The following is a 111,770-nucleotide window of genomic DNA, read 5'->3' as shown; positions in this document are numbered from 1 at the left end:
GCGGTCTCGATCCGGCGTTCGGCCTCGGCCAGGTCGTCGACCTGGAAGCCGAAGTGGTGCACGCCGGCAAAGCCGCTGGACGGCGCCAGCGGATGGCCTTCCTTGTACTGCAGCAGCGCCAGGTTGGTGCTGCCGTCCGACAGATAGATGCCCGAGCCCATTTCCAGGTCGTCGCGCCCGACGCGCTTCATGTCGAAGGCGGTTTCGTAGAAAGTGGCGGCTGCCTCGAGATCGGGGACGACCAGCGCGATGTGCTTGATCTTCATGGGGACCTCCCAGGGCGGGCGCCGATACCGGTTCAGGAAGCGGGAGGATGCGCGGGGCGCCCGCCGCATACCGGGCAGCCCGCGTCCCGGCCCACCCGTACTTCGTGCCACTTCATCGCCAGCGCGTCCAGCATCAGCAGGCGCCCCGACAGGCTGGTGCCTATGCCCGCCACCAGCTTGATCGCCTCGGCAGCCTCGGTCGAACCGACGATGCCCACCAGCGGTGCGAATACACCCATGGTGGCGCAATTGATTTCGTCCACGTCCTCGCCATCGGGAAACAGGCAGTGGTAGCAGGGCGCGTCGTCCCGCCGCAGGTCGAACACGCCGACCTGGCCGTCGAACCGGATGGCCGCGCCCGAGACCAGCGGCTTGCGGTGCCGGACACAGGCGCGGTTGATGGCGTGGCGGGTGGTGAAGTTGTCGGTGCAGTCCAGCACGATGTCGGCGGCCGCCACCTGGGCGTCCAGCGCCTCGTCCATCAGCCGCTGGGTCAGGGCCTGGACGGCGACCTCGGGGTTGATGGCGGCCAGCGTCTGCTTGCCGGATTCGGCCTTGTAGCGGCCCACGCGGTCGGTGGTATGCAGGATCTGGCGCTGCAGGTTGGTCAGGTCGACGGTGTCGTCGTCGGCCAGCACCAGGTTGCCCACGCCGGCCGAGGCCAGGTAGAACGCGGCGGGCGAACCCAGGCCGCCCGCCCCGACGATCAGGGCACGCGCCTCCAGGAGGCGCTGCTGCCCTTCGATGCCGATTTCGTCCAGCAGCACATGCCGCGAATAGCGCAGTAGCTGCTCGTCGTTCACTTGGCCGGCGCGGGAACGGGTTGCTCGGGCGGCGCGGGGACGGGCGCGGCGGGCTTCTCGTCCTTCGTGGCGTCCTTGGCTTTCTCGGCGGGGGTCTTGTTCCGTTCGGCCAGTTCGGCGGCGGCCTTGGCCACGTCTTCGGCCTTGGCCAGCTGCACCGGCTTGCCGGCCAGCAGGTTCAGCGCCTGCGCGAGCTGGAAGTCGTCGGCGCTGCCGAACTCGATAGGCTTGATGGTCTTGCGCTCGGCGGCCTTGGCCGGATCCTGCGCGGCCGACTTGATCTCGCCGTTGGGGTCCTTGTCGTTCAGCAGGTGCTTGGCCAGGTCGGCTTCGCGCGGCCGCTCGTACAGGTCGCCTTCGGGCGTGTCGGTGACCGGGTAGTCGGGCACGATGCCCTTGGCCTGGATGGACCGGCCGTTGGGCGTGTAGTAGCGAGAAGTGGTCAGCTTGATGGCCGAATCGCGCGAGATCGGCAGGATGACCTGCACCGAGCCCTTGCCGAAGGTCTGGGCGCCCAGCACCCGCGCGCGCTTCTGGTCCTGCAGCGCGCCGGCCACGATTTCCGAGGCAGAGGCCGAGCCGGCGTTCACCAGCACCACCATGGGCACGGTCTTGGTCCAGGCCGGCAGGCGCTTGATGTAGTCGTCGCTGCTGCGCAGGTAGTCGGCCGGGTTGGTCTGGTACTTGCGCTTGGCGTCGGCGGTGCGGCCGTCGGTGGAGACCACCAGGGTGTTCTGCGGCAGGAAGGCGGCCGAGACCGCGATCGCGCTGTGCAGCAGGCCGCCCGGGTCGTTGCGCAGGTCCAGCACCAGCGCCTTCGGCACGCCGCTCCTGCCCAGGCGTTCGAGGTGGGTGGCGAGGTCGGCGCCCGTCTGTTCCTGGAACTGGGCGATGCGCACGTAGGCGGTATTGCCGTCCAGCATCTTGCTGCGCACGCTCTGGACCTTGATGACGTCGCGCTCGATCTTGACGACGATGGGCTGCGCCTCGTTCTTGCGCACCAGCGTCAGCGTGATCGAGGTCTTGGGCTTGCCGCGCATCAGCTTGACCGCGTCGTTCAGCAGCAGGCCCTTGGTGGACTTGTCGTCGATCCTGATGATGAGGTCGCCCGCCTTGACCCCCGCGCGCGCGGCGGGGGTGTCCTCGATGGGCGAGATGACCTTGACGAAGCCGTCCTCGGTGCCGACCTCGATGCCCAGGCCGCCGAACTCGCCCTGCGTGGCGGTCTGCATCTCGCGGTAGGCGTCGGCGTCCAGGTAGGCCGAGTGGGGGTCGAGGTCGGACAGCATGCCGGCGATGGCGCCGTCGATCAGCTTCTTGTCTTCGACCGGCTCGACGTAGTTGTTCTTGATGGTGGCGAAGACATTCGAGAACTGCCGGAGTTCTTCCAGCGGCAAGGGGCCGCGGGTTTCCCGCTGCGCCACGGCGGTGATGCCCAGGCTGACCAGGACGCCGGCGACCACGCCCAGGCTGACCAGGCCGATACTGCGAACTTTACTCTTGCTGCCCATGTATTCCTCCGGGCCCCGGTTCGGGACGTCAAGCTTTGACATCCCAGGGCCTCGCGGGTTCTCGTCGATAGGTTGAATGTGCTGGGGAAGGCGCGCAAACGCGCGTGCGATCAGGATATCCGGGTAGGGGGGTCAGCGCAACGAGGCCCACCGCAGCGGGTCGAACGGCGCGCCTTTGTGCCGCAGTTCAAAGTATAGGCCCGATTCCGCCTGCCCTCCGGTGGCGCCCACGTTGGCCACGATGTCGCCGCCCTTGACGTCGTCGCCGACGTGGCGAAGCACCGACTGGTTGTTGCCGTAAATCGACAGGTACTGGCTGCCGTGGTCGATGATCAGGAGGTTGCCGAAGCCCCGCAGCCAGTCCGCGAAGACCACCTTGCCGGCGGCCACGGCCCGCACTTCGGTGCCTTCGCTGGCGCGGATGAAGACGCCCTTCCAGGTGCCGCCCTCGCCGCGGGCGGCGCCGAAGCGGCCGACGATGTCGCCCCGCACGGGCAGGCGCAGGCGGCCGCGCAGTTTCTCGAACTGGCCGGCCAGCGAGGCGTCGGGCAGGGAGTCGTTGCGTGCCACCGCGCGCTCCGGCGGCGGCTCGGGGGGCGGAGGCGGGGGCGGCTTGCCCGCTTCGCGGGCGGCCTGTTCGGCCGCGCGCTGCGCGGCGGCCCGCCTGGCCGCTTCCTCGGCCCGGCGGGCGAGTTCCGCCTTGCGCGCCTGCTCGGCCTTGCGGCGGGCTTCCTCGGCGCGCCTGGCCAGCATGCGGGTCAGGTCCTCGATCACGCGCGACAGGCGCTGTTCGTCGCGCGCCAGGCTGGCCGCCTGGCGGCGCTGGCTGCTCAGCTTGGACGAGATGTCGGCCAGCACCTTGCGGCGCTGGTCGGACTGCTTGAGCAGTTCCTGGCGCTGGTTGTTTTCCTCGGACGCCAGTTGTTCGAGCTCGTCGCGCTTGGTGTCGGCCTGGGCACGCAGCCGGGCCAGCTCCTCCAGTTCGCCCTGCAGCTCGGTCACGGTGTTGGCCCGGGCCTGGGCGATATAGCCCAGGTAGGCCAGGTTGCGGTTCAGACGCTGCGGGTCGTCGCCCGACAGCAGCGCGCCCCAGGGCGTGAGCCCGCCCACCGCATACTGGCGGCGCAGCAGGTCGGCCAGGTGGGCCTGGCGCTGGGCCAGGTTCTTTTCCTTCTCGGCGATGGCCTGCTTCTGGCGCTCGAGTTCGGCGTTGGCGCGGCGCTGGGCGTTGCCCAGCTCGACCAGCCGGCGGTTGACCTTGGAGATGGTCTGTTCCGACTCCTTCAGGGCGTCGGCCGCATCGGCGTGTTCTTCCTCGCCCTCGGCGATGTCCTTCTTGAGCGCCTCCAGCCGCTTGCGCAGGGCTTCGCGCTCGCGCGCCACGGCGGCCGGGTCGGAGGGCGCCTTGCCCGCGTCGGCGGCGGCCGCGGCAAGCGGCCAGCCCGCCGCAGCGGGCAGTGCGATCAGCAGTATCGCCGCGAGCCGCTTCACTTGGCCTTGGCCTTTCCTTGCGCGGCCACGGCGGCCATGGCGGCGGCGATTTCGTCCGCGTTGCCCAGGTAGTAGTGGCGGATGGGCTTGAGATCGTCGTCCAGTTCGTAGACCAGCGGCTGGGCGGTGGGGATGTTCAGGCCCACGATGTCGTCGTCGGAGATGCCGTCCAGGTGCTTGATCAGCGCGCGCAGGCTGTTGCCGTGGGCGGCGATCAGCACCCGCTTGCCGGCCCTCAGCGACGGGGCGATGGTCTCGTTCCAGTAGGGCACGACCCGGGCCACGGTGTCCTGCAGGCACTCGGTGGCCGGCAGCTCGCTGGCGGGCAGCGCGGCGTAGCGGGGGTCGAAGCGCGGATGGCGCTCGTCGTCGGCCGCCAAGGGGTTCGGGGCGATGGCGTAGGCGCGGCGCCAGACCAGCACCTGTTCCTCGCCGTACCGGGCGGCGGTCTCGGCCTTGTTCAGGCCCTGCAGGGCGCCGTAGTGGCGCTCGTTCAGGCGCCAGCTGTGCTCGATCGGCAGGTACATGTGGTCCATGGCGTCCAGGGCGATCCACAGGGTGCGGATGGCACGGCGCAGGACCGAGGTGTAGGCCAGGTCGAAGTCGTAGCCTTCCTGCTTGAGCAGTTCGCCCGCCTTGCGGGCCTCTTCCCGGCCCTTGTCCGTCAGATCGACGTCGGTCCAGCCGGTGAAGCGGTTTTCAAGGTTCCATTGGCTTTCGCCGTGACGCATCAGTACGAGTTTGACCATGTCCCAGGAGCGCAGGGGCGCTGCGCGTAAAGGTTGAATACAATTCGGCTGCCCGCCCGAAAACGGCGGGGACGGACGGCAGCCCGTTGAAAAAGCGGCTGCCTATCCCGACATTTTATAATCCTGCGGCATTGTCTTTGCCGTGGGACCGGAATCGGGCCGCCGCAACGGCAAAAATCCGGCGGATCATGTGGTTTTCCCGCCGTTTTGCGAATTCGTAAGCGCGCGTAACGTCAGGCTTTCCGGCCGGCGGGACGTGTGTTCCCCTCACCAGGTTTCCAGGGTCCGCCGTGAAATTCATCCTCGACAACATTCTCCTGATCGCATTGGCCCTCGTCTCGGGCGGCATGCTGCTGTGGCAATCGCTGCGGGGCGGCCAGGCCGGCGGGGCCATGAGCGCGGCCGAGGCCACGGCCGCGGTCAACCAGCGCCAGGCGGTGTTCGTCGACGTGCGTCCGGCGGCCGATTTCTCAGCCGGCCACATCGCCCAGTCGCGCAGTGTGCCGCTGGCCGACCTGGCGCAGAAGGCGTCGGGCCTGCCCAAGAACAAGCCGCTCATCCTGGTGGGCAGCAACGGCCGCGACGCAGCCAAGGCGGTGGCCCAGTTCAAGGCCCAGGGTTTCGCCGAAGTCAGCAGCCTGTCGGGCGGCCTGTCCGGCTGGGTGCAGGCGGGCATGCCCATTGCGAAGGGATAGCGCCATGCAGAAAGTCCTGATGTATTCGACGGGGTATTGCCCCTTTTGCATGCGCGCCGAGATGCTGCTCAAGCAGCGCGGCGTGCAGGAGATCGAGAAGGTGCGCATCGACGCCGAGCCCGAGCGCCGGGCCGAGATGATCGAGCGCACCGGCCGGCGCACCGTGCCGCAGATCTACATCGGCGACACGCATGTGGGCGGGTTCGACGAACTCGCCGCGCTCGACCGCGCCGGCGGGCTGCAACCCCTGCTTGCCGGCCAGGCTACCCAGGGCCATTGATTTCGTTGTGGCCGGGGCGTGTCCCCGGCATGTTCTTTTGGTGCATACGTTTCGGCTCCGCGCTTACCGGGGGCCGGGTCCAGCCAGCAGGCTTTCCGTTTCCAGACTTTCTCCCATGTCCGACAATCAAGAGCAGCAAGCCCCCGTGTTCAACATCCAGCGCGTCTACCTGAAAGACCTGTCGCTGGAGTTGCCCAACGCGCCCCAGATCTTCCTGGAAACCGAGCAGCCCGGTGTCGAGGTCGCCATCGACGTCGGCGCCCAGGCCCTGGCCGAGACCGTCTTCGAAGTGGTGGTGACCGCCACCGTGACCACCAAGGTCGGCGACAAGGTCCTGTACCTGGTCGAAGGCAAGCAGGCCGGCATCTTCGAACTGGCCAACATTCCGCTGGAACAGCTCGACCCCATCCTGGGCATCGCCTGCCCCGGCATCATCTACCCCTACCTGCGCAGCAACATCGCCGACGCCATCACCCGCGCGTCGATGGCGCCGCTGCACCTGGCCGAGGTCAACTTCCAGGCCATCTACGAGCAGCGCGTGGCCCAGGCGGCCGCCGAGCAGCAAGTGGCCCAGGCCGGCAACGACGCCGGCCTGATCCTGCCGCCGGGCACCAAGCACTGAGCGGCGCCAGCACCATGGCGGACATGGCGCCGGGCCTGCGCGTCGCCGTCCTGGGGGCCGGCAGCTGGGGCACGGCCCTGGCCGCCGCCTGCGCCCGCGGCCATGCCACCATGCTGTGGGCGCGCCGGCCCGAACTGGCGCGCCGTATCGCCGATACCCGCGAGAACGCCGACTACCTGCCCGGGGTCGCGCTGCCGCAGGATCTGCGCTGCACCAGCGACCTCGATGACCTGTTCGGGCACCTGAGCGGCGCCGAGCGTCCGCTGCTGATCCTGGGCGTGCCGGTGGCCGGCATGGAGCAGGCCTGCCGCGAGGTGGCGGCGGGCGTGGTCCGCCACGGCATGGGCGATCTGGCCGTGGCCTGGACCTGCAAGGGCCTGGACGCGGACACCGGGCGCCTGCCGCACGCCATCGCCGAGGCGGCGTTCGCCGGCACGGCGGGCATCTCCACCGGGGTGTTGTCCGGGCCGTCCTTTGCCCGCGAGGTGGCCCGGGGCCTGCCGGTGGCGCTGACCATCGCCAGCGCCAGCGCGGAACTGCGCGGCCGCGTCACCGAAGCGCTGCACGGCGGCGCGATCCGTGTCTACGGCAGCGAGGACATCGTCGGCGTCGAGGTCGGCGGCGCCGTCAAGAACATCATGGCCATCGCCTGCGGCATCGGCGACGGCCTGGGCATGGGCGCCAATGCCCGCGCCGCCCTGATCACCCGCGGCCTGGCCGAGATGACGCGCCTGGGCGTGGCCCTGGGAGCGCAGGCCGATACCTTCTCCGGCCTGACCGGGCTGGGCGACCTGATCCTGACCGCCACCGGGGACCTGTCCCGCAACCGCCACGTCGGCCTGGAGATCGGCCGCGGCCGGTCGCTGGACGAGATCCTGGGCGACATGACCCAGGTGGCCGAGGGCGTGCGCTGCGCGCCGGCCGTGCGCGACCTGGCCCGCCGCTGCGGGATCGAGATGCCGATCACCGAGGCCGTCTGCGCGGTATTGTTCGACCGCGTGCCCCCGGCGCAGGCGGTGTCGCGCCTGCTGGCTCGTGATCCGAAAGTAGAAGGAAACTAGATGGATGCGGTTTGTGTGTATTGCGGTGCCAGTGCCGGGAACGATCCTTTCTTTGCCGAGGTGGCGCGCGACTTCGGGCGCGCGGTGGCGGGGCGGGGAATGCGGCTGGTGTATGGCGGCGGCAGTGTCGGGTTGATGGGGCACGTGGCCAATGCCGCGCTCGAGGCGGGCGGACAGGTGACCGGCATCATTCCCGAGCGGCTGTGGGAAAAGGAAGTCGGGCACAAGGGCCTGACCGACATGTACGTCGTGCCCACCATGCACGCCCGCAAGGCCCGCATGGTCGAACTCTCGGACGCCTTCGTCGCGCTGCCCGGCGGCTTCGGCACGCTGGACGAGCTTTTCGAGGTGCTGACCTGGCAACAGATCGGCTACCACTCCAAGCCGGTGGGGTTGCTCAACGCCAACGGCTATTACGATGCCTTGCTTGCCTTCGCGCGCCATGCCCATGAACAGGGTTTCGTGCGCGCGGTGCATCTCGAGGCGCTGATCGTCGACACCGATATCGACCGCCTGCTGGACCGCCTGGCCAGCGCGCAGCCGGTACATGTGGACCGATGGGTCAAGAACAGCGACGCGGTCTGAAGCACTCCCGCCCGCCAGTCCAACACCAAATAACGGAGATATCCATGCATTCTTCCGCCTCTTCCGCGTCGGCCCTGCGCCGCCGCCTGCTCGGCGCGGCCGCGGCCGCCGGCCTGATGGCCGCCGCCCCGGCCTTCGCCCAGCACGACTGGCCCAGCCGTCCCATCAAGCTGGTCGTGCCGTTCCCGGCCGGCTCGTCGCCCGACATCATCGCGCGCGTGATCTCTCAGCCGCTGGCCAAGCAGCTCGGCCAGGCGATCGTGATCGACAACAAGCCCGGCGCCGGCGGCAACATCGGTACCGGCACGGTGGCCCACGCCACGCCTGACGGCTACACCATGCTGTTCACCATCAACGGACCGCTGGCCACCGCTCCCGCGCTCTACACCAAGCTCAACTACGATCCGCTGAAGGACCTGGCGCCCGTCACGCTGGTCGCCACCAGCCCCAACGTGCTGGTCGTGCCGCCCTCGCTGAACGTCGACTCGGTCGGCGCCTTCACCTCGCTGGTGAAGAAAGAGCCCGGCAAGCTCAATTTCGGCACCGTCGGCGCCGGCAGCTCCGCCCATCTGGCGATGGAACTGCTCAAGGGCAAGGAAAACCTGGACATCCTGCACGTGCCGTACGCCGGCTTTCCGCAGGTCGTGACCGCCATGCTGGGCGGCCAGGTGCAGGCCGGCTTCATGGTGCCCGCCATCGCCATGCCGCAGGTGCGCGACGGCAAGCTCAAGGCCCTGGCGGTGACCAGCACCAAGCGCAGCCCGGCGCTGCCCGACCTGCCGACCATGGCGGAGCAGGGCGTGCCCGATTTCGAGGTGATCTCCTGGCAGGCCATCCTGGTGCCCGCCGGCACGCCGCAGCCTATCGTCGACCGGCTGAACAAGGAACTGGTGCAGATCATCAAGAGCGAGGAAGTGCAGAAGCAGCTGACCGCCCAGTACTTCACCGCCGCGCCGTCCACCCCGGCCGAGCTGACCGCGCTGATCAAGAAGGAACAGCAGACGCTGGGCGCGGTGATCAAGCGCCTGAACCTGACGCTGGATTGAGGCGGGGTATTCCTGCCCGCAGGCACGGCGCCCTTCGGGGCGCCGTTTTTCTTGGGGCTTCAGGCCGGATGCGCCGCCTGTGCCACCATGTACGCGCCAGCGGCGGCCAGGACCAGGCCGGCGATGCGCGCCACCCGCAGTCCGCCGGGAGCGAAGCGTTCGCCGGCCGTGGCCGCCGTGGCGATCGCCATGGCCCGCCAGTCCATCATGCCGACGGCGAGCAGGCTGGCGGTCAGGCCGGCGCAGGATGCGCCGCAGCGCAGGCCCAGCCGCAGTCCGTGGCGCCATGCCGCGCCGGGACGCGCGCAGGGCAAGCCGGCGCAGTCATCCAGGCGGCAACTGGCCAGGTAGCGGGCCTTGAACGCGGTGAACTGGAACAGGCCGCCCGCCAGGACGGCCAGGCCCGCCGCGGCGGGGCCCAGGCGCGCCAGCGCGGGGACCTGCGCCTGCAGCGCGGCCAGGGCGGCACCCAGCGGAAACACCAGGAGGCCGATCAGCGTCCACGTGCAGAAGTAGCCCAGGCCGGCCATCGCGGCCAGTCCGTCCGCGTGGCGCGAGCCGGTGTCATGCAGCCGGCGGCGGTAGCGCCATAGCGCGGGCGCGACGACGGGCAGCATCATCGCCACCGCCATGGCCGTCCACATGCCCAGGAAGGCCGCGAGCACGCCGGCCCACGTCCCGCCCGGTGGCGGCAGCCAGGACATCGCCGCCATGTTGCCGCACAGTACGGCCATGCCGGCCATGGCCCGCATGGCGGCGTTCCAGGCCAGGACGGCGGCGGCCATCGCCAGCACCATGCCGCCGAGCAGGCGCGGGCCGGCATGCCGCCATGCGGGCGCCGGCGCCGTTCCCGATTCAGCGTCCGGCGTACTCATCGCGGCGGCGCCACCACACGCCCTGCTCGTTGCGGCCCAGCGGCGCGCGGTCCAGCCACTGGTACATGCCCCAGAGCCCGTCCAGCCCGCGCGCGTAGGTGGAATAGGTGTGGTAGACGGTGCCGTCCTGGATTGCGAAGGCGCTCATGCCGGGGCGTTCGCGCAGGTAGGTGTTGGTGTCGGTGCTGCACATCGCGGCCAGGCGGCCCTCGGGGCTCTGGCCGGTGTCGGCGGGGGCCGGGTGGCATCCGCAGGCGGGTTCGCGCCGGTAGTTGTAGTCGATTCCCTGCTCGAACTGCTGGGCTTCGGTGTGCGAGGCGCTGAAGTCGAAGTTGAAGTCGGCGTCCCGGGACGAGGCCCAGGGGAAGCGCCAGCCCATGCGCTGCTTGTATGCCCGCAGCTTGGCCAGCGGCGCGCGCGAGACCGCCATCAGCATGACGTCGTGGTTGGCCAGGTGGACGGCGAAGCCGTCGAAGCTGTCGGCGATCGACGAGCAGGATGGGCATCCGGCCTGGTAGTCGGGGCCGAACATGAAGTGGTAGACGAGCAGTTGCGAGCGTCCCTGGAAGAGATCGGCCAGCGAGGCGCTGCCCTGGTCGGTGTCGAAGCGGTAGTCCTTGCCGATCGCCACCCAGGGCAGCGCCCGGCGCCGCTGCGCCAGCTCGTCCGACCTGCGCGTCAGGGCCTTCTCGGCCTCCAGCAGGTCCAGCCGCGCGGCCAGCCATTCTTCCCGTGTGCCTGTCGTGTGTCGCATCGTTTTCTCCTTGGATTTCCCGTCGATCGCGCCCGGTTGGCGCGACGTATCTGCGGGGGGCGTGTGCTAGATTAGGATCGGGCCGCCGCACGGCGGGAGTGACAAATGTGGCGGGATTCGGATGGATGCATCGATTGCCGAGGCCGCCCAGGCGCTGGCCGCGGGCGATCCCTTCGGGGCCTTGAATCGCGTGGCGCTGCGCGACGATCCGCCGGCGCTGGCGCTGCGCGGGATCGCGATGGCCCAACTGGGCGAGTTCGCGCGCGCCCGGATGCTGGTGCGGCGGGCGGCCGCTGCCTTCGGGCACAAGCAGCCCCTGGCCCGTGCGCGCTGCATCGTGGCCGAGGCCGAGATCGCGTTGGCCTCGCGCGAGCTGGCCTGGCCCGACAAGGCGCTGGCGGCCGCGGGCGCCACACTCGAAGCGCATGGCGACCTGGCCAACGTCGCGCACGTGCGCCAACTGGAAATCCGGCGCTGCCTGCTGATCGGCAGGCTGGACGAGGCCGAACGGCTGCTGGCCGGGGTCGATGCGGGCCCGCTGACGGCCGCGGCGGCGGCCATCCACGAGTTGCTGGCGGCGGGCATCGCGATGCGGCGCCTGCGGACCGCCGTCGCCCGCGCCGCGTTGGCGCGCGCGGAACAGGCCGCCAGCCGCGCCGGCATCCCCGCGCTGCAAGCCGAGGTCCGACAAGCCTCCGCCGTGCTGGACATGCCCGCCGCCCGGCTGGCGTGGCGGGGGGAAGCGCGCCTGATCGCGCTGGCCGAGGTGGAAGCGCTGCTGGCCTCGGACGCGCTGGTGGTCGACGCCTGCCGCCACGCGGTGCGCGAGGCGGGGCAGGTGGTCCCGCTGGCGCGGCGGCCGGTGCTGTTCGCGCTGGCGCGCGCGCTGGGCGAGGCCTGGCCCGCCGACGTGGCGCGCGAAACATTGATCGAACGCGCCTTCCGCGCCCGGCATCCGGACGAGACGCATCGCGCGCGGCTGCGCGTGGAGATGGGCCGCTTGCGCAAGGCGCTGGCGGGGTTGGCGGACGTGGCGGCGACCCGGCACGGCTTCGCGCTGGCGCCGCGTCGGGCGCGCGATGTCGCGGTGCTGACCCGGCCGGTCGAAGGGCCGCATGCGCCGGTGCTGGCCTTGCTGGCGGACGGCGAGTCATGGTCGAGTTCGGCCCTGTCGCTGGCGCTGGGCGCCAGCCAGCGCACCGTGCAGCGGGCCCTGGACGAACTGGCCGAGGCGGGCCGGGTGCAGGCCACCGGACGGGGGCCTGCCCGCCGCTGGCTGATGCCGCCGGTGCCGGGCTTCGCGACAACCTTGTTACTCCCGGCCGTGCTGCCGCAGGGCTAGGATGCCTCCATGGACATCCTCTTTCTTTCCTCTTCCAGGGAGCAGACGCCATGAAGACATCGACAGCCCACATTCTTCGCGAATATGGTCCTTTCCCCGAGACCGACGCCGTGCACGGCGTGACCTATGACGGCAAGAACGTCTGGTTCGCCGTCGGCGACCGGCTTTGTGCCATGGATCCGGCCAGCGGCGAGATCCAGCGCTCGATCCGGACGCCGGCGAATGCCGGCACCGCGTTCGACGGCAAGCACCTGTACCAGATCGCCGACGGCCACATCCGCAAGATCGACCCGGACTCCGGCCGCGTGCTGGCCACGATCCCCTCGCCGGCCGGCGGCGAGGACTCGGGACTGGCATGGGCCGAGGGCTTTCTGTGGGTCGGCCACTACCGCGCCCGCAAGATCCACCAGCTCGATCCCGAGACCGGAAAGATCCTGCGTTCGATCACCTCCGAGCGCTTCGTCACCGGCGTGACCTGGGTCGACGGCGAGCTATGGCACGGCACCTGGGAAGGCGAGGCAAGCGATCTGCGGCGGATCGACGCGCAGAGCGGCGAAGTCCTGGCCCGGCTGGAGATGCCGCCCGGCACGGGGGTCTCGGGACTGGAGTCCGATGGCGGCGACCGCTTCTTCTGCGGTGGCGGCCAAAGCGGGATGCTCAGGTCGGTACGGCGGCCGGCGCGCGCCTGAGCGGCCGTCCGCAGGTTCGCGTGGCGGGCCGGACCGTCAGATCCGGCCCAGCAGGTTGGTCCGCGCGTGCACGATATGTTCGAAGATCTCCCGCCGCGCGGTGTCCGCGTCGCGGTGCTTCAAGGCTTCCACGATGCGGCGGTGTTCCGCCTCGTATTCCCTGCGCCGCTCGGGCGTCACGATCTTCTTCTTCAGGAAACCCCATTCCCCGCTGTTGCGCACCTCCGCCAGCAGCCTGAACACGCTCACGAACAGCGCGTTGTGGGTGGCCAGCGCCAGGTGTTCGTGCAGCGCGTTGTCCCAGTGCTCGAACTCCTCCAGCGTATCGGCGGTCTCGGACCGCGCGCAGCAGGCTTCGAGCCGTTCGAAGTCGGCCAGGGTGGCGTTGCTGACGATGAGCTCGACGATCATCGGTTCCAGCAGCAGCCGCGCTTCCATGATCTCGGCCGGGCTGGCGGACGGAATCGTGAGCAGCTTGCCCGCCGCCGCCATGATGCCCGGTTCGATGCCGGCCGGCGTGTCCGACACATAGGTTCCGCTTCCCACTTTCTGCACGATCAGGCCCTGGTCCCGCAGCTCCTGCAGCACGCGGCGCAGGGCGGAGCGGCTGACGCCGAAGTCCACGCACAGGCTGCGTTCGGTCGGCAGGCGGCTGCCGGGCGCCCACTTGCCGGTGCGCAGGCCATCGAGCAGTTCCGTGCGCAGCGCCTGGACGGGGTCGGTACGGACCTGAAGGCTGGGGGGCGGGTACATGGTAGGGACTGGTTCTTTATTGGTTTAAATTGGTTTTATTGTAAGGCGCAAATTCGCCATTTATTTAGGTGAAAACCCTAGGAATGCGGCGATAAAAATGGCTTTATAGTTCGACAAATCAATACCATTGAAAACCAAATTAAACCAATTGGTCGGATCTGGAAGAGAATCCGGCCAACCAGCGAGGCATGCCATGCGGCCCGGGTGCCGGGCCGTCCGCAAGGCGCCGCCAGAGCGCACCAGACCACCTTCCTACGGAGACAGACCATCATGAAAACCACGCTGTGGGCCGCGGCGTTCGCCGCCCTCTCGCTGGTCGCCGCGCCCGGCGCGCGGGCGGAGTATCCCGACCGGCCGATCAACCTGATCGTTCCCTTCCCGCCAGGCGGTACGGCGGACAACATGGCCCGCGCGCTGCAACCCGCCCTTCAGCGGGCGCTCAAGCAGACCGTGGTGGTCATCAATCGCCCGGGGGCGGGCGGCGCGATAGGCGTGAGCCAGGTCGCCAACGCGCCGGCGGACGGCTACACGATCCTGTGCTCGCTGCTGAGCGTGGCCAGCCTGCCCGAACAGGCGGTGGTCAACAAGCAGAAGCCGCCGTTCACGCTGGAGCAGCTCACCCCCGTGGCGATGCTGAGCGCCGAGCCGGTGGCCATGGTGGTGCCCGAGGCCAGCCCCTACAAGACCTTTCCTGAATTGATCGCGGCGGCCAAGGCCAGGCCCGATGCCCTGACCTACGGGTCGACCGGCTTCTTCGGCGAAGTGCACGTGCGCACGGCGGCGTTCGCGGACACGGCTCACATCAAGGTCCGGCACATTCCCTACCAGGGGGGCGGCCCGCTGGTGACCGCGCTGGTGGCCGGCGAGGTCGATTTCGCGCTGCTGTCGCGCTCGCTGTCGCTGACCCAGGTCAAGGCCGGCCGGCTGAAGTATCTGGCCACGGCCGGCGACGAGCCGTGGACCGATCCGGCGGGCCTGCCCCGGATGAAGGATGGCGGCGTGGACTTCGACTCGGTGGCGGGCACGGCTCTTTTCATTTCCTCCGGCACGCCTGAGGCCGTGGAACGCAAGATCCGCCAGGCGGTGGAGGCGGCGGCCGGCGATCCCGAGTTCAAGAAGATCGTGTCCAGCGCGGGTGGCGAGGTCAAGTATTCCGCCGGCCACAAGTTCGCGGCGTTCTGGGCTTCCTACGTGAAGTCGATCGCGGCCATCACGCACCGCATCGCCGCGACCGAGACGCGGGAGGTGGCCAAATGAGCGGCACGGCGCCGGTCTTCATCGGCACCGACGCGGTCGAACAGGTGCTGACCTGGGACGCGCTGGTGGCCGCGCTGCGCGATGCCTATGCCCAGCGCCACGACGAGCACATCAGCCCGCCGCGCACCTTCGCCCGCGGCGACGGCGCGTCGCTGCGGGCCCTGGCCAGCGTGCCGCCCGGCAAGCGCTTCATGGGCGCCAAGGTGTTCGGCCGCGGCCGCAACCGCGGCATGAACTACCTGATCTCGCTGGCGGACCAGGACACGGGCGAGATCCGCGCGCTGCTCGACGCCAACAAGATCACCGCCTACCGCACCGCGGCCACCTCGGCGCTGGCGGTCGACTGCCTGGCGCCCCGGCGGCCGGTGCGGCTGGGCGTGCTGGGCAGCGGCGCCGAGGCGCGCGCCCATGTCCAGGCCATTGCCTCGCTGCGGCAGATCGAAGGCTTGAGCATCTACAGCCCGACATCGGCCAACCGCGAGCGGTTCGCGCACGACTTCGAAGCGATGCTGGGCGTGCCGTGCCGGCCGGCCGCCACCGCCGCGCAAGCCATGGAAGGCGCCGACATCGGCATTGCCGCCGCGCGGTCGCGCGACGAGACGCCCATCCTGCATGCCGACGCGCTGCGCGACGGCATGGTGCTGGTGTCGGTCGGCTCCACGCTGCCGCAGCAGCGCGAGATCGACGCCTCGGTGGTCGAGCGCTGCGACCTCATCGTCTGCGACATGCCCGACGAGGTCAGCGCCGAGTCCGGCGACATGCTGGAGGCGCGGGCGCGCGGGATCGACTTCGCGCCCAGGCTGCGCTCGCTCAACCAGTTGGTGCGCGGCGAGATCGCGCCCGGCGCCCGGCTGCCGATGTTCAAGTCGGTGGGCTCGGCCCTGCAGGACATCGTCGCGGCCGAGCTGGTCTTCGATCTGGCCACCGCCGCGGGGCTGGCCGTCGAGCTGCCCATTGCCTTTACCTACAAACAATAGCTTTCTTCGACCAGGAACTGGAACATGGCCTCCTACAAACGACACGAAGCCCGCGACTGGGCGCACGAACACCTGCGCGGCGTCGCCAACGTCGTGATTCCCTCGTTCACCGCCGACCTCAAGGGCCTGAACGAGCAGGGCATCCGCCACGACATCCGCCACGAGATCGAGCTGGGCTTCTCCGGCACGCTGATGGTCTCGGAAGTGGCCATCACGCTGCCCGAGTACGAGCAGTTCTTCGCGTGGGCGAACGACGAATCGCGCGGCCGGCTCAAACTCATCCACCACGCCAGCTTCAACACGCTGGAAGAGAACATCGAGGCGGCGAAGATTGCCGAGCGCAACGGCGCCGAACTCATCCTGCTGTCTTATCCGGCCAACTTCTACGCCCGCACGTCGCAGGACATCTACGACTACACCAAGGCCTTCTGCGATGCGACGGACCTGGGTGTGATGCTGTTCCAGGTGCCGCACTGGGGCTTCGAGCGCGTGCATCCCTCCGACCTGGAAGCGCCCCTGATCCGCCGGCTGCTGGACGACTGCCCGAACATCGCCGCGCTGAAGGCCGAGGGCGGCATGCCCAGCATCATGGGCTGGGTGGAGGCCTATCGCCTGTTCAGCAAGGACGTGGTCGTGACCATGCCGCTCGAACAGTACGCCCTGGCGCTGGCCCAGCTCGTGCCCATCCAGTTCATCGGCACCAGCGACACCGAATACTACGGCGGCATGATCCCGCGCATCTTCAACCTGATCCTGGAGAAAAAGTACGACAAGGCCACCCGGCTCTACTGGCAGCTGACGCCGGCGCGCAAGGCCCGGGCCGCGGCCAACTCGTATTCTTCGCAAACCCAGTTCCTGAACCGCATGCTGTGGAAGTTCGAAGGCTGGCTCAACGGCTTCAACGGCGGCCCGGTGCGCCAGCCGACCATGCGCATCAACGAGAACACCATGAACAGCCTGCGGCAGGCGCTGGTCAAGTCGGGCCTGACGCCCACCGATTCGCCCAATGGCGATTTCTTCGTCGGCCGGCATCCCATGGATACCGCGGCCTGAGCCCATGCGCGAGACCCCCATGCTATCCATCGCCAACCTGCCCACCGATCTCTACATAGACGGCAGTTGGGCCAAGCCCGCCCAGCCGCGTTCGTTCACGGTCTCGGACCCCGCCACGGGCGAGCGGGTCGCCCAGGTGGCCGATGCCGGCCTGGACGACGCGCGCGCGGCCGTCGACGCCGCGGCGGCGGCCCTGCCGGCGTGGCGCGACACGCCGCCGCGCACCCGGGCCGAGGTGCTGCGCAAGGTCCACCTGCTGATGCTGGAGCGGCTGGAAGAACTGGCGCGCATCATCACGCTGGAGAACGGCAAACCGCTGGCCGACAGCCGGGCCGAGACCCGCTACGCGGCGGAGTTCTTCCGCTGGTACTCGGAAGAGGCCTGCCGCAACCTGGGATCGGTCAGCCAGGCGCCGGCCGGCGGCTACCGGATCCTGGTCCAGCACCAGCCCATAGGCGTCGTGGCGCTGGTCACGCCGTGGAACTTCCCCTCGGCCATGGGGGCGCGCAAGATCGCGCCCGCGCTGGCGGCCGGGTGCTCGGTGCTGGTCAAGCCGGCCTCGCTGACGCCGCTCAGCATGCTGGCGCTGGCCGACATCCTGGCCGAGGCGGGCGTGCCGGACGGCGTGGTCAACATCGTGCCGACGTCGCGCTCGGGTCCGCTGGTGGACCTCTGGCTGCACGACCCGCGCGTGCGGCTGGTGTCCTTCACCGGGTCGACCGAGGTGGGGCGCATCCTGCTGAAGGCCGCCGCCGACCAGGTCCTGAAGACGCCGATGGAATTGGGCGGCAACGCTCCGTTCCTGGTGCTGGACGACGCCGACGTGGAGGCGGCCGTCGACGGCGCGATGATCGCCAAGATGCGCAACATGGGCGAGGCCTGCACGGCGGCCAACCGCTTCTATGTCGGGGCGGGGGTCTACGATGCGTTCGTGCGCGCCTTCGCGGAAAGGATGCGCGCCCAGAAGATCGGCCATGGCCTGGACGAGGCGAACCAGGTCGGCAGCCTGATCGACGCCGCCACCCGCGACAAAGTCGAGGAACTGGTCCAGGATGCCGTCGCGCGCGGCGCCCGCGTGCTGTGCGGCGGGGAAAGGCTGCCCGGTCCGGGCTACTTCTATCCGCCCACCGTCCTGGGCGATGTCCCGGCCGACAGCCGCGTGCTGAGCGAGGAGATCTTCGGCCCCGTCGCGCCCATCGTGCGCGTGGCGTCCGAGGACGAGATGGTGGAGTTGGCCAACGGCACGGAATACGGCCTGGCCGCCTACCTCTACACCCGCGACCTGGCCAAGGGCCTGAAGCTGGCGGAGCGGCTGGAGTTCGGCATGGTGGCGCTGAACCGGGGGCTGGTCTCGGACCCGGCGGCGCCGTTCGGCGGGGTCAAGCAGAGCGGACTGGGCCGGGAGGGCAGTTGGGAGGGCATGCAGGAATACATGGAGACCAAGTACGTGGCGGTGGAGTGGTAGGCGGCGGCCCGCCTGCGCGGGCCGCTCCTTCCGTGTCCGCCTATCGGGCCGCGCTGGCCCGGTCGGCGCCGTCGCGCAGCGCCGACAGCTTCATCCAGGTCACGGCCGGATCGATCTTGCCGTAGTTGGCGAAGGTGCCGAAGCCGCAGTCGGTGCTCGCCACCACCCGGTCTTCGCCCATGAACGAGACGTAGCGCTCCAGCCGCTGGCGGATCAGCTCCGGATGCTCGACGTAGTTCGAGCAGCTGTCGATCAGCCCGGGCGCCAGGATCTTGTTCTCGGGTTTGGCCGCGCGCCAGATCTCCCATTCGTGCTCGTGGCGCGGGTTGGCGGCTTCGAACAGGATGGTGGCCGGCCGGGCGGCCAGGATCAGGTCGATGACCTTTTCCAGGGCGATGTCGCAGTGGTGGGGGCCTTCGTAATTGCCCCAGCAGATGTGCATGCGCAGCTTTTCGGGCGGGATGTCGCTGGTGGCCGCGTTCAGGGCCTCGACGTTCTGCCACGCGCGCTGGACGAACTCGGCCTCGCTCAGGTTCTGGTAGCCGGTGTGCGCGGCCATGGCCAGGTCCGGGCAGTCCAGTTGCAGGTCGAAGCCCGCCGCCACGATGGCTTCGTACTCGGGGCGCATGGCTTCGACCAGGTCCGCCAGGTAGGCCTCGTGCGTCGGATAGTGCTTGTTGGGCTGGAACGCGGTCACCAGCCCGGGCGAGGCGGCGTTCATGAAGGCCCGGCGGCCCTGGCCGTGCCGCTCGACCGCGGACTTGAAGCGGCGGATGTCGGCGTGGCAGGGCTCCATGGTGCGCAGTTTCACCGGGCCGACGCAGGCGGCGCGCACGAATTCCTGGGACCCCATGATCGCGGCCAGCTTCTTGCGCAGTTCGGGGAAGTCGGCCAGGTCCTTGGCGGGCTGCCGGTCGATGTGGCCGCCGAAGCCTTCCAGCCGTTCGGTGATGTAGGTGGCATAGCCCACCTTGCCGAGTTCGCCGTCGCTCATGATGTCGACACCGGCCTGGACCTGCTTCTGCACCGCGCCGTCGATGGCCGCCTGCACGGTCCGCTCGAATTGGTCGGGGTCGACTTCCTGGCCGTGGTCGCGCGCCAGCAGCAGCTGCGCCAGCTCGTCGCCGCGGGGCAGGCTGCCGACGTGGGTGGTCAGAATGGGCATCGCGTTCCTCCTTTTTGCGTATCTTACAGGCCGCCTTCGTAGCCCGATTGCCGCCAGGCCTCGAACACCGCCACCGCCACGGAGTTGGACAGGTTCAGGCTGCGCTGGCCCGGCCGCATCGGCAGGCGCAGCCGTTGCGCTTCGGGAAAGCCGTCGCGGATGGCGGCCGGCAGTCCCGCCGTCTCGCTGCCGAACACGAACGCGTCGCCGGGCTGGAAACGGGCGGTGCCGAACAGCCGGGAGCCGCGCGTCGTGAAGGCGAACACGCGGTCCGCCGCCGCGCCGGTGGCGGCGATGGCGGCGGCGAAATCGTCATGCACCTGGACCGAAGCCCATTCGTGGTAGTCCAGCCCGGCGCGCCGCAGCTTGGCGTCCTCGAGCTCGAAGCCCAGCGGGCGCACCAGGTGCAGTTGCACGCCGGTATTGGCGGCGAGCCGGATGGCGTTGCCGGTGTTGGGGGGGATTTCCGGATGGACGAGGACGACGTGGAACACGGTGCGGAACGAAGCGGGACTGAGTGGGGCCGATGGTACCGCATCCCGCTCCGTACGCGCGCTACAGCTCCAGCACCAGCTTTCCGCCGCAGGCCCGCGAACAGCACGTCATCATCCGGTCGTTCGCCTCGCGCTCGGCCCGGGTCAGTACCATGTCGCGATGGTCGACCTGCCCGGCCAGCACGCGCACCTCGCAGGAACCGCACAGGCCTTCCTCGCAGTCGCTGGGCACGTCGATGTTGGCCGCGCGCAGCGCGGCCAGCACGGTGCGGTCGGCCGGGACCGTCACCGTGATGCCGGAATCCTTCAGCTCCACCTCGAAGGCGTGTTCCTTCGCCGGGTCGAGCTGGGGGAGGTTGGACTCGAAGTGTTCGATGCGCAGCGCATCGTCGGGCCAGGCGGCGCAGTGCGCCTCCAGGGCTTCGAGCATGCGCCTGGGCCCGCAGGCGCAGATCTTCCAGCCTTCCCGCGGCTGGCCCAGCAGCGCGGCCAGGTCGTTGCGCCGGCCTTCTTCCGAGACGTACACGCGCAGCCGGCTGCCGTGCAGGGCGGCCAGCTCGTCCAGGAAAGCCATGGCGGCGCGGCTGCGGCCGCTGTAGTGCAGTTCGTAGTCCATGCCCAGTTCACGGGCGCGGCGGGCCATGGCGGCGATGGGAGTGATGCCGATGCCGCCGGCGACCAGGATCAGCCTGGCCGCCGTCTCGTCCATGCGGAAATGGTTGCGCGGGCCGCGTATGCGCAGCTTGTCGCCCACGCGCACGTTGCCGTGTATCCAGGATGAACCGCCGCGTCCCTGGGGTTCGTGCAGCACGGCGATCTCCAGCGCGCCCGCGTCGGCGGGGTCGCCGCACAGCGAATACTGGCGCGAGCGCTCGGGCTCGCCGCATTCGACGTCGATGTGCGAGCCAGGGGTCCAGCGCGGCAGCGCGCGGCCATCGGGCGACACCAGGCGCAGCTTGACGATGCCGTCGGCCACCGGCGTGGCGCTTTCCACCACCACGCCGCGCGCGATGGCGTGGCGCGAGGGTTCGCCTATGCGTACCGGCGGCTGCGCTTGCAGCAGCGCGGCGTCCCGCCGCTCGGGGTTCCGCGCGGGATCCCATTCCACCCACAGGTGCTCCGGCCCGCGGAACGAGGTATTGGGCACATAGGTGAAGCGCTGGTCGGCCAGGCGCATGTGGGGCAGCCGGCGGGTCAGTTCCTGCAGGAAGATCTGCATTTCCATCCGGGCCAGGTTCTTGCCCATGCACTGGTGCGAGCCGTAGCCGAAAGTCAGATGGTCGCTGGCGTTCTCGCGGCGGATGTCGAAGAAGTCGGCGTCGGCGAAATGCCGGTCGTCGTGGTTGGCCGACGAGGTCACGATCAGCAGCTTCGAGCCGGCTGGGATGTCCACGCCCTCGATCCGCGTATCGCGGGTGACCAGGCGGCGCCAGGCCGCCACCGAGCCGTTGTGGCGCAGGCATTCCTCGACCGCGCTGGGGATCAGGCCGGGGTCCTCGCAGATCTCGCGCCAGGCTTCGGGGTGCTGCAACAGCAGCTTGATCGCGTTGGCGGTGGCGTTGGCGGTGGTCTCGTGGGCGGCGACGATGCCGGCCATCATCATCGAATGCAGGTAGGAATCGGTCACGACCTCCGGGTGTTCCTGCTGCTTGCGGATGCCGTAGCGCATCCAGCCGGGCTGGTCAGGCGCCTGGCGCATCTTTTCCAGCACCTTGCCGGCGTATTGCCAGAAGTTGCCGACGGCATGCGCCACCGCCACCTGTTCCTCGGGCTTGGGCCGGCCCCAGGTGTTGACGGTGTGGGCGATGGAATAGCGCCGCAGCGTATCCATGTCCTCCTCGGGCACGCCCAGGAAGTGCAGCGCCACGGTCAGCGGCACTTCCCACAGCATCTGGTCGACCAGGTCGGCGCGGCCGTCGTCGATGAAACGGTCCACGTATTCGCGCGCCAGCCGCCGCACCATGGGCTCGTGGTGCTTCAGGTGCTCGGGCGTGAAGGGCTCCATCAGGATGCGCCGGCGCGGCATGTGCGCCGGCTCGTCCTCGTTGACCAGAGTGCGGTTCATCGCGTAGCCGTACTGCTCGAGCACGGCGTTGGCCTCGGGGCCGGTGGGCGTGATCTTCTCCAGCGCGATCGAGGGGCTGAAGGTGAGGTTGTCGCGGAAGATGGCCTTGATGGCCTCGTAGCGCGTAACCACCCAATAGCCCAGCCGGGGGCTGTAGAAAATAGGTTCCTGTTCGCGCGCCCAGCGCACGTATTCGGGCGGATCCTGCTGGTAGCCGTTTTCGAACGGATCGAAGCCGGCCGCGCCCGCGCTGACGGGGCAGCCGGTGGGGCCGAGGCCGGCAGGCGCGGCGTCGTGGTGGATCGGGCAGCCTCCGGCCCGGGGCGGGGGTGCGGCCATGGTGTCTCTCCTGTTGCCGGATCCCGGAAAGGGGGATCATTTTGCGTAATTATTGTACGCAATGCGTAAAAAGAGAACTGCCGATTACACCTAGATACCGTGGCCCAGCCGTTTGCCGACGGCGGCGGCCGCCTGGCGGACCCAGCGGGCGACATCCCCCTCCGGTTCCGGATCGAAGGCGCCGGTCGGGCCCAGCGCCGTCATGACCACGGTGACGGCACCGTCGGCGTTGAACACCGGGGCCGCCACCGCGCTGATGCCGTTCAGCATCACGTCGCGCACGGGGGCGCAGCCCATGGAGCGGATGGCGGCGAACAGGCGGTCGGCCGCCTCGCGGTCGGGAACCAGGCGGCGGTGTTCGGGCGTAGCGCCGGCCAGTTCGCCGGCGACCAGCGCATCGAGCACCGCAGACCGGGCAAAGGCGCCGAAGGCCCGCCCGGTAGCCGACCACAGCACCGGCATGACCGAGCCGACCCGCACGTTCACCGCCACGGGCTGGACCGGCTCGCTCCACCGGACGATGGTCGGGCCGGCGTTGCCCAGCACCGAGACGAAGCAGGACAGATTGTGCGATTCGCCCAGCCGCGCCAATTCGGCGGCGGCCAGCGTCAGCGCGTCCGACTGCCGCATGGCGGCCAGGCCGATGGCCAGCGATTCGGGGCCCAGCACGTAGCGCGAGGTGGCCGGGTCCTGAATGACGAATTCGGCATCGACCAGGCTCGCCAGGTAGCGGTGGACCTTGGCCGGGCTTTCTCCCAGCCGGCCCGCCAGCGCGGTCAGCGACGCGGCGCCTCCCATGGCGGCCAGGGCCTTGAGCACCGCCATGCCGGTGCCGGCCGACTGCACCTTGCTGCGGCGGGAGGCGGGTTTGGGGGGCGCCGCGCTGGTCGGGGACGAGGGGGACGTGGCTTCTTCGCGCTTGCTGGCCATGGGACGGGGAAGGAGGAGAGGAATGCGCGCTATGTTACGCAAAAGCCCGGCGCGCGCCTCTCCCGGCGCTCAGGACAGCGCGGCCAGGCTGGCCCGAAGGTCGTCGGCCGAACGCCCGCCCAGGTCCGCTTCGATCGTGGCATGCGTGGCGCGCCAGATCGGTAGTGCGCGCGCCAGCGCTGCGTGCCCCGGGCCGGTCAGGACAAGCCGGCGGCTGCGACGGTCGGCGGGATCAACCTCCACGCGTACCAGCCCGTCGCGCTCGAGCGGTTTCAGGGCCGCGGTCAACGTCGTCCTGTCCATGGCCAGCAACCGGGCCACCGACGCCATGCCGGGCGGCTCGGGCCGGTTCAGCGACATCAATAGCGAGAACTGCCCATTGGTCAGGCCGGTGGGCCGCAGGGCATCGTCGAACCGCTTGGCCAGCGCCCGGGCGGCGCGCTGCACGTGCAGGCACAGACAGGCATCGCGGACTTCAAGCGTGACAGAAAACGGAATTTTCTTTGACATGGCATCAACTATTATGTTGATATCAACATAAATGTCAAATTGGCGAGGCATGATCGCCAACGAAGACCGGTTCGCCGCGGGGGCGGACCGCCACACCCGCAAAGGAGATCGACGATGGCGATGAAATACGTGGAAGGGTTTCTCCTGGCCGTGCCGGCCGCCAACAAGGAGCAGTACATCAAGCATGCCGCCGACGCGGCGCCCCTGTTCAAGGAATTCGGCGCCACGCGCATGGTCGAGTGTTGGGGCGACGACGTGCCCGACGGCAAGCTGACCGATTTCCGCCGGGCCGTGCAGGCCAAGGAAGACGAAGTGGTGGTCTTCAGCTGGTTCGAGTATCCCTCGAAGGAAGTGCGGGATGCCGCCAACCAGAAAATGATGTCCGATCCGCGCATGAAGGCCATGGGCGACACCATGCCCTTCGACGGCAAGCGCATGATCTTCGGCGGCTTCGTTCCCGTCGTGGACGTCTGAAGCTCCGTCGGCTATTGCGTGGCCGTATCGGCCTTGGCGCCGTCCCGCGCCGTGGCCAGGGCGTCCGCGTGCCAGCCGCCGCCCAGCGCGGCGATCAGGTTCACGCTGGCGGTCAGGCGATTGCCCAGCAATGACAGCGCGGTGCGCTCGTTGCTGAGGGCCGAGGTCTGCACGGTTACCACGCTCAGGTAGTCGATCAGGCCGGACTCGAACTGGTTGGTCGTGAGCCGCAGCGATTCGCGCGCGGCATCCAGCGCCCGCTGCTGCACGACCTGTTCTTCCTCCATCACGCGCAGTTGCGAAAGGTAGTTCTCCACCTCGCCCAGCGCGGACAGCACGGTCTGCCGGTAGGCCGCCACCTGCTGGTCGTAGGTGGCTTCGGCCTGCCGGGTCTGCGCGCGGCGCAGGCCGGCGTCGAACAGCGGCGCGGCCAGCGAGGGCCCCAGCGACCAGAAGCGCGCCGGCGCGGTCAGCCAGTCCGAGAATTGCGAGCTGCGGTAGCCCAACGAGGCCGACAGGGTCAGCGACGGGAAGTAGGCCGCCTTGGCGACGCCGATGCGGGCATTGGCGGCCTGGACCTGGCGTTCGGCCGCGGCGATGTCGGGCCGGCGCTCCAGCAGTTCCGAGGGCAGGCCCACCGGAACCGCCGGCAGCGTGGCCTGGAAGGTCGTGGGGGCCAGGCTGAACTCGGACGGCGGCTGGCCGGCCAGGATGGCGATGGCGTGCTCGAGTTGGGCACGCTGCCAGCGCAGGTCCACGGCCTGGGCCCGCGTCGATTCCAGCTGGGTACGGGCCTGGGCGATCTCGGCCTTGGCCGAGACGCCCACCGCATAGCGGTTCTCGTTCAGGCGCAGCGAGCGTTCATAGACCTTGATGGTGGCCTCCAGCAGGCGGTGCTGCTCGTCCATGATGCGCAACTGGAAGTAGTTGCGCGCCAGTTCGGCCTGCGCGCTCAGGTGGGCGTTGGCCAGGTTGGCCGCGCTGGCCTGCGCGCTGGCGGTGTCGGCTTCGACGCTGCGGCGGATGCGGCCCCACAGGTCGGCTTCCCAACTGGCCGTGGCGCTCATGCTGTACTGGTTGCGGATGCTTTGCGAGCCGCCCTGGCTGATGACCACGCCGCTGCTGTTGGTGGTGGTGCTGCTGCTCGTGCCGGTGCCGCTGCGCGTGGCCGAGGCGCTGCCGTTCAGCGTGGGGAACTGGCCGGCGCGGGTGGCCTGCACCGTGGCCAGCGCCTGCCGGTATTGCGCCTCGGCCTGGGCGATGGTCTGGTTGGCGGTCTCGACCTGGGCCATCAGGCGCGACAGTTCGGGGTCGCCGTAGACCTCCCACCACGGGCCGCGGCCGACGTCGTCGCGGGGCTCGGCGGCCTTCCAGCCGGCGGCTTCCTTGAACTGGACGCCGCTGTTCACGGTCGGCCGCACGTAGTCGGGTCCCATCGCGCATCCGGCCAGCAGGGCGGCCAGCGCGGCGCATACGGCAAGGCGCGCGCCGCCGGCCCGCGGCGGGCGGCGGCCGGAAAGCGGTGCAGGGCGGGGCGTGCCCGCCACGGCGGGCCACGTCTTGGTCATAGATTGTCTCCGGGTAGCGCGAGGCCCGCCGATCGCGGCCGGCCCCAGCGCCGTTGCGCCCGCCAGTGCAGGCGGTCGAGGTACAGATAGACCACGGGGGTGGTGAACAGGGTCAGCAACTGGCTGACGACCAGCCCGCCGACGATGGTGATGCCCAGCGGCTGGCGCAGTTCGGCGCCGGCGCCGGTGCTGATCACCAGCGGCACGGCGCCCAGGATGGCCGCCATGGTGGTCATCAGGATGGGACGAAAGCGCATCAGGCAGGCTTCGTGGATGGCATCGCGCGAACTCAGCCCGCGCCGCCGTTCGGCGTCCAGCGCGAAGTCCACCATCATGATGGCGTTCTTCTTGACGATGCCGATCAGCAGGAACACCCCGATCAGCGCGATCAGCGAGAATTCCCGGCCCAGCATCATCAGCGCCAGCAGCGCGCCCAGCCCGGCCGAGGGCAGGGTGGACAGGATGGTCAGCGGATGGATGTAGCTCTCGTAAAGCATGCCCAGCACCAGGTACATGGTGACCAGCGCGGCCAGAATCAGCCAGGGCTGGGCGCTCAGCGACGATTGCAGCGCCTTGGCGCTGCCGGCGAAGCCCGACTGGATCTCGGTGGTCGGCAGGCTGATGCGGGCGACCGCCTCGTTGACGGCGCGCGTGGCCTGCTCCAGCGATACGCCCGGGGCCAGGTTGAACGAGACCGTGTCGGCGGCGAACTGGCTCTCGTGCGAGACGCTCAGCGGCGCGTTGGTGGTGCGCCATTTCGCGAAGGCGGACAGCGGCACCCGGGCGCCGGTCGAGGTGACGACGGTGACCTGTTGCAGCGCGTCCGCGTTCTGGGCGAAGCGCTGGTCCACCTCCATGACCACCCGGTACTGGTTGAGCGGGTTGTAGATGACCGAGACCTGCCGCTGGCTGAACGAATTGTTCAGCACCGCGGCGATCATGGACATGTTTACCCCCAGCCGCGTCGCGGTCTCGCGGTCGATCTCCAGCGAGATCTGCCGGCCCTTGTCCTCGACGTCCACGTCGACGTCGGCCAGCTCGGGCAGCGCGGCCAGCGCGCGCGTCACGCGCGGCATCCAGGTGCGCAGCGCCGACAGTTCCGAGGCCTTCAGCGAATACTGGTAGCTGGAGTTGGACATGCGCGCCCCGATGCGTATGTCCTGGTTGGGCATCAGGAACATGCGCGCGCCGGGCACGTTGCCCAGCCTGCCCCGCAGCCGGTTCATCACCTCGTCGACCGACACCTTGCGCTCGGCCAGCGGCTTGAGCTGGATCATCATGAAGCTGGTGTTGCTGCCGCCGCGTCCGCCGCTGTAGCCGACCATGCTCTCGACCGCCGGGTCGGCCAGCACCACCTTGCGGAAGTGTTCCAGCTTGGGGCGCATGGCCTGGAAGGACGTGCCCTGGTCCGCGCGGATGAAGCCCATGAGCTGGCCCGTGTCCTGCTGCGGGAAGAAGCCCTTGGGCACTTTCACGTACAGGTAGACGTTGAGTCCGATCACCACGCCCAGCACGATCAGGGTCAGCAGCGAGTGGCGCAGCACCCAGTGCAGCGCGCGGCCGTAGCCCCGCGCCATGCCGCTGAAGCCGGCGTCGAGCAGGCGCGAGATCCGTCCCGGGGGCCGCTGCTCGCGCGCGGGGCGCAGCATGCGCGCGCACATCATGGGCGTCAGCGTGACCGACACGATCAGCGACATCAGGATGGCGGCCGACAGCGTGACGGAGAACTCGCGGAACAGCCGGCCGACGATGTCGCCCATCAGCAGGATGGGGATGAACACCGCGATCAGCGACAGGCTCATCGACAGCACCGTGAACCCGACCTCGCGCGAGCCCACCAGGGCCGCCCGCAGCGGCGACATGCCCGCCTCCAGGTGCCGCGAGATGTTCTCCAGCACGACGATGGCGTCGTCCACCACGAAACCGGTGGCGACGATCAGCGCCATCAGCGACATGGTGTTGAGCGAGTAGCCGCACAGGTACATCACGGCGAAGGTGGCAATGAGCGAGACCGGCACCGCCACGCTGGGAATGATGGCGGCGCGGACGTTGCGCAGGAACAGCAGCACCACCAGGATGACCAGGATGACGGCGATGATGAGCGTGTGCTCGGCCTCGGCCAGCGAGGCGCGGATGCTGGGCGTGCGGTCCTGCGCCACGGTCAGCGCGACGTCGCCCGGCAGCAGCGCCCGCATCTGCGGCAGTGCTTCGCGGATGCGGTCCACCGTCTCGATGATGTTGGCGTCTGCCTGGCGCCCCACCACCAGCAGGATGGCCGGGCTGTTGTTCAGGAAGCCCATGTTGAAGAGGTCTTCCACCGAGTCCTCGACCCGCGCCACGTCGCTCAGCATCACGGGCGAGCCGTTGCGGTACGCCACGATCAGCCCGCGATACTCGCGTGCCTTGCGCAACTGGTCGTTGGTGGCGACCTGCCAGCTGGTCTCGTCGTTCTCGAGCACGCCCTTGGGGCCGCGCGCGTTGGCGTTGTTCAGCGCGGTGCGCACTTCGTCCAGCGCGATGCCGTACTGGTTGAGCGCGGTCGGGTTCAGTTCCACCCGCACCGCGGGAAGCGAGCTGCCGCCCACCTGGACGTCGCTGACGCCCTTGATCTGCGCGATGCGCTGCGCCAGGATGGTCGAGCCCACGTCGTAGAGCTGACCCTGGTCCAGCGTGGGCGAGGTCAGCGCCAGCACCATGATGGGCGCCGAGGCGGGGTTGCGCTTGGTGTAGGTCGGATTGCTGCGCAGCGCGCTGGGCAGCATGGTGCGCGCCGCGTTGATGGCGCCCTGCACGTCGCGCGCGGCGCCGTCGATGTCGCGGCTCAGGTCGAATTGCAGCGTGATGCTGGCCGAGCCCTGGGTGCTGCGCGAGGTCATCTCGCTGATCCCGGCGATGCTGCCCAGCGCGCGCTCCAGCGGCGTGGCGACGCTGGAGGCCATGGTCTCGGGGCTGGCGCCGGGCAGGCTGGCGCGCACCGATATCGTGGGGAAGTCCACCTGCGGCAAGGGCGCGACCGGCAGCTTGACGAAGGCCAGGGCGCCGGCCAGCACCACGGCGATGGCCAGCAGCACCGTGGCCACCGGCCGCATGATGAACGGCGCGGAGATGTTCATGGCGTGCCGCCCGGCTGGCCCAGCGAGGCCGTGCGCCGCTCGCGCCTGCGGTTCATCGCGTGTCCCAGGCGGTCGAACATCAGGTAGATGACCGGCGTCGTGAACAGCGTCAGCAACTGGCTGACCAGCAGGCCGCCCACCATCACGATGCCCAGGGGCTGGCGCAGCTCGGCGCCGCTACCGGTGCTCAGCATCAGCGGCACGGCGCCGAACAGCGCGGCGAAGGTGGTCATCAGGATGGGCCGGAAGCGCAGCAGCGCCGCCTGGTGGATGGCTTCGCGCGGCGCCATGCCCTGCTTGCGCTCGGCCTCGAGCGCGAAGTCGATCATCATGATGGCGTTCTTCTTCACGATGCCGATCAGCAGGATGATCCCGATGATGCCGATCATGTCCAGGTCGCTGCCCGCGATCATCAGCGCCAGCAGCGCGCCCACGCCGGCCGAGGGCAGGGTGGACAGGATGGTGATGGGGTGGATGTAGCTTTCGTACAGCACGCCCAGCACGATGTACATCGTGGCGATGGCGGCCAGGATCAGCAGCAGGGTGCTGTTCAGCGACGACTGGAAGGCCTGGGCCGCGCCCTGGAAGCTGGTCTGGATGCCCAGCGGCATGCCGATCTCGCGTTCGGCCTGCAGGATGGCGTCGACCGCGCCGCTGAGCGAGGCGCCGTGGGCCAGGTTGAACGAGACCGTGGCCGACGGGAACTGCCCCAGGTGGCTGATCGACAGCGCGGTGGTCCGTTCGGACACCCGCACGATGTTGGTCAGCGGCACCTGCGCGCCGTCGGTGGTCGCCACGTAGATCTGCGACAGCGACGACGGATCCTGCCGGAACTGCGGCGCGACCTCCAGCACCACGCGGTACTGGTTGGCCTGGGTGAAGATGGTCGATATCAGCCGCTGGCCCAGCGCGTCGTACAGCGCGTTGTTGATGTCGGCCGCGGTCACGCCCAGCCGCGAGGCGGCGTTGCGGTCGATTTCGACATAGGTCTGCAGGCCGCGGTCCTGCAGGTCGTGGGTCACGTCGGCCAGTTGCGGCAGCTGCCCGAGCCGGTCGACCAGCTTGCGCGTCCAGGTGCCCAGCGTGTCCAGGTCGGGGTCCTGCAGCGTGAACTGGTACTGGGTGCGGCTGACGCTGTCCTCGATGGTCAGGTCCTGCACCGGCTGCATGTACAGCCGCAGGTCTTCCACCTTGTCCAGTTGCGGTTGCAGGCGGGCGATCACCTGCGCTGCCGAGGCGCTGCGTTCGTCGTGGGGTTTCAGGTTGATCTGCAGGCGGCCGGCGTTGAGCGTGGCGTTGGTGCCGTCCACGCCGATGAAGGACGACAGGCTGGCCACGTCGGGATCGCGCAGGATGATGTCCGCCGCCGCCTGCTGGCGCCGCGCCATGGCGGCGAAGGACACCGACGGCGAGCTTTCGCTGATGGCCTGGATGACGCCGGTGTCCTGCTGGGGGAAGAAGCCCTTGGGGATCACGACGTACAGCAGCACCGTCAGCAGCAGCGTGCCCAGCGCGACCAGCAGCGTCAGCGGCTGGTGCGACAACACCCAGCGCAGCATGCGGTCGTAGCCGGCGATGATGCGGTCGAACCATTCGCCGCTCTTGCGGTAGAACCAGCCCTGCTGCTCGTCCGGGATGTGGCGCAGGTACTTCGAGCACATCATGGGGGTCAGGCTGAGCGAGACCACCAGCGAGATCAGGATCGAGACCGCCAGCGTGATGGCGAACTCGCGGAACAGCCGGCCGATCACGTCGCCCATGAACAGCAGGGGAATCAGCACGGCGATCAGCGAGAAGGTGAGCGAGATCAGCGTGAAGCCGATCTGCGCCGCGCCCTTCAGGGCGGCCTGCACCGGCGTCTCGCCCTGCTCCAGGTAGCGGGCGATGTTCTCGATCATGACGATGGCGTCGTCCACCACGAAGCCGGTGGCGATGGTCAGCGCCATCAGCGTGAGGTTGTTGACGCTGAAGCCGGCCAGGTACATGACGCCGAAGGTGCCGATCAGCGACAGCGGGACGACCACGCTGGGGATGATGGTGGCCGTGAGGTTGCGCAGGAACACGAAGGTGACCATGACCACCAGCGCCACCGCCAGCATCAGTTCGAACTGCACGTCCTTGACCGAAGAGCGGATGGATTCGGTGCGGTCCGACAGCACGGCCACGTCCAGCGTGCTGGGCAACGCCGCCTGCAGGTCGGGCAGCAGCTTGCGGATGTTGTCCACCACCTGGATCACGTTGGCGCCGGGCTGGCGCTGCACGTTCAGCAGGATGGCCGGCTGGCCGTCGGCCCAGGCGGCCTGGCGGATGTTCTCGGCGTCGCGCTCGATCTCGGCCACGTCCGACAGCCGCACCGGCGCGTTGTTGGCGTAGGCGATGATCAGGTCGCGGTACTGCTCGATGGTCTTCAACTGGTCGTTGGCATCGAGCGTGGTGGCGCGGCTGGGGCCGTCGAAATTGCCCTTGGGCTGGTTGACGTTGGCGCCGGTGATGGCGGTGCGGATGTTGCTCAGGTTCAACCCCACCGAGGCCAGGGCGCGCGGGTTCGCGCGGATGCGCACGGCCGGGCGCTGGCCGCCGGCGATGCTGACCAGGCCCACGCCCGAGACCTGCGAGATCTTCTGCGCCATGCGCGTGTCCACCAGGTCGCGCACCTGATAGAGCGGCAGCGTGGGCGAGCTGATCGCCAGCGTCAGGACCGGCGTGTCGGCGGGATTGACCTTGTTGTAGATGGGCGGCGCGGGCAGGTCGTTGGGCAGCAGGTTCGAGCCGGCGTTGATGGCGGCCTGGACTTCCTGCTCGGCCACGTCCAGCTGCAGGTCGAGATTGAACTTCAGGGTGATGACCGAGGCGCCGCCCGAACTGATGGACGACATCTGGTTCAGGCCGGGCATCTGGCCGAACTGGCGCTCCAGCGGCGCCGTCACCAGCGAGGTCATGACGTCGGGGCTGGCGCCGGGATATTGCGTGACCACCTGGATGGTGGGGTAGTCGACCTCGGGCAGGGCCGAGACCGGCAGCAGCTTGTAGGCGATCAGGCCGGACAGCAGGATCGCCACCATCGCCAGCGACGTGGCGATGGGGCGCAGGATGAACAGCCGCGACGGATTCATGGCGCGGCGCGCCCGTTGCCGCGGCGGCGCGTGCCCTGGCCGGCGCCGCGCTGCAACTGCGAGCCGGCGGCCTCGGGAACGGCCTCGCTGCCCGTCACGACCTGGACCTGTGCGCCGTCGCGCAGGCGGTCCACGCCCTCGACCACGATGCGGTCACCGGGCTTGAGCCCCTCCTGCACCGATACGCGCTCGCCGTCGCTCGGGCCGAGCTTGATCACGCGCAGCGACACGGTGTTGTCGTCGTTGACGACGTAGACGAAGGTGCCCGGCGTGCCGCGCTGCACCGCGCCCGCGGGAATGACCGTGGCGCCGGCCAGCGTGCGCACGTGCATGCGGGCGTTGACGAACTGGTTGGGGAACAGGCTTTCGTCCTTGTTCTCGAAGCGGGCCTTGAGCTTGACCGTGCCGGTGGTCGTGTCGATCTGGTTGTCCACCGTGGTCAGCACGCCGTCGGCGAGGTGGCGCACGTCGGCCCGGTCGTAGGCCTGGACGGCCAGCGTCTTGCCCGCCCGCAGCTGGGTCAGCACATCGGGCAGGTCGCCTTCGGCGATGGTGAACAGCAGCGAGATGGGCTGCGTCTGGGTGATGATGACCAGGCCATTGGTATCGCTGCTGCGCACGAGGTTGCCCAGGTCGACCTGGCGCAGGCCCAGGCGGCCGGAAATCGGCGCGGCGACGCGGGTGTAGTCGAGTTGCAGCCTGGCGTTGTCCACCGCCGCCTGGTTGGTCTTGAGCGTGCCTTCGTACTGGCGCACCAGGGCGACCTGCGTGTCCACCTGCTGGCGCGCGATCGAGTCCTGCGCGTACAGCGTCTGGTAGCGCTCGAGGTCGCGCCGTGCGTTGTCGAGCTGCGCGCGGTTCTGTTCCAGCGTGCCCTGGGCCTGGGCCAGCGCGACCTGGTAGGGGCGCGGGTCGATCTGCACCAGCAGGTCGCCGGCCTTGACGAGCTGGCCTTCCTGGAAAAAGATCTTCTGCAGTTCACCGTCGACCTTGCTGCGCACCGTGGCCGTGTTGTAGGCGGTGACCGTGCCCAGCGCCTTCAGGTAGACCTTCATGTCTTCGGCCCGGGCGGGCGAGACCCGGACCGGCGTGGCGGCCTGGAAGCCGCCCGGTCCGCCGGCTCCACCCGGCCCGCGCGGCGCGCCGGCGCCCGGCCTGCCCGCCTCGGGCGCCGCCTGCTGGCGCGCATGCCACCACCAGTATCCGCCGCCGGCCAGGGCGACCACGACCGCCAGCCAGAGCCAGCGCTGTTTTTTCTTGCCGTTCGACGTGGAAGAAGACGGAGCCCGTTCGGGCTGGGGGGGGATATCGGCCATGGAGTTCCAGATAAGGCTTGCCTGATTCGCGCCGCGCGGAAAATGCCCCGGTTCGCGGCGCCCTCTAAGGTATTCCAGTTGCGGCGCAATGTGTTGACAAGAAGCCCCGGTTTGAAATCGATCGAAATCGTTTGTTGCCTCAGTTTCGACATTCTGCCCGTGGCCTTGCGCGCAAACCGGCTGGGAATTGCCCTGGGGTGCGCGCCACGGCCAATGCGACCACCGAGGCGGCCCCGGCCATCCGCAGCGCGGCCGCCGCCGCGTGCAGGGTGCTGCCCGTGGTCATGACGTCGTCCACCAGCCCGACGCGCAGCCCGCGGGCCTGCGGCGCGCAAGCATACAGCCCCCGCACCGCCTCGCGCCTGCCCAGGCGCCCCAGGCCGCTCTGCTTGGCCTGTTCGCGGCTGCGGCGCAGCAGGTCGTGGCGCACCGGCAGCCCCAGGTCGCGGCCCAGGGCGCGGGCGATCTCGGCGGCGGGATTGAAACCGCGACGCCGCAACGAGGCGGACGAGGCCGGAATGGGAACCACTACGGTTCCGGGTTCCAGGGGCTGCGCCTGGTGGCGCACGGCTTCGGCCAGCAGGTTGCCCAGCAGGTCGGCCCGGCCGTAGCGGCGGCCGTTCTTCAATTGCAGCACCAGGGCGTCGGCCGGCGGCGCGTAGTCGAAGGCAATGATGGTGCGCGAGAACGCGGGCGCGAGTCCGTCGCAGTCGGGGCAGGCGGTGTCGTGTTCCGGCAGGGGCAGCGCGCAGCGGGCGCAGCGCCACGGCAGGCCCAGGTCCGGCGGGTTGCGGGCGGTCCGGCAGACGGCGTCCTCGCAGGCGGCGCACAGCATGCCGCCCTGGCTGCGGCCGGCGCACAAAGGGCAGTCGGACGGCACGAGCGCGCGCAGGCGCGCCGCCAGGTGCCGCCAGCGCGGCATGGGAGAGGGTCCGGGCATGAAAAACCTGTCGGTGGCATCATGGAGGGTGGACGCGGCCGCCGCGTCCGGGCGCTTTGCGCCGCAGTTTAGGAATTCCTTGGATTTTCGTGCGTGTTGCAATGACAGAAAGCTCCCATCCAGAACGCCTGCCGACGCTGCCGCTGGCGCGCGAGCACGTCGCGCTGCAGTTCGGACGCCGGGGCGACCTGGAGGCCGCGCAGTTCCTGTACGGCGAGATCGGCGCCCGCATGTTCGAGCGCCTGGAATACATCCGGCTGGCGCCCAAGGCCATGCTGGACGCGGGTTGCGGCGCCGGCGCGGCGCTGGAGCGCCTCCAGGCGCGTTATCCCGCGGCCGCCTACACCGGCGTGGACCTGAGCGCGGCCGTGCTGGCCCATGCGCGCCGGCTGCACCTTCCTTCGTCGATGGGCGCCCGCCTGCGCCATTCCGCGCTCAAGCTGGCCGGCCGCGGCGCGCCGCCGCTGCCGGCGTTCGTCCAGGCCGACATGGCCGCCACGGGCCTGCCGCCCGAGTCGCTGGACCTGGTCTGGTCCAACATGGCGCTGCACTGGCACCCCGAACCGCACGCGGTGCTGGCCGAATGGCGCCGCCTGCTGCGCGTGGGCGGGCTGGCGATGTTCAGCTGCCTGGGGCCCGCGACGTTCCGCGAGCTGCGCGAAGCGGTGGCGCGGGCCGGCCTGGATACGGCCACGCCCGGGTTCGTCGACATGCACGACTTCGGCGACCTGCTGATCGAGAACGGCTTCGCGGACCCGGTCATGGACCAGGAGGTGCTCACCTTCACCTACCGGCACGCCGACAGCCTGCTCGACGACGTGGGGCGGCTGGGCGGCAATCCGGCGCGGGGCCGCAGGCGGGGCCTGGCCACGCCGGCGTGGCGCGCCCGGCTGGTCGAGGCCATCGAGGCCGGACGCGGGCCGGACGGCCTGATCCGCCTGACGGCCGAGGTCGCGTACGGCCATGCGTGGCGGGCCGCGTCGTACCGGTCGGCCCCTGGCCAGACGCATATTCCGGTCTCGTCCATAGGCCGCGGCGGGGTGCGCTGAGCCTGCTCAAAGCGCCTCGGGTTGCTGGTCCTGTCTGGCACCCCGTATAATCCTGCGATTCTATGCGCTGGCAACATAATTATTTCCAGGGCGCATGGTGAGGAGTTTTGTGGCGGTGGGGGCCCGCGCAAGCTGCGCACGGTGTCGGCTGCCTGAATAACACTAAACGCTGTTCTTCGAGGTCGGACATGAAGAAGTGGTTGGGTGGGTCGTTGGGGGCGTTGATGGCCAGCATGCTGGCCGGCAACGCAGCATTTGCCGTCAACGACAGCGTGGGCGGCCCGAAAGTCAATCAGCTCAATCTGCACGAGCCTGTCACCAGCATCGCGGCGCAGATCGAATGGCTGCACTGGATGATGCTGGCCATCTGTATGGTCATCTTCATCGCCGTGTTCGCGGTGATGTTCTATTCCATCTGGGCGCACCGCAAGTCGCGCGGGGCCAAGCCCGCGTCGTTCCACGAGAGCATAGGCGTCGAAGTCGCCTGGACCGTGATTCCGTTCCTGATCGTCATCGGCATGGCTCTGCCGGCCACCAAGACGGTGGTCGCGATGAAGGACACGTCCAATGCCGACCTGACCGTGAAGGCCACCGGCTACCAGTGGAAATGGGGCTACGACTACCTGAACGGCGAAGGCGAGGGCATCTCCTTCCTGTCCAACCTGTCCACCCCGATCGAGCAGCGCAACGGTACCGAGCCCAAGGGCGACAACTACCTGATCGAGGTCGACAATCCCCTGGTCGTGCCGGTCAACAAGAAGGTCCGCGTCATCACCACCGCCAACGACGTCATCCACGCCTGGATGGTGCCGGCCTTCGGCGTCAAGCAGGATGCCATTCCCGGCTTCGTGCGCGACACCTGGTTCCGTGCCGAGAAAACCGGTGAATTCCGCGGCCAGTGCGCGGAACTGTGCGGCAAGGACCACGCCTTCATGCCCATCGTCGTGAAGGTCGTGTCCCAGGAAGACTATAGTAAGTGGGTCGAGGAGCAGAAGGCCAAGCTGGCCGCGCAAGCCGACGATCCCAACAAGACCTGGACGGCCGACGAACTGAAGACCCGCGGCGAAAAGGTGTTCGCGTCCAATTGCGTGGCCTGTCACCAGGCCAACGGCAAGGGCGTGCCGGGCACCTTCCCCGCGCTGGACGCCGACCCGACCGTACTGGGCCCCAAGGACAAGCAGATCGAAACCTTGCTGAAGGGCCGTCCCGGCACCGCCATGGCCTCGTTCGCGCACTTGTCCGACGTCGAGATCGCCGCGGCCATCACCTACACCCGCCATGCCTGGAGCAACGCGGGCAAGGGCCAGGATCCCGTCGTGCAGCCCGCCGATGTGAAGTCGGCCCGTTAAGGACGCGCGGCCGCCCCCGGCGGGCGGCCATGCAGTACCGGTTCAGTTTTCACATATTGAGCGCCTTCGTCACGATAGCGAAGACAGCAGTACGGAGCAGCAAGGAGCCATCATGAGCAGCACCGCGATCGATCACGCCCACGGGCACGATCATGACGACCACGCCCACGGTCATCCGACTGGCTGGCGGCGTTGGCTGTTCGCCACGAACCACAAAGATATCGGTACGATGTACCTGATCTTTTCCTTCACGATGCTGCTGGAAGGCGGACTGCTCGCGCTGCTGCTGCGCACCGAGCTGTTCGAGCCGGGCATCCAGTTCTTCCAGCCCGAGCTGTTCAACCAGTTCACCACCATGCACGGCCTGATCATGGTGTTCGGCGCGATCATGCCGGCCTTCGTGGGTTTCGCGAACTGGATGATCCCGCTGCAGATCGGCGCCTCGGACATGGCCTTCGCGCGGATGAACAACTTCAGCTTCTGGCTGCTGCCCGTGGCCGCCATCCTGCTGACGGTCTCGTTCTTCGTGCCCGGCGGCGCCACCGCCGCGGGCTGGACGCTGTACGCGCCGCTGTCGGTCCAGATGGGACCGGGCATGGACTTCGCGATCTTCGCGGTCCACATCATGGGCGCCTCGTCCATCATGGGCTCGATCAACATCATCGTGACCATCCTGAACATGCGCGCGCCCGGCATGACGTTGATGAAGATGCCGCTGTTCTGCTGGACCTGGCTCATCACCGCCTACCTGCTGATCGCCGTGATGCCCGTGCTGGCCGGCGCGATCACCATGGTGCTGACCGACCGCCACTTCGGCACCTCGTTCTTCAACGCGGCCGGCGGCGGCGACCCGGTCATGTACCAGCACATCTTCTGGTTCTTCGGGCACCCCGAGGTCTACATCATGATCCTGCCGGCGTTCGGCATCGTGTCGGCCATCGTCCCGGTGTTCGCCCGCAAGCGCCTGTTCGGCTATGCCTCCATGGTGTACGCCACGGCCTCGATCGCCATCCTGTCGTTCATCGTGTGGGCCCACCACATGTTCACGACCGGCATGCCCGTCACCGGCCAGCTCTTCTTCATGTACGCGACCATGCTGATCGCGGTGCCCACCGGCGTGAAGATCTTCAACTGGCTGGCCACCATGTGGCGCGGCTCCATGACCTTCGAGACGCCGATGCTGTTCGCGATCGGCTTCATCTTCGTGTTCACGATGGGCGGCTTCACCGGCCTGATCCTGGCCGTCGCGCCCATCGACATCCAGGTGCAGGACACCTACTACGTGGTGGCGCACTTCCACTACGTGCTGGTGGCCGGTTCGCTGTTCGCGCTGTTCGGCGGCACCTACTACTGGCTGCCCAAGTGGACGGGCGTGATGTACGACGAGAAGCTGGGCAAGATCCACTTCTGGTCGTCGCTGATCTCGTTCAACGTCACCTTCTTCCCGATGCACTTCCTGGGCCTGGCCGGCATGCCCCGCCGCTATGCGGACTACGCCGCCCAGTTCACCGACTTCCACCAGATCGCCACCATCGGCGCCTTCTGGTTCGGCCTGTCGCAACTGCTGTTCCTGTACGTCGTGCTGAAGGCCTACCGGGGCCATGGCGAGCCCGCTCCCGCCAATCCCTGGGGCGCCGAGGACGGCGGCCTGGAATGGACCCTTCCTTCGCCGGCGCCGTACCATTCGTTCGAAACGCCGCCCCAGGTCAAGTAGATGGTCACGTCCGAGCAGCGCCGCCGCAACCGGCGCACGGGCCTTGCACTCGCAGCTCTGGTCGCCGCTTTTTTCCTGGCGGTGATCCTGCGCAAGGTCTTCCTCGGCTGACCCGATACGTGTCGCAGGTGCCCCCATGACGCCTCCCGACTCCAGGCAACCCGCCAAGCCGGCATCCGACAACCGTCGGATGCTGGGCAAGCTGGCCGTCATCATCGCGATGATGTTCGGCTTCGGCTATGCACTGGTTCCGATGTACCGCGCCATTTGCGAGGTAACCGGCATCAACGTGTTGACCAAGGTCGATGCCGATGCCGCCGCCTTCGCGCGCAATACGCAGGTCGACACCAGCCGCACCGTCAAGATCGTGTTCGACGCGAACATCCACGGTCCGTGGCGGTTCCGTCCGGTGCAGTCGTCCATGGACGTCAATCCGGGCGAGCTGGCGACCATCGTCTACGAGATCGCCAACCAGCAGGACCGCGAAATGGCGGGGCAGGCCATCCCCAGCTATGCGCCCATGCTGGCCGGCCAGTATTTCAAGAAGCTGGAATGCTTCTGCTTTTCCCAGCAGGACCTGAAGGCGCGCGAGACGCGCCAGTTCCCGGTGGTGTTCGTGGTGGACCCCAAGCTGCCGAAGGACGTGCATACGATTACGCTGTCGTATACGTTCTTCGAGGTGGGAGCGCCGGCCGCCGACGCGCGGCCCGCCGCCCAGTCCGGAGACAAGAGTTGAGCGACGACCTGAAATCGGCGGCCGGCCGCAAACTCAATTTCTTCCAGACCCTGGGCGCGGTGCTGTGGTCCTTCACCGGCTTGCGGCGCGGAGCGGACTACCGCAACGACGCCGCCAAGCTCAATCCGATCTACGTCATCATCGCCGGTGTCGTGATGGCGGTGGTGTTTGTGGTAGTGCTGCTGCTGATCGTCAGGACGGTCGTCGGCTAGAAGAACAAAGACGGCCGGAAAGGCCGTCTCCGAATCATGTGCGGTTTTGTGGAATTCGCGAAGGAGAGTTGAGATGAGTGCAAGTCACTCGGTTTCGGGCAAGGAGGCGCCGTACTATTTCGTGCCGGCTCCATCCGTGCATCCCGCCACGGCCAGCCTGGCACTGCTGTTCTTCCTGCTGGGCATGGCCCTGTGGGTCAATAGCGTGAGCGTCGGCCCATGGTTCGTGCTGGCCGGCGTACTCGGCTTCCTCTTCGTGCTCTACCGCTGGTTCGGCGACGCCATCGCCGAATCCACCGGCGGGCTCTACAGCAAGCGCGTCGACGTCTCGTACCGCTGGAGCATGAGCTGGTTCATCTTCTCCGAGGTCATGTTCTTCGCGGCCTTCTTCGGCGCGCTGTTCTATGCCCGTGCGATCACGACGCCCTGGCTGTCCGACCTGGACACCCGCATGGTGCTGTGGCCCGATTTCGCCGGCGCCTGGCCCAATACCGGCCCGGCCGGCACCATCGAGCCCTTCACCGCGATGGGGCCCTTCTGGATCCCCACCATCAACACGGCCCTGCTGCTGACCTCGGGCGTGACGCTGACCATCTCGCATCATGCGCTGCTGGCCAGCAACCGCACCAAGGCCGCGCTGTGGCTGTTCATCACCATCCTGCTGGGCGCGACCTTCATGGGCTTCCAGGCCTATGAATACTTCCACGCCTACACCGAGCTGAACCTCAAGCTCACCTCGGGCGCCTTCGGCTCCACCTTCTACATGCTGACGGGTTTCCACGGTTTCCACGTCACCATGGGGGCGCTGATGCTGGCGGTGATGCTGCGCCGCCTGATCCGGGGCGATTTCACGGCCACCCACCATTTCGGCTTTGAAGGCGCCGCCTGGTACTGGCACTTCGTCGACGTGGTCTGGCTGGGCCTGTACCTCTTCGTCTACTGGTTCTAGAAGGGAGGTCCCCCCTACGCGCTTACGCGCGCCCAGCATGGTGAGCCCCCAGCCGCTACGCGGCAGCCCCCCGGGGGGGCCGGGGCCCGCCTTGGGGCGGCCCGGCGCCGGGCCCCGTAGGGGCGGCACTGGCGGACCGGAAGGGAAGCCCACCCCCAAGCGGCCGTTGGCCGCTCCCCCTCAAGGGGGCGGCACCGGCGGACCGGCAAAGCCGGATCCGCGGTGCCCTGGAATGGGGGGGCGGGTGTGTGAGGGAGCGTGGATCTGCCCTTGCGCGGCCTGCGACAGTTGGCCGCTTCCGGGGTGGGAGGGGCGCTGGCACACTAGCAGGCTGGGGCCTTCCGGTGGGCCAGACGGGGGCTAGCCCCTCGGAGTCGTCGGGGCCGTCCAGATGCCGCGCCGTCTGGCGCGGGCCGGTCAACGCAGGCCGGTGCTCTGGATCCAGCCCATCCAATGGGCGAACAGCACGAACAGGAACAACAGCACCGACAGGCCGATCCGGGCCGTCAGCGCATAGACCATACGCTTGCTATTGCCGGTATCCCTCATCAGGTAGATCAGGGCGGAACCCAAGCTGTACAGAATGCCGACGAAGGCTATGCCTACTATGATGCGCATCGAATCTCTCCTCCAGCCCGCGATTATGGCAGTCCGCGCGCTGCCGTGCGCTTCTTCCGCCGCATGAAACGCTCGGTCTCCGATCCTGCCGGCATGCCGGCGCCCCTCCCGGCGGCCGTCCGCAGGCGTGCTGGGGGCGGGTCGGTCCCGCTGGCCCTGGTGCTGCTGGCCGCCACGGTGGCGGTCACGGTCGCGCTGGGCCGCTGGCAACTCGGGCGGGCCGACGAGAAAGCGGCCACGCTGGCCGCCCTCGAAGCGGGCCGCACCCTGCCGCCGCTGGCGCTGGGGCCGGACCGCGCGGCCGATGACCTGATTCCCTGGCGCTCGGCCCAGGCCTCCGGCCACTGGCTGGCCGATCGGACGGTGCTGCTGGACAATCGCATGGCGGACGGCCGGCCGGGGTTCTGGGTCGTGACGCCGCTGGCGTTCGACGACGAGGGCCGGCAGGCCGTGGCCGTGCTGCGGGGCTGGCTGCCGCGTCCGGTGCCGGATGCCCCGGTAACCGTACGTACGCCGACCGGGCCGGTCACGGTGCGGGGCGAGCTCGTCCCGCGCGTGCCCCGCCTGTTCGAGCTGCCGGCCTTGAGCGGGCGCAAGCGCGACGAATTGGCATCGAGCCTGCCCGGCTGGCCGGGCGCGCCCCCCCGGGTGCAGAACCTGGAGCTGGGCACCTACGCCAAGGCCGCGGGCGTGGTCCTGCTGCCCGCCGTGCTTGAGCAGACCGGCGATGCGCCGGACGGGCTGGTCCGCGACTGGGCCGGTCCGCCTACCAATATAGACACGCACCGCGGCTATGCGTTGCAGTGGTTTTCGTTCGCGGCCATCGCCGCCATCGCCTTTGGAGTCATCCTTGTCCGAGTCCTCCGCCCGAAACGCTAGCGGCGCCGCCGCCCGGCCCCGGCGCTCGCTGTTCGCCCTGTACGCGGTGCTGGCGGTCTGCGCCGCGCCTGTGCTGGCGGCCGCGCTGGTCTATTTCCTGGAATGGCGCCCGGGCAGCGCCGGTACGAACTACGGCGACCTGGTCGAGCCGCAGCGACCGGTTCCGCCGGCCGAACAACTGCAATTGACGGATCTGGACGGCACCCCGTTCGACCTGCGCAGCCTGAACGGCAAGTGGGTCATGGTGGCCGCGCACGGCGGCGACTGCGGCGACGAATGCGCCAAGAAGCTCTACATCATGCGGCAGACGCATGCCAGCACGGGCAAGAACGTGGGCCGGATCGAGCGCGTTTGGCTGATCCTGGACGACGAGCCCGTGCCGACCATGGTCATCCGCGCCTACGAAGGCACCCACATGGTCCGGGCGCGGGCCGAGCAGGTGGGGCGTTTCCTTGCGCTGCCATCCGGCGTCGACGCCACGCCCGCCGCGCTCGGCCAGCACATCTGGCTGATCGACCCCCGCAACAACCTGATGCTGCGCTTCCCCGAGAATCCCGACCCCCTGCGCCTGCGCGAGGACATCGGCAAGCTGCTGCACGCTTCGCGCATCGGCTAGGGCGGGACCATGGACACGCAACGCCTCGACCAGGGAAGCTCCCGGATCCGCGCCCGCTACGCCAGGCTGGTGGCGATCACGATGTTCCTGACCTTCGACCTGATCATGTTCGGCGCCTTCGTGCGGCTGACCGATTCCGGCCTGGGCTGCCCCGACTGGCCGGGCTGCTACGGCAATGCGTCTCCCATCGGCGCGCGCCTCGACATCCACGCCGCCGCGACGGCCATGCCCGAGGGACCGGTTACACTATCCAAGGCCTGGATAGAGATGATCCACCGCTACGCGGGCACCCTGCTGGGCATGCTGATCATCGGCATCGTGTTCATGGCCTGGCGCCACCGCAAGGCACTGGCGCAATCTCCCTGGCTGGCCACGGTGATCCTGCCGGCGGTCTGCCTGCAGGGAGCCTTCGGCGCCTGGACCGTCACGCATCAGCTGATGCCGGCCGTGGTCACCGCCCACCTGCTGGGCGGCATCAGCCTGCTGGCGCTGCTGACCTGGCTGTCGGCCAGGCAGACGGTGCTGCCGGATATCGTGCCGGAAGCAGGACGTTGGCTGAAGTACGTGGCGGTCGGCCTGGCGCTGCTGTATACGCAGCTGGCGCTGGGCGGGTGGGTCAGCACGAACTACGCGGCGCTGGCCTGCATGGATTTCCCGACCTGTCACGGACAGTGGCTGCCGGACATGGACTTCCACGGCGGCTATTCGATCGTGCGCGGGCTGGGCGAACTGCCCTCGGGCGAGATCATCTCGCAAAGCGCGCTCACCGCCATCCACTGGACGCACCGCAATTTCGCGTTCGTGGTCCTGATCTATCTGGGCGCGCTGGCGTTCAGGCTGCGCCGCTACGAAGGCCTGCAGGGGCCGTCGCGAGCGCTGCTGGCCATGCTCGTGGTGCAACTGCTGACCGGGCTGACCAGCATTTTCCTGCAATGGCCTATAGTGATCGCCGTGTTGCATAACGGCGGGGCAGCCGTCCTGACCATCCTGTGCGTGACGCTGCTGGTCAGGCTGGGACGGGCCCGCCACGCGCCGGCGAACGGCGCGAGGGCCTACTGAAGTTCGGGAATCCTCATGGAAAGCATTACTGTGTCTACCGTCAGTCTGCGTCTTCGGCAATATTGGGTGCTGACCAAGCCTCGCGTCAGCCAGCTTGCCGTTTTCTGCGCGGTCATCGGCATGTTCCTGGCCACCCCCGCGGTGCCGCCGTGGCGGACGGTGATCGCGGCGACGATAGGCATCTGGCTGCTGGCGGCGGCCGCGTTTGCCATCAACTGCCTGATCGAAGAGCAGGTCGACGCGCGCATGGCCCGCACGGCCCACCGGCCCACCGCCCGGGGCGACATCGGCGCGCTGCAGATCATCGCCATGTCGGGCGTGGTCGGCGGCCTGGGCATGACGGTGCTCTACACCCTGGTCAATCCGCTGACCATGTGGCTGACCTTCGCCACCTTCGTCGGCTATGCCATCATCTATACCGTCATCCTGAAGCCCCGCACGCCGCAGAACATCGTCATCGGCGGCCTGTCCGGCGCCATGCCGCCCGCGCTGGGCTGGGCCGCCGTGGCCGACAGCGTCCCGGCCGAGGCCTGGCTGCTGGTGCTGATCATCTTCATCTGGACGCCGCCCCATTTCTGGGCCCTGGCGCTGTATCGCACCAAGGACTACGAAAACGCCGGCCTGCCCATGCTGCCCGTTACGCACGGCCAGAAGCTCACGCGGCTGCACATCCTGCTGTATTCCGTGGCGCTGTTCGCCACCACGCTGCTGCCCTACGTCATCCGCATGAGCGGCCTGGTCTACCTGGCCAGCGCCGTGGCCCTGGGCCTGGTGTTCGTGGGCTATGCCTGGAAGCTCTACCGCCACTACAGCGACGAGCTGGCGCGGCGCCTGTTCCGCTATTCGATCCTGTATCTGTCGCTGCTGTTCGCGGCGCTGCTGGTCGACCACTGGATGTGAGGTAGTCATGGCCGAGTTTGGTGTTTCCCGCCGTTTCGTCCTGCGCGCCGGCGCTGTCGCCGTGGCGGCGGCAATGTTGGCGGCTTGCGAGAAGAAGCCTTCGTTCAACAGCACGGATGTCAGCGGGTCGGACCTGGGCACCGATCTGTCGCTGACGGATTTCAACGGCCAGCCGCGCACGCTACAGGATTTCAAGGGCAAGGTCCTGGTGGTGTTCTTCGGCTTCGTGCAATGCCCCGACGTCTGCCCGACCGCGCTGGCCGAATTCGTGCAGGTCAAGAATAGCCTGGGCAAGGACGGCGACCGGCTCCAGGTGGCATTCGTGACCGTGGACCCCGAGCGCGACACGCCCGAAATCCTGCGCGCCTACGTGACCCAGTTCGATCCCAGCTTCCTGGGGTTGCGCGGCGACGCCGACGCCACCGCCCGCGTGGCCAAGTCCTTCAAGGTGTTCTACGCCAAGGTGCCCGGCAAGGAGCCCGGCTCCTACACCATGGACCACACGGCCGGCGTCTACATCTACGACCCCGAAGGCCACCTGCGCCTGTTCGCCCGCCACAATGCCGGCGCCGACGCCTTGACCAGCGACATTCGTCAGCTGTTGTAGAGGGAAGCCCCCCCTACCCGCTGACGCGGGCCCAGAATGGTGAGCCCCCAGCCGCTACGCGGCAGCCCCCCGAGGGAGCCTGGGCCCGCCTTGGGGCGGCCCGGCGCCGGGCCCAGGGGGGCGAAACCGGCGGACTGGCGGAGCCAGATCCGCGGTTTCCTGGATCTAGGGAAACTATCTTGGACTGAATCACTGTTGCTACCGCTGGCAGCCAGCGATAGCAACCGCGCTACGACCCATGAGGGTCCCACTAGACCCAGGATGCGGTGGATCCGGCTCCGCCGGTCCACCCGCATCGCCCCCTGGGGGGCGCGCGTCAGCGCGTAGGGGGGAGCGTAAAAAAAACGGGACACCGAAGTGTCCCGTGAATATCCGCCTCAAGTGGGGGGGAGGGAGGAGAAAAGCAGAGGCGGACGTATCGGCTGGTACCGGCAGACTGCACCGGAAGAAACATCGAGCGGGGGGAAGCCCGACATTCCGACACGAGGGCGTTGCACCCAAAGCGTGTCCCACCTGACGGTTAGTCCGAATCCATGCGCGGAAGTTCACCCGCCACCCGTGTTTCCACGTAAATTTCCGCCAATTCTGTAACTTCGTGTGACGGTTGTCGCGCCCAAGCAAAAGGGCGGATCCGGTGCTCCGGAATCCGCCCTCGGGCTCGTGTCGCCCTGGCCGCTGCCTGCGGGGTCAGGCGTACTCGGCCAGTGCGCCGCGCATCTTGGTCATGGCGCGTGCCTCGATCTGGCGGATGCGCTCGGCGGACACGCCGAACTCGTCCGCGAGTTCCTGCAGCGTGGCGCCGCCCTCGTCCTTCAGCCAGCGCGCCTCGATGATGCGGCGCGACCGTTCGTCCAGGCTTTCCAGGGCCTGCAGGAGTCCGCTGCCGTGCAGTTCGTCGCGGCGGCGTTCTTCCAGGATGGCGCTGGGCTCTTGCTGGCCTTCGTCCGACAGGTAGGCGATGGGGGCGAAATCGTTTTCGCCGTCATCGGTGCCACGGCCTTCCAGGGCCATGTCCTGCCCGTACAGGCGCACTTCCATCTCGGTCACGTCCTGCGGCCGCACGTTCAGGCTGGCGGCGATTTCCTCGACCTGTTCCGGCGTCAGCGCATGCGAGTCCGGCTTCAGGCTGCGCAGGTTGAAGAACAGCTTGCGCTGGGCCTTGGTGGTCGCCACCTTGACCAGGCGCCAGTTCTTCAGGATGTACTCGTGAATCTCGGCCTTGACCCAGTGGATGGCGAAGGACACCAGCCGCACGCCGCGGTTGGGGTCGAAGCGCTTGACGGCCTTCATCAGGCCGACGTTGCCTTCCTGGATCAGGTCGGCGTGCGGCAGCCCATAGCCCAGGTACTGGCGGGCGATGGCCACCACCAGACGCAGGTGCGACAGCACCAGTTCGCGGGCGGCGTTCAGATCCTGCTTTTCCTGATAGCGCTGGGCCAGCTCGTGTTCCTGCTCGGCCGTCAGCACCGGCAGCCGGTTGACGGCACCGATATAGGCTTCGATCGTTCCAAGGGCGCCCGGGTTGGCGATGGCCAGGGCCAGCGCGCCCGGACCGCTTGTGGCGGGTGCGAGGACGTTGGACTGATTCGACGAACGTTTCATAAACGGCTTACCTCCATGTCTGAAGGTTAGCACTCTCGAACAAAGAGTGCTAATGGGTGTTTTTGATGGGTGCGATAAAGCGAATCGATCGCTGTGCGTTGCAGCACGGCGGTCTAACCCGGCCGGGCCGGCGTCAGGGCGACCGACGGAAGGCCAGGGGTAGGCGGATGATCAGGGTTTCATACTGCATAGACCATGAAATCGGCGTATCGTTCGCGGAAACCTGCATTTTTCGACCTTCGATATTGATGCGTCCCTAGAAATGGCCCGTCTCCCCCGTCTGTACGCCCCGGATCTTCCCCACCTCGCCCAGGCCCGTTTCACGGTGCCCTTGTCGGCGGGAGGCGACGGCGGCGCCATGCTGGACCAGGTCGCGGCGTGGGTGGAGGCGGATGCCAGGCAGCACGGGGTGGCGGTGCATGGGTGGGCGCTTACCTTTGACCAGTTGCTGCTCCTGGCCACCCCCACCGGTCCAGGAGGGATCTCGGCCGTGATCCAGTCCCTGGGGCGTCGCCTGGCGGCCCGGCTGCATATAGGAAGGGTCTTCGCCGGCCGCTTCCGCTCCACCCTGGTCGAGCCGGGAGCCTGGGTGCTGCCCGGTCTGATCTGGCTCGAGACCGTCCCGCTGCGTCAAGGGCTGGCGGGCGATGCGGAGCTGTGGCGATGGTCTTCGGCCCCGGCGCATATGGGTGCCGCATCGGCCGGCATGCTGCATGACCACGCCGACTACTGGGCCTGCGGCAACACGCCGTTCGACCGTCAGGCCAACTACCGCGCCCGGATGGCCGAAGGCGTGGCGCCGTCCACGGCGCTGCGCATCGAGCAGGCGCTATATGGCCAATGGGCCCTGGGTGGTCCGGCCTTCGTGCAGTCGCTGGAGGGCACCAGCAGCCGGCGGGCCGCCGCAAGCAAGCGGGGAAGGCCGCGCAAGCAACCCAAGGCCGAGGGCGAAAACGCACGGTAATGGTGCGACCCCAATTTAATTTCCTCGATTTGTAGCCTGGATAATAATTGGGGACGTTCCCCTATTTATTTTTCTTGCAGCCCCTGGTGCGCCGCAGTATCGTCGATTCCCCCGGCGCGGCCCCCGTGCGCGCGCCGGGTTCGGAATCCCGATGTCCAGTACCCCGGATTCGTGCCCGGCACACGAATTCTTCTGCGGAGCGCACCATGCCCCTATCCAGCCAGGACCACCTCTCGGCCCCGTCGTCCCGGACGACCGTCATCGACGCCTCCCGCATCGGCCTGCCCGCTCCGCGCCAGCCGGACGCCCAGGGCCTGTACGACCCGTCCAACGAACACGACGCCTGTGGCGTGGGCTTCGTGGCCCATATCAAGGGCCAGAAAAGCCATTCCATCATCCAGCAGGGCCTGAAGATCCTCGAGAATATCGACCACCGCGGCGCGGTGGGGGCCGACGCGCTCATGGGCGACGGCGCCGGCATCCTGATCCAGATCCCGGATGCGCTGTACCGCGAGGAAATGGCGACCCAGGGCGTGGTCCTGCCCGCTCCCGGGGAATATGGGGTCGCCATGGTGTTCCTGCCCCAGGAAATGGGGTCGCGCCTGGCCTGTGAGGCCGAACTCGAGCGCGCCGTGCGCGCCGAGGGCCAGGTGGTGCTGGGTTGGCGCGACGTGCCCATCGACAAGGAAATGCCGATGTCGCCCAACGTGAAGGTCATGGAGCCGGTGATCCGGCAGCTCTTCATCGGCCGGGGCGGCGACGTCATGGTGCCCGATGCACTCGAGCGCAAGCTGTACGTGATCCGCAAGATGGCCTCGCACGCCATCCAGAAAATGCACCTGAAGCACGGCAAGGAATACTTCGTGCCGTCGATCTCCAGCCGGACCGTGGTCTACAAGGGCCTGCTGCTGGCCGACCAGGTGGGCCGCTACTACCGCGACCTGGCCGACTCGCGCGCCGTCACGGCGCTGGCCCTGGTGCACCAGCGTTTCTCGACCAACACCTTCCCGGCCTGGCCGCTGGCCCACCCCTACCGCCTGATCGCCCACAACGGCGAGATCAACACGGTCAAGGGCAACTTCAACTGGCTGCGCGCCCGCGAAGGGGTGATGCAGTCGCCGGTGCTGGGCGACGACCTGAAGAAGCTCTACCCCATCGTCTACGAAGGCCAGTCCGATACCGCCACGTTCGACAACTGCCTCGAACTGCTGGTCATGTCCGGCTATTCCATCTCGCACGCGATGATGATGATGATTCCCGAGGCCTGGGAACAGCACGCCGAGATGGACGAGGCGCGCCGCGCCTTCTACGAATACCATGCCGCGATGATGGAGCCCTGGGACGGCCCGGCCGCCATCGCCTTCACCGACGGCCGCCAGATCGGCGCGACGCTGGACCGCAACGGCCTGCGTCCGGCGCGCTACATCGTCACCGACGACGACCTGGTCATCATGGCCTCGGAGTCCGGCGTGCTGCCGGTCCCGCAAAGCAAGATCGTCAAGAAGTGGCGCCTGCAGCCGGGCAAGATGTTCCTGATCGACCTGGAACTGGGCCGCATCATCGACGACAAGGAACTGAAGGACCAGCTCGCCAACAGCAAGCCCTACCGCCAGTGGATCGAGCGCATCCGCATCAAGCTCGACACGCTGCCCGAGCCGATCCGGGAAGAGATCGAGGAAGGCCGTTCGTCGGTGCCCATGCTCGACCGGCAGCAGGCCTTCGGCTGGACCCAGGAGGACTACAAGTTCATCCTGCGCCCCATGGCCGCCCTGGGCGAGGAAAGCACCGGCTCGATGGGCAACGACGCGCCGCTGGCCGTGCTGTCCGGCAAGAACAAGAGCCTCTACAACTACTTCCGGCAACTGTTCGCGCAGGTCACCAACCCGCCCATCGATCCCATCCGCGAAAACCTGGTGATGTCGCTGGTGTCGTTCATCGGGCCCAAGCCCAACGTGCTCGACATCAACAACGTGAACCCGCCGCTGCGCCTGGAAGTGGCGCAGCCGGTGCTGGACTTCGCCGACATGGCGCAGATCCGCCACATCGAGCGCGTCACGAACGGCAAGTTCAAGAGCTTCGAGCTGGACATCACCTATCCGGCCGCCTGGGGCAAGGAAGGCATCCAGGCCCGCGTGGCGGCGCTGTGCGCCCAGGCCGTGGACGCCGTCAAGAGCGGCTACAACATCCTGATCGTGTCCGACCGCCTGGTCGACAGCGGCCGCGTGGCCATACCCGCGCTGCTGGCCACCTCGGCCGTGCACCAGCACCTGATCCGCGCCGGCCTGCGCACCAGCACCGGCCTGGTGGTGGAAACCGGCTCGGCCCGCGAAGTGCATCACTTCGCGCTGCTGGGCGGCTACGGCGCCGAGGCCGTGCACCCCTACCTGGCGATGGAAGCGCTGGCGCACGAGCATGAGCACGACGCCAAGGTACCGGTGGACAAGGCCATCTACAACTACGTCAAGGCCATCGGCAAGGGCCTGCAGAAGGTCATGTCCAAGATGGGCATCTCGACCTACATGTCGTACACCGGCGCCCAGATCTTCGAGGCCGTGGGCCTGAACCGCCCGCTGGTCGAGCAGTATTTCCCGGGCACCGCCAGCAACATCGAGGGCATCGGCATCTTCGAGGTGGCCGAGGAATCCCTGCGCATGCACAAGGCGGCCTTCGGCAACGATCCGCTGCTGGAAGGCGCGTTGGACGAGGGCGGCGAGTACGCCTTCCGGATCCGCGGCGAAGAGCACATGTGGACGCCCGACGCCATCGCCAAGCTGCAGCATTCCACCCGTGCGGACAACTACCGCACCTACAAGGAATACGCGCAGATCATCAACGACCAGAGCAAGCGCCACATGACGCTGCGCGGCCTGTTCGAATTCAAGTTCGATCCGGCCCATGCCATCCCGCTGGCCGAGGTCGAGCCGGCCAAGGACATCGTCAAGCGTTTCGCCACCGGCGCGATGTCGCTGGGCTCGATCTCGACCGAGGCCCATTCTGTGCTGGCGATCGCGATGAACCGCATCGGCGGCAAGTCCAACACCGGCGAGGGCGGCGAGGACGAGCTGCGCTATCGCGCCGAACTGCAGCACGGAAAGGCCGGCATCAAGGACGGCGACACGCTGGCTTCGGTGCTGGGCGCCGACCGGGTGGTGGCCGACGTGCCGCTGAAGGCGGGCGATTCGCTGCGTTCGCGCATCAAGCAGGTGGCCTCGGGACGCTTCGGCGTGTCGGCCGAGTACCTGGCCAGCGCCGACCAGATCCAGATCAAGATGGCGCAGGGCGCCAAGCCCGGCGAAGGCGGCCAGCTGCCTGGCCACAAGGTATCCGAATACATCGCCAAGCTGCGCTTCTCGGTGCCGGGCGTGGGCCTGATCTCGCCGCCGCCGCACCACGACATCTATTCCATCGAAGACCTGGCCCAGCTCATCCATGACCTGAAGAACGCCAATCCCCAGGCGTCGATCTCGGTCAAGCTGGTGTCCGAGGTCGGCGTCGGCACGGTGGCCGCGGGCGTGGCCAAGGCCAAGTCCGACCACGTGGTCATCGCCGGCCACGACGGCGGCACCGGCGCCTCGCCCGTGTCGTCCATCAAGCATGCCGGCACGCCGTGGGAGCTGGGCCTGGCCGAGACGCAGCAGACGCTGGTGCTGAACCACCTGCGCGGCCGCATCCGCGTGCAGGCCGACGGCCAGATGAAGACCGGCCGCGACGTCGTGATCGGCGCGCTGCTGGGCGCCGACGAGTTCGGCTTCGCCACCGCGCCGCTGGTGGTCGAAGGCTGCATCATGATGCGCAAGTGCCACCTGAACACCTGCCCGGTGGGCGTGGCCACGCAGGATCCGGTTTTGCGCGCCAAGTTCCAGGGCAAGCCCGAGCACGTCGTCAACTTCTTCTTCTTCATCGCCGAGGAAGTGCGCGAAATCATGGCCCAGCTGGGCATCCGCAAGTTCGACGAGCTGATCGGCCGCTCCGACCTGCTCGACATGCGTGCCGGCATCGAGCACTGGAAGGCGCGCGGCCTGGACTTCAGCCGCGTGTTCCACCAGCCCCGCGTGGCGGCCGAGGTGGCCCGCCTGCACGTGGACGAGCAGGACCACGGCCTGGCCAAGGCGCTGGACCACCAGTTGATCGAGCGCGCCCGCCCCGCCATCGAGCGCGGCGAGAAGGTCTCGTTCATCACGACGGTGCGCAACGTGAACCGCACCATCGGCGCGATGCTGTCCGGCATGGTGGCGCGCAAGTACGGCTACGAGGGCCTGCCCGACGACACCATCCACATCCAGTGCAACGGCACGGCGGGCCAGAGCTTCGGCGCGTTCCTGGCGCACGGCGTGACGCTGGACCTGGTGGGCGACGGCAACGACTACGTCGGCAAGGGCCTGTCGGGTGGCCGCATCATCGTGCGTTCTCCCAATGATTTCCGGGGCCATGGCCCCGAGCACATCATCGTCGGCAACACCGTGTTGTACGGCTCGCTGTCGGGCGAGGCCTATTTCAACGGCGTGGCGGGCGAACGCTTCGCGGTGCGCAACTCGGGCGCCGCGGCGGTGGTGGAAGGCGTGGGCGACCACGGCTGCGAATACATGACTGGCGGCACCGTGGTGGTGCTGGGCGAGACCGGCCGCAATTTCGCCGCCGGCATGTCGGGGGGCGTGGCCTACGTCTACGACCCGGACGGCTCCTTCCGCCTGCGCGCCAACCTGGCCATGGTCGAGCTGGAAGAGGTCGTTCCCGCGGCGCTGCAGGAGAAGGACGGTTCGCAGCGCCTGTGGCACAGCATGGTGCGGGGCGGCGAGCGGGATACCGACGAGGCCATCTTGCGCCGTCTGGTCGAGAACCATTTCCGCTACACCGGCAGCTTCCGCGCCCGCGACATCATGGATTCCTGGGACACGGCCCGCACCCGGTTCGTCAAGGTCATGCCGACGGAATACCGGCGCGCGCTGGGCGAAATGTGGGACGCCCGGAATCCGCAGAAGCTGGCCGCCTAGGCACGCCCTGCCGCCGGGAGGCGGCGCGAACCGTAACGAAATCGGGGCCGGCGCGGCGTACGCGCCGGCCCCAAACAGGATAGTCAGGAAAGAGCCATGGGTAAGGTCACCGGATTTCTGGAATACCAGCGTCTGCAGGAAGCGGCGGAAGCGCCCGAGCAGCGCGTCAAGCACTGGAAGGAATTCGTCCTTCATCTGAACACCGAGCAGGCCAGGCAGCAGGGCGCCCGGTGCATGGACTGCGGCATCCCGTTCTGCACGAACGGCTGTCCGGTCAACAACATCATTCCCGACTGGAATGACCTGGTGTATCGCCAGAACTGGAAGCAGGCCCTGGCGGTGCTGCACTCCACCAACAATTTCCCCGAGTTCACCGGGCGCATCTGCCCGGCGCCCTGCGAAGCGGCGTGTACGCTCAACATCAACAGCGACGCCGTCGGCATCAAGTCGATCGAGCACGCCATCATCGACCATGGCTGGGAACACGGCTGGGTCGTTCCCGTGTCGCCCAAGACCAGGACGGGCAAGAAAGTGGCGGTGGTCGGCTCCGGCCCCGCCGGGCTGGCCTGCGCCCAGCAACTGGCGCGCGCCGGGCACGAAGTGACGGTGTTCGAGAAGAGCGACCGCATCGGCGGGCTGCTGCGCTACGGCATTCCCGACTTCAAGCTGGAAAAGTGGCAGATCGACCGCCGCATGGCGCAGATGGAGCAGGAAGGCGTCGTGTTCCGCCCCTCGACCTTCGTCGGCCGGGCCGAGGACGCCAAGGCGCTGGGCATTTCCGCCTCGGTGAAGACGCCGCAGGAGCTGCAGGCCGAATTCGACGCCATCGTCGTGTCGGGCGGCTCGGAAACCCCGCGCGACCTGCCGGTGCCGGGCCGCGAGCTCCAGGGCGTGCATTTCGCGATGGACTTCCTGCGCCAGCAGAACAAGGTGGTGGCGGGCGACAAGCTCAAGGACCAGATCATGGCCACGGGCAAGCACGTCATCGTGATCGGTGGCGGCGACACCGGGTCGGACTGCGTGGGCACCAGCAACCGCCACGGTGCGGCCTCCGTCACGCAGTTCGAGGTCATGCCGCAGCCCCCGGTGTCCGAGAACAAGGAACTGACCTGGCCGTACTGGCCGCTGAAGCTGCGGACCTCTTCGTCCCACGAGGAAGGCGTGGACCGCGACTGGGCGGTGTCGACCAAGACCTTCAAGGGCAAGGGCGGCAAGGTGACCTCGCTCGTGGCCTGCCGCGTCGAATGGGTGCGCGGCGACAACGGCCAGATGAAGATGGCCGAGGTCGAGGGCTCCGAGTTCGAACTGCCGGCCGACCTGGTGCTGTTCGCCATGGGCTTCGTGTCGCCGGTGCAGCAGGTGCTGGAAGCCTTCGGCGTCGAGCGCGATGCCCGGGGCAACGCGCGTGCCAATACCGACGACTACCGCACCAACGTCGACAAGGTCTTCGCAGCCGGCGACATGCGGCGCGGCCAGTCGCTGGTGGTCTGGGCCATCCGCGAAGGCCGCCAGTGCGCGGCCTCGGTCGATACCTTCCTGATGGGCTCGACCGAGCTGCCTCGCTAAGCGGGGGGAGGGCCCGCAGGCCCTCTCGTTCGGCGCCGCGTCATCGCGCCGGATCCTCGGCCGTGTCAGCCTGCGCAAGCTGCAGCGACATGGCCAGGAAGCGGCGGATTCCTTCCGCGTCCACGTTGCGGCGGTGCGCCAGTTCCAGCGGCACCGTGAACGCCGTGGGCGGATCCAGCGGCCGGTAGACCACGCAGTCGGGCTGGATCGAGCGCATCGACTGCGGCACGATCGAGATGCCCAGCCCCGCCGCCACCAAGTGGATGGCCGCGATCAGCCGCGGCACTTCTTCCACCGCGCGAGGCACGAAGCCATTGCGCTGGCACACCTCCATCAGCATGTCCTTGATACCCCATCCGTTGAGTGGATGGAACAGGATGAAGTCCTCGTCCTTCAGCGCGGCCAGCGCGATGCCTTGCCGCGGCTCCTGGGCCAGCCGGTGGTTCGACGGCACGGCGACCACCATGTTCTCGCGTACCAGCGTCACGCTTTCCAGGCTTGAATTGGCGGGCAGCGGCGAGCGCACGAAAGCGATGTCCAGCCGTTCCTGTTCGACCGCGTGCAGCAGGTCATGCGTCGTGCCTTCGCCTATCTCCAGGAACATCAGCGGATAGCTGGTGCGAAAGGCGCGCACGATGCGTGGGGTCAGCTGGTGCAGTGACGCCGAGCTGGTGAAGCCGACGCGGATCCTTCCTTCCTCGCCCAGGTCGAAGCGCCGCACGCGCTGGACGGCGGCCTCCACGTCGGCCAGGACCTTCCGCACATCGCTCAGGAACAGTTTGCCGGCCGCGTTGAGCCGGATGCTGCGCGGCCGGCGATCGAACAATTGCACGCCCACTTCTTGTTCCAGCGCCTGGATCTGTTGGCTCAACGGCGGCTGCTGGATGGCCAGCCGCGAGGCGGCGCGGGTCATGTGCTCTTCCTCGGCCACCGCCACGAAGTAGCGCAGATGCCTCAATTCCATCTTGTCTCTCCGGCTCCACGAAAATCATATTTTATATATATCAATAAGCGACGAAATATGTATTTTTCTGGTTTTTGGATATCAATTAGTCTGGCAGCGCGATACAGACAGACTGATTCGAGGAGCCATGAACAAAGAAGCCGAAGTGATCATCATCGGGGCCGGTACCGGCGGGTTGGTGCTGGCGCTGAGCCTGCACCAGATCGGCGTGGCGTGCCGGGTGTACGAAGCGGTGTCCGACATCCAGGCCATCGGCGCGGGCATCAACCTGCTGCCGCACGCCGTGCGCGAACTGGACGAACTGGACCTGGTGCCGGAGCTGGACCGCGTGGGTATCCGCACCAAGGATGCCTCCTACTACAACCACCACGGCCAGTTCATCTATCGGGAATTGGCGGGCGAGGGCGCCGGCTACGACTGGCCGCAGTTCTCCATCCACCGAGGCGACGTCCAGCAGGTGTTGTTGAAGGCCGTGCGCGACCGGCTGGGCCAGGATGCCGTCGTCACGGGCCATCGCTGCGTCGGCGTCGAGCAGGACGGCGACGGCGCGACCGCCTATTTCACCGGTCCGCAGGGCCAGGATCTTCCGTCCGCACGGGCCGGGGTCGTGGTCGGCTGCGACGGCATCAAGTCGGCCGTCCGCCGGCAGTTCCTGCCCGACGAGGGAGAACCGGTGTACTCGGGCATCACCATCTGGCGGGGCGTGACGCCGTTCAAGCCATTCCTGAGCGGCGCTGACACCATACGCGCGGGCTGGATGAGCGTCGGCAAGCTGATGGTCTATCCGATACGCGAACAGGTCGACGCCGACGGCAACCAATTGCTGAACTTCGTCGCGTCGCTCGAGCGTCCCAAACCCGAGCGCTACGACTGGAATCGCTTCGCCAGGCACGAAGACTTCGTCGACGCCTATATGGGCTGGACATTCGATTGGCTGGACGTGCCGGCGCTGCTGCTGAAAGCCGAGCCCATCCTGATGTTCCCGATGGTGGATCGCGATCCGGTCCCGACCTGGACCTTCGGCCGCGTCACGCTGCTGGGGGACGCCGCGCATCCCATGTATCCGCGCGGTTCCAACGGCGCGGGCCAGGCCATCCTGGATGCCCGCTACATGGCGGGTTGCTTCAAGCGCAAGGGCGTGACGACCGAGGCGCTGCGCGAATACGACGAGGTGCGGGTAGCGGCCACGGCCAAGGTGGTCAGGATGAACCGTGCCGCGCCGCCCGACACCATCCTGCGGGTGGTGTACGAGCGTACGCAGGGCAAGCCCTTCAACAAGATCGACGACGTGATATCGCAGGCCGAGCTCAGGGAAATCTCCGAGCAGTACAAGCGCGCCGCCGGATTCGACATCGAATACCTGCGCACGCGGCCTTCCTATGTCCTGTGACGCCGAACCATGTCTGAGGAGACTGAATTGAAACGACCCGGACTGATCATCCCGCCGCTCACTCCCTTCGGTGCCGACCTGAGGGTCGACCGAGAAGCGCTCGGGCGTGGCGTGGATTACGTGGTTGAGGATTGCGGCGCGGCCATGGTGGTCGCCGCCGGCGTCGAGGCGCAGGAGTATCACTATCTCACGATGGAGGAGCGGCGCGACCTGATCCGGATGACCGTCGACTTCGTCGATGGCCGCTGTCCCGTGGCCGTGGGGGTCTCGCATCCGTCGTATCGCGTGGCGGTCGAGTTGGCCCATTTCGCCGAGGAGCTTGGCGCGCAGGCGGTGCAGTTGCTGGCGCCGCTGCGGCCGTTCGGCGGAGAGCCCACCCAGGCCGAGCTGATCGCCTACTTCGAAGCGGTCGCGCGCGAAACGCGCCTGCCCATCGTGCTGTACCTGAATCCGGGACCGGGCGCGGATCCCTCGCCGGCCACCACGCTGGAGCTGGCCAAGCTCGATGGCGTGAAGTACGTCAAGGAAAGCTCGCGCAATCTGCTGCGTGTCGCGCAATTGATCCAGCAGATCGACGTGGCCGGCCATGCCGAGTACTACACCACCATGCAGATGCTGCTGATCACGCTGCAATTGGGCGGCTCGGGCGTCACGCTGCCGCCGCCGGCCGCTCGGCTGGCTCGCCTGGTGGTCGAGGCGTTCGCGGCCGGCGACATGGAGGAGGCCGCCAGGCTGCAGGCGCAGTTCTCGCTGTTTCCGGCCCAATGGATGGGGTATGGCCTGGCGCCGGTGATGAAGGCGGCAATGCGGGTCCTGGGTATCGATGCCGGCGACCCCTATCCGCCGTATCGCGCCATCGGGGGCGAGGCGTTGGCCGACCTGGAGCGCTACCTGCGCACCACGGATCTGGCAAAGGGGAGGTAGGCGCCATGTTGACCAGCAAGCGGCTTTCCATCGAAGAGGCCGAGATCCTGATGCGCGGCGCGGCGGACGAGGCGCGCCGCATGGGTATTCCGATGTGCATCGCCGTGACCGACGACAGCGGTCAGTTGATCCGCTTCGACCGCATGGACGGCGGCAAGATCAGCAGCATCTCGATCGCGATCGACAAGGCGTTCACCGGCGCTGCAGCGCGCAAGGGCACCCACGTCTACAACCAGCTCTGCGTGCCGGGCGAACCCACCTTCGGCATTCACGTCACCAATGGCGGCCATTTCTGCGTCATTGGCGGCGGCCTGCCGGTCACGGTGGATGGGCAGGTGGTGGGCGGCATCGGCATCAGTTCGGGCACCGCCATCGAGGACCAGGCCTGTGCCGAGGCCGCGCTGAACCATTTTCGCGAGCAGACCGGCTACCGGCCGTAGGGGCGCCGGCAACAAGACAGAGGACAGCCCCTGGACCCGGCCCCGGTGGGGTCGGCGTCTTGCGTTCGTCCCGCCAGAAAGGAGACAAGACACCATGATTTCCATGAGATCCGCGGTTGTTTTTCCCGCCGGCTGCCTGCTGGCGTGCTCGCTCGCGTGGGCGGACTACCCCGAGCGTCCCGTTCGCATCATCGTGCCCTACGAAGCAGGGGGCGGCGCCGACATGATCACGCGCCTGGTCGCCCTGCAACTGGGCAACCGCCTGAAGCAGAGCGTGATCGTCGAGAATCGCGGCGGCGGCAGCAATACCATAGGCATGAACGCGGTGGCCAAGTCGACGGCCGACGGCTACACGCTGGGCCTGGTCACGCCGACCTTCGTGATGACGCCGCTGCTGATCAAGAACCATCCGTACAAGCCGCTGGCCGATCTCACCGCGGTCGGCATGGTCGCCACGGCGCCATTGGCGCTGGTCGTGCATCCCAGCGTGCCGGCCCGAACCGTGCAGGAATTGATCGCCATCGCCAAGGCTCGTCCCGGCCAGTTGAACTTCGCCTCGGGCGGCGTCACGTCCACCCAGGGGCTGGCGGGCGTGCTGTTCGCCTCGATGGCGGACATCGACGTGGCCAATGTTCCCTACAAGGGCAGTTCGCAAGCCATGACGGACCTGCTGGCGGGCAACGTGCAATTCATGTTCAACCCCATGGCGTCGGTGCTGCCGCACATCGCCAGCGGCAAGCTGCGTGCGGTGGGAGTGTCGAGCGACGCTCCTGCGTCGCTGCTGCCTGGCGTGGGGACGGTTGCCGCGGCGGTCCCCGGCTATCACGTCACGGGCTGGTTCGGACTGGTGGCGCCCGTCGGCACACCCGGCCCGGTGATCGACAGGCTCAACCGCGAACTGGCTTCCATTCTCGGGGCACCCGGGGTTGCCGAGCAGATGAAGGAATGGGGCCTGGAGCCCAAGCCCATGGCCGTGCGCGATTTCACGGCCTTGCTCGCGGCGGAAAGCCGCAAGTATGCCCAGATCATCAAGACCCAGAACCTTGCACTGGAATGAAGGAGCGGCGATGAACGACAGTAGTCATACGCAACAGGGTGCCTTGCACATTGGCGGGCAAGGCGCGGGCGGGGCGATCCTGTTCTCCGAAATGCGCCCCGAGGCCGCCTGGGAGGACGAATTCAACACCTGGTACGACACCGAGCATATTCCGGTCCGTATGGCCGCCCCCGGTTTCATCGGCGCCCGCCGTTACCGAGCCACCGGGAGCGACGACTACCTGGTCGTCTACGAGATGGCGTCGATGGCGGCGCTGGCGACGCCCGAATACGATCGCATCAAGAACCAGCCCAGCGAGCTGACCCGCCGCATGCTGGGCGAGGTGCACGGTTTCACGCGGTATCTGGGCGAGACGTTGGCCATGGCGGGCGGCGCCCGGGCCGATGCGCTCGATGCGCCGCTGCTGTTCGCGGCGATGTTCGACGTGCCGCCGGCGGAACTGGCCGACTTCGATGCCTGGTATGAGCAGGATCATGTGCCGCTGTTGCTGGAATGCAGCGATTGGCTGATGGTTCGCCGCTTTCACCTGACGGTGGGGGAACCCCGGCCCTTCAACCGGCTGGCCTTGCATTACCTGGCTTCGGAGCAGGCGCTGTCATCGCCCGCCCGCGACAAGGCCAGGCAGACCCCCTGGCGCGAGCGGATGGCCGGGCGCGATTGGTTCGGCAAAGGCCGCTACGCCGTGTTCCGGCGTTTCGGCCGGACCCGGTTCGCCATCCGCTAGCAGGGTTGGCGGCGCTCATACTCATATTAATCATTGCTTAAAAGCCTGGTGGCACCATGCCCCGAGTCGTCCGGCCGGACCTCGGGGCGTTTTCATGTGGATGCGCTGGCGCGCCGTGCGGTTGTTGTAAAAACGTAAACCGCCGCGGGGCGCCGTGGTTCATAATCTGCACTCTTCCATGGGCCATGCAGGCCGGCGTCCGGCGCGCCATGGACAGGATGCGCATCCGCCGCCGGCGAAACGCGGTGTATGCGCCTAGGGACAAAACCCGCTGCCGCCTAAGGGTTAGCACGGTGCCCAGGCGTGCTGCTGTTAGAATCCCTCGCTGGATTCCCCTCGTACCCGCCGGTTTTTTGCAAGCAACGCCTATCTTTTCAACTCTTCCTGCCTCTACATGCCTGATTCGGCACGATCCACGCATTCCCCCACCGATGTGGCGCTAGCCTTCGACGGCCTGTCGGTGGGCTATGGCGACCGTGTCATCCTGCGGGACGTCGACATGCAGGTCCGTCGCGGGCAGGTGGTGGCCATCATGGGCGGCTCGGGGTCGGGCAAGACCACGCTGCTGCGCGCGGCCACGGGCCAGTTGCCGCCCCAGGCGGGCAGGGCGCTGGTCCTGGGTGAGGACATCGGCCAGGCCTCGGGCGACCGCCTGTTCGACCTGCGCAAGCGCATGGGCGTGCTGTTCCAGCAGGGCGCGCTGTTCACGGACCTGGACGTCTATGAAAACGTGGCGTTCCCGCTGCGCGAGCATACGTCCATGACCGAACAGGAGATCCTGGAGCGGGTGCTGTCCAAGCTGGATGCCGTGGGCCTGAAGGCGGCCGCCTTCCTGCGCACCTCGGAAATCTCGGGCGGCATGGCGCGCCGGGTCGCGCTGGCGCGGGCCGTGGTGCTGGAACCCGAGCTGATCCTGTACGACGAGCCGTTCGCCGGCCTGGATCCGATCTCCATGGGCGTGACCGCCCAGTTGATCCGGACCATGACCGACCGGCTGGGCTGCGCCTCGGTGCTGATCACGCACGACGTGCAGGAATCCTTCCACATCACCGACCAGGTCTATCTGCTGGGGCGCGGCACCGTCGTCGCCGGCGGCACGCCGGCCGAGCTGTCCGCCTCGCAGGACCCGTTCGTGCACCAGTTCCTCCACGGCGAACCCGATGGTCCGGTGGCTTTCCAGTATCCCGAGACGCCTGCCTACCAGGCCTGGCTCGAGCGCCAGCGGAGGATGCGCTGATGGCCCTGACCCGTTTCCTGATCTCGGTGGGCGCCGGCACGCGCGCATCGCTGGTCGGCCTGGGCACCTTTGCCCGGTTTTTCATCGAGTTGCTGTTCAAGAGCGGCACCGCGCTGCGCCGTCCGAGGTTGGTGGTGCAGCAAATCCACTTCATCGGCAACTATTCGCTGGTGATCATCGCCGTATCGGGCCTGTTCGTCGGCTTCGTGCTGGGGTTGCAGGGCTACTACACCCTGAACCGCTACGGTTCCGAGCAGGCGCTGGGCCTTCTGGTCGCGCTCAGCCTGGTGCGTGAACTGGGGCCGGTCGTGACCGCGCTGCTGTTCGCCGGCCGGGCCGGGACCTCGCTGACCGCCGAGATCGGCCTGATGAAGGCGGGCGAGCAATTGTCGGCCATGGAAGTCATGGCCGTGGATCCCGTGCGCCGGGTGCTGGCGCCGCGCTTCTGGGGTGGCGTCATCGCCATGCCGCTGCTGGCCGCGGTGTTCTCGGCGGTCGGTATCCTGGGCGGCTGGGGCGTGGGCGTGCTGCTCATCGGCGTGGACGACGGCGCTTTCTGGTCGCAGATGCAGAACGGCGTCGACGTCTGGAAGGACGTGGGCAACGGCGTGCTCAAGAGCGTCGTCTTCGGCGTGGCGGTCACGCTGATCGCGCTCTACCAGGGTTATTACGCCAAGGCCACGCCCGAGGGCGTGTCGCGCGCGACCACGCGTACCGTCGTGGCCGGGTCGCTGGCGGTGCTGGGCCTGGACTTCCTGCTGACCGCCTGGATGTTCGGCAACTAAACATGGCGCGGCGCCCGCCGGGCGGCCGCTGCAAGCAATTGGCTAAGGGACCCGCTATTCGGGCGGGATACCGGAGGAATACGAGATGTCGCGAGAAAAAGTCGATCTCTGGGTGGGAATATTCGTGCTGGTGGGCGCGCTCGCCCTGGTCTTCCTGGCCCTGAAGGCAGGCAACCTGCTGAGCGTGCTGTCGGTGGGCAAGACCTATGCGGTAACGGCCAATTTCGACAATATCGGCGGGCTCAAGCCCCGCGCGGCGGTCAAGAGCGCCGGCGTGGTCGTTGGGCGGGTGTCCAGCATCGCGTTCGACGACAAGATGTTCCAGGGCGTGGTCACGCTGGACCTGGACGCGCGCTATCTGTTTCCCACCGATTCGTCCGCCAAGATCCTGACCTCGGGGTTGTTGGGCGAGCAGTACATCGGCATCGAGCCGGGCGGCGAGGACAAGAATTTCGGCCCTGGCGACAAGATTCGCTATACCCAAAGCGCGGTCGTGCTGGAGAATCTGATCAGCCAGTTCCTCTACAGCAAGGCCGCCGAAGGCGGTAACGGCAAGCCGGCGGAAGGCGGTTCCACGGGCTCGGAACCCGCCGCGAAATGACGACGAGTGTATGAAAATGAATAAGAAATTCCTGGCATTGATACTGGCCGCCGGGCTGGCGGGCTGTGCCACCGCACCGGAAGGGCGGCCGGCCGACCCGCGGGATCCCCTGGAGGGATTCAACCGCGGCATGTACAAATTCAACGATACGGTCGATCGTGCCGTGCTCAAGCCGGTGGCGCAGGGCTACGTGAACGTGGTGCCCTCGCCAGTGCGCAGCTGCGTGCGCAACATGTTCGCCAACGCGGGCGACGTGATGTCGGCCATCAACAGTTTCCTGCAGAACCGCGCGCCGGACGGCATCAACACCACCTTCCGCGTGCTGCTGAACACCACGATGGGCGTGTTCGGCTGCTTCGACCTGGCCACGCAGAACGGCCTGCCCCGCAACAAGGCCGATTTCGGCCAGACCCTGGGGGTCTGGGGCGTCGGTTCCGGTCCGTACCTGGTGCTGCCGCTGCTGGGGCCCAGCACCATCCGCGACGCGGGCGGCACGGCGGTCGATTTCCTGGCCGATCCGGTGGCCGTCAGCAACATCGACAACGTGCCCGTGCGCAACAGCGTCTACGGCCTGCGGGTCGTGAACGCGCGCGCCAACCTGCTCGAGGTGGGCAACCTGCTCGACCAGGTCGCGCTGGATCCGTATACCTTCACCCGCGACGCCTACCTGCAGCGGCGCGCCAGCCTGATCCGCGGCGCCAATGGCGCGGAAGGCGCGCTGCCGGACTACTCGCTGCCCAACTACGACGACGATGACGATGCCGCGGCGCCCGCCCCGGCGTCGGATACGCAGAAAAAGTAAGGATTTCCATGGTTTCGCAAGACATGACAATGCCCGCGGCGACCACGCCCCGGATCCTGACCTGGCTGCTGGCGCTGTTCGCCGGCGTGGCGCTGGCCATCGGCGGCATGCAGGCCGCCCGGGCGCAGGGCGCCGGTTCGCCCGAAGCGCTGATCCAGCAGGTCACCGGCGAAGTTCTGACCGCCATCAAGGCCGATCCGTCGGTGCAGTCCGGCAACCCGCAGCGCCTGTTGCAACTGGTGGACCAGAAGATCCTGCCCTACGTCGATTTCGAGAAGACGACGCGGCTGGCAGCCGGCCGCTACTGGCGCCAGGCGACGCCCGAGCAGCAGAAGGCGCTGGTCAAGGAGTTTCGCACCACGCTGGTGCGTACGTATAGCGGCGCGGTCTCGTCCGTGAAGCAGCAGACCGCCGTGGAGTTGCGCCCCTCGCACTATCCGGCCGACGCCACCGACGTGGTGGTGAAGACCGCGATCAAGCAGCCGGCCGGCGACCCCATTCCCGTGGACTACCGGATGGAGAAGGCGGGCCAGGGCTGGAAGATCTACGACGTCAACGTCCTGGGCGTGTGGTTGATCGAGAACTACCGCAACCAGTTCTCGCAGCAGATCGGCCAGAACGGCGTGGATGGGCTGATCAAGTCCCTGGCGGAGCGGAACGCTGCGTTCAAATGACCCCCCTACGCGCTTACGCGCGCCCCCAGGGGCGGCACTGGCGGACCGGCAAAGCCGGATCCGCTGTGCCCTGGGGTAGGCCGGGCAGTCAGCTCTTGCTGTTTCCGACCATCCTCTATAATGGGGAATTGCCCGGCGTTTGCCGGGATTTGCGCTTTTTGGGGCCTGCGGGCCCATGTCGGCGCGGTAGTGTTTTCTGATCAAGCCATGTCATCCGCCGTTCGCATCGAGCATGTTTCCAAGGTGTACCCCAGGCAGACCAGCCTGTGGCGGCGCATGGGCGCTGGCCAGGTGGTGGATGGGTTCCAGGCGCTGAACGATGTCAGCCTGGACATCGCCCAGGGCGAGTTCTTCGGGCTGCTGGGGCCGAACGGCGCGGGCAAGACCTCGCTGATCGCGATCCTGGCGGGGCTGTCGCGCGCGACCACGGGCCAGGTGTCCATCTGCGGCTACGACGTCGTGTCCCAGTTCCGCGCCTCCCGGCGGGCGCTGGGCGTGGTGCCGCAGGAACTGGTGTTCGACCCGTTCTTCACCGTGCGCGAGACGCTGCGCATCCAGTCGGGCTATTTCGGGCTGCGCAACAACGATGACTGGATCGACGAGATCCTGGAAAACCTGGGCCTGACCTCCAAGGCCGACGACAACATGCGCGCCCTGTCGGGCGGCATGAAACGGCGGGTGCTGGTGGCGCAGGCGCTGGTGCACCGGCCGCCGGTGATCGTGCTGGACGAACCCACCGCCGGCGTGGATGTGGACCTGCGGCGCACGCTGTGGCAGTTCATCTCGCGCCTGAACCGCATGGGCCACACCATCCTGCTCACCACCCACTACCTGGAAGAAGCCGAGGAGCTGTGCGGCCGCATCGCCATGCTCAAGGCCGGCCGCATCGTGGCGCTGGACACCACGCGGGCGCTGCTGGCCAAGGTCGGCGGCTCGCGCCTGGTGCTGCACATGGGGGCGTCGGGCTGGCCCGCGGGCAAGAGCCGCGCGCTGGACGAGCGGCTGGTGCAGCGCCAGGGCAACCGGGCGGTGCTGCGCCTGGACACCAGCACGGAACTGGAGTCCCTGCTGGCGCAGGTCCGCACGGCGGGAGGCGCCATCGAAGGCATCGAAGTGCTGCCCGCCGACCTCGAGGATGCTTTCCTGAACATCATGCACGGGGACTCCGCCTCGGCGTCGCTGGAGAAGGCGGCATGAGCGTCGTCGCACGGCCGCCCGAGGGCGGCGTTACCACCACCGGTTCCGAGCCCGCCAAGCCGGCTGGCTTCGTCGGCCTGCAGCCCAACCTGAACGCGGGCTCCGGCTTCCTGACGCTGTTCTACAAGGAAATGCTGCGCTTCTGGAAGGTGGGCTTCCAGACCGTGGGCGCGCCGGTGATGACGGCGGTGCTGTACCTGCTGATCTTCGCCCACGTGCTGGAGGGGCGCGTCACGGTGTACGGCACCGTGCCGTACACGGCCTTCCTGATCCCCGGGCTCATGATGATGAGCATGCTGCAGAACGCGTTCGCCAATTCCTCGTCGTCGCTGATGCAAAGCCGCGTCACCGGCAACCTGGTCTTCATGCTGCTGCCGCCGCTGACCCACTGGGAAGTCTTCTGTGCCTACGTGCTGGCGGCCATCGTGCGCGCCCTGTTCGTCGGGCTGGGGATCTACGCGGTGTCGCTGTTCTTCGCCGCGCCGCATTTCGCCGAACCGCTGTGGATGCTGGTGTTCGCCGTGCTGGGCAGCGGCATCATGGGGGTGCTGGGGCTGGTCGCCGGGATCTGGGCCGAGAAGTTCGACCAGATGGCGGCTTTCCAGAATTTCCTGATCATGCCGGCAACTTTCCTGTCCGGGGTATTCTATTCCGTGCACTCGCTGCCGCCGTTCTGGCAGGCGGTGTCGCACTGGAATCCGATCTTCTACACCATAGACGGCTTCCGCTACGGATTTTTCGGGGTCTCCGACGTCACGCCCTGGCACAGCCTGGCGGTGGTCGCGGGGACGTTCCTGGTGGTGGCCGGGTTCGCGCTGCGCCTGTTGTCCACCGGCTACAAACTGCGTTACTGAGATGAAAGCCCCCCCCTACGCGCTGACGCGCGCCCCCCAGGGGGCGGCACTGGCGGACCGGCAGAGCCGGATCCGCGGTGCCCTGGGTCGGGCGCGGCGTTATGGATAACTGAGATGAGCACCATGCTTCCTTCTCCCGAGCAGGTCCGGCAATACATCGTCGATGGGCTGCCCTGTGAACATGTCGACGTGCAGGGCGACGGCCAGCACTTCGAGGCGGTCATCGTCAGCGCCGAGTTCGCGGGCAAGCGCCCCATCGCGCGGCATCAGCTGGTCTATGCCGCGCTGGGCGAGCGCATGCGGGAAGAAATCCATGCCTTGTCGATGCGCACCCTCACTCCCCAGGAATTCAAGGCGGGCAATTGATGGATAAGCTGCAGATCACCGGCGGTCGCCCCCTGCGCGGCGAGGTCGAGGTGTCCGGCGCGAAGAACGCCGCGCTGCCTTGCCTGTGCGCCGCGCTGCTGACCGCCGATACGGTCACGCTCGAGAACGTGCCCCAGCTCAACGACATCGGCACCACGCTGCGCCTCTTGCGCCAGCTGGGCGTGAAGGCCGAGCGCGCCAGCCAGCCGGGCGACCGGGTGGTGCTGGAGGCCAGCCGCGTCGAGTCGCTGGAAGCGCCGTACGAGCTGGTCAAGACCATGCGCGCTTCGATCCTGGTGCTGGGCCCGCTGCTCGCTCGCTTCGGCGAGGCCCGGGTCAGCCTGCCCGGCGGCTGCGCCATCGGCCAGCGTCCCATCGACCAGCACATCAAGGGGCTGGCGGCCATGGGGGCCGAGATCAGCATCGAGCACGGCTTCGTCGTGGCGCGGGCCAAGCGCCTGAAGGGCGCCACCATCCGCACCGACGTGATCACGGTGACCGGCACCGAGAACCTGATGATGGCGGCCGTGCTGGCCGACGGGCTGACGGTGCTCGAGAACGCCGCGCGCGAACCCGAGATCGTCGACCTGGCGGAATTGCTGATCAAGATGGGCGCCCGCATCAGCGGCCATGGCACGGACCGCATCGTGATCGAGGGCGTGTCCCGGCTGCACGGCACCACCCACCGGGTCATGCCGGACCGCATCGAGGCCGGCACGTTCCTGTGCGCGGTGGGCGCGGCGGGCGGGAAGATCGTGCTGCGCAATGCCGATCCGGCCAGCATGGGCGCCACGCTGGACAAGCTGGCCGAGGCCGGACTGGCCATCGAGTGCGGCCCCGACTGGATCGAGGCGGGCATGAATGGCCGGCCGCGCGCGGTGGGCTTCCGCACCCTGGAATATCCCGGTTTCGCGACCGACATGCAGGCCCAGCTGATGGCCCTGAATGCCATCGCCGAAGGCACCGCGGTCATCACCGAGACCATCTTCGAGAACCGCTACATGCACGTGCAGGAACTGCGCCGGCTGGGAGCGGACATCGAGATCGACGGCCACACGGCCGTGGTCAAGGGCGTGGCGAACCTGTCGGGCGCCACCGTCATGGCGACCGACCTGCGGGCCTCGGCCAGCCTGGTCATCGCCGGCCTGGTCGCCGACGGCCTGACCACGATCGACCGCATCTATCACCTGGACCGCGGCTACGAGCAGATGGAGCGCAAGCTGTTGCAGCTGGGCGCCGACATCCGCCGCGTGGGCGGATCCGGAGGGCAGGCACGATGAGCGCCTTCGCCCCGGCCGATCCGAACACGCCCATCACGCTGGCGCTGTCCAAGGGCCGCATCTTCACCGAGACCATGCCCCTGCTGGCCGAGGCCGGCATCACGGCGGCCGAGGACCCGGAGAAGTCCCGCAAGCTGATCCTGCCGACCAGCGACCCCGGCGTGCGCATCATCATTGTGCGCGCCTCGGATGTCCCCACCTATGTCCAGTACGGCGCCGCCGATCTGGGGGTGGCCGGCAAGGATGTGTTGATCGAGCACGCGGCCCAGCATCCGGGCGGCCTGTATCAGCCCGTGGACCTGCGCATCGGCAAGTGCCGGCTGTGCGTGGCCGTGCCCGAGGGTTTCGACTACGCCAGCGCGGTGCGCCAGGGCGCCCGCCTGCGCGTGGCGACCAAGTACGTGCAGGCCGCGCGCGAGCATTTCGCCGCGAAAGGGGTGCACGTCGACCTGATCAAGCTGTACGGGTCGATGGAGCTCGCGCCGCTGGTGGGGCTGGCCGACGTGATCGTCGACCTGGTGTCCACCGGTGGGACATTGCGGGCCAACAACCTCGTCGCGGTCGAAGATATCATGGACATATCGTCGCGCCTGGTGGTCAACCAGGCGGCCCTGAAGACCCGGCGACACCGGCTGCAGCCTCTGATCGACGCCTTCGCGCGCGCCAGCCTGGCCATGCCGGCCTGACCTGGCGACCTCCGCGGGGCGCTCGCCGCGCGGCCAGCCCGCCGCGCCATGCAGAGGCTGCATCGTCCATCGCCAACGCGCCGCCGGCGCGGGGCAGGGCTGCCTTCCGGAAACCGATTTTGCAGAGCTAGCGTATGTCCCTCATCAACCGACTCGATACCCGTAGCGACGACTTCCGAACCCGCCTGCACGCGCTGCTGGCCTTCGAAGCGTCCGAGGACGCGTCCATCGAACGCGCCGTGGCCGACATCCTGCTGGACGTCCGCACCCGCGGCGACGGCGCGGTGCTCGAATACACCCACCGCTTCGATCGAGTCCAGGCCGCGTCCATCCGCGAACTGGACATCCCCCGCGCCGACTGGGCCGCGGCCCTGGAGGCGCTGCCGCGCGAGCAGCGCGCCGCCCTGGAAGCCGCCGCCGACCGCATCCGCAGCTACCACGAGCGCCAGCGGACCGAAACCTGGACCTACACCGAGCCCGACGGCACCGTGCTGGGGCAGAAGGTCACCCCGCTCGACCGCGTGGGCCTGTACGTGCCCGGCGGCAAGGCGGCCTACCCGTCGTCGCTGCTGATGAACGCCATCCCGGCCAAGGTGGCCGGCGTGGGCGAGGTCGTCATGGTCACGCCCACGCCCGACGGCGTGCGCAATCCCATGGTGCTGGCCGCCGCCGCCATCGCCGGCGTCGACCGCGCGATCGCCATCGGCGGCGCCCAGGCGGTGGGCGCGCTGGCCTACGGCACGCCGTCCATCGCCCCGGTCGACAAGATCGTGGGGCCGGGCAACGCCTATGTCGCCGCCGCCAAGCGGCGCGTGTACGGGACGGTGGGCATAGACATGATCGCCGGCCCCAGCGAGATCCTGGTCATCTGCGACGGCAACACGCCGGCCGACTGGATCGCCATGGATCTTTTCTCGCAGGCCGAGCACGACGAACTGGCCCAGGCCATCCTGCTGTGCCCCGACGCCGGCTACATCGCCCAGGTCGAGGCCGCCATCGCCCGGCTGCTGCCGACGATGCCGCGCGCGCAGATCATCCGCACCAGCCTGGCCAACCGCGGTGCGCTGATCCTGGTGCGCGACCTGGAAGAGGCCTGCGCCATCGCCAACGACATCGCGCCCGAGCACCTGGAAATCTCCACCGCCGAGCCCGAGCGCTGGGCCGACCTGATCCGCCACGCCGGCGCGATCTTCATGGGCACGCACAGCTCGGAGTCGCTGGGCGACTACTGCGCCGGCCCCAACCACGTGCTGCCGACCTCCCGCACGGCGCGCTTCTCGTCGCCGCTGGGCGTGTACGATTTCCAGAAGCGGTCGAGCCTGATCAAGGTCTCGGGCGCCGGCGCGCGCACCCTGGGCCGCGTCGCCGCCACCCTGGCCCATGGCGAAGGGCTGCAGGCGCATGCGCGCAGCGCCGAATACCGCCTGGACGACGGCAGCGCCTCGTGACGCCGCCGCCCATTCAACCCGACCATCCGGAAACGATCATGCGTACCGCCGAGATCACCCGCAACACCAACGAAACGCGCATCCGCGCGGTCGTCAACCTCGACGGCACCGGCAAGCAGAACCTGCAGACCGGCGTGCCGTTCCTGGACCACATGCTCGACCAGATCGTGCGCCATGGCCTGATCGACATCGACGTCGTGGCCGACGGCGACCTGCACATCGACGCCCACCACACGGTCGAGGACGTCGGCATCACGCTCGGCCAGGCCGTGGCCAAGGCGGTCGGCAACAAGGCCGGGATCCGCCGCTACGGCCACGCCTACGTGCCGCTGGACGAAGCCCTGTCGCGCGTGGTGGTGGATTTCTCCGGCCGGCCCGGCCTGGAGTTCCACGTCCCCTTCACGCGGGCCATGATCGGCCAGTTCGACGTCGACCTGACGCGCGAATTCTTCCAGGGCTTCGTCAACCATGCCCTGGTGACGCTGCATATCGACAACCTGCGGGGCGTCAACGCCCACCACCAGTGCGAGACGGTGTTCAAGGCCTTCGGCCGGGCGCTGCGCATGGCGCTGGAGGTCGACCCGCGCGCCGGCGGCACCGTGCCGTCGACCAAGGGAGTGCTCTAGATGAGAACAGCCCCCACGCTCACTACGTTCGCTGCCCCCCGGGGGGGCGTGTCAGCCCCTTGGGGCGGCCCGGCGGAGCTGACATGACGCGCATAGCCATCGTCGACTACGGCATGGGCAACCTGCGCTCGGTCGCCCGGGCGCTCGAGCACGTCGCGCCCGAGGCCGAAGTGCGTATCTGCAGCGATGCGGCCGGCGTGCGCGCGGCCGACCGGGTCGTGTTCCCGGGGCAGGGTGCGATGCCCGACTGCATGCGCTACCTCGAGGAAACCGGCCTGCGCGAGGCGGTGGTCGAGGCGTCCCGCAGCAAGCCCCTGCTGGGCGTGTGCGTGGGCGAGCAGATGCTGTTCCAGCGCAGCGAGGAAGGGCCGGCAGACGGCCTGGGCATCTTCGACGGACAGGTCGTGCGCTTCGCCGGTCCGGCCTTCGAGGGGCCCGAGCGGCTGAAAGTGCCCCACATGGGCTGGAACCGCGTGCGGCAGACCTTGTCCCATCCCCTGTGGGACGGCGTGGCCGACGATACCTATTTCTACTTCGTGCACAGCTACTATGTGGCACCCGCCGATCTAGGGGTAATTGCCGGTCAATCCGATTACGGGGTCGCCTTTACCTGCGCGGTAGCCAGAGATAACATCTTCGCAACTCAGTTTCACCCAGAGAAAAGCGCGGGGGCGGGCCTGCGTATCTACCAGAATTTCGTGCGGTGGAACCCGTGAGCCCCATTAGCCGACAAGGCCCCCTTTTTCCGTCCCGCAGCCCAGTTAGCGCCACTGATTCGAACGACATCCTGATTCGCCATGCTCCTCATTCCCGCGATTGATCTCAAAGACGGTCGTTGTGTCCGCCTGCGCCAGGGCGATCTCGACGATGCCACCGTGTTTTCCGAAGAACCCGCCGCCATGGCCACGCACTGGCTGGAGCAGGGCGCGCGCCGGCTCCACCTGGTGGACCTGAACGGCGCCGTGGCCGGAAAACCCAAGAACGAAGCCTCCATCAAGGCCATCCTCGACGCCGTTGGCGATGACATCCCGGTGCAGATCGGCGGCGGCATCCGCGATCTCGACACCATCGAGCGCTACCTGGACAACGGCATTTCCTACGTGATCATCGGCACCGCGGCGGTCAAGAACCCCGGGTTCCTGCATGACGCCTGCAGCGCCTTCCCCGGCCAGATCATCGTCGGCCTGGACGCCAAGGACGGCAAGGTGGCCACCGACGGCTGGAGCAAGCTGACCGGCCACGACGTGACCGACCTCGCCAAGAAGTTCGAGGACTACGGCTGCTCGTCCATCATCTACACCGACATCGGGCGCGACGGCATGCTGTCGGGCGTCAACGTCGAGGCCACGGTCAAGCTGGCCCAGCACGTGCGCATCCCGGTCATCGCCTCGGGCGGCATCGCCAACCTGACCGACATCGAGCAGCTCTGCGCCGTCGAGGACGAAGGCGTGGAAGGCGCCATCCTGGGCCGCAGCATCTACGAGGGCACGCTGGATTTCCAGGCGGCGCAGGCCCGCGCGGATGCACTAGGTACCCCCCCTACGCCCTGACGGGCGCCCCCCCAGGGGGGCGATGCGGGTGGACCGGCGGAGCCGGATCCATCGCATCCTGGGGGAACAACCGCGCTGATCCGCGGTGCCCAAGGTGGGCTGCGTTCTTGGGAATGGGCGTATCGTAGTGGCTGGGCGGAGGGATTCTGCGCCCGGCAACGTGTGTTTTTGGAATTCTGTGATGTTGACGCGTCGTATTATCCCTTGTCTGGACGTGACTGCTGGTCGCGTGGTCAAGGGGATCAATTTCGTGAATCTGGTCGATGCCGGGGATCCGGTGGAGATCGCGCGCCGGTATGACGACCAGGGCGCGGACGAGATCACGTTTCTGGACATCACGGCGTCGAGCGACCAGCGCGACATCATCCTGTCCGTGATCGAGCAGGTCGCCTCGCAGGTGTTCATTCCGCTGACCGTGGGCGGGGGCGTGCGGCAGGTGGCGGATGTGCGCCGGCTGTTGAACGCGGGCGCCGACAAGGTGGGCATCAACACCTCGGCCGTGACCAACCCCGACCTGGTGCGCGAGGCCTCCGGCCGCTACGGCGCCCAGTGCATCGTGGTCGCCATCGACGCCAAGCGGGTGTCGGGCGAGGGCGAGGCGCCGCGCTGGGAAGTCTTCACGCATGGCGGGCGCAACGCCACCGGGCTGGACGCCGTGCAATGGGCGCGCAAGATGGCCGAGTATGGCGCGGGCGAGATCCTGCTGACCAGCATGGACCGCGACGGCACCCGGTCGGGCTTCGACCTGGCGCTGACGCGCGCGGTGTCCGACGCCGTGGCCATCCCCGTCATCGCTTCCGGCGGCGTCGGGTCGCTCAAGGACCTGGCGGACGGCATCACCGAGGGCCACGCCGATGCGGTGCTGGCCGCCAGTATCTTCCACTATGGGCAGCACACGGTACAGGAGGCCAAGCGCTTCATGGCCGACCGCGGCATACGCATGAGGCTGGACGACTGATGGATACCGCACCCCAGACCCTCTCCGCCGACCAGGAAGCCTGGCTGGACGCCATCGTCTACGACGACAACGGCCTGGTGCCCGGCATCGCGCAGGACGTCACGACCGACAAGGTCATCATGTTCGCCTTCCTGAACCGCGAATCGCTGCGCGAAACCCTGCGCACCGGCAATGCCACCTATTGGTCGCGCTCGCGCAACCGCCTGTGGCGCAAGGGCGAGGAATCCGGCCACGTCCAGCGCGTGCGCGAGATCCGGCTGGACTGCGACGGCGACGTGGTGCTGCTGCGGGTCGAGCAGGTGGGCGGGATCGCCTGCCATACCGGCCGCGAACGCTGCTTCTACCGCCGCCTGGAAACCGAGGGCGGCGCGCACTGGGTCGAGACCGACCCGGTCCTGAAGGACCCGGAGAGCATCTACAAATGAACGATTTCCTCGCGCAACTGGCCGACACCATCGCCAGCCGCCGTCCCGACCGGGGCGGCTCGCCCGAGACGTCCTACGTGGCCCGGCTGCTCAGCAAGGGACCCGACGGCATCCTGAAGAAGATCGGCGAAGAGGCCACCGAGACCGTGATGGCGGCCAAGGACGGCGTGCCGGAAAAGATCATTTACGAGACAGCCGATCTCTGGTTTCATTGCCTCGTCATGCTGGAGTATTACGGTTTGCGTCCCGAACAGGTCGTCGCCGAGCTCGCGCGGCGCGAAGGACTGTCGGGTTTGGATGAAAAAGCCGCCCGAGCCGGCAACGCCCCTAAACAATGAGATGAGCGACAACTGTATTTTCTGCAAGATCGCGCGTGGGGAAATCCCCTCGCGCAAGGTCTACGAAGACGACGAGATCTTCGCCTTCCACGACATCAATCCCATCGCCCCGGTACACTTCCTGGTCATCCCCAAGCGGCACGTTCCGTCGCTGCAGGACGTGGCCGCGAGCGACGTACCGCTGTTGGGTAGAATGCAGGTTCTGATTCCCCGCCTGGCGCTCGAACAGGGCTGCCGCCCCGGCCCGGAAGGGGGATTCCGTCTGATGGCCAACAACGGCGCGGACGGTGGACAGGAAGTGCCGCACCTGCACTACCACGTGATAGGCGGTCCCCGCCCCTGGAAGCGCGACTGAACCGGGCGATCCCGCCCCTGTTGACTGGACGATTTTCCGCCGCAAGGCGTGGAGCATGTAATGGGTAGCTTTAGCATTTGGCACTGGCTGGTGGTCCTGGTGATCGTGGTTCTGATCTTCGGCACCAAGAAACTGAAGAACCTCGGGCAAGACCTGGGCGGCGCCGTGAAGGGATTCAAGGAAGGGATGAAGGAAGGCGGCGACGCCGCGGCCTCCAACCCGGAAACCACGTCCGCCGACCCCAAGCGCGTCTCCGCCGACACCATCGACGTGGAAGCCAAAGAAAAAGAACGGACCTGACAGGGGTTTCCCCTCCAGATCCATCATCAACACGAAGGCGCCCCGCGCCAAGATAACCGACCCACTCCAGGGCACCGCGGATCCGGCTCTGCCGGTCCGCCAGTGCCGCCCCCTTGAGGGGGCGCCCGTCAGGGCGTAGGGGGTGTTCCCATAGGCGCTGAATGTTCGACGTCAGCTTTACCGAGCTTCTCACCATAGGCGTGGTGGCGCTCATCGTCATCGGGCCCGAGCGGCTGCCCAAGGTGGCGCGCACCATCGGCCACCTGCTGGGCCGGGCGCAGCGCTACGTCAACGACGTGAAGAGCGACATCCGCCGCGAGATGGAGCTCGAGGAATTGCGCAACCTGCGCAAGGAAATGGAAGACGCCGCCCGTTCGCTCGAGACCACGGTCAAGACCAACGTGGAGGAGCTGCACAAGGGCCTCAACGAGGTCCAGCAGACCGTCGAGGGGGCCGCGCGCGACGTCAAGGACGCGGCCAGCGGGACGCAGGAGCCGGCCGCCGAGGCGCCCGCGCTGGACGTGCCCGCCGAAGGGGCCGCCGCCGCGCCGGCGGCTGACGCGCCTTCCGCGGGGCAGGCGGTCGAACCGGCCGCCATCCAGGAGGCCCCGTCCGAACAGGATCTCGCCCAGGGCTCGCTGTTTCCGCCGGACCCGCCGCCGTCCGCCAATCAACCCGCCGCCGGCCAGCCGGCCGAGGCTTCGACGGTACGCGAAAGAACGTGACTGACAAAGACGTATCGCAGGAAGACAGCTTCATCTCCCACCTCGTGGAGCTGCGCGACCGCCTGTTGAAGGCCATCATCGCGATCGTGGCCGTGTTCATCGTGCTGTTCCTCTATCCCGGCGCCTCGGCCATCTACGACGTGCTGGCCCAGCCCATGCTGGCGACCCTGCCGCCGGGTACGCGCATGATCGCCACCGGGGTGATCACGCCCTTCATGGTGCCGGTCAAGGTCACGCTGCTGGCGTCCTTCGTGCTGGCGCTGCCCTTCGTGCTGTACCAGGCCTGGGCCTTCGTCGCGCCCGGCCTCTACCAGCACGAGAAGCGGCTGGCGCTGCCGCTGATCGTGTCCAGCACCTTGCTGTTCCTGTCCGGGATGGCCTTCTGCTACTTCGTGGTCTTCAAGACCGTCTTCCATTTCATCGCCACCTTCGCGCCGCAGTCCATCACGCCGGCGCCGGACATCGAGGCCTACCTGAACTTCGTCATGACGATGTTCCTGGCCTTCGGCCTGACCTTCGAGGTGCCGGTGGCGGTGGTGCTGCTGGTCAAGACCGGGGTGACCACGGTGGCCAAGCTGTCCGCGGCGCGCGGCTATGTCGTCGTCGGCGCATTCGTGCTGGCGGCCGTCGTCACGCCGCCGGATGTTGTCAGCCAGTTCCTGTTGGCGGTACCTTTATGCGTGCTCTACGAGCTGGGCCTGGTGGCGGCCCGTTTCGTCAAGAGCCGGGAATCGGATTCGACCGAGATCGAGAAAGTCTGAACCCGCCGTGTCCCGGCGCCGTCCGCGCCGCCGGGACAGGGGTTCGGTTCCAGAACAAGCACAAGTGGGGACCCTCATGTTTTCCTTGAAAAAACTGGCCCTGGCCGTGGGCCTCGGCGTTTTCGCGGCCGCGGCGCAGGCCGACATCACGGTGGGCGTCAACGTGTCCGCCACGGGGCCGGCCGCCTCGCTCGGCATCCCCGAGAAGAACACCTTCGCCCTGATGCCCAAGACCATCGCGGGCCAGAAGGTCAACTACATCGTGCTGGACGACGCCAGCGACACCACGACGGCGGTCAAGAACGCCCGTCGTTTCGTGACCGAGGACAAGGTAGACGTGATGGTCGGTTCCACCATCACGCCGAACTCGCTGGCCATGGTCGACGTCGCCGCCGAGACCGGCACCCCGGTGGTCTCCATGGCGGCCTCGGCCGCCATCGTCGAGCCCCAGGACGCCAAGAAGCGCTGGGCCTTCAAGACGCCGCAGAACGATGCCGAGATGGCCAAGGCCATCGTCGAGCACATGCAGGGCCAGAAGATCAAGTCGGTGGCCTTCATCGGCTTCGCCGACGCCTACGGCGAGGGCTGGTACCAGGAGTTCTCGAAGGCGGCCCAGGCGGCCGGCATCAAGGTGCTGACCAACGAGCGCTACAACCGCACCGATACGTCGGTGACCGGCCAGGTGCTGAAGATGATCGCCGCCAAGCCCGACGCCGTGCTGGTCGCCGGCGCAGGCACTCCCGCCGCGCTGCCCCAGAAAACGCTGAAGGAGCGCGGCTACCGCGGCAAGTACTACCAGACCCACGGCGTCGCCAACAACGACTTCCTGCGCGTGGGCGGCAAGGACATCGAAGGCACTTTCCTGCCGGCCGGCCCGGTGCTGGTGTCGGCCCAGCTGCCGGCCGACAATCCGGTCAAGGCTTCGGCCACCGAATACGTGCAGAAGTACGAGGCGACCTACGGCAAGGGTTCGGTGTCCACTTTCGGCGCCCATGCCTGGGATGCCGGCAAGCTGATCGAGGCGGCCGTCCCGGCCGCCCTGAAGAAGGCGCAGCCCGGCACGCCGGAGTTCCGCGCGGCCCTGCGCGACGCGCTGGAAAACGTCAGGAACGTGGCGGGCGCGCACGGGGTGTTCAACATGAGCCCCACGGACCACGTCGGCCTGGACAATCGTTCCCGCGTGATGGTCGTCATCGAAAACGGTGCCTGGAGGTTGATCCCTCCCCCTACGCGCTGACGCGCGCCCCCTCAAGGGGGCGATGCGGGTGGACCGGCAGAGCCGGATCCACCGCATCCTGGGGTACCACCAGGCAGGCCCAGGACGGCGTTTTTCCCAGTTGTTCTTCTGATGGCGAGTTAGCGCCGGTGTAGCTGGGTTGGCTGTGCTTTGGACGTAAAACAACCCTTGCACTTATTGAATTCGTCACCCTCTTGGGGCGATCCGGCGGAGCTGACATGGATTTACAGATCGCCCTTTTCCTGATCCAGGACGGCGTCGTCAACGGCGCCATTTATGCGCTGCTGGGGATGGCGCTGGTGCTGGCCTTCACGGTCACGCGCGTGATCTTCATTCCCCAGGGCGAGTTCGTCGCCTGGGGCGCCCTGACCCTGGCTGGCCTGCAGGCCGGCCAGTTGCCGGGAACGGTCTGGCTGCTGGCCATGGGCGGCGGCGCCGTCATGCTGGTGGAGCTGTGGACCGCCTGGCGGCGTCAGGACTGGCGCGCCGTTCCGCGGGCCGCCGGCTGGAACCTGCTCTATCCCGCATTGATCTTCGCCGCGGCGCGTCTCGTCGATTTCCAGCAGATGCCGCTGATCGTGCAGATCCTGTTCGCCCTGCTGGTCGTGGTGCCGATCGGCCCCATGGTCTGGCGCCTGGCCTTCCAGCCGGTGGCCGAGAGCAGCGTGCTGGTGCTGCTGATCGTCTCGGTGGCGGTGCACGTGGCCATGGTGGGGCTGGGGCTCCTGTTCTTCGGCGCCGAGGGCGCGCGCACTTCGCCCTTCACCGACGGCGGCATCGAACTGGGTGGCATTCCGGTCTCGGCGCAGACGCTGTGGGTGGTCGGATCCTCCATCGCCCTCATCCTGGCGCTGACGGTGCTGTTCGGCCGGACGCTGTACGGCAAGGCCCTGCGCGCCACGGCGGTAAACCGCGTCGGCGCCCGCCTGATGGGCATCCCGACCAGCCTGGCCGGCAAGCTGAGCTTCACGCTGTGCGCGCTGATCGGAGCCTTCTCGGGCATCCTTATCGCGCCCATCACGACCATCTACTACGACACGGGCTTTTTGATCGGCTTGAAGGGCTTCGTGGCCGCCATCATCGCCGGCCTGGGCAGCTATCCGCTGGCCGCCGCCGGCGCGGTGCTGGTGGGCCTGCTGGAGGCCTTCTCGTCGTTCGCGGCCAGCGCCTACAAGGAAGTCATCGTGTTCACGCTGATCATTCCGGTGCTGATCTGGCGCTCGCTCGCCTCGCGCCACGTGGAGGAAGAATGATGCGGCTGCGTCCCATCTGGTTCGTCGGCGCCGGCCTCGTCCTGCTCGTCGCCGCCGTGTTCGGGATGTCCGAGTTCACCGTCACGCTGCTGAACTACATCGGCCTGTACGCGCTGGTGGCGCTGGGCCTGGTGCTGCTGACCGGCGTGGGCGGGGTGACCTCGTTCGGCCAGGCGGCCTTCGTGGGCCTGGGCGCCTACACCAGCGCCTGGCTGTCCATCGCGACGCTGCCGCCCGCTTTCGCGTGGCTGGGCGGATCGCCCTGGCTGGGGCTGCTGGCCGGGCTCCTGGTCACGGCCGTGGCGGCCTGGGTGCTGGGCGCGATCGCGCTGCGCCTGTCGGGGCACTACCTGCCGCTGGGCACCATCGCCTGGGGCCTGAGCCTGTACTTCCTGTTCGGGACGCTGGATTTCCTGGGCGGCCATACCGGATTGTCCGGCCTGCCGCCCATCTCGGTCTTCGGGCTGGATCTGTCCAAGGGCAGGCACCTGTTCTGGCTGATCTGGGCGATTCTGCTGCTGTCCATGCTGCTGGTCAGCAACCTGCTGGATTCGCGCGAAGGCCGGGCCATCCGGGCGCTGAAGGGCGGCATGGTGATGGCCGAGTCCATGGGCGTGGACACCGCCCGCTCGCGCATCGCAATCTTCATGATCGCGGCCCTGCTGGCCTGTGTCTCGGGATGGCTGTACGCCCACATGCAGCGGTTCGTGAACCCCACGCCGTTCGGCCTGCACATCGGCATCGAATACCTCTTCATGGCCGTCATCGGCGGGGCGGGGCAGGTCTGGGGCGCGCTGGTCGGCGCCGGCCTGGTCACCATGCTCAAGCAGTGGCTGCAGGACCTGCTGCCCGGCCTGCTGGGCGCCTCGGGCAATTTCGAGAGCATCGTCTTCGGCATCCTGCTCGTGGTTGCCCTGCAGCGCGCGCCGGACGGGCTCTGGCCCGTGATCGTCCGCCTGGCCCGGCGCTGCCTGCCGCTGGCCGAGGCGCGCCGCGCCGTGGACGAGGGGGCGCCGCCGCTGGCCCGGCGCGCGCAGCCGGCGCACGGCGAGGTCGTGCTGGAAGCCCGGGGTCTGACCAAGCGGTTCGGCGGGCTGGTGGCCAACAACGACATCAGTTTCACCGTTCCGGCCGGCGGGGTGCTGGCCTTGATCGGCCCCAACGGCGCCGGCAAGAGCACCATGTTCAACCTGCTGTCCGGCGTGGACGACCCTTCCTCGGGGAAGGTGGTTTTCCGCGGACGGGACGTGACCGGCCGGCCCTCGCGCGAGATCGCCGCGCTGGGCATGGGCCGCAGCTTCCAGCACGTGCGCCTGCTGCCGCAGATGACCGTGATCGAGAACATCGCGCTGGGCGCCCACCTGCGCGAGCGCCCGGGACTGCTGTCGGGCCTGGTGCTGGGCAGCCTGCACCTGGAGCGCCGTGAAGAGGCGCGCCTGCTGGCCGAAGCGGCGCGGCAGGCGCGGCGCGTGGGGCTGGGCGACGCCCTGCACGTGGCGGCGGGCTCGCTGCCGCTGGGCAAGCAGCGCATGCTGGAGATCGCCCGCGCGCTGTGCGCCGATCCCTGCCTGCTGCTGCTGGACGAGCCGGCGGCCGGCCTGCGCTACCTCGAGAAGCAGGCCCTGTCCGATACCCTGAAGGCGCTGCGCGCCGAGGGCATGGCCATCCTGCTGGTCGAGCACGACATGGACTTTGTCATGGGCCTGGCCGACCGCGTGGTGGTGATGGAGTTCGGAGAGAAGATCGCCGAGGGCTTGCCCGAGGACGTGCAACGCGATCCGCGCGTGCTGGAAGCGTATCTGGGAGGTGTGGAATGACGGGTCCGGAGGCAATGGCCGCGCCGCTGCTCGAGGTTTCCGGCCTGTGCGTGTCCTACGGCAAGGTCGAGGCGCTGCATGGCATAGACCTGGCGGTGCCGGCGGGCACCATCGTGACGGTGATCGGCCCCAACGGCGCGGGCAAGACCACCTTGCTGTCGGCCATCATGGGGCTGTTGCCGGCGCGCGGTGCGATCAGCCTGGAAGGGCGGCCCCAGCGGCGCGTGGAGATCGAACAGATGGTTGCCGCGGGCCTGAACCTCGTGCCCGAGAAACGCGAGCTGTTCGGCGAGATGAGCGTCGAGGACAACCTGCTGCTGGGCGCCTTCCAGCGCTATCGCTCGGGCCACCGCGACCAGGCCGCGTCGATGGAGGAGGTCTACGGGCTGTTCCCCCGGCTCAAGGAGCGCCGCCACCAGTTGGCCGCCACCCTGTCGGGCGGCGAGCGCCAGATGCTGGCCCTGGGGCGCGCCCTCATGGCCAAGCCCCGCCTGCTGCTGCTGGACGAGCCCTCGCTGGGGCTGGCGCCCCGCATCGTCAAGGAAATCTTCCTGATCATCGCCGAACTGCGGCGCCGGGGCGTGGCCATCCTGCTGGTCGAACAGAACGCCCGCGCAGCCCTGCAGACGGCCGACTACGCCTATGTGCTGGAGACCGGCCAGGTGGTGCTGGCCGGCCCGGCCCGCGAACTGGCGGACGATCCGCGCGTGGTCGAGAGCTACCTGGGCCTGGGCCGCAAGTAGCGCCCGGCATCAGGGTTGCTGGACCTCGCGCCTGGGCTTGGGGCGCGTGCCTATGGTCACGCTGGTTTCCATTTCCTGCCCGCCGCGGACGATCTTGATTGCCACCTTTTCGCCCGGCGGCAGCTGGGCGATGGCGTTGAGCATCGTGGTGGTGTCCAGGATGGTCTTGTCGGCGACCGACACGACGATGTCGCCCGTGCGGATCCCGGCCTTGGCCGCCGGCCCGCCGCGCACCACGCCGGCGATGATGACGCCTTCCTTGCGCGACAGCTTGAAGGCGTCGGCCAGTTCGGCCGTCAGGTCCTGCGGCTCGACGCCTATGTAGCCCCGCGTGACCGTGCCGGTCGTGATCAACTGCTCCATCACCTGGCGCGCCGTGCTGACGGGGATCGCGAAGCCTATGCCCAGCGAGCCGCCCGAGCGCGAATAGATGGCGGTGTTGATGCCGACCAGGTTGCCCTGGGCGTCGATCAGCGCGCCGCCGGAGTTGCCGGGGTTGATGGCGGCATCGGTCTGGATGAAGTTCTCGAAGGTGTTGATGCCCAGGTGGGTGCGGCCCAGGGCCGAGACGATGCCCATGGTCGTGGTCTGGCCCACGCCGAACGGGTTGCCGATGGCCAGCACCACGTCGCCCACCTGGAGGTCTTCGGCCCGGCCGAAGGTGACCGAGGGCAGGTTGGGCAGCGCCAGTTTCAGCACCGCCAGGTCGGTCTCGGGGTCGGACCCGACCAGGGTGGCCTTGCCCTTGCGGCCGTCGGCCAGCGCCACTTCGATCTCGTCCGCGGCCTCGATCACGTGGTTGTTGGTCAGGATGTAGCCTTCCGGGCTGACGATGACGCCCGATCCCAGGCTGGAGACGGGCTCCGGATTGGTATCGGGTTCGCCGAAGAAGCGCCGGAACACCGGGTCGTCGGAGAACGGATAGGCGGGTTGCTGGGGCGTGTCCTTGCTGGTGAAGATGTTCACCACGGCCGGCGCCGCCTTGTGGGTGGCCGCCGCATAGGACGCAGTCGCGCCGCCTTCGCCGGTCGGCGAGGGCGAGGCCTCGAAGAACGGGACGACGATGGCGTTATTGCTGCCCGGGCCCCCGCGGCGTGGCAGCCATTCGGGGCGCAGGGTGGCGACGATGAATAAAATGGCCAGACAGACGGTGGTGGTCTGGGCAAAGATCAGCCATAGTCGGCGCATGTGCAAAATACTTTTCCCTAGCTTAGGAGATTGACAATGATCGCAGGCGAGCGGGCCTCAGCGCAAACCCATGCACCAGCGGGGGGCGCGGGTGGCGTCAGCGCCGAGGAACTCGCATCCTGGCTGGCCGCCGAACTGCAGGTTGCCCGGTTTCGCGACTACTGTCCGAACGGCCTGCAGGTCGAGGGCCGGCCCGTGGTCCGGCATATTATCGCCGCCGTCACCGCCTCCGAGGCCGCCATCCGGCACGCCATCGACGCCGGGGCCGACGGCCTCCTGGTCCACCACGGCTGGTTCTGGAAGAACGAGGATCCCCGCGTGCGGGGCACCCGGCGCACCCGCCTGTCGCTGGTCCTGGGCCATGACCTGAACCTGTTCGCCTACCATCTTCCCCTGGATGCCCACCCCCGGTGGGGCAACAACGCACAACTGGCCGAGGTGCTGGGCCTGGCCCCCCACCTGGTGGAGGGCGTGCCCCAGACCGCCGGCCACGACGGCCTGATCTGGCTGGGCCAGGCCCCCGGCCTGGCCACGGTGGGCGACCTGGCGGCCCGCATCGCCCAGCGCCTGCGGCGCGAACCCATGCTGATCGGCGACCCCTCCCGCCCCGTGGGCCGCGTCGCCTGGTGCACCGGAGCGGCCCAGGGCATGCTCCAGGACGCCATCGACGCCGGCGCCCAGACCTACATCACCGGCGAGATCTCCGAACCCACCGTCCACCTCGCCCGCGAAACCACCACCGCCTTCCTGGCCGCCGGCCACCACGCCACCGAACGCTACGGCGTCCAGGCCCTGGGCCGCGCCATCGCCGACCGCTTCGGCATCCGGGTGGATTTCATCGACATCGACAACCCAATCTGAGGGGGGGGGGAAGCCCACCCCCTACCCGCTTACGCGGGCCCCCTCAAGGGGGCGAAACTGGCGGACTGGCAAAGCCAGATCCGCGGTTTCCTGGGTCTAGGGAAACTATCTTGGACTGAAGCACGGTTGCTACCGCTGGCTGCCAGCGATAGCACCGGTGCCACAACCCAAGAAACGGGTACTAGACCCAGGATGCAGTGGATCCGGCTCCGCCGGTCCACCCGCATCGCCCCCTGGGGGGCGCCCGAAGGGCGTAGGGGGGACCTACTTCTTCAGCAGATCGCGGATTTCGCGCAGCAGTTCGACGTCTTCCGGTGTCGGCGCGGGCGCGGGGGGCGGGGCTTCCTTGGTGAAGCGGGCCTGCGCGCGGTTCATGGCCTTGACCATCCAGAAAATGACGAAGGCCAGCAACACAAAGTTGATCAGAATGGTCAGGAAATTACCCCACCCGAGCAGGGTGGCGCCGGCCTTGCTGAGGGCGTCGTACGTCTGCGGGCCGGCGTAGTCGGCCGGCGCCCGGAGTACGATGAACTTGTTGCTGAAATCGACGTTGCCGCCCAGGATGACGTTGACGATCGGCATGACGATGTCTTTGACCAGGGAATCGACGATCTTGCCGAACGCCGCGCCGATGATCACACCGACCGCGAGGTCGACGACATTGCCGCGCATCGCGAAATCGCGGAATTCCTTCATGATGCTCATGGACCACCTCCCGTTTGTTGTTGCGCGAAGTATCTCTTATTTTTTTGCGCAGCGGGAACCTCGGCCGCAATGGCGCGATGGCGAATGTGCTACGAAGTCTGTCGGGGCCTGTAGGCATTGCGTTATACTCGAAGGTTACTATAAGGCGCCGGTCCGCCAAGAGCGCCAATCTGCTTTCAAGTGCTAAGAGAAGAAGTAATCTTGAGGGTCAATCAATGAGTCAGGACAAAGTGGTAGACGCCGACCGCCGGTTTTGGGTCGGAACCACCTGTGCTGTCGGGGGAGTCGCGGCTGTAGGCGTGGCCGTTCCTTTCGTCAGCACGTTCGCCCCGTCCGAACGGGCGAAGGCGGCGGGTGCTCCGGTGGAGGTCGAAATTGGAGACATGCAGCCCGGTGAAATGCGCACCGTCGAGTGGCGCGGCAAGCCGGTCTGGATCATCCGCCGTACGCCCGAGCAGCTTGCCACGCTGAAGGAAGTCGACGCCCAGCTCGCCGACCCGAATTCCGAGCGCAATCCGAACGAAATCACGCCCGAGTACGCGCGCAACGAGTACCGCTCGATCAAGCCCGAGTACCTCGTCGCCGTCGGCATCTGCCCGCACCTCGGGTGCTCGCCCACCGCCCGGTTCGCCACCGGGCCCCAGCCCAGCCTGCCGGCCGATTGGCACGGCGGCTTCCTGTGCCCCTGCCACGGGTCGACCTTCGACATGGCCGGACGGGTGTACAAGAACAAGCCGTCGCCCGACAACCTGACGATTCCTCCCTACGAGTTCGTGTCCGATACCAAGATCGTGGTCGGTGTCGACAAGAACAACAAGGCCTGAACGCCAGTCATTCGCAGCGGGGGAGGCGATAGCCGCGTCCTCCTGTCAAACGTAGCCATAGAAACACGTCGGCGTTGCGGCACCAAGCAGCGCAGCGCCGAACCCGCCGAGCAAAAGGAGCAGCAGCCATGGCTGGCGAGAAGAATGTCGAGACAACTGGCCTTCTGGGCTGGATCGACGCCCGCTTTCCGCTCACCTCGACCTGGAAAGCGCACCTGTCCGAGTACTACGCACCGAAGAACTTCAATTTCTGGTATTTCTTCGGCTCGCTGGCGCTCCTGGTGCTGGTCATCCAGATCGTGACCGGGATTTTCCTGGTCATGCACTACAAGCCCGACGCCGAACGCGCGTTCCAGTCGGTCGAATACATCATGCGGGAAGTGCCGTGGGGCTGGCTGGTCCGGTACATGCACTCCACCGGCGCCTCGATGTTCTTCGTCGTGGTGTACCTGCACATGCTGCGCGGGCTGTTCTACGGCTCGTACCGCAAGCCGCGCGAACTGGTCTGGATCTTCGGCGTGGCGATCTTCCTGTGCCTGATGGCCGAAGCCTTCATGGGCTACCTGCTGCCCTGGGGCCAGATGTCCTACTGGGGCGCCCAGGTCATCGTGAACCTGTTCTCGGCCATTCCGTTCGTCGGCCCCGACCTGGCGATCCTGATACGCGGCGACTACGTCGTCTCCGACGCGACCCTGAACCGCTTCTTCTCGTTCCACGTCATCGCCGTGCCGCTGGTGCTGCTGGGCCTGGTCGTGGCGCACGTCATCGCGCTGCACGAAGTCGGCTCCAACAACCCCGACGGCGTCGAGATCAAGGCCAAGAAGGACGCCAACGGCATTCCGCTCGACGGCATCCCGTTCCACCCCTACTACTCCGTGCATGACCTGTTCGGCGTGGCCATCTTCCTGATGATCTTCAGCGCGATCGTGTTCTTCGCGCCGGAGATGGGCGGCTACTTCCTCGAGTACAACAACTTCATCCCGGCCGACCCGCTGAAGACCCCGCCGCACATCGCGCCGGTCTGGTACTTCACGCCCTTCTACTCGATGCTGCGTGCCTGCACCGACGACTTCACCTGGGTGCTGGCGTTCGCCGCGGTCGCGGCGGCGGTGTGGTTCCTGCTCAAGAGCCGTGTCAGTGGCGTGGCCAAGATCGCCATCGTCGTGGTGCTGCTGGCGATCGCCGTCCTGCTGCGCGTCTGGGACGCCAAGTTCTGGGGCGTGCTGACGATGGGCGGCGCGGTGGTCATCCTGTTCTTCCTGCCCTGGCTCGACCATTCGCCCGTCAAGTCCATCCGCTACCGTCCGGGCTGGCACAAGTGGATCTACGGCATCTTCATCGTCAACTTCCTGGTGCTGGGCTACCTGGGCACGCAGCCGCCCACCGAGGTCTTCAACCTGATCTCGCAGATCGGCACGGTCCTCTACCTCGGCTTCTTCCTGCTGATGCCGTTCTGGAGCCGGCTCGGCACGTTCAAGCCCGTGCCCGAACGGGTCACTTTCTCCGCCCACTGAGGATGTTCACCGGGCCGGCGGCGGTTGCGCCGGCCTGACAGACTACGGATATCACGATGAAGAAGCTGCTCGGTCTACTGATTCTGATGCTGGCCTGCACTGGGGTGCAGGCAGCCGAAGGCGGGTATCACCTGGAGAAGGCGCCCGCGCGCCTGAACGACCTGCCTGCCCTGCAAAACGGGGCCAAACTGTTCGTCAACTATTGCCTGAACTGTCATGCCGCTTCGGCCATGCGGTACAATCGGCTCAAGGACATCGGCCTGACCGACGAACAGATCAAGGACAACCTCCTGTTTTCGGACGGCAAAGTCGGCGACATGATGACCGTTGCCATGAACGCCAAAGAGGCGAAGGAATGGTTCGGCGCCGCGCCTCCCGACCTGTCGGTCATTGCCCGGGCGAAATCCGTCAATGCCGGACCGTCGGGCGCCGATTACCTCTACACCTACCTGCGTACGTTCTACCGCGACGATACCCGGCCCACGGGCTGGAACAACCTGGTCTTTCCCAGCGTGGGCATGCCCCATGTGCTGTGGGAGCGCCAGGGTCCGCGCGAACTCACCACCGTCGCCATGCACCGGGGCGAAGGCGAGCACGGCTGGGAGCGTGTCACGACGACTTACGACGTGAACGGCGCCGCCACCGTCAAGCACGAGCCGGTTGCCGACTACCACGGCCACGAAACGATGGAAACGCGTTTCACGGCCAAGGATCCGGCCCGGGTGCAAGCGTACGACAACGACGTGGCCGATCTGGTCGCGTTCATGTCGTGGATGGCCGAGCCCGTGCAGCAGCATCGCGTGCGGCTGGGGGTGTGGGTGCTGATTTTCCTGGCTTTCTTCACGGTCATCACCTGGCGCCTGAACGCCGTGTACTGGAAGGACGTCAAGTAGTTCTCGAACTACCTGTCCGGGGCCAGCATCCTCTTGGATGGCTGGCCCTTTAACGTTTTTACATACCCTCTCGGAGGCCCCGCCATGATGGTGCTTTACTCCGGAACCACGTGTCCGTTCTCCCAACGCTGCCGTTTCGTGTTGTTCGAAAAGGGCATGGATTTCGAAATCCGCGACGTCGACCTCTACAACAAGCCCGAGGACATCGCCGTCATGAACCCGTACGGCCAGGTGCCCATCCTGGTCGAGCGCGATCTGGTGCTGTACGAGTCGAACATCATCAACGAGTACATCGACGAGCGGTTCCCGCATCCGCAGCTGATGCCCGCCGATCCGGTGATGCGCGCCCGCGCGCGGCTGTTCCTGTTCAACTTCGAGAAGGAACTGTTCGTGCACGTCGGCACGCTGGAAGCCCGCGAAAGCCGCGCCGACGAGAAGGCGCTCGAGCAGGCGCGCCAGCAGATCCGCGACCGCCTCTCGCAGCTCGCGCCTATCTTCCTGAAAAACAAGTTTATGCTTGGCGAAGAGTTCTCGATGCTGGACGTGGCGATCGCGCCGCTGCTCTGGCGCCTGGACCACTATGGCATCGAGCTGCCGAAGAACGCCGCCCCGTTGCAGAAGTATGCCGAGCGCATCTTCTCGCGGCCGGCGTACATCGAGGCGCTGACGCCGTCCGAAAAGGTCATGCGCCGCTGATGCGCAGCGCACGGATCGTCCGCCGGCCCCGCGCGGCGGCCCTTGCTGTCCGGGCCGTCGGCCAGCCGCGGCATGCCGCGCGAGGGATGCAACCATGAGCGAAATCTCCACCAAGCCTTACCTGATCCGCGCGCTGCACGAGTGGTGCACCGACAACGGCTACACGCCTCATCTGGCGGTAACCGTCGACGAGCGGGTGGTGGTGCCGCGCGAGCACGTCAAGAACGGCGAGATCGTCCTGAACGTCGGCCGGCTGGCCACCCACAAGCTGCAGCTGGGCAACGAGTTCATCGAGTTCCAGGCGCGCTTCGGTGGCGTGGCGCGGCAGATTTCCGTTCCCGTGGATGCGGTCACGGCCATCTACGCGCGCGAGACCGGACATGGCATGGCCTTCGAGGCCGGACCGTCCGCCGCGGCGGACACGGGCGTCGCGCCCGACAGCCCGGTGGTCGACGATGGGGCCGCCGCCGAACCGCAGGAAAACGTGTCGGCGTCCCGTCCCCAGTTGTCCGCCGTACCGGCGGGCGAGACGCCATCGGCCCCGTCCGACGAAGGGCCGGACGATACGGATCCCCCGCCTTCGGGCGGCCCCGATCGCGGCCGCCCGAAGCTGACCGTCATCAAGTAAGTTCCTTCCCGAGCCGGCGGGGCAGTTGCCCCGCCCGCGCTCTTCCGCTTGCACGCGGCGTATAACGAAACTCGGAAACATTCGTTAGCGGGCGCGGCGGCCGTCGTTATTCTGGCTCTCTTTCGCGAGACGAATGACGATGAACGCATTGCTCAAACCGCTGCATCGGCCCGCGGATACCGAGCTGCACCAGCCCCGCATTCTCGACCCCGAGCTTTATCGCTACGACGAGACGCGCCTGGGCGAGATCCGCATCCAGCCCTATTCCCCCATCGTGGGCGGCCTGGTGCAGGGATTCCGCTTCCAGCCCGGGGTCCCGACACCGGACGAAGTCCAGGCCTTCCTCTACCGCTCCCTGCTGGAGTACGGCTTCCTGTCGTTCGAGCCGGGATCGGTCGCGGCCGGCGACTTCGAGCCGTTCGCGGCGCTGTTCGGCTCGCCCCGGTTCGCCGGCAATCCGCAGGCGCCGCGCGTGGGCGGCGAGGCCAATGCCATCGATTCGGCGCGCAAGAAGACGCGCACCAACTACATCTGGCACATCGACCAGGCCTATCGCGAACGCCCGCAGAAGTTCACGGCCCTGTACGCCGTCCAAGCGCCCAGGCACGGCGGCGGGACGCTGTTCTCGAACGCCACGGCCGCCTACCGGCTGCTCGACCCGCGCTTCGCGGCCTATCTGGACACGCTGACCATCCTGCACAACGCCGACCAGATGGGGCTGGTGTCCATGTCCTATGGCGACCCGGAACGGCTGGCCCAGGCACGGCTGGACACGCCGCCGCTGGAGGTGCCGCTGGTGCGGGTGCATCCGGAAACCGGCGCGCGCCAGCTTTTCGCCTGCGAACTCTATGCGCAGCGGGTGCTGGGCGTGCCCCGGCTGGTCAGCGACCACCTGCTGGGAATCGTGTTCGAGTTCATCAAGTCGCCCGAAGTCTGCACCGAGTACCGCTGGGAGGCCGGCGCGGCGCTGATCTGGGACAACCGCATCGTCCAGCATCGGGGCATCTTCAACTACGCGGGACAAGACCGCGTGCTGCATCGCGCGGTGCTGGATTGATCACCATGGAAAACCTGAAAGAGCTGTTTCGCAAGATCGGCGCCGCGCTGGCCGTGGGGCTGGCGGTGAACGCCACGGCATCCATCGCCCAGGCGGCCGAGCCGCTGCCCAAGCTGGCGGTCACGGTGTTCTCGCCGCCTTCGCAAAGCATCTGGATACCGGTGCTGATCCAGCGGCTGGGGCTGGACCGCAAGCACGGGTTCGAACTGACCGTCACGCCCAAGCCTTCCAACGTGGCCTATACCGATTTCGCCACGGGCCGGGATCCGGTCTGCTTCTGCGCCGCGATCGCCGCGGTCAGCCGCTTCAAGCAGCAGGGCGCCGATTTCACGCTGCTGTGGAACATCTTCAACTTCGAGTCCGACATCGTCATCCGCGACCCCGCGATCACGGATGTCAGGCAGCTGCAGGGCAAGGTGGTGCAGACCGACACGATCACCGGAAGCTGGGCGCTGTCGAAGTGGTTCCTGCAGGCGCGGGGCGTGGACCTGGGCAAGGTCACGATCAAGTCGTCGAGCGCGCGCGGCGCCGCGGGTCTGGCCGAGCTGCAACTCGGGCGCGTCGATGCCCTGCTGGTCAATCCGACCGAGGGTGCCGCCGCGGTCGCGCAGGGCAAGGGGGCCCTGCATTCGCTGCCGGTGTTCGACAAGGCCGTGTGGCAGAAGGCCTCGGGCACGGATTTCGTACCGTCCATCACGCTGGGCGTTGCCTCGCCATGGATCGCCCAGGCCGCCAACCAGGCGCTGATCCGCAAGTTCTACGCGGCCAACCGCGAAGCGGCGGAGTTCATCCGGCAAAAGCCGGCCGAGGCCGCCCGCCTGGTGTCCAAGGACGCGCAGGTCGAGGTTGGCGCGCTGCAAGGCGTGCTGGAGCGCTATCGCGACCTGACCCGCATCGAGCCCCTGCGCCGGCACATCAAGACGGTGGCGCTGCTGACGCAGAAGCTGCTGCCCGAGGGCGGCCAGCTGCCGCGGCCGCTGACGGACGCGGAGCTCGATTCGCTGGTGTCGGCCTTCGACGTGGAAGGAAGGAATGAGTAGCCTCGCGGAGCCGAACGCACCGGTACGGCGGCGCGCCTGGCGGCTGTCCTGGCCCGCCGTGCCGTGGGAAGGCGCGCTGGCCATCGCATTGATGCTGGGGGCGTGGGAATGGGCGTCGCATCATTCGACTCCCATGTTCTTCCCCTCGCTGGCGCAGATCGCGGCCACCGCGGGCGAACTGCTGGCCTCGCCGGAGGGCTGGTCGGCCATCGCCATCACCTACGGGCGCATCTGGGCGTACCTGCTGGCCTCGTTCCTGGTGTCGTCCCTGCTGGGCGCGGCCGTGGCCGGCAATGTCCACGTCGAGCGCTTCCTGGTGCCCCTGGTCGAACTCAAGCAGGGCATTCCGTCCCTGTGCTGGGTCATCTTCGCCATCCTGTGGTTCCGGGACGCCGAGGCGCGCATCGCCTTCGTGGTGGTCACCTCGGCGCTGCCCGCGTTCTTCTACCAGGCCCGCGACGCACTGCGCGGCATTCCGCGCGACTGGGTGGACCTGGTGCAGTCCATGCGGCCCACGCCGTGGCAGCGGGCCCGCATCCTGTGGTGGCCGGCGGTCCTGCCGTCGCTGCTGACGGTTTGGCGGATCAACATCGGCAATGCCACGCGCGTCACCATCATGGCCGAGCTGCTGGGCGGCATTACCGGCATCGGCCACCAGTTGCGCGTGTCGCAAGAGATGTTCCGCATGGACCAGACCATCGTCTGGACGGCCGTGCTGGTGGCCTTCGTCATCCTGAGCAACCAGGTGCTGAGCGGCTTCGAGCGCCGGTTCCTGTCGTATCGCGGCCACGACGGAGTACGCAGCCATGCCTGAGGCCATCGCATTCACCCAGGTCGAGAAACGGTTCGGCAAGGGCCGCGCGCCCGCCATCGCCGACCTGAGTTTTTCCGTGTCCGCCGGGGAACACGTCTGCATCGTCGGCCGCACGGGCTGCGGCAAATCGACGGCGGTCAACCTGATCCTGGGCCTGGCGCAGGCTTCGGGCGGCAAGGTGCGGGTGCTGGGCGTCGATCCCCTGCGCGACTTCAACCGCCTGCGCGGCCGCATAGGCTGCGTGTTCCAGACCGATCGCCTGTTGCCATGGCGCACCGCGCTCGACAACGTGCTGGTGCCGCTGGAGATCCTGCGCACCCGTTCGCCGGATACCGAGGCGCAGGCCGTCGAACTGCTGTGCAAGGTCGGCCTGGCCGGCCATGAACAGGCCTATCCCCAGCAACTGTCGGGCGGCATGCGCCAGCGGGTGGCGCTGGCGCGGGCGCTGATCACCCGGCCCGAGGTCATGATCGCCGACGAGGCCTTCGGCGCGCTGGACGAGGTGACCGCCGCCGCGCTGCGCGGCGACTTCCAGCGCATCGCCAAGGCGCATGGGCAGACCGTGCTGCAGATCACGCATTCGCTGGACGAGGCGTTGTCCATGGCCGACCGGGTGCTGGTGTTCGACCGGCCGGGGCGGGTGGTGGGCGAATTCCCGCGCGCGCAATGGGAAACGCCGGCGCAGCGGCAGGCGGTCCGGCAGGCACTGCGCGCATTGATCGCGGGCGAGGCCGAGGCGGATGTCGACGCGGCCGGCGTGCGCCGGGCGGCCTGATGCCTCCGGCAGCCACCGCGGCGGCCGCGCCGCCCGAGCGTCTGTCGCCGCAGACCCGGCGCACCGCATGGATCGTCTCGTCCATCTTCTTCGTCGAACAGCTCGACGCGACCAGCGTGGCCTCGGCGCTGCCCGCCATGGCGGCGGACCTGGGTTCGGACACGGTCACGCTCAGCGCGACCATTACCGCCTATCTGCTCGGGCTGACCATCCTGATTCCGCTCAGCGGCAGGCTGGCCGAGCGCCACGGCGACAAGCGGGTGTTCGCCGGCGCGATCTGGCTGTTCCTGGCCAGCTCCATAGCCTGCGGTTTCGCGCCCAACGCCTTCGTCCTGATCGCGCTGCGCTTCGTACAGGGCATGGCGGGCGCGCTGATGGCGCCGGTGGGCCGGCTGATCGTGCTGCGCACCGCCGCCAAGCACGAACTGGTCGAGGCCATGGCGCTGGTCATCCTGCTTGCCATGATCGCGCCGATGGTCGGCCCGTTCCTGGGCGGCCTCCTGACGACCTATGTGGGATGGCGCTGGATATTCTGGATCAACGTGCCGCTGTGCCTGGGCGCGCTGTGGCTGGTCCGGCGCTTCCTGCCCGCCACCGAGGGTCGGGGCGGGGGCGCGTTCGACCTGCGCGGCACGCTGCTGAGCGGCATCGGCTTCGCCTGCCTGATGTGGGGCCTGATGGCGCTGGCCGAGGCCCAGGTCCGGACGGGCCCGGCCGTGGCGGCGCTGGCGGCCGGCGCGCTGCTGGTGGCGGCCTATGTGCGGCATGCGCGGCGCACGGCCGAACCCGTGCTGGCCCTGGATCTGCTGACATTGCGCAGCTTCCGCGACGCGATGGCGGGCGGTTCGGTCTTTCGTATCGCCGTGGGCGGCGTGCCTTTCCTGCTGCCCGTGACCTTGCAGCAGCGCGACGGCTACAGCCCGCTCGAGGCAGGGCTGGTCGTGCTGATACCGGCCATGGGCGGCTTCGCGATGAAATTCTTCAGCGGCAGGATCCTGCGCCGGACCGGATACCGCCGGGGGCTGTTCCTGCACGGCGCGCTGGCGGCGGGCTGCCTGGCGGCGGCGGGATGGGTGCCGCCGCGCGAGGTCATGGTCGCCTACGCGGCCACGCTGTTCGGCTTCGGCTGGGCGCGCTCGTTGCAGATGAACGCCTACGGCACGCTGGCCTATGCCGACGTGGCGCGGCCCCGGCTGGCCGCCGCCACCAGCTTCTTCCTGGCCATCCAGAACCTGACCGTGGCCATGGGCGTGGCCGTGGCCGCGCTGCTGCTCCAGGGCGGGGCCGCGGCCGGCACGGCCGATGCCGCCTATTCCTGGGCCTACCTCGTCCTGGGCGCCGTCGCCCTGGCCAGCGCCGCAATGACGCTCGCCATGCCGCCCACGGCAGGCCGGGACCTCCTGCAAACCAAACGCTGATTCTTCACAAGGAGCCCCCATGAGCACCGTTCTTCCCGCTTCCGACACGGTTTCCCCGTTCATCTCCGCCGAAACCCTGGCGGCCGCCCTGGCCTCGGGAAGCGTGACAGTGGTCTACGTCGCGCCCGATGCCGGCCCGGCGCCGGCCGAACCCGTTCCAGGATCCATCGAGACCGCGCTGCCCACGCACTACGCCGAGCCGGGCGATCCCGCCCGCGGCCGCCTGCCGCTGCCCACGCCCGAAGCGGTCCGTCGCTGGACGGCCGAGGCCGGCCTGGACCCGGATGGCGACATCGTCGTCTATGACGCCGCCAACGGCTCGGCCGCCGCGCGCGCATGGTGGGTGCTGACCTGGGCCGGACTGCCCCGCGTTCGCATCCTGGATGGCGGCCTGGCGGCTTGGGCCGCCCGGGGGGCGGACGCGGTACACCTTTCCGCGCTGGCGCCCGCGCCTGAACTGTCCACCATCGATACGGACGCCATCGCCGCCGATCTCCCGGCATATCGCCTGTTTGACGCACGAACCGCCGCGGCCCATGCGGGCGACGGCAAGCAGCCGTCCCACCTGCCGGGCGCGGTCAGCAGTCCCGCCGGCATCTGGCAGGATGCGAACGGCCGCCTGCTGCCCTTCGCCCAGCGCCAGGCCCTGGCGCGCAAGCTCGGCCTGTTCGACGACGACGAGCGGCCCGTGGTGGCCTACTGCGGATCGGGCGTGGCGGCCGCGTACTGGATCGCCGCCGTGCAGGACCTGGGTGTGAAGCCGGCGCTGTACGCGGGCTCGTGGAGCGCGTGGTCCAGCGATCCTGCGCGGCTGGCGGCTGCGGCCCCGGCGTGACGGACATCGATTTCCATTACAATCCCGCCTTCTGCCGGTGTAGCTCAGTTGGTAGAGCAGCTCACTTGTAATGAGAAGGTCGAGGGTTCGATTCCTTTCACCGGCACCAATGCTTTGTCCTTCCTGCGGATGGAAAGCGTCCTGACAAGGCCGATTTGACAACTTGCCTTTTCCAGTCCATAGTCCGCCAGCCACGGCCTTCAAGAGTCGTAATCCAGGTCAGTCAAAGTCCACGATAGCGGTCTTCGTCGTTCCCATTTCTTCCTTGAGTGTCGTGTGTTGACGGGAAATCCGTTTTTTTATCATCAAGGAAATGACATGGAACAAACAGGCATCGTCAAGTGGTTCAACTCGGAAAAGGGCTTCGGCTTCATCGTGCCGGACGCGGGCGGCAAGGATCTGTTCGCGCACTTTTCTGAAATCCAGGGCAGCGGCCACCGCTCGCTGGAAGAGAACCAGCGCGTGAGCTTCATCGCCGGCCAGGGCGCGAAAGGCCCGGCCGCGACCAAGATCAAGGTCCTCTAAGCTTGCGCAAGCAGGCTGGCTGAAAGCCAACAGCTCCCTCGGGAGCTGTTTTCATTTGGGCGACAGCTTTACTTCTTCCGGGGCCTGGGGCCGGGGGCGGCGGCGGGGCGTCCCGCGATGTGGCGGAACGTGATGCGGCCCTTGGTCATGTCGTAGGGGGACATCTCCAGCGTGACGTCGTCGCCCGCCAGGACGCGGATGTTGAATTTACGCATCTTTCCGCCGGAATACGCGGTGATTTCGAAGCCGTTTTCCAGCGTGACCCGGAACCGTGAGTCAGGCAGGACCTCGTTGACCACGCCACGCATTTCGATCAAATCTTCCTTGGGCAAACTGCTCGCTCCTAAATGGGTCTGGCGAAAAAGCTCGTGACCCGGGTGGGCCATGTTGCACTGTTTGCCGCAATTGGGCAACCGCCACGGTCTTCGACGCCCGTCGGGACCCTTGGCGGTATCATGGGGCAAACCCCGAATTACCGGGCGGGCCGCCGCATTTTTCCCACGGCATTCCCGACAAGCGCGACGCAAGAGACTCGATGACAAGGACCGCACCGGCCTGGCTGATGCCCGTAGTGGCCATTTGCATTCTGCAGACCATTTCGTCTTTCCTGACACGCCTCATCCCCATCATCGCGCCGGCCATGTCCGCGGAGTTCGGCTGGAGCGGCAGTTCCATCGGCTACCTGACCGCCAGCAATTCGATGGGCGGACTGGCCATCCTGCTGGCGGGCTCCGCCCTGCTCAAGCAGGTCGGCGGGATGCGGACCCTGCAATTGACGCTGTCGCTGGGGGCGGCCTGCCTGGCATTTCTGTTGTATCCCAGCCTGGGCGTGGCGCTGGTCGCGTGTTTTGCCATGGGTTTGAGCAATGGCGCCGCCAACCCGGCCGGCAGCGAGGTCCTGCAAAGATTTTCGCCGCCGGGCAAGCGCAACCTGATGTTCTCGATCAAGCAGGCCGGCGTACCGCTGGGCGGCGTGATGGCGGGGCTGCTGGTGCCCGCCGTGGTGGCGCTGGCGGGCTGGCGCATCGCCCTGCTTGCGTGCGCGGTGGTCGTGCTGCTGCCCATCGTGCTGACCTGGCGGCTGAGTTCCGGCCTGGACGAGATCCCCGCGCGAACGGGTCGCGTCTTCCCGATGCCGACGTGGCGGTCGCTGCGTACGCTGGGGGTGCCCCTGGCCTCGCTGATGCACAACCGCGGCTTGCTGAAGATCTCCGTCGTGGGCAGCCTGTTCGCCGTATCCCAGAGCTGCTGGTTCACGTTCACCGTGGTCTATCTGGTGGATGGGCTGGGTTATTCCCTGGGGCGGGCCGGCATGGTGTTCGCGGTCATGCAGGCGGGCGGGGTGATCGGCCGTATCGCGCTGGGCTGGCTGTCCGACTACCTGCGGTCGGCCACGGCGGTGCTGTCGATCGCGGCCGTGCTGTCGGCGGTGACGACGGCGCTGCTGGGGCTGACCAGTCCCGCGTGGCCGCTGTGGGCGGCCATCGTGCTGGCCTTCGTCGCGGGGTGTTCGGCCGCGAGCTGGAACGGCGTGCAGATCGCCGAAGTCGCGCGCCGTTCGCCGCCGCACATGATCTCGGAAACGGCCGCGGGGTCCAGCATCCTGGTCAACCTGACAAACATGGTGGCGCCCACGCTGTTCGCGATATTCGTTTCGGCCGGCGGGGGCTATGGCTTTGCCTTCATCTGCGCGGGAGCGTGTTCGCTGCTGGTGCTGGTCTGCCTGCCGCGCGATCGGGGCGGCGATGCCGGCGCCCAGGAGCGCCGGGCGCGCTGACGAAGGTCACGCCGCCGCAACGGTCAAGCCGCGGCGCCTCGCCTGGCTCGCCGGGCGCGTGGTTGGGGCGCGACGCCCAGCCGCGGGTCGCGCGCCCGCGCGAGTTCGGCCAGCCTGGCCGCGGCGGTTTCGAATTCCGCGTGGTCCTGGGGCAGGTACAGCCACTTGCCCAGCACCGTATGGGGCCGCAGCGCCGGCTCGTCGTCGATCAGCGCGGCGTGCCGATCCCTGGACGTGCACACCAGCAGGCCGCTCCAGGGATCGCCTCGGTCGGCCACCACGAGGCACAGCAGGTCGTCCAGGTAGGCGGCGATGCAGCCGAACATGCGTTTGCTGGAATAGCCGGCGTCCCGTTCCAGCGGCTCGAAGATCCACAGCAGCGAGTTGCGCGGCGCGGCAGCCTGGCGGCGGGGCGGCGCGAAGGGGAGAGGGCGGTCCTTGGGCATGGGGGCTAGCTCGTCAGCAATGCCGGCAGCTTTCCCGCCGCCGTCTGCCCAGGATACAGCGTTCGCAGCGTGCGCTCCGGGTCCAGTGCGAAGCATTCGGCGGCCGCGGCGGCAATCAGCGTGGGCAGCCCGAGGGTGGGCCGCAGGTCGCGTGCTTCCAGAAGCCGGGACTGGCCCAGTCCAGGCCAGTCGGCGATGACGCGGCCGCCGCGGACCGCGCCGCCTATCAGCATGGCGGCGGAGCCCGTGCCGTGGTCGGTGCCCCCGGTGCCGTTGACGGCTGCGGTGCGGCCGAACTCGGTGGCGACCAGGACGACGGTCTGGTTCCAGGCATCGCCCAGGTGTTCCATTGGGGGTTTTGGGGGCCATGGCCAACTTAAGGCACCTATTCAGGCCCTTTTAGTAGCTCCTGCTTAAGTCGGGGTGACCCCGCTTACTAGTTCGAACGCAGACGGCTAGTGGGCGCTCTGGCCCAGTCGGCGTTCGGGCCAGGATGGAAACGAAAAAGCCCGCGCGCGGCGGGCTTAGAGGAAGTTGTACCTGATCGCTTAGTCGTCTTCAGGAAAGTCGACCGAAACAGCACCCTTGGCAATTGCCTCGGCGACGCAGCCAAAGGCTGGATGATCCGCTAAAGACAGAGGAACTTCGATAGGCGACGACGTCCGGTATGACCCCTCGTCAGCCGAAGACGTTCGGTACGCGTCAGCATCATCCCGGTTATCAAACACATGGGTGTACAGCTCCTGGGATGATCCACCTTCCTGAATCACCAGGAAAGTTGACGGTTCGGGCATTGTTGTATCGCCAGGCTCGTCCTCGCCCAACTCTGACAAAGCATCGTCTGGATCCGTGTCAGTGAGCATCTCCTGAATTTCGCAGGCCAGGCGCCAGCAGTGCTTGGCTCTGGGGCACTCGCTTTCGTGGAACAGAAATCCTGCTTCCGCAGCTTCCCGCTGAAATATGTTCTTCATCAAAACCGCGGCGAGTTCTTCTGTCTGGCTGATGATCGTGCCAGCCGAACGCACCGGTATGGTTCTGGTTTCTTGGTCGCTCATGGAATTTCCTTGTATTGAAGTAGCGTGCGTGAATCGCACTGACCTACCTCGTATAGCTCCCGAACTCACGCGTCGAGGGGTCTGGGCAGGCATTGCAAACGCAAAGCGGAAGCGCAGGGGCAATGGGGAGGCAAAGTCGCTTGCGCGACAGGCTGCTGCGCTATCGGCTCCACGGTTGGCCAGACGGGCCTATACGTGCTCACGAGCGGTGCAAATCGGAACAATAACAAGGAGATGAGATGGACCAATCAGCGTTCAGAGTCGCATGGATGCGCGCTTCCGAGGAAGGCCCAGATCTGGTGGAAGCTGGGGGTTTGACTCTTGTGGCGGCGGTGGAGAAGGCTCACGAGGTCGGAGACCAGCCCGATTTCCTCGCGGGGCAAATTCTTGATGTTGACGGCTTCGTCCTGGCTAACTTTGCTCGGAATACGATCCAGTTCAATCGCGATCCAAGGGGCTAGCGACGGTGCTGGTGAAGCCCTCCTCCGCAGGCGATCAGAATGGAGATTTGGCGCTCCGGTCCGTACAATGTGACTGGTCCTCTCCCGGTTTCACTCGATGCCCCAGCACAACGAAGTCGCAGCACCGGTACGCAACTACTCCCGACTGGATTTCACAGCGTTGCGGTACCGGTTCAACAAGATCCCGCTGAGCGTTATTCGCGACCGTCTTTACACTGAGGACGTCCTTGAGGAACGTGGCATTGCTAGTGACGGGCAGCTGGAAAGGTGGCTCGACGACCTCCGTGACAACCTGATCGAACGGGCCAGAAAGGCTAATCCGCTTATCTCCAAAAATTTGGAAGATGCGCGGACTTTTAACTCGTGGCCAGCAGGCACTATTAACTTCCTTGTGCTTGCGGGAGAGAAAAGCCAAGCAGCTCCCCAATTGGATGATTCTTTGGGGGTGTGGATTCGCCCTCGCGTCAGTAAGGTACTTGCTACTGACGGTATCGTTACGATCTCGGATCTCGTTCGCTGCATCGAACGGCGAGGCAATGGTTGGTATCGCCCTATCCCACGCATCGGGCAAGGTAAGGCGTTGGCGCTCGAAAGCTGGTTAAGGAAGAACGCGACCTCTTTAGGTACTTTCAAAAAACCTTTGGACGTCGAGGTGGTTGGCCAGTGCGAATTAGGCTTTAGCCCCACCCCCCAGCTCCTGCCTTTCGAGCGGATATCCCGCGTTGCGTCGCAGCTCGATGGCAGTCGCGGACAGAACCGTGCGACGGCGTTTTGCCTCATAGGTGCAGACAACGATCTGGAGGCTATTCAGTCCTACCTGTACAAATTTAGGGGCCGCGACAAGACCCTCAGAGCCTACAGAAAGGAACTCGAACGTTTCCTTCTGTGGTGCGTCGGCCTCCGTCGCTGTGCGCTGTCTAGCGTGTTGACGGATGACTGCGAGGCCTACAAGGATTTCCTTGCTGCCCCCGATCATGCGTGGATCGGGGCCAAGGCGCCTCGGACTTCCTCTCGTTGGCGGCCATTTGAACGCGTCCTGTCTCCCGAATCTCAGCGATACGCTGTCGGGCTGCTTCGCGCTTTCTTTGACTGGCTTGTAAAGGTGCGATACCTGGGGGGCAATCCGTGGACAACGGTATCTGATCCGCTGGTTGTAGCCAGGGAGTCGGCTATGCAGATCGAAAAAGCCCTTCCAGCTGTGCTGTGGGATAGGTTGATCGGACCTGGCGGCATCTTGGCCAAGGCTGTGGATAGTGCAATGACTCAACCCGACGCGAAACAATATCTGTTAGCTCGCACGGCAGTAGAACTGATGGGTGCTACCGGGATCCGTCGAGAAGAAGCAGCGAACGCTATCCGAGGAAAGCTTGCCCCGATCGAAGAGCCAAAGGGATTGAAGCTGCATGATCCGCTGTGGGAACTCGGCGTGCTCGGCAAGCGCAGTCGCTGGCGCTCGGTAGTTCTGCCTGGCTATATCGTGGAGCTTATCAAACAGCACTGGACGGACCGCGGTCATGACTTTGACGACCCGCGAAACGCGGAGATGGCTCTGATTTCTCCAGTAGTCGTGCCATCAACACCCACTGCCCGCGCAAAGCACATAAGCGGTGAATGCTCGGCTTCCCTTACCGGTAACGGGTTCTCAGCCGACGGCTTGTACACGGTAGTGAAGACCGCACTGCTGCGTTTGTCCAGCGATGAGAATGTCGACCTGGACGATGGCGAGCGAACGCTGCTCAGACGCGCGGCGCCCCATGCCCTGCGCCATACCTTCGCGACCCAGGCGACCGCAAACGATGTTCCGCTCGATGTTGTGCAAAGTGTCATGGGGCACGTATCGCAACGGACCACGGCCATCTATGTTCGGGCTGAGCGGACCCGACGCGTAGCCGAGCTTGGGAAATATTTTAAGACGCGGGTCAGCTGATCTAGTTTGCTTTGCCATACGCCCCACGAGGCTACGCAACATTGGAGCAACCTTGCCATTAGGCCGTCAGGCTAGGTGGGCCCGGTGGGAATGCCACGCGCTTCGCGGCTGCCCTGGCGTCCCTTCACTATATCTGCACGCAGGTGGCACTGCTGGAGACGGCGCGCCAACCATTCCAGAAAGTGCAGATAGGCTCCCATCCACCCAAGTGTTCGTTTCGGACGCCGAAACACCTGGCAGCGGGAATATCTGCGCAAATCCCTACTAGGGAAAACGCGGCGAATTTGGCAAATCCGCTTAACTTTCCCTAGTAGGGATTTCGGGCCAGCAGCCTGGTAACGCTGGACCGGCATCGCAACAGGGACTGCAATCGGCAGCCGGCCGGAAATTTCAGTCATCGAATACCAATCATGCGGTGCTTACTTTGTAGCACCGTCATGGCGGTCCCTCTCGTTGCCATATTCAACGCACTCGTCAAGGCCCCATGCATTGAACGTCCCTGGTAGGGACGTTTCCGCGGCTTGCGGTGCCGGTCGTTCCTATCAATTGCGGTGGACAGGCGCCGATGGGACCTACAGAAACGCTTGGGTCTTCTTGGTCGAACAGCCCCTATGTAGACCCGTGCTGCACCTGTGCATACGTTCCCTATTGGGACGTCCGGACGATATGGGCCGGTGGTTCCTCGCAGAATTGTCGACGCTCGCCTCGCCGGCTCCCCCCGCACCTCACTCTGTCACTGGAAGGTGCATACCTGGAGAAACGCTTCGTTCCTCGAAATCGCTGGCTAAGGAGCGTATTCGCGGCTCATCACAGCGAAAGGGTAGGACCTCACAAGCTAGAGAAACGTGCGCACTGCTGAAAAACCCTAGTAGGGAAAACGTTGCGGAAATGGCAAATCGGCTTCACTTTCCCTATTAGGGATTTTGCTAGCGAGGACGGGGCGGCACAGGATCGGCCTCGGACGACTTCGCGACATGCAGTCGGCCGCTCGTCCGACGAATGCGTACCGCCTCCGCTTCGCTCTGGCATGCGAACAGGCGCAGTAGATATTGCAGGTACTGCCCCCAGCTCAGCGAATGCTTTGCGAATATCTTCGGACTTCGATATTTTGCTGAGTTCCGCAGCGATTTTGTCGACGACAGCAGTCGGCGTGTTAGCAGGACCAAATAGGCCGAACCAGTTGGAGGTTTCGACGCCCGGATATCCAAGTTCTTTCATGGTCGGCACGTCAGGCATCAAAGGCGATCGCGTCGCCTCGGCTGTGGCGAGCAACCGCAGAGTTCCTTTTGACATAAAAGCCCCCGTTGCAGGCAGCCCAACGAACATTGCCTGAATTTGACCAGCGGCTAGGTCGATTACTGCTGGGCCCGTACCCTTATAAGGGACGTGCAAAAGCTGGGTTCCCGAGCTCATCTGAAATAACTCCCCAACGACATGAGGCGTCCCGCCTTTGCCCGACGACCCATAGGCGTATTTGTTAGGGTTCTTTTTTGCCAAGGCAACAAACTCCTGCAATGTGGTTGCGGGAACGTCCTTTTGGATGAACATGAAATAGGGCGTAGTCGCAACTAAAGATATTGGCCGAAGATCCTTGAGTGCGTTGTACGTCGGCTATTCATATAAGAACTCGTTCATCACCACAGATGGCGCAGTAAGAAGCAGGGTATAGCCATCCGCTGGCGCGTTCGCAACCTGAGCAGTACCTATCATGGAATTTGCACCGGGCTTATTTTCCACGATAATTGCCTGACCAAGTGCCTTGCCGAGTTTCTCTGCCGCAATTCGTCCCAATATATCGGTCGTCCCGCCAGCTGAATAAGGAATGATCATCCTTATTGGTTTGACTGGATATTCTTGGGCATGTGAGATTCCGGCTTCGAGCGAGAACGCTGCTATTAGCGCACTGAAAACGAAATAGGTTTTGATTTTCATGCTGTCTCCATATTAAAATAGACTTGTAGAATGCCTAATGTAGTTGACTTGATTTGGCTTCTACTGATGTTTATGTATGCTCTACCAGGTTCAACCGTTTGACTCCTACGAACCACTTTCTGGCGATGTAAATTGAATACCTCCCTTAGTAGAAGCCTGCTGATTTTGGAAGCCGTTATTGAATCTGAGCAACCGCGAGGTATTTCTGAGTTGGCGAGGGAACTCGACATGGACAAGAGCGCGGTGCAGCGAACATTCCAGGCGTTGACGAGCGCTGGGTATCTCGAGAAGGTTGTGGGGTCTGCCAAGTACAGGGCTACGTTGCGTATTTGGGAACTTGGTGCCAAGGTCATTTCCCAGCATGAGGCGGCGAGGCTCGTGCATCCTATTCTTCGATACGCGGCGCAAACGTCCGGACTGACGGCGTATCTGGCTTGGGCCATTCCGCCCTCCATCGTTTATCTCGACAAAGTTGAAGGCGAGAAGGGCCGGACCAATTCCTCGCAGCCCGGACGGCGCGTCCCGATGCACCGTACCGCAGCCGGGCGCGCCATCCTTGCTTTCCTGAACGACGTCGACACCGAGTCGGTTCTCCGGGAAGCCGGCGCAACCGCTGACTCGAACGAAGCTCCCACAGCGATTCGAGATGACCTCGCACTTATCCGCGAGAGGTTGTATGCCATCACTCGTAGCGGATCCTTCGCCCAGGTCAACAGCATCGCAGCCCCGGTCTGGTCCGCGCATCAACAGGCGCCAGTCGGTTCCATCGTCCTGACCAGTGACGCTGCAACGCTGCCCGAAGAAGACTTCGACAGAATCGGGGGCCTTGCCGTGTCTATCGCTGAACAAGCGACCCGGGCGCTCGGTGGCTCGTATCCCTCTATGCATGCTGATAACCCCTGATGGCTGAACGCTTGGCTAGTCGCAGAAAAAGCGGGGAAGGGCGAGTCCGCCCTCATCTTCAATCTTCAGATTGAGGGACTGATCGATCTTCAGGCCCGTCACGTCTGTCTCAGCAACGAGGTTCGCCAGCATCCGCGGGCCCTCGACCAATTCGACGCAGGCCACGACATACGGCAGACGCCCCTCGAAGGCGGGGTGATATGCCGTGTGGTACACAACCCAGCTGATTAGCTTGGCGTGGCCGACCGAAGGTCGCCAACTGGTTGACGCCGACAGGCACGCCGGACACACCTCCCGAGGAGGCAGCCATCGATGGTGGCACTCGGTGCATTCCTGGTAGCGCAATTCGCCCGATGCCAGACCAGCCCAGTAGGGCTCGTTGATCGGCGTGATAGTAGGTGTAGGAAACACCATCACAGTCTCCCCAGAATCATCGTGGCGTGGGTGTGCATGGTTCCTCCCTGGTTGCTGACGATGCAGGCGCCGGACCCCTCGATTTGCAGCCTTGCTTCGCCTCGCATTTGGCGCACACCTTCGATGACCAATTGCAGACCTGGCATCCTGGTCTCGGACAGCAACCCGCCGCTGGTGTTGATCGGGAGTGCGCCTTCGAGCGATATGCCGCCCTCAGCCGCGAAGGCGGCGGCGCTGCCTCGGTCACAGAACCCGTAGTCTTCCAGCGTGATCAGTGGCGTGATCGTGAAGCAGTCGTAAAGCTGGGCGACACCGATGTCCTTACGTGCCATTCCCGCCATCGTGAAAGCTGTGTGCGCGGAGGTGCTTGCCAGGGTTCGAGTCAGGTCGGCACGCAAATGGACGTCGAACGACTCTTGCGCTTGCCCGAGGCCAAGTATGGGGACAGCTCGGCTTACGCCTAGCTCCTTGGCTCGTTTCGCCGACATGAGAATGACAGCGGCGGCACCGTCCGAGAGGGGACAGCAGTCATCGCGCCGCAAAGGCTCAACCACGAAGGGTGACGCCAGATAGTCGTCGATCGTCAGCGATTTTTGAATGTGCGCGTTAGGATTGCCAGCTCCGTTGTTTCGACAGGCGACCGCCACCGCGCCAAGATGCGCATCTGGTACTTCATATTGCTGCCGGTACCGTTGGTGGATCATTGCGTATCCAGCCGCAGTGGAATACCACCCGTGTACGGCGTCGTCGCCGCGTGGGCGTTGGTAGACCTGTCGGCTTCCCGTCCGCGGCGTGTCGCCATAACAGACGATCGCTATGTCTATCAGTCCGGCCTCGATAGCCATCGCAGCGTAAGTGATTAGCGCGATGTTCGCGGCGCCGCCCTGATCCAGGGCGCAACCCAGTCGCGGCTGGATGCCCAGCGCCTCGGCAACTTTCTGCCCATACAGCACCGTCGGCTCAGCATTTGCCATTTTCACGAGGACGCCATCTACGAGGCCCTTGTCGATGCCGGCATCACGCAACGCGTTTCGGGACGCTTCGACGATCAATGAGACGCGGTCGCGACCCGGCTGCTTGCCATAGGCGGTGTGACCCACCCCAGCGATCACTGTTTTTCCGCGCATCAGATGACCCCACGTGCTTTCAGGTCTGCCTGAGCCGCTTCTTCAAGGCCCAACCAGTCGCCGTAGACACGCGCGTTATCCGTAGCGTATTCAGGGCTCGGCTGGTAGCTCGCCTGGTCTTGTCCCTGAAAATTGATGGGACTGCGGCAGACGGTGATCGGTCCGTACTGGGGATGATCAATCTCGAAGAGCATGCCCCGTTCGTGCATGTGGGCGTCATCCATGACCTCGCGCAGTTCACGTACCGGCGCGGATGGGACGCGCCCCGCCACCAGGATCGAAAACAGCTGTTCTCGAGTCATCGTGGATGTCCAAGCACCGATCATGTCGTCGACAAGTGCCATGTTGGCGACCCGTTGACGCATGTCGACCATGCGCGGGTCGGTGGCAAGCTCCTGTCTGCCCATGACCTCAAGCAGGTTTTGCCAATGCTTGTCGTTGTTGCAGATGATCGCCACATGACCGTCGCTTGTCGGGTAGACGTTGTACGGGCACAGCGACAGGCCGCCATGACGATTGCCGGTACGTTCTGGAATGTCGGTCCGGGCGCCGTACGACATCCCGATGCTCGAAGCCAGAGACGGGTAAACCGCGTCCAGCATGGCGACCTCAATGCAGGCACCGAGCCCTGTGCGGCTGCGCTGGAACAACGCCGTAGTTATTGCGCCATAAAGGTGAACGCCGCCAAAGAAATCACACAGGGCGGCTCCTGACTTGACCGGCGCATTCTCGGGAAAGCCCGTGATGCTCATGATGCCGGCCATGGCTTGTACCGTCAGGTCCATGGCCGGGTAATCGCGGTATGGACCGTCGGACCCATAGCCACTGCCCGAAGCGAAAATAAGTGATGGATTGACGGCTTTGAGCACGTCGTAGCCTACGCCCAGCCGGTCCATGACACCAGGCGCGTAATTCTCGATCACCACGTCGGCGCTCGCCACGAGCTTGAGAAAAAGGGCAACGCCGTCTTCCGACTTCAGGTTCAGCGAGATCGATCCCTTATTGGCATTGAGCATCGCGAACGGCACGCCGGCGCCACTGCGCGCATCCCGCCGCCTCAAATATTCTCCGCCTGGCGGTTCGACCTTGATGACTTCGGCGCCTGCCATCGCCATGAGGAAGGTAGCGTAGGGGCCGTTGTAGATCTGGGTCAGATCGAGGACCCGGACTCCGGACAGAGGCATGCTATCAGTCGTCACGATCGCGGTATCGCTATCTTTCATCTTCACCGACCTTTGAATTCGGGTGTGCGTTTCTCGGCGAAGGCAGCCTTGGCTGTTGCCGTGTCCTCTGAATGGTGCAGGATGCGATTAACCATCTGCTCCATGCGCAGGCCAGTGGCTAGGTCCATGTCGAGCGAGCGGACAGCCAATTCCTTGGATGCCTGAAGCGCAAGCGGCGCGTTGGCGGCGATACGACAGGCGTAGTCGAGCGCTGCGTTCATCAACTCGGACGCGGGGACAACCTTGTTGATCAACCCGACCTGCATTGCGCGCTCGGCAGACACTGCGTCCCCCGTCAGCAGCATCTCCATCGCAACCGCGTAAGGCAGTTGCTTCATGATGCGCTGGGTACCGCCATTGGCTGCGACGATGCCGCGTTTCGCCTCTGACACGGCAAACGTAGCGCCTTCTACTGCCACCCGAATGTCCGTGGCAAGCATCAATGTCATGCCGCCACCTACGCAGGCGCCGTTGATCGCGGAGATCACCGGCTTCCATACTTCAAGTCCGCGGTTCAGCAACTGGCCTTTTTGCGTCAGCCAGAGTTCCGAAAGCTCTGTTTCGCGGCCGACAAACGACTTGATGTCTGCCCCTGCGCAGAACGCTTTATCGCCGGCACCGGTAATGACCGCTACTCGGATGGCAGCATCGTCCCGCACACGCTCCCACGCCTCGGACAACGCGGCGTAATGCTCGGCGTCGAGCGCGTTTCGCCGCTCGGGGCGGTTGATCGTGATGAGGGCGACGCCCTCAGTTAGGGCAAAGTCGATCGACATGGTCCTTCTCCCGCTCAGGCTCGGCCAATGAGATGGCGTGCGAGCACCATGCGATGGACCTCAGAGGGGCCTTCCCCGATGCGTTTGATCCGAAGTTCGCGGTACCAGCGTTCCAAAGGAAGCTCACGAGCGATACCTAGCGCGCCGAAGATCTGGATGCAGCGATCGACGACCCGGCCTGCGGTCTCGGTCGCGGTGACTTTGGCGATCGACGCTTCGATCTTGATGTCGTGGCCCAGATCGCCGCGCCATGCTGCCTGGTACGTCAACAGCCGGGCGGCCTGAATCTCCATTTCGGAGTCCGCGATCATCCATTGAATGGCTTGCTTGTCAGCAAGGCGACTCTTGAAGGTCTTCCGGTCGCGGGCCCAATCGATGGCCATTCGCAGCGCTTCCTGAGCGATCCCGATTACGCCCGCAGCGTACGGAACCCGAGCATGAACCAGCCACTTCTGGCAGACGGCAAAGCCTTCGCCTTCGGCGCCAAGCATGTTGGAGGCAGGGACCTCGACATTGTCGAAGTGGACTTCGTAAGGCGCGTACGATCGAATGACGGGAATCGGTTTGACCGTTAGCCCGGGGCTGTGGCGGTCGACGATGAAGCAACTAATGCCTGCCCCACCTTCGCCACCGGTGCGAGCGAAGACAATGCCCCAATCCGCATTGTCCGCGGCGGTGATCCACATCTTCGACCCGTTGATCACGTACGTGTCGCCGCGCCGAGTCGCTTTGGTAGTGATCGATCGCGCGGGGTCCGCCCCCCCGCTGGCCTCCGAAATAGCCACGAAGTTCTTCTTGCCGCTCTCGATCGCCGCTATACCGTAGGTCTGGATCTGCTCTTGGTTCCCCAGCCAGATGACACTTGGAGGATCAATGCCGAATGCGCCGCATGCGGGGACATACGCACCCATCTTGCACTTGGCAGCTTCCTCGGCTACCAGGACCTGGCCCAGCAGGCTGAGTCCAATACCACCGTATTCCGACGGAGACGCGGGGCACCAGAGGCCAAGCTGTCGTGCGGAGGATTGGAGCCGTGCGAGCTCTTCTTTAGGTAGTTCGTAGCAATCGTGAGGCTGCTTATCTTCGACGGGCCGCACCTGCTCACGCATAAACCGGGACACCGTCTCCCGAAGCATTTGCAGCTCTTCGGGAAGCTCCCATGCGCCCGTAGGAAATGCCAGTTGGTCTTCCATTCTTTCTGCCTCCGCCTGCTCATGTTGACATCGTATCGATATTCAATACGACGAATCTTTATTTGATACGATGGATGCTATTTCAGGCATACTTTCGCTGTCAAGAACAAATGATCCAAGGCCATTGGCGCGGTGACATCGCGGCGTGACGCGCCGGTAGCGTTCGGTTGCGCCTCAATCAAAACAGGAGGAGAAGGTGTGATGAAGGTGCTGGTGCCAGTCAAGCGTGTGGTTGACTACAACGTCAAGGTACGCGTCAAGTCCGATCAATCGGGCGTGGATATCGCGAACGTCAAGATGTCGATGAACCCATTCGACGAGATCGCCGTCGAAGAGGCGACCCGCCTCAAGGAAAAAGGCGTGGCGACCGAAGTCGTCGCCGTGTCTTGCGGCGTGACGCAAAGCCAGGAAACGCTGCGCACGGCCATGGCGATCGGCGCCGACCGCGCGATCCTGGTCGAATCCACCGTGGAACTGCAGCCGCTGGCCGTGGCCAAGCTGCTGAAAGCGCTGGTCGACAAGGAACAGCCGCAGCTGGTGATCCTGGGCAAGCAGGCCATCGACGACGATTCGAACCAGACCGGCCAGATGCTGGCCGCCTTGCTGGGCTGGCCGCAAGCCACGTTCGCCAGCAAGGTGGAAGTGGCCGACGGCAAAGCGACGGTCACGCGTGAAGTGGACGGCGGTCTGGAGACCCTGTCCTTGACCTTGCCGGCCGTGATTACGACCGACCTGCGCCTGAATGAGCCGCGTTATGTCACGCTGCCCAACATCATGAAGGCCAAGAAGAAGCCGCTGGAAACCGTCAAGCCTGAAGATCTGGGTGTCGATGTGGCGCCGCGCCTGAAGACGCTCAAGGTTGCCGAGCCGCCTGCCCGCCAGGCAGGTGTGAAGGTGGCCGACGTCGCAGCACTGGTCGACAAGCTCAAGAACGAAGCCAAGGTGGTATGACAATCATGACAACACTCGTCATTGCAGAACACGACAACGCCAGCATCAAGCCCGCGACCCTGAACGCCATCACGGCGGCTGTGAAGATTGGCGGCGACATCCATGTGCTGGTGGCCGGCTCGGGCGCCCAGGCGGCGGCGCAAGCCGCCTCGCAAGTGGCTGGCGTGACCAAAGTCTTGCTGGCCGACGCGCCGGCATTTGCCGAAGGCCTGGCCGAAAACGTCGCTGAGCAAGTGCTCGCCATCGCCGGCGCCAACGAGTACAGCCACGTGCTGTTCACGGCAACCGCGTACGGCAAGAACATTGCGCCGCGCGTGGCCGCCAAGCTCGACGTGGCCCAGGTGTCCGACATCATTGCGGTGGAATCGGCCGATACCTTCCAGCGTCCGATCTACGCCGGCAATGCCATTGCCACCGTGCAATCGGCCGACCCGGTCAAGGTCATCACCGTCCGGACCACGGCGTTCGACGGCGCAGCCACCAGCGGTGGTTCGGCTGCCGTGGAAACACTCACCGCCGTGGGCGATGCCGGCAAGGCCGCGTTCGTGGGCCGTGAAGTCGCCAAGAGCGATCGTCCTGAACTGACTGCGGCCAAGGCCGTGGTGTCGGGTGGCCGCGGGATGGGCAACGCCGACAACTTCAAGCTGCTCGAACCCCTGGCCGACAAGCTGGGCGCGGCCATGGGCGCATCGCGCGCCGCGGTGGACGCAGGCTACGCACCGAACGATTGGCAGGTGGGCCAGACAGGCAAGATCGTCGCGCCGCAACTGTATGTGGCGATCGGCATTTCGGGCGCCATCCAGCATCTGGCCGGCATGAAGGATTCCAAGGTGATCGTTGCGATCAACAAGGATTCGGAAGCGCCGATCTTTGGTGTGGCCGACTACGGTCTGGTCGCTGACCTATTCCAGGCCGTACCTGAGTTGATTGGAAAGCTCTAAGTTTTTGTGCCACGCTGCCGGCTGGATTGCTCAACTCGTCAAGCAAAGGCACGGGGGCCTAGTTGTCTTCGCCTACACCGCGCGCAGGGAAGCGCGGGACCAATTACGGTAAGATTGACCCTCGTATCCTCGGTAGCGACGTGACCGCGCTGTTACCTGATACGCATCGTGCCTCACCCTGCCGAGTGCCTATAACTATAGGGATTTTCAACATTTCAGGCAGGGAACAACATGGCGTCCACCGGAGATGAGGTAACAACGAAATTTAGACAGCTGACGCAACGTTACGGGCTGCAATGGACAGCCGCCGTCCCGCGAGCTGCCTAAGAGTCGACGGAGTGTAATAAGGTGCTGACTGCCAGCAATCGACGTGAGGCGTTGGGACTTCACCGATGACACTGACGGTCCAGCAGAACATCATGTGAGCCAAAGGCCGGCGCCGGCGCCATGACTAGAAGGTCTGAGCGCCAATTCTGCGCATCGAAGCTAGAAATTTCGCAAGCACCGGTGACGTTTAGCCGTTTCGGTGCAAGCCGCTGTACTTATTCTGCAAGTCCGAATAGACGTACGGCGTTCTGGCCCATGACGACCGCTTTTTCCTCTTGTGCCCAAGTTAGCTTGTCCATATACGAGGGTGAGGCACCAATGAACGGATCGTCGGCCCCCCACAGCAAATGGTCTGCGCCGACGATACTCTTTGCCATTTCCAGGGCCGGCCCGTAGAACGAACACGTGTCGTAGTAGAGTTCTTGCGCGTATTCGCTGGGCAGTCGGGAAATGAACTTGCGGCAGTCAGGGAACAGGCGGTAGCCGTTATCCAGGCGCTCAAGCAAGGTAAGAAGCGCGCCGCCCGTGTGTGCGATGATGAAAGGGAACTCGGGGTAGCGTTCAAATACACCGGCATAAATCAAGCGAGTGACTGCGGTGGTTGTGTCGTACACGAACCCTACACGCAGCGGCAATTCGAACTCGTCCATATGTTCGGCTCCCAGTGGCATCATCGGATGCTCGACGACCGGAATACGCCGACGGTTGATCGCCGCCCAAATGGGCTCCAAGTCCGGATGATTCAGCGGTTTTCCGCCGAAGTTCGAACCAATGGCCACACCCACCATACCCAATTCGTCCATGCTGCGATCCAGCTCAGAGAGGGCGGCGGCAGTATCTCCCAAGGGCAGTGTGGCAAGCCCCTGAAAACGTGAAGGACTGTAGTTGCAGGCGTTCGCGGTCTGATCGTTGACGTAGCGCGCGAGCCGAGGCTGTTCATGGGCCGGCCAGTCGTAGATGCTTGGGCTGCTTAGCGAAAGAATGCGAACATCGACGCCTTCCCTGTCCATCTTGGCAATGCGATCGTCTAGGGAGAAAAACTCGTCCCTGTACCAAGCAACTGTGGCGTTACCCTTACGCAGCAAGGTTTGCCCCGCTTCTGTAGTGCTAACGGTCATTCCCATGAACTTCGCCAATTCGTCTAGGTAGGCCCGGTCGAGTATGTGAGCGTGGGAGTCAATGACTTTCATGTTAGGTTCCCGATTCATTAGACAGACGCAAGCGCGCGAGTCGGCACGCCGCGAATCACATCGATAACTTGCGAGGCATCTTGCGGGCAGGCATCGCCGCGCCAAGCAACAAAGCCGTCCGGACGCACCAAGACAAGCTTGCGCTCGTAGAGCCGTGCTACCTCAGGGTCTGTAATGGTGATCACAGTCAACGGCACACCGCTTTCACGAGCAGCATCTTCCAACGACGCGGACGAGACGTCCGCGGAGAAGCGCAGCAAGACGAAACCGCGGCCGAACAGATCCAGTGTGGAGCTGCCATCTGCGAGCCAAGCATGCGGAGCCCGAGACCCTGGCCTGGCGGTTTGTACATAGTCCAGCACGGAAAAGGGCGGCGGCGGCGTGCCATCCGATATGCAAATCGGCGAGGTCTCGTACCGATAGCCCAACTGCAAGCCCAAGGAGTCCCAGTCTTCGCGGCCCGCCTTGAGCATGTGCTGGCCTACCGCGGCGCGGCATACATCGCCCGCCGGCCCTTCTTGTAGTACGTTCTCGCAGTCGGGCACGGAGACCCACGACCGAAAGTTGTTCGCCGACGTTGCAGCAGCCAGCGTGGCGATGGGGCGTCTTTCGGCGTCATAGGCGTCCAGCAGATCGCTTCCGCCCCAGCCTTCCAATACGGCTTGAAACTTCCAACCAAGGTCTACGGCATCGGCGACACCCGTGCTCATGCCATGACCGCCCGT

Annotated in this window: 110 protein-coding genes, 1 tRNA gene and 2 pseudogenes (2 of these 113 only partly in view); 78 read left to right on the top strand and 35 right to left on the bottom strand. The window is 66.7% G+C overall.

The window, feature by feature from the left end; translation table 11 throughout:
• From EV675_RS01925 to gpmA, 5 genes are all read right to left on the bottom strand, one after another.
• Nucleotides 1-266, bottom strand: the 5' portion of a protein-coding gene (locus tag EV675_RS01925) for a VOC family protein (RefSeq protein WP_165404381.1). It extends 130 nt beyond the left edge of the window; 266 of the gene's 396 nt are visible here — the first part of the coding sequence; its start codon is at nt 264-266; its stop codon lies off the left edge, out of view.
• A 32-nt stretch (nt 267-298) separates the two neighbouring features.
• Complete coding sequence (locus EV675_RS01920) at nt 299-1,069, bottom strand: HesA/MoeB/ThiF family protein (RefSeq protein ID WP_130355742.1); 771 nt, start codon at nt 1,067-1,069, stop codon at nt 299-301.
• Entirely contained in the window at nt 1,066-2,580 is a 1,515-nt protein-coding gene (locus EV675_RS01915; RefSeq protein ID WP_130355741.1) for a S41 family peptidase, read from the bottom strand. Before EV675_RS01915 ends, EV675_RS01920 begins: the two co-directional genes overlap by 4 nt.
• 132 nt (nt 2,581-2,712) lie before the next feature.
• Nucleotides 2,713-4,071, bottom strand: a complete 1,359-nt coding sequence (locus EV675_RS01910; protein ID WP_130355740.1) for a murein hydrolase activator EnvC family protein — start codon at nt 4,069-4,071, stop codon at nt 2,713-2,715.
• Complete coding sequence (gene gpmA / locus EV675_RS01905; protein ID WP_130355739.1) at nt 4,068-4,820, bottom strand: 2,3-diphosphoglycerate-dependent phosphoglycerate mutase; 753 nt, start codon at nt 4,818-4,820, stop codon at nt 4,068-4,070. The genes EV675_RS01910 and gpmA overlap by 4 nt, the downstream gene beginning before the upstream one ends.
• Nucleotides 4,821-5,110: 290 nt before the next feature.
• Between gpmA and EV675_RS01900 the strand changes: the two genes are divergently transcribed.
• From EV675_RS01900 to EV675_RS01875, 6 genes are all read left to right on the top strand, one after another.
• Nucleotides 5,111-5,515, top strand: coding sequence for a rhodanese-like domain-containing protein (locus EV675_RS01900; protein ID WP_278044752.1), 405 nt, complete (start codon nt 5,111-5,113; stop codon nt 5,513-5,515).
• 4 nt (nt 5,516-5,519) lie between these two features.
• Nucleotides 5,520-5,795 (top strand): glutaredoxin 3, encoded by a 276-nt coding sequence (gene grxC / locus EV675_RS01895; RefSeq protein ID WP_130355738.1) that lies wholly within the window; start codon nt 5,520-5,522, stop codon nt 5,793-5,795.
• Nucleotides 5,796-5,910: 115 nt separating this feature from the next.
• Nucleotides 5,911-6,417 carry a protein-export chaperone SecB gene (gene secB, locus EV675_RS01890; RefSeq protein WP_130355737.1) on the top strand — a complete coding sequence of 169 codons (507 nt, stop codon included), beginning with the start codon at nt 5,911-5,913 and terminating at the stop codon, nt 6,415-6,417.
• Between the two features lie 14 nt (nt 6,418-6,431).
• A complete protein-coding gene (locus EV675_RS01885; RefSeq protein ID WP_130355736.1) occupies nt 6,432-7,478 on the top strand; it encodes an NAD(P)H-dependent glycerol-3-phosphate dehydrogenase in 1,047 nt (348 codons plus the stop codon).
• Nucleotides 7,479-8,063 carry an LOG family protein gene (locus EV675_RS01880; RefSeq protein WP_130355735.1) on the top strand — a complete coding sequence of 195 codons (585 nt, stop codon included), beginning with the start codon at nt 7,479-7,481 and terminating at the stop codon, nt 8,061-8,063.
• A 44-nt stretch (nt 8,064-8,107) separates the two neighbouring features.
• Nucleotides 8,108-9,109, top strand: coding sequence for a Bug family tripartite tricarboxylate transporter substrate binding protein (locus EV675_RS01875; RefSeq protein ID WP_130355734.1), 1,002 nt, complete (start codon nt 8,108-8,110; stop codon nt 9,107-9,109).
• Nucleotides 9,110-9,168: 59 nt separating this feature from the next.
• Here the strand turns inward: EV675_RS01875 and EV675_RS01870 are convergent, their stop codons facing one another.
• Nucleotides 9,169-9,984: a copper chaperone gene (locus EV675_RS01870; RefSeq protein WP_130355733.1), complete on the bottom strand. Its 816-nt coding sequence runs from the start codon at nt 9,982-9,984 to the stop codon at nt 9,169-9,171.
• A complete protein-coding gene (locus tag EV675_RS01865; RefSeq protein WP_130355732.1) occupies nt 9,965-10,738 on the bottom strand; it encodes a DUF899 domain-containing protein in 774 nt (257 codons plus the stop codon). The genes EV675_RS01870 and EV675_RS01865 overlap by 20 nt, the downstream gene beginning before the upstream one ends.
• A 121-nt stretch (nt 10,739-10,859) precedes the next feature.
• On the opposite strand from EV675_RS01865, the gene EV675_RS01860 reads away from it, so the two are divergent.
• Both EV675_RS01860 and EV675_RS01855 read left to right on the top strand, forming a co-directional pair.
• Nucleotides 10,860-12,080, top strand: a complete 1,221-nt coding sequence (locus EV675_RS01860; RefSeq protein ID WP_130355731.1) for a helix-turn-helix domain-containing protein — start codon at nt 10,860-10,862, stop codon at nt 12,078-12,080.
• 50 nt (nt 12,081-12,130) lie between these two features.
• The gene (locus EV675_RS01855) at nt 12,131-12,769 is read left to right on the top strand and encodes a Vgb family protein (protein ID WP_130355730.1); all 639 of its coding nucleotides are present in this window, start codon (nt 12,131-12,133) and stop codon (nt 12,767-12,769) included.
• Nucleotides 12,770-12,805: 36 nt separating this feature from the next.
• Here the strand turns inward: EV675_RS01855 and EV675_RS01850 are convergent, their stop codons facing one another.
• The gene (locus EV675_RS01850; RefSeq protein ID WP_130355729.1) at nt 12,806-13,522 is read right to left on the bottom strand and encodes a FadR/GntR family transcriptional regulator; all 717 of its coding nucleotides are present in this window, start codon (nt 13,520-13,522) and stop codon (nt 12,806-12,808) included.
• A 270-nt stretch (nt 13,523-13,792) separates the two neighbouring features.
• Here EV675_RS01850 and EV675_RS01845 point away from each other — a divergent pair, with 270 nt between their 5' ends.
• The 4 genes from EV675_RS01845 to EV675_RS01830 are packed head-to-tail and all read left to right on the top strand — an operon-like array spanning nt 13,793 to nt 18,274.
• Nucleotides 13,793-14,779 carry a Bug family tripartite tricarboxylate transporter substrate binding protein gene (locus tag EV675_RS01845; protein WP_130355728.1) on the top strand — a complete coding sequence of 329 codons (987 nt, stop codon included), beginning with the start codon at nt 13,793-13,795 and terminating at the stop codon, nt 14,777-14,779.
• Nucleotides 14,776-15,756 carry an ornithine cyclodeaminase family protein gene (locus EV675_RS01840; protein WP_130355727.1) on the top strand — a complete coding sequence of 327 codons (981 nt, stop codon included), beginning with the start codon at nt 14,776-14,778 and terminating at the stop codon, nt 15,754-15,756. The genes EV675_RS01845 and EV675_RS01840 overlap by 4 nt, the downstream gene beginning before the upstream one ends.
• 24 nt (nt 15,757-15,780) lie before the next feature.
• Nucleotides 15,781-16,809, top strand: coding sequence for a dihydrodipicolinate synthase family protein (locus EV675_RS01835; protein ID WP_130355726.1), 1,029 nt, complete (start codon nt 15,781-15,783; stop codon nt 16,807-16,809).
• 19 nt (nt 16,810-16,828) lie between these two features.
• A complete protein-coding gene (locus EV675_RS01830; protein ID WP_130355725.1) occupies nt 16,829-18,274 on the top strand; it encodes an NAD-dependent succinate-semialdehyde dehydrogenase in 1,446 nt (481 codons plus the stop codon).
• Nucleotides 18,275-18,314: 40 nt separating this feature from the next.
• On the opposite strand, the gene EV675_RS01825 is transcribed toward EV675_RS01830, so the two are convergent.
• The 5 genes from EV675_RS01825 to EV675_RS01805 all read right to left on the bottom strand — a co-directional run bounded on the left by EV675_RS01825 (nt 18,315) and on the right by EV675_RS01805 (nt 23,777).
• Complete coding sequence (locus tag EV675_RS01825) at nt 18,315-19,439, bottom strand: cobalamin-independent methionine synthase II family protein (protein WP_130355724.1); 1,125 nt, start codon at nt 19,437-19,439, stop codon at nt 18,315-18,317.
• Nucleotides 19,440-19,462: 23 nt separating this feature from the next.
• Nucleotides 19,463-19,933 carry a tRNA (cytidine(34)-2'-O)-methyltransferase gene (locus tag EV675_RS01820; RefSeq protein WP_130355723.1) on the bottom strand — a complete coding sequence of 157 codons (471 nt, stop codon included), beginning with the start codon at nt 19,931-19,933 and terminating at the stop codon, nt 19,463-19,465.
• A gap of 61 nt (nt 19,934-19,994) precedes the next feature.
• A complete protein-coding gene (locus tag EV675_RS01815; protein ID WP_130355722.1) occupies nt 19,995-22,337 on the bottom strand; it encodes a cytochrome P450/oxidoreductase in 2,343 nt (780 codons plus the stop codon).
• Between the two features lie 90 nt (nt 22,338-22,427).
• The gene (locus EV675_RS01810) at nt 22,428-23,267 is read right to left on the bottom strand and encodes an IclR family transcriptional regulator (RefSeq protein ID WP_130355721.1); all 840 of its coding nucleotides are present in this window, start codon (nt 23,265-23,267) and stop codon (nt 22,428-22,430) included.
• Between the two features lie 69 nt (nt 23,268-23,336).
• Nucleotides 23,337-23,777, bottom strand: coding sequence for a MarR family winged helix-turn-helix transcriptional regulator (locus tag EV675_RS01805; RefSeq protein WP_130355720.1), 441 nt, complete (start codon nt 23,775-23,777; stop codon nt 23,337-23,339).
• A 120-nt stretch (nt 23,778-23,897) separates the two neighbouring features.
• On the opposite strand from EV675_RS01805, the gene EV675_RS01800 reads away from it, so the two are divergent.
• Nucleotides 23,898-24,251 (top strand): DUF1428 domain-containing protein, encoded by a 354-nt coding sequence (locus EV675_RS01800; RefSeq protein ID WP_130357866.1) that lies wholly within the window; start codon nt 23,898-23,900, stop codon nt 24,249-24,251.
• Between the two features lie 11 nt (nt 24,252-24,262).
• Here the strand turns inward: EV675_RS01800 and EV675_RS01795 are convergent, their stop codons facing one another.
• From EV675_RS01795 to EV675_RS01775, 5 genes are all read right to left on the bottom strand, one after another.
• Nucleotides 24,263-25,819: an efflux transporter outer membrane subunit gene (locus EV675_RS01795; protein ID WP_130355719.1), complete on the bottom strand. Its 1,557-nt coding sequence runs from the start codon at nt 25,817-25,819 to the stop codon at nt 24,263-24,265.
• Nucleotides 25,816-28,932: a multidrug efflux RND transporter permease subunit gene (locus tag EV675_RS01790; RefSeq protein WP_130355718.1), complete on the bottom strand. Its 3,117-nt coding sequence runs from the start codon at nt 28,930-28,932 to the stop codon at nt 25,816-25,818. The genes EV675_RS01795 and EV675_RS01790 overlap by 4 nt, the downstream gene beginning before the upstream one ends.
• Nucleotides 28,929-32,045, bottom strand: coding sequence for an MdtB/MuxB family multidrug efflux RND transporter permease subunit (locus EV675_RS01785; RefSeq protein WP_130355717.1), 3,117 nt, complete (start codon nt 32,043-32,045; stop codon nt 28,929-28,931). The genes EV675_RS01790 and EV675_RS01785 overlap by 4 nt, the downstream gene beginning before the upstream one ends.
• Nucleotides 32,042-33,361 carry an MdtA/MuxA family multidrug efflux RND transporter periplasmic adaptor subunit gene (locus tag EV675_RS01780; protein WP_130355716.1) on the bottom strand — a complete coding sequence of 440 codons (1,320 nt, stop codon included), beginning with the start codon at nt 33,359-33,361 and terminating at the stop codon, nt 32,042-32,044. Before EV675_RS01780 ends, EV675_RS01785 begins: the two co-directional genes overlap by 4 nt.
• Before the next feature lie 139 nt (nt 33,362-33,500).
• Nucleotides 33,501-34,301: a ComF family protein gene (locus EV675_RS01775; protein ID WP_242621302.1), complete on the bottom strand. Its 801-nt coding sequence runs from the start codon at nt 34,299-34,301 to the stop codon at nt 33,501-33,503.
• Between the two features lie 101 nt (nt 34,302-34,402).
• Between EV675_RS01775 and EV675_RS01770 the strand changes: the two genes are divergently transcribed.
• From EV675_RS01770 to EV675_RS01745, 7 genes are all read left to right on the top strand, one after another.
• A complete protein-coding gene (locus EV675_RS01770; RefSeq protein ID WP_130355715.1) occupies nt 34,403-35,350 on the top strand; it encodes a methyltransferase domain-containing protein in 948 nt (315 codons plus the stop codon).
• A 188-nt stretch (nt 35,351-35,538) separates the two neighbouring features.
• On the top strand, nt 35,539-36,699 hold the full coding sequence (gene coxB / locus EV675_RS01765) for a cytochrome c oxidase subunit II (RefSeq protein WP_130355714.1): 1,161 nt from the start codon (nt 35,539-35,541) through the stop codon (nt 36,697-36,699).
• Nucleotides 36,700-36,811: 112 nt separating this feature from the next.
• Complete coding sequence (ctaD, locus tag EV675_RS01760) at nt 36,812-38,413, top strand: cytochrome c oxidase subunit I (protein WP_130355713.1); 1,602 nt, start codon at nt 36,812-36,814, stop codon at nt 38,411-38,413.
• On the top strand, nt 38,414-38,524 hold the full coding sequence (locus EV675_RS29905; protein WP_238160194.1) for a cytochrome oxidase small assembly protein: 111 nt from the start codon (nt 38,414-38,416) through the stop codon (nt 38,522-38,524). It begins immediately after the preceding gene.
• A gap of 25 nt (nt 38,525-38,549) precedes the next feature.
• Nucleotides 38,550-39,149 (top strand): cytochrome c oxidase assembly protein, encoded by a 600-nt coding sequence (locus EV675_RS01755; RefSeq protein WP_130355712.1) that lies wholly within the window; start codon nt 38,550-38,552, stop codon nt 39,147-39,149.
• Entirely contained in the window at nt 39,146-39,361 is a 216-nt protein-coding gene (locus EV675_RS01750) for a DUF2970 domain-containing protein (protein ID WP_087838631.1), read from the top strand. Before EV675_RS01755 ends, EV675_RS01750 begins: the two co-directional genes overlap by 4 nt.
• A 73-nt stretch (nt 39,362-39,434) precedes the next feature.
• Complete coding sequence (locus EV675_RS01745) at nt 39,435-40,310, top strand: cytochrome c oxidase subunit 3 (RefSeq protein ID WP_130355711.1); 876 nt, start codon at nt 39,435-39,437, stop codon at nt 40,308-40,310.
• A 417-nt stretch (nt 40,311-40,727) separates the two neighbouring features.
• Here the strand turns inward: EV675_RS01745 and EV675_RS01740 are convergent, their stop codons facing one another.
• Nucleotides 40,728-40,928 carry a twin transmembrane helix small protein gene (locus tag EV675_RS01740; RefSeq protein ID WP_130355710.1) on the bottom strand — a complete coding sequence of 67 codons (201 nt, stop codon included), beginning with the start codon at nt 40,926-40,928 and terminating at the stop codon, nt 40,728-40,730.
• 93 nt (nt 40,929-41,021) lie between these two features.
• Between EV675_RS01740 and EV675_RS01735 the strand changes: the two genes are divergently transcribed.
• The 5 genes from EV675_RS01735 to EV675_RS01715 are packed head-to-tail and all read left to right on the top strand — an operon-like array spanning nt 41,022 to nt 44,989.
• Nucleotides 41,022-41,807, top strand: coding sequence for an SURF1 family protein (locus EV675_RS01735; protein ID WP_130355709.1), 786 nt, complete (start codon nt 41,022-41,024; stop codon nt 41,805-41,807).
• Nucleotides 41,779-42,423 (top strand): SCO family protein, encoded by a 645-nt coding sequence (locus EV675_RS01730; protein WP_242621301.1) that lies wholly within the window; start codon nt 41,779-41,781, stop codon nt 42,421-42,423. Before EV675_RS01735 ends, EV675_RS01730 begins: the two co-directional genes overlap by 29 nt.
• A gap of 9 nt (nt 42,424-42,432) precedes the next feature.
• Nucleotides 42,433-43,482, top strand: coding sequence for a COX15/CtaA family protein (locus EV675_RS01725; RefSeq protein WP_130355708.1), 1,050 nt, complete (start codon nt 42,433-42,435; stop codon nt 43,480-43,482).
• Between the two features lie 15 nt (nt 43,483-43,497).
• A complete protein-coding gene (cyoE, locus tag EV675_RS01720) occupies nt 43,498-44,382 on the top strand; it encodes a heme o synthase (RefSeq protein ID WP_130355707.1) in 885 nt (294 codons plus the stop codon).
• 7 nt (nt 44,383-44,389) lie between these two features.
• Entirely contained in the window at nt 44,390-44,989 is a 600-nt protein-coding gene (locus EV675_RS01715; protein WP_130355706.1) for an SCO family protein, read from the top strand.
• A gap of 687 nt (nt 44,990-45,676) precedes the next feature.
• Here the strand turns inward: EV675_RS01715 and rpoH are convergent.
• Entirely contained in the window at nt 45,677-46,591 is a 915-nt protein-coding gene (gene rpoH / locus EV675_RS01710) for an RNA polymerase sigma factor RpoH (protein ID WP_130355705.1), read from the bottom strand.
• Nucleotides 46,592-46,853: 262 nt separating this feature from the next.
• On the opposite strand from rpoH, the gene EV675_RS01705 reads away from it, so the two are divergent.
• From EV675_RS01705 to EV675_RS01695, 3 genes are all read left to right on the top strand, one after another.
• Nucleotides 46,854-47,555: a hypothetical protein gene (locus tag EV675_RS01705; RefSeq protein ID WP_130355704.1), complete on the top strand. Its 702-nt coding sequence runs from the start codon at nt 46,854-46,856 to the stop codon at nt 47,553-47,555.
• A gap of 206 nt (nt 47,556-47,761) precedes the next feature.
• Entirely contained in the window at nt 47,762-52,546 is a 4,785-nt protein-coding gene (locus EV675_RS01700) for a glutamate synthase-related protein (RefSeq protein ID WP_130355703.1), read from the top strand.
• Nucleotides 52,547-52,642: 96 nt separating this feature from the next.
• Nucleotides 52,643-54,112, top strand: coding sequence for a glutamate synthase subunit beta (locus tag EV675_RS01695; RefSeq protein ID WP_130355702.1), 1,470 nt, complete (start codon nt 52,643-52,645; stop codon nt 54,110-54,112).
• A 40-nt stretch (nt 54,113-54,152) separates the two neighbouring features.
• Here EV675_RS01695 and EV675_RS01690 read toward each other — a convergent pair whose 3' ends face one another.
• Nucleotides 54,153-55,076, bottom strand: a complete 924-nt coding sequence (locus EV675_RS01690) for a LysR family transcriptional regulator (protein WP_130355701.1) — start codon at nt 55,074-55,076, stop codon at nt 54,153-54,155.
• Between the two features lie 127 nt (nt 55,077-55,203).
• Between EV675_RS01690 and EV675_RS01685 the strand changes: the two genes are divergently transcribed.
• The 30 genes from EV675_RS01685 to EV675_RS01540 all read left to right on the top strand — a co-directional run bounded on the left by EV675_RS01685 (nt 55,204) and on the right by EV675_RS01540 (nt 80,629).
• Complete coding sequence (locus EV675_RS01685; RefSeq protein ID WP_130355700.1) at nt 55,204-56,466, top strand: flavin-dependent oxidoreductase; 1,263 nt, start codon at nt 55,204-55,206, stop codon at nt 56,464-56,466.
• A 27-nt stretch (nt 56,467-56,493) separates the two neighbouring features.
• Nucleotides 56,494-57,390 carry a dihydrodipicolinate synthase family protein gene (locus EV675_RS01680; RefSeq protein ID WP_242621299.1) on the top strand — a complete coding sequence of 299 codons (897 nt, stop codon included), beginning with the start codon at nt 56,494-56,496 and terminating at the stop codon, nt 57,388-57,390.
• 5 nt (nt 57,391-57,395) lie between these two features.
• Entirely contained in the window at nt 57,396-57,830 is a 435-nt protein-coding gene (locus tag EV675_RS01675) for a GlcG/HbpS family heme-binding protein (protein WP_130355698.1), read from the top strand.
• Nucleotides 57,831-57,924: 94 nt separating this feature from the next.
• Complete coding sequence (locus EV675_RS01670; RefSeq protein WP_130355697.1) at nt 57,925-58,887, top strand: tripartite tricarboxylate transporter substrate binding protein; 963 nt, start codon at nt 57,925-57,927, stop codon at nt 58,885-58,887.
• Nucleotides 58,888-58,897: 10 nt separating this feature from the next.
• Nucleotides 58,898-59,611: a DUF4286 family protein gene (locus tag EV675_RS01665; protein ID WP_130355696.1), complete on the top strand. Its 714-nt coding sequence runs from the start codon at nt 58,898-58,900 to the stop codon at nt 59,609-59,611.
• Nucleotides 59,612-60,005: 394 nt separating this feature from the next.
• The gene (locus EV675_RS01660) at nt 60,006-60,848 is read left to right on the top strand and encodes an ABC transporter ATP-binding protein (RefSeq protein WP_130355695.1); all 843 of its coding nucleotides are present in this window, start codon (nt 60,006-60,008) and stop codon (nt 60,846-60,848) included.
• On the top strand, nt 60,848-61,633 hold the full coding sequence (mlaE, locus tag EV675_RS01655; RefSeq protein WP_130355694.1) for a lipid asymmetry maintenance ABC transporter permease subunit MlaE: 786 nt from the start codon (nt 60,848-60,850) through the stop codon (nt 61,631-61,633). The genes EV675_RS01660 and mlaE overlap by 1 nt, the downstream gene beginning before the upstream one ends.
• Nucleotides 61,634-61,718: 85 nt before the next feature.
• Nucleotides 61,719-62,234 carry an outer membrane lipid asymmetry maintenance protein MlaD gene (gene mlaD / locus EV675_RS01650; RefSeq protein ID WP_130355693.1) on the top strand — a complete coding sequence of 172 codons (516 nt, stop codon included), beginning with the start codon at nt 61,719-61,721 and terminating at the stop codon, nt 62,232-62,234.
• A 16-nt stretch (nt 62,235-62,250) separates the two neighbouring features.
• On the top strand, nt 62,251-63,036 hold the full coding sequence (locus EV675_RS01645) for an MlaA family lipoprotein (protein WP_130355692.1): 786 nt from the start codon (nt 62,251-62,253) through the stop codon (nt 63,034-63,036).
• 23 nt (nt 63,037-63,059) lie between these two features.
• A complete protein-coding gene (locus tag EV675_RS01640) occupies nt 63,060-63,710 on the top strand; it encodes an MlaC/ttg2D family ABC transporter substrate-binding protein (protein WP_242621298.1) in 651 nt (216 codons plus the stop codon).
• Nucleotides 63,711-63,986: 276 nt separating this feature from the next.
• Nucleotides 63,987-64,907, top strand: coding sequence for an ABC transporter ATP-binding protein (locus EV675_RS01635; RefSeq protein WP_242621414.1), 921 nt, complete (start codon nt 63,987-63,989; stop codon nt 64,905-64,907).
• Nucleotides 64,904-65,761 (top strand): ABC transporter permease, encoded by an 858-nt coding sequence (locus EV675_RS01630; RefSeq protein WP_130355690.1) that lies wholly within the window; start codon nt 64,904-64,906, stop codon nt 65,759-65,761. The genes EV675_RS01635 and EV675_RS01630 overlap by 4 nt, the downstream gene beginning before the upstream one ends.
• Nucleotides 65,762-65,884: 123 nt before the next feature.
• Nucleotides 65,885-66,127 (top strand): BolA family protein, encoded by a 243-nt coding sequence (locus tag EV675_RS01625; RefSeq protein WP_130357862.1) that lies wholly within the window; start codon nt 65,885-65,887, stop codon nt 66,125-66,127.
• A complete protein-coding gene (gene murA / locus EV675_RS01620) occupies nt 66,127-67,407 on the top strand; it encodes a UDP-N-acetylglucosamine 1-carboxyvinyltransferase (protein ID WP_130355689.1) in 1,281 nt (426 codons plus the stop codon). Before EV675_RS01625 ends, murA begins: the two co-directional genes overlap by 1 nt.
• Nucleotides 67,404-68,093 carry an ATP phosphoribosyltransferase gene (hisG, locus tag EV675_RS01615; protein ID WP_130355688.1) on the top strand — a complete coding sequence of 230 codons (690 nt, stop codon included), beginning with the start codon at nt 67,404-67,406 and terminating at the stop codon, nt 68,091-68,093. The genes murA and hisG overlap by 4 nt, the downstream gene beginning before the upstream one ends.
• Nucleotides 68,094-68,227: 134 nt before the next feature.
• A complete protein-coding gene (hisD, locus tag EV675_RS01610) occupies nt 68,228-69,541 on the top strand; it encodes a histidinol dehydrogenase (RefSeq protein ID WP_130355687.1) in 1,314 nt (437 codons plus the stop codon).
• 38 nt (nt 69,542-69,579) lie between these two features.
• Entirely contained in the window at nt 69,580-70,167 is a 588-nt protein-coding gene (hisB, locus tag EV675_RS01605; protein WP_087838611.1) for an imidazoleglycerol-phosphate dehydratase HisB, read from the top strand.
• An 83-nt stretch (nt 70,168-70,250) separates the two neighbouring features.
• On the top strand, nt 70,251-70,883 hold the full coding sequence (gene hisH / locus EV675_RS01600) for an imidazole glycerol phosphate synthase subunit HisH (protein WP_124691506.1): 633 nt from the start codon (nt 70,251-70,253) through the stop codon (nt 70,881-70,883).
• An 81-nt stretch (nt 70,884-70,964) separates the two neighbouring features.
• Nucleotides 70,965-71,717, top strand: coding sequence for a 1-(5-phosphoribosyl)-5-[(5-phosphoribosylamino)methylideneamino]imidazole-4-carboxamide isomerase (gene hisA, locus EV675_RS01595; protein WP_130355686.1), 753 nt, complete (start codon nt 70,965-70,967; stop codon nt 71,715-71,717).
• Between the two features lie 178 nt (nt 71,718-71,895).
• Nucleotides 71,896-72,675: an imidazole glycerol phosphate synthase subunit HisF gene (hisF, locus tag EV675_RS01590; protein ID WP_124691504.1), complete on the top strand. Its 780-nt coding sequence runs from the start codon at nt 71,896-71,898 to the stop codon at nt 72,673-72,675.
• Nucleotides 72,675-73,100 carry a phosphoribosyl-AMP cyclohydrolase gene (hisI, locus tag EV675_RS01585; protein ID WP_130355685.1) on the top strand — a complete coding sequence of 142 codons (426 nt, stop codon included), beginning with the start codon at nt 72,675-72,677 and terminating at the stop codon, nt 73,098-73,100. The genes hisF and hisI overlap by 1 nt, the downstream gene beginning before the upstream one ends.
• On the top strand, nt 73,097-73,438 hold the full coding sequence (locus tag EV675_RS01580) for a phosphoribosyl-ATP diphosphatase (protein WP_124691502.1): 342 nt from the start codon (nt 73,097-73,099) through the stop codon (nt 73,436-73,438). The genes hisI and EV675_RS01580 overlap by 4 nt, the downstream gene beginning before the upstream one ends.
• A 1-nt stretch (nt 73,439) precedes the next feature.
• Nucleotides 73,440-73,793 (top strand): histidine triad nucleotide-binding protein, encoded by a 354-nt coding sequence (locus EV675_RS01575; RefSeq protein ID WP_087838605.1) that lies wholly within the window; start codon nt 73,440-73,442, stop codon nt 73,791-73,793.
• A 60-nt stretch (nt 73,794-73,853) separates the two neighbouring features.
• Nucleotides 73,854-74,093, top strand: coding sequence for a Sec-independent protein translocase subunit TatA (gene tatA, locus EV675_RS01570; protein ID WP_087838604.1), 240 nt, complete (start codon nt 73,854-73,856; stop codon nt 74,091-74,093).
• Nucleotides 74,094-74,254: 161 nt separating this feature from the next.
• A complete protein-coding gene (gene tatB, locus EV675_RS01565) occupies nt 74,255-74,818 on the top strand; it encodes a Sec-independent protein translocase protein TatB (RefSeq protein WP_130355684.1) in 564 nt (187 codons plus the stop codon).
• Complete coding sequence (gene tatC, locus EV675_RS01560; RefSeq protein ID WP_130355683.1) at nt 74,815-75,579, top strand: twin-arginine translocase subunit TatC; 765 nt, start codon at nt 74,815-74,817, stop codon at nt 75,577-75,579. The genes tatB and tatC overlap by 4 nt, the downstream gene beginning before the upstream one ends.
• A gap of 76 nt (nt 75,580-75,655) precedes the next feature.
• The gene (locus tag EV675_RS01555) at nt 75,656-76,816 is read left to right on the top strand and encodes an ABC transporter substrate-binding protein (protein ID WP_130355682.1); all 1,161 of its coding nucleotides are present in this window, start codon (nt 75,656-75,658) and stop codon (nt 76,814-76,816) included.
• A 218-nt stretch (nt 76,817-77,034) separates the two neighbouring features.
• Nucleotides 77,035-78,069, top strand: coding sequence for a branched-chain amino acid ABC transporter permease (locus tag EV675_RS01550; RefSeq protein WP_130355681.1), 1,035 nt, complete (start codon nt 77,035-77,037; stop codon nt 78,067-78,069).
• Nucleotides 78,066-79,886 (top strand): branched-chain amino acid ABC transporter ATP-binding protein/permease, encoded by a 1,821-nt coding sequence (locus tag EV675_RS01545; protein ID WP_130355680.1) that lies wholly within the window; start codon nt 78,066-78,068, stop codon nt 79,884-79,886. The genes EV675_RS01550 and EV675_RS01545 overlap by 4 nt, the downstream gene beginning before the upstream one ends.
• A 14-nt stretch (nt 79,887-79,900) precedes the next feature.
• Nucleotides 79,901-80,629, top strand: coding sequence for an ABC transporter ATP-binding protein (locus tag EV675_RS01540; RefSeq protein WP_207221957.1), 729 nt, complete (start codon nt 79,901-79,903; stop codon nt 80,627-80,629).
• Between the two features lie 9 nt (nt 80,630-80,638).
• On the opposite strand, the gene EV675_RS01535 is transcribed toward EV675_RS01540, so the two are convergent.
• The gene (locus tag EV675_RS01535) at nt 80,639-81,817 is read right to left on the bottom strand and encodes a S1C family serine protease (RefSeq protein WP_130355678.1); all 1,179 of its coding nucleotides are present in this window, start codon (nt 81,815-81,817) and stop codon (nt 80,639-80,641) included.
• Between the two features lie 36 nt (nt 81,818-81,853).
• On the opposite strand from EV675_RS01535, the gene EV675_RS01530 reads away from it, so the two are divergent.
• Nucleotides 81,854-82,678 (top strand): Nif3-like dinuclear metal center hexameric protein, encoded by an 825-nt coding sequence (locus EV675_RS01530; protein ID WP_130355677.1) that lies wholly within the window; start codon nt 81,854-81,856, stop codon nt 82,676-82,678.
• Between the two features lie 264 nt (nt 82,679-82,942).
• Here EV675_RS01530 and mscL read toward each other — a convergent pair whose 3' ends face one another.
• A complete protein-coding gene (mscL, locus tag EV675_RS01525) occupies nt 82,943-83,383 on the bottom strand; it encodes a large conductance mechanosensitive channel protein MscL (protein ID WP_130355676.1) in 441 nt (146 codons plus the stop codon).
• A 215-nt stretch (nt 83,384-83,598) separates the two neighbouring features.
• On the opposite strand from mscL, the gene petA reads away from it, so the two are divergent.
• The 13 genes from petA to EV675_RS01460 all read left to right on the top strand — a co-directional run bounded on the left by petA (nt 83,599) and on the right by EV675_RS01460 (nt 94,402).
• Nucleotides 83,599-84,207 carry a ubiquinol-cytochrome c reductase iron-sulfur subunit gene (gene petA / locus EV675_RS01520; protein WP_130355675.1) on the top strand — a complete coding sequence of 203 codons (609 nt, stop codon included), beginning with the start codon at nt 83,599-83,601 and terminating at the stop codon, nt 84,205-84,207.
• Nucleotides 84,208-84,335: 128 nt separating this feature from the next.
• Nucleotides 84,336-85,721 carry a cytochrome b gene (locus EV675_RS01515; protein ID WP_130355674.1) on the top strand — a complete coding sequence of 462 codons (1,386 nt, stop codon included), beginning with the start codon at nt 84,336-84,338 and terminating at the stop codon, nt 85,719-85,721.
• A 50-nt stretch (nt 85,722-85,771) separates the two neighbouring features.
• Entirely contained in the window at nt 85,772-86,614 is an 843-nt protein-coding gene (locus EV675_RS01510) for a cytochrome c1 (RefSeq protein ID WP_207221956.1), read from the top strand.
• Between the two features lie 84 nt (nt 86,615-86,698).
• The gene (locus EV675_RS01505; RefSeq protein WP_087838592.1) at nt 86,699-87,310 is read left to right on the top strand and encodes a glutathione S-transferase N-terminal domain-containing protein; all 612 of its coding nucleotides are present in this window, start codon (nt 86,699-86,701) and stop codon (nt 87,308-87,310) included.
• A gap of 94 nt (nt 87,311-87,404) precedes the next feature.
• Nucleotides 87,405-87,938 (top strand): ClpXP protease specificity-enhancing factor, encoded by a 534-nt coding sequence (locus EV675_RS01500; RefSeq protein WP_130355672.1) that lies wholly within the window; start codon nt 87,405-87,407, stop codon nt 87,936-87,938.
• Nucleotides 87,939-88,077: 139 nt separating this feature from the next.
• A complete protein-coding gene (locus tag EV675_RS01495; RefSeq protein ID WP_165404380.1) occupies nt 88,078-88,995 on the top strand; it encodes a TauD/TfdA dioxygenase family protein in 918 nt (305 codons plus the stop codon).
• A 5-nt stretch (nt 88,996-89,000) separates the two neighbouring features.
• On the top strand, nt 89,001-90,035 hold the full coding sequence (locus EV675_RS01490) for an ABC transporter substrate-binding protein (protein WP_130355670.1): 1,035 nt from the start codon (nt 89,001-89,003) through the stop codon (nt 90,033-90,035).
• Nucleotides 90,028-90,849 carry an ABC transporter permease gene (locus EV675_RS01485; RefSeq protein ID WP_130355669.1) on the top strand — a complete coding sequence of 274 codons (822 nt, stop codon included), beginning with the start codon at nt 90,028-90,030 and terminating at the stop codon, nt 90,847-90,849. The genes EV675_RS01490 and EV675_RS01485 overlap by 8 nt, the downstream gene beginning before the upstream one ends.
• Nucleotides 90,842-91,624: an ABC transporter ATP-binding protein gene (locus tag EV675_RS01480; RefSeq protein ID WP_130355668.1), complete on the top strand. Its 783-nt coding sequence runs from the start codon at nt 90,842-90,844 to the stop codon at nt 91,622-91,624. Before EV675_RS01485 ends, EV675_RS01480 begins: the two co-directional genes overlap by 8 nt.
• Nucleotides 91,624-93,042, top strand: a complete 1,419-nt coding sequence (locus EV675_RS01475) for an MFS transporter (RefSeq protein WP_165404379.1) — start codon at nt 91,624-91,626, stop codon at nt 93,040-93,042. The genes EV675_RS01480 and EV675_RS01475 overlap by 1 nt, the downstream gene beginning before the upstream one ends.
• A 19-nt stretch (nt 93,043-93,061) precedes the next feature.
• The gene (locus EV675_RS01470; protein WP_130355666.1) at nt 93,062-93,877 is read left to right on the top strand and encodes a sulfurtransferase; all 816 of its coding nucleotides are present in this window, start codon (nt 93,062-93,064) and stop codon (nt 93,875-93,877) included.
• Nucleotides 93,878-93,910: 33 nt separating this feature from the next.
• Nucleotides 93,911-93,986, top strand: a tRNA-Thr gene (locus EV675_RS01465).
• A gap of 209 nt (nt 93,987-94,195) precedes the next feature.
• Entirely contained in the window at nt 94,196-94,402 is a 207-nt protein-coding gene (locus EV675_RS01460; RefSeq protein WP_087838584.1) for a cold-shock protein, read from the top strand.
• Between the two features lie 68 nt (nt 94,403-94,470).
• Here EV675_RS01460 and infA read toward each other — a convergent pair whose 3' ends face one another.
• Nucleotides 94,471-94,734 carry a translation initiation factor IF-1 gene (infA, locus tag EV675_RS01455; protein WP_130355665.1) on the bottom strand — a complete coding sequence of 88 codons (264 nt, stop codon included), beginning with the start codon at nt 94,732-94,734 and terminating at the stop codon, nt 94,471-94,473.
• 203 nt (nt 94,735-94,937) lie between these two features.
• On the opposite strand from infA, the gene EV675_RS01450 reads away from it, so the two are divergent.
• A complete protein-coding gene (locus EV675_RS01450; protein WP_130355664.1) occupies nt 94,938-96,179 on the top strand; it encodes an MFS transporter in 1,242 nt (413 codons plus the stop codon).
• Nucleotides 96,180-96,202: 23 nt separating this feature from the next.
• On the opposite strand, the gene EV675_RS01445 is transcribed toward EV675_RS01450, so the two are convergent.
• The 3 genes and pseudogenes from EV675_RS01445 to EV675_RS01435 form a co-directional block, all read right to left on the bottom strand.
• Nucleotides 96,203-96,625, bottom strand: a complete 423-nt coding sequence (locus EV675_RS01445; RefSeq protein ID WP_130355663.1) for a hypothetical protein — start codon at nt 96,623-96,625, stop codon at nt 96,203-96,205.
• 5 nt (nt 96,626-96,630) lie between these two features.
• A pseudogene (locus EV675_RS01440) lies at nt 96,631-96,966 on the bottom strand (DUF1501 domain-containing protein); the annotation flags it as partial.
• A 207-nt stretch (nt 96,967-97,173) separates the two neighbouring features.
• Complete coding sequence (locus tag EV675_RS01435; protein ID WP_130355661.1) at nt 97,174-97,680, bottom strand: hypothetical protein; 507 nt, start codon at nt 97,678-97,680, stop codon at nt 97,174-97,176.
• A gap of 239 nt (nt 97,681-97,919) precedes the next feature.
• Between EV675_RS01435 and EV675_RS01430 the strand changes: the two genes are divergently transcribed.
• Both EV675_RS01430 and EV675_RS01425 read left to right on the top strand, forming a co-directional pair.
• Nucleotides 97,920-98,141 carry a hypothetical protein gene (locus EV675_RS01430; protein ID WP_130355660.1) on the top strand — a complete coding sequence of 74 codons (222 nt, stop codon included), beginning with the start codon at nt 97,920-97,922 and terminating at the stop codon, nt 98,139-98,141.
• 97 nt (nt 98,142-98,238) lie between these two features.
• Nucleotides 98,239-100,068, top strand: coding sequence for a phage integrase family protein (locus EV675_RS01425; RefSeq protein ID WP_130355659.1), 1,830 nt, complete (start codon nt 98,239-98,241; stop codon nt 100,066-100,068).
• Nucleotides 100,069-100,896: 828 nt separating this feature from the next.
• Here the strand turns inward: EV675_RS01425 and EV675_RS01420 are convergent.
• Nucleotides 100,897-101,898 (bottom strand): annotated as a pseudogene (locus EV675_RS01420) (Bug family tripartite tricarboxylate transporter substrate binding protein).
• A 234-nt stretch (nt 101,899-102,132) separates the two neighbouring features.
• On the opposite strand from EV675_RS01420, the gene EV675_RS01410 reads away from it, so the two are divergent.
• Complete coding sequence (locus tag EV675_RS01410) at nt 102,133-102,903, top strand: IclR family transcriptional regulator (protein WP_130355656.1); 771 nt, start codon at nt 102,133-102,135, stop codon at nt 102,901-102,903.
• Between the two features lie 15 nt (nt 102,904-102,918).
• Here the strand turns inward: EV675_RS01410 and EV675_RS01405 are convergent, their stop codons facing one another.
• Genes EV675_RS01405 through EV675_RS01385 form a run of 5 tightly spaced genes read right to left on the bottom strand, consistent with a single transcriptional unit; the run spans nt 102,919 to nt 107,636 of the window.
• On the bottom strand, nt 102,919-103,317 hold the full coding sequence (locus EV675_RS01405) for a Zn-ribbon domain-containing OB-fold protein (protein ID WP_130355655.1): 399 nt from the start codon (nt 103,315-103,317) through the stop codon (nt 102,919-102,921).
• The gene (locus EV675_RS01400) at nt 103,317-104,444 is read right to left on the bottom strand and encodes a thiolase family protein (protein WP_130355654.1); all 1,128 of its coding nucleotides are present in this window, start codon (nt 104,442-104,444) and stop codon (nt 103,317-103,319) included. The genes EV675_RS01405 and EV675_RS01400 overlap by 1 nt, the downstream gene beginning before the upstream one ends.
• Nucleotides 104,444-105,667, bottom strand: a complete 1,224-nt coding sequence (locus tag EV675_RS01395; RefSeq protein ID WP_130355653.1) for a CaiB/BaiF CoA transferase family protein — start codon at nt 105,665-105,667, stop codon at nt 104,444-104,446. Before EV675_RS01395 ends, EV675_RS01400 begins: the two co-directional genes overlap by 1 nt.
• A 2-nt stretch (nt 105,668-105,669) precedes the next feature.
• Complete coding sequence (locus tag EV675_RS01390; protein ID WP_130355652.1) at nt 105,670-106,443, bottom strand: enoyl-CoA hydratase/isomerase family protein; 774 nt, start codon at nt 106,441-106,443, stop codon at nt 105,670-105,672.
• Between the two features lie 14 nt (nt 106,444-106,457).
• On the bottom strand, nt 106,458-107,636 hold the full coding sequence (locus EV675_RS01385; RefSeq protein ID WP_130355651.1) for an acyl-CoA dehydrogenase family protein: 1,179 nt from the start codon (nt 107,634-107,636) through the stop codon (nt 106,458-106,460).
• A 201-nt stretch (nt 107,637-107,837) separates the two neighbouring features.
• Between EV675_RS01385 and EV675_RS01380 the strand changes: the two genes are divergently transcribed.
• On the top strand, nt 107,838-108,587 hold the full coding sequence (locus EV675_RS01380; protein WP_130355650.1) for an electron transfer flavoprotein subunit beta/FixA family protein: 750 nt from the start codon (nt 107,838-107,840) through the stop codon (nt 108,585-108,587).
• Nucleotides 108,588-108,592: 5 nt separating this feature from the next.
• The gene (locus EV675_RS01375; RefSeq protein WP_130355649.1) at nt 108,593-109,528 is read left to right on the top strand and encodes an electron transfer flavoprotein subunit alpha/FixB family protein; all 936 of its coding nucleotides are present in this window, start codon (nt 108,593-108,595) and stop codon (nt 109,526-109,528) included.
• A gap of 542 nt (nt 109,529-110,070) precedes the next feature.
• On the opposite strand, the gene EV675_RS01370 is transcribed toward EV675_RS01375, so the two are convergent.
• Together EV675_RS01370 and EV675_RS01365 are read right to left on the bottom strand one after the other, a co-directional pair.
• The gene (locus EV675_RS01370) at nt 110,071-111,045 is read right to left on the bottom strand and encodes an amidohydrolase family protein (RefSeq protein ID WP_165404378.1); all 975 of its coding nucleotides are present in this window, start codon (nt 111,043-111,045) and stop codon (nt 110,071-110,073) included.
• A 17-nt stretch (nt 111,046-111,062) separates the two neighbouring features.
• Nucleotides 111,063-111,770 carry the 3' end of an FAD-dependent oxidoreductase gene (locus EV675_RS01365; RefSeq protein WP_130355647.1) on the bottom strand. The gene runs 933 nt beyond the window's last position, so the window shows 708 of its 1,641 coding nt (coding positions 934-1,641); the start codon falls outside the window, past its right edge; it ends in the stop codon at nt 111,063-111,065.

Origin of the sequence: Pigmentiphaga kullae (assembly GCF_004216695.1) — a bacterium.
Classification (GTDB): domain Bacteria; phylum Pseudomonadota; class Gammaproteobacteria; order Burkholderiales; family Burkholderiaceae_B; genus Pigmentiphaga; species Pigmentiphaga kullae.
Note: the sequence above shows the minus strand (reverse complement) of the source record. Positions and strands in the feature narration are given on the sequence as shown.

Coding starts and splice junctions, on each gene's coding strand:
- EV675_RS01690 (WP_130355701.1), bottom strand. CDS start 55,076: ATGGAATTGAGGCATCTGCGCTACTTCGTGGCGGTGGCCGAGGAAGAG.
- EV675_RS01500 (WP_130355672.1), top strand. CDS start 87,405: ATGAGCGAAATCTCCACCAAGCCTTACCTGATCCGCGCGCTGCACGAG.
- EV675_RS01865 (WP_130355732.1), bottom strand. CDS start 10,738: ATGCGACACACGACAGGCACACGGGAAGAATGGCTGGCCGCGCGGCTG.
- EV675_RS01445 (WP_130355663.1), bottom strand. CDS start 96,625: ATGCCCAAGGACCGCCCTCTCCCCTTCGCGCCGCCCCGCCGCCAGGCT.
- EV675_RS01625 (WP_130357862.1), top strand. CDS start 65,885: ATGCTTCCTTCTCCCGAGCAGGTCCGGCAATACATCGTCGATGGGCTG.
- EV675_RS01800 (WP_130357866.1), top strand. CDS start 23,898: ATGAAATACGTGGAAGGGTTTCTCCTGGCCGTGCCGGCCGCCAACAAG.
- EV675_RS01735 (WP_130355709.1), top strand. CDS start 41,022: ATGCCGGCGCCCCTCCCGGCGGCCGTCCGCAGGCGTGCTGGGGGCGGG.
- EV675_RS01395 (WP_130355653.1), bottom strand. CDS start 105,667: ATGAAAGATAGCGATACCGCGATCGTGACGACTGATAGCATGCCTCTG.
- EV675_RS01705 (WP_130355704.1), top strand. CDS start 46,854: ATGGCCCGTCTCCCCCGTCTGTACGCCCCGGATCTTCCCCACCTCGCC.
- EV675_RS01700 (WP_130355703.1), top strand. CDS start 47,762: ATGCCCCTATCCAGCCAGGACCACCTCTCGGCCCCGTCGTCCCGGACG.
- EV675_RS01810 (WP_130355721.1), bottom strand. CDS start 23,267: ATGGCCAGCAAGCGCGAAGAAGCCACGTCCCCCTCGTCCCCGACCAGC.
- EV675_RS01875 (WP_130355734.1), top strand. CDS start 8,108: ATGCATTCTTCCGCCTCTTCCGCGTCGGCCCTGCGCCGCCGCCTGCTC.
- EV675_RS01725 (WP_130355708.1), top strand. CDS start 42,433: ATGGACACGCAACGCCTCGACCAGGGAAGCTCCCGGATCCGCGCCCGC.
- EV675_RS01870 (WP_130355733.1), bottom strand. CDS start 9,984: ATGAGTACGCCGGACGCTGAATCGGGAACGGCGCCGGCGCCCGCATGG.
- EV675_RS01785 (WP_130355717.1), bottom strand. CDS start 32,045: ATGAATCCGTCGCGGCTGTTCATCCTGCGCCCCATCGCCACGTCGCTG.
- EV675_RS01740 (WP_130355710.1), bottom strand. CDS start 40,928: ATGCGCATCATAGTAGGCATAGCCTTCGTCGGCATTCTGTACAGCTTG.
- EV675_RS01475 (WP_165404379.1), top strand. CDS start 91,624: ATGCCTCCGGCAGCCACCGCGGCGGCCGCGCCGCCCGAGCGTCTGTCG.
- hisD (WP_130355687.1), top strand. CDS start 68,228: ATGTCCCTCATCAACCGACTCGATACCCGTAGCGACGACTTCCGAACC.
- EV675_RS01660 (WP_130355695.1), top strand. CDS start 60,006: ATGCCTGATTCGGCACGATCCACGCATTCCCCCACCGATGTGGCGCTA.
- EV675_RS01825 (WP_130355724.1), bottom strand. CDS start 19,439: ATGCCCATTCTGACCACCCACGTCGGCAGCCTGCCCCGCGGCGACGAG.
- EV675_RS01640 (WP_242621298.1), top strand. CDS start 63,060: ATGACAATGCCCGCGGCGACCACGCCCCGGATCCTGACCTGGCTGCTG.
- tatA (WP_087838604.1), top strand. CDS start 73,854: ATGGGTAGCTTTAGCATTTGGCACTGGCTGGTGGTCCTGGTGATCGTG.
- EV675_RS01405 (WP_130355655.1), bottom strand. CDS start 103,317: ATGGTGTTTCCTACACCTACTATCACGCCGATCAACGAGCCCTACTGG.
- EV675_RS01450 (WP_130355664.1), top strand. CDS start 94,938: ATGACAAGGACCGCACCGGCCTGGCTGATGCCCGTAGTGGCCATTTGC.
- EV675_RS01770 (WP_130355715.1), top strand. CDS start 34,403: ATGACAGAAAGCTCCCATCCAGAACGCCTGCCGACGCTGCCGCTGGCG.
- EV675_RS01830 (WP_130355725.1), top strand. CDS start 16,829: ATGCTATCCATCGCCAACCTGCCCACCGATCTCTACATAGACGGCAGT.
- hisH (WP_124691506.1), top strand. CDS start 70,251: ATGACGCGCATAGCCATCGTCGACTACGGCATGGGCAACCTGCGCTCG.
- mscL (WP_130355676.1), bottom strand. CDS start 83,383: ATGAGCATCATGAAGGAATTCCGCGATTTCGCGATGCGCGGCAATGTC.
- EV675_RS01855 (WP_130355730.1), top strand. CDS start 12,131: ATGAAGACATCGACAGCCCACATTCTTCGCGAATATGGTCCTTTCCCC.
- EV675_RS01425 (WP_130355659.1), top strand. CDS start 98,239: ATGCCCCAGCACAACGAAGTCGCAGCACCGGTACGCAACTACTCCCGA.
- EV675_RS01530 (WP_130355677.1), top strand. CDS start 81,854: ATGATCGCAGGCGAGCGGGCCTCAGCGCAAACCCATGCACCAGCGGGG.
- secB (WP_130355737.1), top strand. CDS start 5,911: ATGTCCGACAATCAAGAGCAGCAAGCCCCCGTGTTCAACATCCAGCGC.
- coxB (WP_130355714.1), top strand. CDS start 35,539: ATGAAGAAGTGGTTGGGTGGGTCGTTGGGGGCGTTGATGGCCAGCATG.
- EV675_RS01715 (WP_130355706.1), top strand. CDS start 44,390: ATGGCCGAGTTTGGTGTTTCCCGCCGTTTCGTCCTGCGCGCCGGCGCT.
- EV675_RS01850 (WP_130355729.1), bottom strand. CDS start 13,522: ATGTACCCGCCCCCCAGCCTTCAGGTCCGTACCGACCCCGTCCAGGCG.
- hisA (WP_130355686.1), top strand. CDS start 70,965: ATGCTCCTCATTCCCGCGATTGATCTCAAAGACGGTCGTTGTGTCCGC.
- EV675_RS01540 (WP_207221957.1), top strand. CDS start 79,901: ATGGCCGCGCCGCTGCTCGAGGTTTCCGGCCTGTGCGTGTCCTACGGC.
- EV675_RS01545 (WP_130355680.1), top strand. CDS start 78,066: ATGATGCGGCTGCGTCCCATCTGGTTCGTCGGCGCCGGCCTCGTCCTG.
- EV675_RS01575 (WP_087838605.1), top strand. CDS start 73,440: ATGAGCGACAACTGTATTTTCTGCAAGATCGCGCGTGGGGAAATCCCC.
- EV675_RS01515 (WP_130355674.1), top strand. CDS start 84,336: ATGGCTGGCGAGAAGAATGTCGAGACAACTGGCCTTCTGGGCTGGATC.
- EV675_RS01555 (WP_130355682.1), top strand. CDS start 75,656: ATGTTTTCCTTGAAAAAACTGGCCCTGGCCGTGGGCCTCGGCGTTTTC.
- EV675_RS01495 (WP_165404380.1), top strand. CDS start 88,078: ATGAACGCATTGCTCAAACCGCTGCATCGGCCCGCGGATACCGAGCTG.
- EV675_RS01370 (WP_165404378.1), bottom strand. CDS start 111,045: ATGAAAGTCATTGACTCCCACGCTCACATACTCGACCGGGCCTACCTA.
- EV675_RS01375 (WP_130355649.1), top strand. CDS start 108,593: ATGACAACACTCGTCATTGCAGAACACGACAACGCCAGCATCAAGCCC.
- EV675_RS01860 (WP_130355731.1), top strand. CDS start 10,860: ATGGATGCATCGATTGCCGAGGCCGCCCAGGCGCTGGCCGCGGGCGAT.
- EV675_RS01460 (WP_087838584.1), top strand. CDS start 94,196: ATGGAACAAACAGGCATCGTCAAGTGGTTCAACTCGGAAAAGGGCTTC.
- tatB (WP_130355684.1), top strand. CDS start 74,255: ATGTTCGACGTCAGCTTTACCGAGCTTCTCACCATAGGCGTGGTGGCG.
- EV675_RS01880 (WP_130355735.1), top strand. CDS start 7,479: ATGGATGCGGTTTGTGTGTATTGCGGTGCCAGTGCCGGGAACGATCCT.
- petA (WP_130355675.1), top strand. CDS start 83,599: ATGAGTCAGGACAAAGTGGTAGACGCCGACCGCCGGTTTTGGGTCGGA.
- EV675_RS01630 (WP_130355690.1), top strand. CDS start 64,904: ATGAGCGTCGTCGCACGGCCGCCCGAGGGCGGCGTTACCACCACCGGT.
- EV675_RS01430 (WP_130355660.1), top strand. CDS start 97,920: ATGGACCAATCAGCGTTCAGAGTCGCATGGATGCGCGCTTCCGAGGAA.
- EV675_RS01485 (WP_130355669.1), top strand. CDS start 90,028: ATGAGTAGCCTCGCGGAGCCGAACGCACCGGTACGGCGGCGCGCCTGG.
- EV675_RS01390 (WP_130355652.1), bottom strand. CDS start 106,443: ATGTCGATCGACTTTGCCCTAACTGAGGGCGTCGCCCTCATCACGATC.
- EV675_RS01815 (WP_130355722.1), bottom strand. CDS start 22,337: ATGGCCGCACCCCCGCCCCGGGCCGGAGGCTGCCCGATCCACCACGAC.
- EV675_RS01505 (WP_087838592.1), top strand. CDS start 86,699: ATGATGGTGCTTTACTCCGGAACCACGTGTCCGTTCTCCCAACGCTGC.
- EV675_RS01535 (WP_130355678.1), bottom strand. CDS start 81,817: ATGCGCCGACTATGGCTGATCTTTGCCCAGACCACCACCGTCTGTCTG.
- EV675_RS01670 (WP_130355697.1), top strand. CDS start 57,925: ATGATTTCCATGAGATCCGCGGTTGTTTTTCCCGCCGGCTGCCTGCTG.
- EV675_RS01470 (WP_130355666.1), top strand. CDS start 93,062: ATGAGCACCGTTCTTCCCGCTTCCGACACGGTTTCCCCGTTCATCTCC.
- EV675_RS01885 (WP_130355736.1), top strand. CDS start 6,432: ATGGCGGACATGGCGCCGGGCCTGCGCGTCGCCGTCCTGGGGGCCGGC.
- ctaD (WP_130355713.1), top strand. CDS start 36,812: ATGAGCAGCACCGCGATCGATCACGCCCACGGGCACGATCATGACGAC.
- mlaD (WP_130355693.1), top strand. CDS start 61,719: ATGTCGCGAGAAAAAGTCGATCTCTGGGTGGGAATATTCGTGCTGGTG.
- EV675_RS01775 (WP_242621302.1), bottom strand. CDS start 34,301: ATGCCCGGACCCTCTCCCATGCCGCGCTGGCGGCACCTGGCGGCGCGC.
- murA (WP_130355689.1), top strand. CDS start 66,127: ATGGATAAGCTGCAGATCACCGGCGGTCGCCCCCTGCGCGGCGAGGTC.
- EV675_RS01435 (WP_130355661.1), bottom strand. CDS start 97,680: ATGAGCGACCAAGAAACCAGAACCATACCGGTGCGTTCGGCTGGCACG.
- grxC (WP_130355738.1), top strand. CDS start 5,520: ATGCAGAAAGTCCTGATGTATTCGACGGGGTATTGCCCCTTTTGCATG.
- EV675_RS01695 (WP_130355702.1), top strand. CDS start 52,643: ATGGGTAAGGTCACCGGATTTCTGGAATACCAGCGTCTGCAGGAAGCG.
- EV675_RS01685 (WP_130355700.1), top strand. CDS start 55,204: ATGAACAAAGAAGCCGAAGTGATCATCATCGGGGCCGGTACCGGCGGG.
- EV675_RS01915 (WP_130355741.1), bottom strand. CDS start 2,580: ATGGGCAGCAAGAGTAAAGTTCGCAGTATCGGCCTGGTCAGCCTGGGC.
- EV675_RS01845 (WP_130355728.1), top strand. CDS start 13,793: ATGAAAACCACGCTGTGGGCCGCGGCGTTCGCCGCCCTCTCGCTGGTC.
- EV675_RS01780 (WP_130355716.1), bottom strand. CDS start 33,361: ATGGCCGATATCCCCCCCCAGCCCGAACGGGCTCCGTCTTCTTCCACG.
- EV675_RS01380 (WP_130355650.1), top strand. CDS start 107,838: ATGAAGGTGCTGGTGCCAGTCAAGCGTGTGGTTGACTACAACGTCAAG.
- EV675_RS01840 (WP_130355727.1), top strand. CDS start 14,776: ATGAGCGGCACGGCGCCGGTCTTCATCGGCACCGACGCGGTCGAACAG.
- EV675_RS01635 (WP_242621414.1), top strand. CDS start 63,987: ATGGGCGCTGGCCAGGTGGTGGATGGGTTCCAGGCGCTGAACGATGTC.
- EV675_RS01645 (WP_130355692.1), top strand. CDS start 62,251: ATGAATAAGAAATTCCTGGCATTGATACTGGCCGCCGGGCTGGCGGGC.
- EV675_RS01550 (WP_130355681.1), top strand. CDS start 77,035: ATGGATTTACAGATCGCCCTTTTCCTGATCCAGGACGGCGTCGTCAAC.
- rpoH (WP_130355705.1), bottom strand. CDS start 46,591: ATGAAACGTTCGTCGAATCAGTCCAACGTCCTCGCACCCGCCACAAGC.
- hisG (WP_130355688.1), top strand. CDS start 67,404: ATGAGCGCCTTCGCCCCGGCCGATCCGAACACGCCCATCACGCTGGCG.
- EV675_RS01675 (WP_130355698.1), top strand. CDS start 57,396: ATGTTGACCAGCAAGCGGCTTTCCATCGAAGAGGCCGAGATCCTGATG.
- EV675_RS01790 (WP_130355718.1), bottom strand. CDS start 28,932: ATGAACATCTCCGCGCCGTTCATCATGCGGCCGGTGGCCACGGTGCTG.
- EV675_RS01835 (WP_130355726.1), top strand. CDS start 15,781: ATGGCCTCCTACAAACGACACGAAGCCCGCGACTGGGCGCACGAACAC.
- EV675_RS01400 (WP_130355654.1), bottom strand. CDS start 104,444: ATGCGCGGAAAAACAGTGATCGCTGGGGTGGGTCACACCGCCTATGGC.
- EV675_RS01580 (WP_124691502.1), top strand. CDS start 73,097: ATGAACGATTTCCTCGCGCAACTGGCCGACACCATCGCCAGCCGCCGT.
- cyoE (WP_130355707.1), top strand. CDS start 43,498: ATGGAAAGCATTACTGTGTCTACCGTCAGTCTGCGTCTTCGGCAATAT.
- EV675_RS01480 (WP_130355668.1), top strand. CDS start 90,842: ATGCCTGAGGCCATCGCATTCACCCAGGTCGAGAAACGGTTCGGCAAG.
- EV675_RS01795 (WP_130355719.1), bottom strand. CDS start 25,819: ATGACCAAGACGTGGCCCGCCGTGGCGGGCACGCCCCGCCCTGCACCG.
- EV675_RS01755 (WP_130355712.1), top strand. CDS start 38,550: ATGACGCCTCCCGACTCCAGGCAACCCGCCAAGCCGGCATCCGACAAC.
- EV675_RS01745 (WP_130355711.1), top strand. CDS start 39,435: ATGAGTGCAAGTCACTCGGTTTCGGGCAAGGAGGCGCCGTACTATTTC.
- gpmA (WP_130355739.1), bottom strand. CDS start 4,820: ATGGTCAAACTCGTACTGATGCGTCACGGCGAAAGCCAATGGAACCTT.
- mlaE (WP_130355694.1), top strand. CDS start 60,848: ATGGCCCTGACCCGTTTCCTGATCTCGGTGGGCGCCGGCACGCGCGCA.
- EV675_RS01665 (WP_130355696.1), top strand. CDS start 58,898: ATGAACGACAGTAGTCATACGCAACAGGGTGCCTTGCACATTGGCGGG.
- EV675_RS01805 (WP_130355720.1), bottom strand. CDS start 23,777: ATGTCAAAGAAAATTCCGTTTTCTGTCACGCTTGAAGTCCGCGATGCC.
- EV675_RS01490 (WP_130355670.1), top strand. CDS start 89,001: ATGGAAAACCTGAAAGAGCTGTTTCGCAAGATCGGCGCCGCGCTGGCC.
- hisI (WP_130355685.1), top strand. CDS start 72,675: ATGGATACCGCACCCCAGACCCTCTCCGCCGACCAGGAAGCCTGGCTG.
- EV675_RS01385 (WP_130355651.1), bottom strand. CDS start 107,636: ATGGAAGACCAACTGGCATTTCCTACGGGCGCATGGGAGCTTCCCGAA.
- EV675_RS29905 (WP_238160194.1), top strand. CDS start 38,414: ATGGTCACGTCCGAGCAGCGCCGCCGCAACCGGCGCACGGGCCTTGCA.
- hisB (WP_087838611.1), top strand. CDS start 69,580: ATGCGTACCGCCGAGATCACCCGCAACACCAACGAAACGCGCATCCGC.